At 68.7% G+C, this 115,343-nt stretch carries 100 protein-coding genes and 1 tRNA gene (1 of these 101 running past the window's edge); 51 read left to right on the top strand and 50 right to left on the bottom strand.

The features are described from left to right. The 5 genes from VFE82_RS09355 to VFE82_RS09335 form a co-directional block, all read left to right on the top strand. Positions 1-767: the end of a 2-oxoglutarate dehydrogenase E1 component gene (locus VFE82_RS09355; RefSeq protein WP_325000030.1), read on the top strand. It extends 2,104 nt beyond the left edge of the window; only the last 767 of its 2,871 coding nucleotides appear in the window; its start codon lies beyond the left edge, outside the window; its stop codon occupies positions 765-767. 98 nt (positions 768-865) lie between these two features. Then, on the top strand, positions 866-2,131 hold the full coding sequence (odhB, locus tag VFE82_RS09350; RefSeq protein WP_325000029.1) for a 2-oxoglutarate dehydrogenase complex dihydrolipoyllysine-residue succinyltransferase: 1,266 nt from the start codon (positions 866-868) through the stop codon (positions 2,129-2,131). A 9-nt stretch (positions 2,132-2,140) separates the two neighbouring features. Continuing rightward, the gene (gene lpdA / locus VFE82_RS09345) at positions 2,141-3,571 is read left to right on the top strand and encodes a dihydrolipoyl dehydrogenase (protein WP_325000028.1); all 1,431 of its coding nucleotides are present in this window, start codon (positions 2,141-2,143) and stop codon (positions 3,569-3,571) included. Next, complete coding sequence (gene zapE / locus VFE82_RS09340) at positions 3,571-4,734, top strand: cell division protein ZapE (RefSeq protein WP_325000027.1); 1,164 nt, start codon at positions 3,571-3,573, stop codon at positions 4,732-4,734. The genes lpdA and zapE overlap by 1 nt, the downstream gene beginning before the upstream one ends. Further along, positions 4,731-5,339, top strand: coding sequence for a hypothetical protein (locus tag VFE82_RS09335; RefSeq protein ID WP_325000026.1), 609 nt, complete (start codon positions 4,731-4,733; stop codon positions 5,337-5,339). Before zapE ends, VFE82_RS09335 begins: the two co-directional genes overlap by 4 nt. A 37-nt stretch (positions 5,340-5,376) precedes the next feature. On the opposite strand, the gene VFE82_RS09330 is transcribed toward VFE82_RS09335, so the two are convergent. Continuing rightward, a complete protein-coding gene (locus VFE82_RS09330; protein ID WP_325000025.1) occupies positions 5,377-6,138 on the bottom strand; it encodes a PP2C family protein-serine/threonine phosphatase in 762 nt (253 codons plus the stop codon). A gap of 107 nt (positions 6,139-6,245) precedes the next feature. On the opposite strand from VFE82_RS09330, the gene VFE82_RS09325 reads away from it, so the two are divergent. After that, the gene (locus VFE82_RS09325; protein WP_325000024.1) at positions 6,246-6,449 is read left to right on the top strand and encodes a YdcH family protein; all 204 of its coding nucleotides are present in this window, start codon (positions 6,246-6,248) and stop codon (positions 6,447-6,449) included. Continuing rightward, positions 6,446-8,470, top strand: coding sequence for an ATP-dependent DNA helicase (locus tag VFE82_RS09320; protein ID WP_325000023.1), 2,025 nt, complete (start codon positions 6,446-6,448; stop codon positions 8,468-8,470). The genes VFE82_RS09325 and VFE82_RS09320 overlap by 4 nt, the downstream gene beginning before the upstream one ends. A 4-nt stretch (positions 8,471-8,474) precedes the next feature. Here VFE82_RS09320 and VFE82_RS09315 read toward each other — a convergent pair whose 3' ends face one another. Then, the gene (locus VFE82_RS09315; RefSeq protein WP_325000022.1) at positions 8,475-9,269 is read right to left on the bottom strand and encodes an outer membrane protein assembly factor BamD; all 795 of its coding nucleotides are present in this window, start codon (positions 9,267-9,269) and stop codon (positions 8,475-8,477) included. A gap of 60 nt (positions 9,270-9,329) precedes the next feature. Here VFE82_RS09315 and VFE82_RS09310 point away from each other — a divergent pair, with 60 nt between their 5' ends. The 20 genes from VFE82_RS09310 to VFE82_RS09215 all read left to right on the top strand — a co-directional run bounded on the left by VFE82_RS09310 (position 9,330) and on the right by VFE82_RS09215 (position 29,390). Then, positions 9,330-10,346, top strand: a complete 1,017-nt coding sequence (locus VFE82_RS09310; RefSeq protein ID WP_414708747.1) for an RluA family pseudouridine synthase — start codon at positions 9,330-9,332, stop codon at positions 10,344-10,346. 99 nt (positions 10,347-10,445) lie between these two features. Beyond that, complete coding sequence (scpB, locus tag VFE82_RS09305) at positions 10,446-11,213, top strand: SMC-Scp complex subunit ScpB (protein WP_325000021.1); 768 nt, start codon at positions 10,446-10,448, stop codon at positions 11,211-11,213. Between the two features lie 8 nt (positions 11,214-11,221). After that, positions 11,222-12,649: a pseudouridine synthase gene (locus tag VFE82_RS09300; protein WP_325000020.1), complete on the top strand. Its 1,428-nt coding sequence runs from the start codon at positions 11,222-11,224 to the stop codon at positions 12,647-12,649. A gap of 134 nt (positions 12,650-12,783) precedes the next feature. Continuing rightward, complete coding sequence (ndk, locus tag VFE82_RS09295) at positions 12,784-13,209, top strand: nucleoside-diphosphate kinase (protein WP_325000019.1); 426 nt, start codon at positions 12,784-12,786, stop codon at positions 13,207-13,209. Between the two features lie 22 nt (positions 13,210-13,231). Then, complete coding sequence (rlmN, locus tag VFE82_RS09290; RefSeq protein ID WP_325000018.1) at positions 13,232-14,377, top strand: 23S rRNA (adenine(2503)-C(2))-methyltransferase RlmN; 1,146 nt, start codon at positions 13,232-13,234, stop codon at positions 14,375-14,377. Between the two features lies 1 nt (position 14,378). Further along, a complete protein-coding gene (gene pilW, locus VFE82_RS09285; protein ID WP_325000017.1) occupies positions 14,379-15,200 on the top strand; it encodes a type IV pilus biogenesis/stability protein PilW in 822 nt (273 codons plus the stop codon). Next, entirely contained in the window at positions 15,193-16,176 is a 984-nt protein-coding gene (locus tag VFE82_RS09280) for a helix-turn-helix domain-containing protein (protein ID WP_325000016.1), read from the top strand. Before pilW ends, VFE82_RS09280 begins: the two co-directional genes overlap by 8 nt. A gap of 91 nt (positions 16,177-16,267) precedes the next feature. Continuing rightward, positions 16,268-17,524 (top strand): flavodoxin-dependent (E)-4-hydroxy-3-methylbut-2-enyl-diphosphate synthase, encoded by a 1,257-nt coding sequence (ispG, locus tag VFE82_RS09275; RefSeq protein ID WP_325000080.1) that lies wholly within the window; start codon positions 16,268-16,270, stop codon positions 17,522-17,524. A 14-nt stretch (positions 17,525-17,538) separates the two neighbouring features. After that, positions 17,539-18,858 carry a histidine--tRNA ligase gene (gene hisS, locus VFE82_RS09270; RefSeq protein ID WP_325000015.1) on the top strand — a complete coding sequence of 440 codons (1,320 nt, stop codon included), beginning with the start codon at positions 17,539-17,541 and terminating at the stop codon, positions 18,856-18,858. Positions 18,859-18,907: 49 nt separating this feature from the next. Then, entirely contained in the window at positions 18,908-19,588 is a 681-nt protein-coding gene (locus tag VFE82_RS09265) for a tetratricopeptide repeat protein (protein ID WP_325000014.1), read from the top strand. After that, the gene (gene bamB / locus VFE82_RS09260; RefSeq protein WP_325000013.1) at positions 19,585-20,742 is read left to right on the top strand and encodes an outer membrane protein assembly factor BamB; all 1,158 of its coding nucleotides are present in this window, start codon (positions 19,585-19,587) and stop codon (positions 20,740-20,742) included. Before VFE82_RS09265 ends, bamB begins: the two co-directional genes overlap by 4 nt. A 16-nt stretch (positions 20,743-20,758) precedes the next feature. Beyond that, on the top strand, positions 20,759-22,093 hold the full coding sequence (gene der / locus VFE82_RS09255; protein WP_325000012.1) for a ribosome biogenesis GTPase Der: 1,335 nt from the start codon (positions 20,759-20,761) through the stop codon (positions 22,091-22,093). A 160-nt stretch (positions 22,094-22,253) separates the two neighbouring features. Then, positions 22,254-22,502: an RNA chaperone Hfq gene (gene hfq, locus VFE82_RS09250; protein WP_325000011.1), complete on the top strand. Its 249-nt coding sequence runs from the start codon at positions 22,254-22,256 to the stop codon at positions 22,500-22,502. Positions 22,503-22,570: 68 nt separating this feature from the next. Further along, the gene (gene hflX / locus VFE82_RS09245; RefSeq protein ID WP_325000010.1) at positions 22,571-23,737 is read left to right on the top strand and encodes a GTPase HflX; all 1,167 of its coding nucleotides are present in this window, start codon (positions 22,571-22,573) and stop codon (positions 23,735-23,737) included. A gap of 41 nt (positions 23,738-23,778) precedes the next feature. After that, complete coding sequence (hflK, locus tag VFE82_RS09240; RefSeq protein ID WP_325000009.1) at positions 23,779-25,101, top strand: FtsH protease activity modulator HflK; 1,323 nt, start codon at positions 23,779-23,781, stop codon at positions 25,099-25,101. A 20-nt stretch (positions 25,102-25,121) separates the two neighbouring features. Beyond that, positions 25,122-26,039 (top strand): protease modulator HflC, encoded by a 918-nt coding sequence (locus VFE82_RS09235; protein WP_325000008.1) that lies wholly within the window; start codon positions 25,122-25,124, stop codon positions 26,037-26,039. A gap of 4 nt (positions 26,040-26,043) precedes the next feature. Further along, entirely contained in the window at positions 26,044-26,232 is a 189-nt protein-coding gene (locus tag VFE82_RS09230) for a DUF2065 domain-containing protein (protein WP_325000007.1), read from the top strand. 111 nt (positions 26,233-26,343) lie between these two features. Then, positions 26,344-27,492, top strand: coding sequence for an ATP phosphoribosyltransferase regulatory subunit (locus tag VFE82_RS09225; protein WP_325000006.1), 1,149 nt, complete (start codon positions 26,344-26,346; stop codon positions 27,490-27,492). A 25-nt stretch (positions 27,493-27,517) separates the two neighbouring features. Then, positions 27,518-28,846 carry an adenylosuccinate synthase gene (locus VFE82_RS09220; RefSeq protein WP_325000005.1) on the top strand — a complete coding sequence of 443 codons (1,329 nt, stop codon included), beginning with the start codon at positions 27,518-27,520 and terminating at the stop codon, positions 28,844-28,846. A 19-nt stretch (positions 28,847-28,865) separates the two neighbouring features. Then, the gene (locus VFE82_RS09215; protein WP_325000004.1) at positions 28,866-29,390 is read left to right on the top strand and encodes a phosphoribosyltransferase; all 525 of its coding nucleotides are present in this window, start codon (positions 28,866-28,868) and stop codon (positions 29,388-29,390) included. A 46-nt stretch (positions 29,391-29,436) separates the two neighbouring features. Here VFE82_RS09215 and VFE82_RS09210 read toward each other — a convergent pair whose 3' ends face one another. Next, positions 29,437-30,018 carry a hypothetical protein gene (locus VFE82_RS09210; protein ID WP_325000003.1) on the bottom strand — a complete coding sequence of 194 codons (582 nt, stop codon included), beginning with the start codon at positions 30,016-30,018 and terminating at the stop codon, positions 29,437-29,439. A gap of 138 nt (positions 30,019-30,156) precedes the next feature. Between VFE82_RS09210 and VFE82_RS09205 the strand changes: the two genes are divergently transcribed. Then, positions 30,157-32,478: a Tex family protein gene (locus VFE82_RS09205; protein ID WP_325000002.1), complete on the top strand. Its 2,322-nt coding sequence runs from the start codon at positions 30,157-30,159 to the stop codon at positions 32,476-32,478. Positions 32,479-32,488: 10 nt separating this feature from the next. Next, entirely contained in the window at positions 32,489-33,583 is a 1,095-nt protein-coding gene (locus VFE82_RS09200) for a phospholipase (RefSeq protein ID WP_325000001.1), read from the top strand. Between the two features lie 12 nt (positions 33,584-33,595). Here the strand turns inward: VFE82_RS09200 and VFE82_RS09195 are convergent, their stop codons facing one another. Beyond that, a complete protein-coding gene (locus VFE82_RS09195; protein WP_325000000.1) occupies positions 33,596-34,732 on the bottom strand; it encodes an iron-containing alcohol dehydrogenase in 1,137 nt (378 codons plus the stop codon). 168 nt (positions 34,733-34,900) lie between these two features. Here VFE82_RS09195 and VFE82_RS09190 point away from each other — a divergent pair, with 168 nt between their 5' ends. The 3 genes from VFE82_RS09190 (at position 34,901) to VFE82_RS09180 (ending at position 38,891) form a co-directional block, all read left to right on the top strand. Further along, on the top strand, positions 34,901-35,815 hold the full coding sequence (locus VFE82_RS09190) for an alpha/beta hydrolase (RefSeq protein WP_325000079.1): 915 nt from the start codon (positions 34,901-34,903) through the stop codon (positions 35,813-35,815). Continuing rightward, positions 35,812-36,684: a YbgC/FadM family acyl-CoA thioesterase gene (locus VFE82_RS09185; protein WP_324999999.1), complete on the top strand. Its 873-nt coding sequence runs from the start codon at positions 35,812-35,814 to the stop codon at positions 36,682-36,684. The genes VFE82_RS09190 and VFE82_RS09185 overlap by 4 nt, the downstream gene beginning before the upstream one ends. 143 nt (positions 36,685-36,827) lie before the next feature. Then, entirely contained in the window at positions 36,828-38,891 is a 2,064-nt protein-coding gene (locus VFE82_RS09180; RefSeq protein WP_324999998.1) for an O-antigen ligase family protein, read from the top strand. Here the strand turns inward: VFE82_RS09180 and VFE82_RS09175 are convergent, their stop codons facing one another. Further along, positions 38,892-39,806, bottom strand: a complete 915-nt coding sequence (locus VFE82_RS09175) for a folate-binding protein (protein WP_324999997.1) — start codon at positions 39,804-39,806, stop codon at positions 38,892-38,894. A 47-nt stretch (positions 39,807-39,853) separates the two neighbouring features. Between VFE82_RS09175 and mltG the strand changes: the two genes are divergently transcribed. The 7 genes from mltG (at position 39,854) to VFE82_RS09140 (ending at position 44,849) form a co-directional block, all read left to right on the top strand. Further along, the gene (gene mltG, locus VFE82_RS09170) at positions 39,854-40,849 is read left to right on the top strand and encodes an endolytic transglycosylase MltG (RefSeq protein WP_324999996.1); all 996 of its coding nucleotides are present in this window, start codon (positions 39,854-39,856) and stop codon (positions 40,847-40,849) included. Further along, positions 40,846-41,490: a dTMP kinase gene (gene tmk / locus VFE82_RS09165; RefSeq protein ID WP_324999995.1), complete on the top strand. Its 645-nt coding sequence runs from the start codon at positions 40,846-40,848 to the stop codon at positions 41,488-41,490. The genes mltG and tmk overlap by 4 nt, the downstream gene beginning before the upstream one ends. Then, positions 41,487-42,494: a DNA polymerase III subunit delta' gene (locus VFE82_RS09160; RefSeq protein WP_324999994.1), complete on the top strand. Its 1,008-nt coding sequence runs from the start codon at positions 41,487-41,489 to the stop codon at positions 42,492-42,494. Before tmk ends, VFE82_RS09160 begins: the two co-directional genes overlap by 4 nt. After that, on the top strand, positions 42,491-42,847 hold the full coding sequence (locus tag VFE82_RS09155; protein WP_324999993.1) for a PilZ domain-containing protein: 357 nt from the start codon (positions 42,491-42,493) through the stop codon (positions 42,845-42,847). The genes VFE82_RS09160 and VFE82_RS09155 overlap by 4 nt, the downstream gene beginning before the upstream one ends. Positions 42,848-42,893: 46 nt before the next feature. Continuing rightward, positions 42,894-43,700 carry a TatD family hydrolase gene (locus VFE82_RS09150; RefSeq protein ID WP_324999992.1) on the top strand — a complete coding sequence of 269 codons (807 nt, stop codon included), beginning with the start codon at positions 42,894-42,896 and terminating at the stop codon, positions 43,698-43,700. Beyond that, positions 43,697-44,356: an ankyrin repeat domain-containing protein gene (locus tag VFE82_RS09145; protein ID WP_324999991.1), complete on the top strand. Its 660-nt coding sequence runs from the start codon at positions 43,697-43,699 to the stop codon at positions 44,354-44,356. Before VFE82_RS09150 ends, VFE82_RS09145 begins: the two co-directional genes overlap by 4 nt. 274 nt (positions 44,357-44,630) lie before the next feature. Beyond that, positions 44,631-44,849 carry a hypothetical protein gene (locus tag VFE82_RS09140; RefSeq protein ID WP_324999990.1) on the top strand — a complete coding sequence of 73 codons (219 nt, stop codon included), beginning with the start codon at positions 44,631-44,633 and terminating at the stop codon, positions 44,847-44,849. Between the two features lie 47 nt (positions 44,850-44,896). Here the strand turns inward: VFE82_RS09140 and VFE82_RS09135 are convergent, their stop codons facing one another. The 12 genes from VFE82_RS09135 to VFE82_RS09080 form a co-directional block, all read right to left on the bottom strand. Next, positions 44,897-45,328 (bottom strand): hypothetical protein, encoded by a 432-nt coding sequence (locus VFE82_RS09135; protein ID WP_324999989.1) that lies wholly within the window; start codon positions 45,326-45,328, stop codon positions 44,897-44,899. A gap of 217 nt (positions 45,329-45,545) precedes the next feature. Then, a complete protein-coding gene (locus tag VFE82_RS09130; protein WP_324999988.1) occupies positions 45,546-46,265 on the bottom strand; it encodes a hypothetical protein in 720 nt (239 codons plus the stop codon). Further along, a complete protein-coding gene (locus VFE82_RS09125) occupies positions 46,262-47,143 on the bottom strand; it encodes a rolling circle replication-associated protein (protein ID WP_324999987.1) in 882 nt (293 codons plus the stop codon). Before VFE82_RS09125 ends, VFE82_RS09130 begins: the two co-directional genes overlap by 4 nt. Positions 47,144-47,457: 314 nt before the next feature. Then, the gene (locus VFE82_RS09120) at positions 47,458-48,726 is read right to left on the bottom strand and encodes a zonular occludens toxin domain-containing protein (RefSeq protein ID WP_324999986.1); all 1,269 of its coding nucleotides are present in this window, start codon (positions 48,724-48,726) and stop codon (positions 47,458-47,460) included. Positions 48,727-48,776: 50 nt separating this feature from the next. After that, entirely contained in the window at positions 48,777-49,115 is a 339-nt protein-coding gene (locus VFE82_RS09115; RefSeq protein ID WP_324999985.1) for a DUF2523 family protein, read from the bottom strand. Between the two features lie 2 nt (positions 49,116-49,117). Next, positions 49,118-50,563 carry a hypothetical protein gene (locus VFE82_RS09110; RefSeq protein WP_324999984.1) on the bottom strand — a complete coding sequence of 482 codons (1,446 nt, stop codon included), beginning with the start codon at positions 50,561-50,563 and terminating at the stop codon, positions 49,118-49,120. Between the two features lie 3 nt (positions 50,564-50,566). Beyond that, positions 50,567-50,824, bottom strand: coding sequence for a hypothetical protein (locus tag VFE82_RS09105; protein WP_324999983.1), 258 nt, complete (start codon positions 50,822-50,824; stop codon positions 50,567-50,569). A gap of 81 nt (positions 50,825-50,905) precedes the next feature. Further along, positions 50,906-51,118 carry a hypothetical protein gene (locus VFE82_RS09100; RefSeq protein ID WP_324999982.1) on the bottom strand — a complete coding sequence of 71 codons (213 nt, stop codon included), beginning with the start codon at positions 51,116-51,118 and terminating at the stop codon, positions 50,906-50,908. Positions 51,119-51,254: 136 nt separating this feature from the next. After that, positions 51,255-51,560 carry a cellulose synthase gene (locus VFE82_RS09095; protein WP_324999981.1) on the bottom strand — a complete coding sequence of 102 codons (306 nt, stop codon included), beginning with the start codon at positions 51,558-51,560 and terminating at the stop codon, positions 51,255-51,257. A 74-nt stretch (positions 51,561-51,634) separates the two neighbouring features. Continuing rightward, complete coding sequence (locus VFE82_RS09090) at positions 51,635-51,769, bottom strand: hypothetical protein (RefSeq protein ID WP_324999980.1); 135 nt, start codon at positions 51,767-51,769, stop codon at positions 51,635-51,637. A gap of 555 nt (positions 51,770-52,324) precedes the next feature. After that, the gene (locus tag VFE82_RS09085; protein ID WP_324999979.1) at positions 52,325-52,939 is read right to left on the bottom strand and encodes an RES family NAD+ phosphorylase; all 615 of its coding nucleotides are present in this window, start codon (positions 52,937-52,939) and stop codon (positions 52,325-52,327) included. A 95-nt stretch (positions 52,940-53,034) separates the two neighbouring features. Then, positions 53,035-53,421: an MbcA/ParS/Xre antitoxin family protein gene (locus tag VFE82_RS09080; RefSeq protein ID WP_324999978.1), complete on the bottom strand. Its 387-nt coding sequence runs from the start codon at positions 53,419-53,421 to the stop codon at positions 53,035-53,037. Positions 53,422-53,772: 351 nt separating this feature from the next. On the opposite strand from VFE82_RS09080, the gene VFE82_RS09075 reads away from it, so the two are divergent. Continuing rightward, on the top strand, positions 53,773-54,075 hold the full coding sequence (locus VFE82_RS09075; protein WP_324999977.1) for a hypothetical protein: 303 nt from the start codon (positions 53,773-53,775) through the stop codon (positions 54,073-54,075). Positions 54,076-54,087: 12 nt separating this feature from the next. On the opposite strand, the gene VFE82_RS09070 is transcribed toward VFE82_RS09075, so the two are convergent. From VFE82_RS09070 to guaB, 8 genes are all read right to left on the bottom strand, one after another. Then, positions 54,088-55,005 carry an LD-carboxypeptidase gene (locus VFE82_RS09070; protein ID WP_324999976.1) on the bottom strand — a complete coding sequence of 306 codons (918 nt, stop codon included), beginning with the start codon at positions 55,003-55,005 and terminating at the stop codon, positions 54,088-54,090. Next, positions 55,002-56,357: a tRNA adenosine(34) deaminase TadA gene (tadA, locus tag VFE82_RS09065; RefSeq protein WP_325000078.1), complete on the bottom strand. Its 1,356-nt coding sequence runs from the start codon at positions 56,355-56,357 to the stop codon at positions 55,002-55,004. The genes VFE82_RS09070 and tadA overlap by 4 nt, the downstream gene beginning before the upstream one ends. Positions 56,358-56,386: 29 nt before the next feature. Continuing rightward, entirely contained in the window at positions 56,387-56,593 is a 207-nt protein-coding gene (locus VFE82_RS09060) for a hypothetical protein (protein ID WP_324999975.1), read from the bottom strand. A gap of 1 nt (position 56,594) precedes the next feature. Continuing rightward, positions 56,595-57,215 (bottom strand): FMN-binding negative transcriptional regulator, encoded by a 621-nt coding sequence (locus VFE82_RS09055; protein ID WP_324999974.1) that lies wholly within the window; start codon positions 57,213-57,215, stop codon positions 56,595-56,597. Positions 57,216-57,291: 76 nt separating this feature from the next. Beyond that, positions 57,292-58,905, bottom strand: a complete 1,614-nt coding sequence (gene guaA / locus VFE82_RS09050; protein WP_324999973.1) for a glutamine-hydrolyzing GMP synthase — start codon at positions 58,903-58,905, stop codon at positions 57,292-57,294. A 52-nt stretch (positions 58,906-58,957) separates the two neighbouring features. Next, positions 58,958-59,374 carry a type II toxin-antitoxin system VapC family toxin gene (locus VFE82_RS09045; protein WP_324999972.1) on the bottom strand — a complete coding sequence of 139 codons (417 nt, stop codon included), beginning with the start codon at positions 59,372-59,374 and terminating at the stop codon, positions 58,958-58,960. After that, on the bottom strand, positions 59,361-59,669 hold the full coding sequence (locus tag VFE82_RS09040) for a type II toxin-antitoxin system prevent-host-death family antitoxin (protein ID WP_324999971.1): 309 nt from the start codon (positions 59,667-59,669) through the stop codon (positions 59,361-59,363). Before VFE82_RS09040 ends, VFE82_RS09045 begins: the two co-directional genes overlap by 14 nt. Positions 59,670-59,763: 94 nt before the next feature. Then, positions 59,764-61,233 (bottom strand): IMP dehydrogenase, encoded by a 1,470-nt coding sequence (gene guaB / locus VFE82_RS09035; protein ID WP_324999970.1) that lies wholly within the window; start codon positions 61,231-61,233, stop codon positions 59,764-59,766. 139 nt (positions 61,234-61,372) lie between these two features. On the opposite strand from guaB, the gene VFE82_RS09030 reads away from it, so the two are divergent. After that, entirely contained in the window at positions 61,373-61,864 is a 492-nt protein-coding gene (locus tag VFE82_RS09030) for a DUF4124 domain-containing protein (protein WP_324999969.1), read from the top strand. Here the strand turns inward: VFE82_RS09030 and VFE82_RS09025 are convergent. Both VFE82_RS09025 and VFE82_RS09020 read right to left on the bottom strand, forming a co-directional pair. Further along, positions 61,858-62,172 carry an RnfH family protein gene (locus tag VFE82_RS09025; RefSeq protein ID WP_324999968.1) on the bottom strand — a complete coding sequence of 105 codons (315 nt, stop codon included), beginning with the start codon at positions 62,170-62,172 and terminating at the stop codon, positions 61,858-61,860. The genes VFE82_RS09030 and VFE82_RS09025 overlap by 7 nt on opposite strands. Positions 62,173-62,175: 3 nt before the next feature. Continuing rightward, on the bottom strand, positions 62,176-62,616 hold the full coding sequence (locus tag VFE82_RS09020; RefSeq protein ID WP_324999967.1) for a type II toxin-antitoxin system RatA family toxin: 441 nt from the start codon (positions 62,614-62,616) through the stop codon (positions 62,176-62,178). A 58-nt stretch (positions 62,617-62,674) separates the two neighbouring features. On the opposite strand from VFE82_RS09020, the gene smpB reads away from it, so the two are divergent. The 4 genes from smpB (at position 62,675) to VFE82_RS09000 (ending at position 65,015) form a co-directional block, all read left to right on the top strand. Next, positions 62,675-63,148, top strand: a complete 474-nt coding sequence (smpB, locus tag VFE82_RS09015; protein ID WP_324999966.1) for an SsrA-binding protein SmpB — start codon at positions 62,675-62,677, stop codon at positions 63,146-63,148. Between the two features lie 87 nt (positions 63,149-63,235). Next, positions 63,236-63,613, top strand: coding sequence for a hypothetical protein (locus VFE82_RS09010; RefSeq protein WP_324999965.1), 378 nt, complete (start codon positions 63,236-63,238; stop codon positions 63,611-63,613). 54 nt (positions 63,614-63,667) lie between these two features. Continuing rightward, positions 63,668-64,195: a sigma-70 family RNA polymerase sigma factor gene (locus VFE82_RS09005; protein ID WP_324999964.1), complete on the top strand. Its 528-nt coding sequence runs from the start codon at positions 63,668-63,670 to the stop codon at positions 64,193-64,195. 7 nt (positions 64,196-64,202) lie between these two features. Next, a complete protein-coding gene (locus VFE82_RS09000) occupies positions 64,203-65,015 on the top strand; it encodes an anti-sigma factor (protein WP_324999963.1) in 813 nt (270 codons plus the stop codon). A gap of 7 nt (positions 65,016-65,022) precedes the next feature. On the opposite strand, the gene VFE82_RS08995 is transcribed toward VFE82_RS09000, so the two are convergent. The 13 genes from VFE82_RS08995 to VFE82_RS08935 all read right to left on the bottom strand — a co-directional run bounded on the left by VFE82_RS08995 (position 65,023) and on the right by VFE82_RS08935 (position 81,390). After that, entirely contained in the window at positions 65,023-66,084 is a 1,062-nt protein-coding gene (locus VFE82_RS08995) for an enoyl-CoA hydratase/isomerase family protein (RefSeq protein ID WP_324999962.1), read from the bottom strand. A 52-nt stretch (positions 66,085-66,136) separates the two neighbouring features. Beyond that, positions 66,137-67,009: a DMT family transporter gene (locus tag VFE82_RS08990; protein ID WP_324999961.1), complete on the bottom strand. Its 873-nt coding sequence runs from the start codon at positions 67,007-67,009 to the stop codon at positions 66,137-66,139. Between the two features lie 7 nt (positions 67,010-67,016). Continuing rightward, positions 67,017-68,849, bottom strand: a complete 1,833-nt coding sequence (gene typA / locus VFE82_RS08985; protein WP_324999960.1) for a translational GTPase TypA — start codon at positions 68,847-68,849, stop codon at positions 67,017-67,019. A gap of 55 nt (positions 68,850-68,904) precedes the next feature. Then, the gene (truB, locus tag VFE82_RS08980) at positions 68,905-69,882 is read right to left on the bottom strand and encodes a tRNA pseudouridine(55) synthase TruB (RefSeq protein ID WP_325000077.1); all 978 of its coding nucleotides are present in this window, start codon (positions 69,880-69,882) and stop codon (positions 68,905-68,907) included. 82 nt (positions 69,883-69,964) lie between these two features. Further along, positions 69,965-70,339: a 30S ribosome-binding factor RbfA gene (gene rbfA / locus VFE82_RS08975; protein ID WP_324999959.1), complete on the bottom strand. Its 375-nt coding sequence runs from the start codon at positions 70,337-70,339 to the stop codon at positions 69,965-69,967. 13 nt (positions 70,340-70,352) lie between these two features. Further along, a complete protein-coding gene (infB, locus tag VFE82_RS08970) occupies positions 70,353-73,214 on the bottom strand; it encodes a translation initiation factor IF-2 (RefSeq protein ID WP_324999958.1) in 2,862 nt (953 codons plus the stop codon). A gap of 23 nt (positions 73,215-73,237) precedes the next feature. Next, the gene (gene nusA, locus VFE82_RS08965; RefSeq protein ID WP_324999957.1) at positions 73,238-74,731 is read right to left on the bottom strand and encodes a transcription termination factor NusA; all 1,494 of its coding nucleotides are present in this window, start codon (positions 74,729-74,731) and stop codon (positions 73,238-73,240) included. Next, the gene (gene rimP / locus VFE82_RS08960; protein WP_324999956.1) at positions 74,731-75,297 is read right to left on the bottom strand and encodes a ribosome maturation factor RimP; all 567 of its coding nucleotides are present in this window, start codon (positions 75,295-75,297) and stop codon (positions 74,731-74,733) included. The genes nusA and rimP overlap by 1 nt, the downstream gene beginning before the upstream one ends. Positions 75,298-75,423: 126 nt before the next feature. Next, positions 75,424-75,843 (bottom strand): alternative ribosome rescue aminoacyl-tRNA hydrolase ArfB, encoded by a 420-nt coding sequence (gene arfB, locus VFE82_RS08955; protein ID WP_324999955.1) that lies wholly within the window; start codon positions 75,841-75,843, stop codon positions 75,424-75,426. A gap of 1 nt (position 75,844) precedes the next feature. Further along, the gene (locus tag VFE82_RS08950; RefSeq protein ID WP_324999954.1) at positions 75,845-77,452 is read right to left on the bottom strand and encodes a dipeptide ABC transporter ATP-binding protein; all 1,608 of its coding nucleotides are present in this window, start codon (positions 77,450-77,452) and stop codon (positions 75,845-75,847) included. Then, positions 77,449-78,510: an ABC transporter permease gene (locus tag VFE82_RS08945; RefSeq protein ID WP_325000076.1), complete on the bottom strand. Its 1,062-nt coding sequence runs from the start codon at positions 78,508-78,510 to the stop codon at positions 77,449-77,451. Before VFE82_RS08945 ends, VFE82_RS08950 begins: the two co-directional genes overlap by 4 nt. Positions 78,511-78,556: 46 nt before the next feature. Next, positions 78,557-79,591, bottom strand: coding sequence for a microcin C ABC transporter permease YejB (locus VFE82_RS08940; protein ID WP_325000075.1), 1,035 nt, complete (start codon positions 79,589-79,591; stop codon positions 78,557-78,559). A 2-nt stretch (positions 79,592-79,593) separates the two neighbouring features. Then, positions 79,594-81,390 carry an extracellular solute-binding protein gene (locus tag VFE82_RS08935; RefSeq protein WP_324999953.1) on the bottom strand — a complete coding sequence of 599 codons (1,797 nt, stop codon included), beginning with the start codon at positions 81,388-81,390 and terminating at the stop codon, positions 79,594-79,596. A gap of 37 nt (positions 81,391-81,427) precedes the next feature. Between VFE82_RS08935 and fabI the strand changes: the two genes are divergently transcribed. Continuing rightward, a complete protein-coding gene (fabI, locus tag VFE82_RS08930) occupies positions 81,428-82,219 on the top strand; it encodes an enoyl-ACP reductase FabI (protein ID WP_324999952.1) in 792 nt (263 codons plus the stop codon). A gap of 221 nt (positions 82,220-82,440) precedes the next feature. Here the strand turns inward: fabI and VFE82_RS08925 are convergent, their stop codons facing one another. Further along, entirely contained in the window at positions 82,441-84,705 is a 2,265-nt protein-coding gene (locus VFE82_RS08925) for an arginine/lysine/ornithine decarboxylase (protein ID WP_324999951.1), read from the bottom strand. 115 nt (positions 84,706-84,820) lie between these two features. Between VFE82_RS08925 and VFE82_RS08920 the strand changes: the two genes are divergently transcribed. The 4 genes from VFE82_RS08920 (at position 84,821) to VFE82_RS08905 (ending at position 88,415) form a co-directional block, all read left to right on the top strand. Continuing rightward, complete coding sequence (locus tag VFE82_RS08920) at positions 84,821-85,246, top strand: NfeD family protein (RefSeq protein ID WP_324999950.1); 426 nt, start codon at positions 84,821-84,823, stop codon at positions 85,244-85,246. A 22-nt stretch (positions 85,247-85,268) separates the two neighbouring features. Continuing rightward, positions 85,269-86,186 carry a stomatin-like protein gene (locus tag VFE82_RS08915; protein WP_324999949.1) on the top strand — a complete coding sequence of 306 codons (918 nt, stop codon included), beginning with the start codon at positions 85,269-85,271 and terminating at the stop codon, positions 86,184-86,186. A gap of 274 nt (positions 86,187-86,460) precedes the next feature. Then, a complete protein-coding gene (locus tag VFE82_RS08910; protein ID WP_324999948.1) occupies positions 86,461-88,044 on the top strand; it encodes a MerR family transcriptional regulator in 1,584 nt (527 codons plus the stop codon). Positions 88,045-88,061: 17 nt separating this feature from the next. Continuing rightward, positions 88,062-88,415 carry a hypothetical protein gene (locus VFE82_RS08905; protein WP_324999947.1) on the top strand — a complete coding sequence of 118 codons (354 nt, stop codon included), beginning with the start codon at positions 88,062-88,064 and terminating at the stop codon, positions 88,413-88,415. Positions 88,416-88,464: 49 nt separating this feature from the next. On the opposite strand, the gene VFE82_RS08900 is transcribed toward VFE82_RS08905, so the two are convergent. Both VFE82_RS08900 and VFE82_RS08895 read right to left on the bottom strand, forming a co-directional pair. Continuing rightward, complete coding sequence (locus tag VFE82_RS08900; RefSeq protein ID WP_324999946.1) at positions 88,465-90,966, bottom strand: tetratricopeptide repeat protein; 2,502 nt, start codon at positions 90,964-90,966, stop codon at positions 88,465-88,467. Between the two features lie 553 nt (positions 90,967-91,519). Continuing rightward, complete coding sequence (locus VFE82_RS08895) at positions 91,520-93,574, bottom strand: site-2 protease family protein (RefSeq protein ID WP_324999945.1); 2,055 nt, start codon at positions 93,572-93,574, stop codon at positions 91,520-91,522. A gap of 134 nt (positions 93,575-93,708) precedes the next feature. On the opposite strand from VFE82_RS08895, the gene VFE82_RS08890 reads away from it, so the two are divergent. After that, entirely contained in the window at positions 93,709-94,353 is a 645-nt protein-coding gene (locus VFE82_RS08890) for a TlpA disulfide reductase family protein (RefSeq protein WP_324999944.1), read from the top strand. Positions 94,354-94,359: 6 nt separating this feature from the next. Here the strand turns inward: VFE82_RS08890 and VFE82_RS08885 are convergent, their stop codons facing one another. The 7 genes from VFE82_RS08885 to VFE82_RS08855 all read right to left on the bottom strand — a co-directional run. Next, positions 94,360-95,691 carry an efflux RND transporter periplasmic adaptor subunit gene (locus VFE82_RS08885; protein WP_324999943.1) on the bottom strand — a complete coding sequence of 444 codons (1,332 nt, stop codon included), beginning with the start codon at positions 95,689-95,691 and terminating at the stop codon, positions 94,360-94,362. Between the two features lie 2 nt (positions 95,692-95,693). After that, the gene (locus tag VFE82_RS08880) at positions 95,694-96,533 is read right to left on the bottom strand and encodes an efflux RND transporter periplasmic adaptor subunit (RefSeq protein ID WP_324999942.1); all 840 of its coding nucleotides are present in this window, start codon (positions 96,531-96,533) and stop codon (positions 95,694-95,696) included. Beyond that, complete coding sequence (locus tag VFE82_RS08875) at positions 96,533-98,389, bottom strand: TolC family protein (protein ID WP_324999941.1); 1,857 nt, start codon at positions 98,387-98,389, stop codon at positions 96,533-96,535. Before VFE82_RS08875 ends, VFE82_RS08880 begins: the two co-directional genes overlap by 1 nt. A gap of 37 nt (positions 98,390-98,426) precedes the next feature. Continuing rightward, on the bottom strand, positions 98,427-108,134 hold the full coding sequence (locus VFE82_RS08870; RefSeq protein WP_324999940.1) for a DUF4347 domain-containing protein: 9,708 nt from the start codon (positions 108,132-108,134) through the stop codon (positions 98,427-98,429). A gap of 921 nt (positions 108,135-109,055) precedes the next feature. Next, positions 109,056-109,146, bottom strand: a tRNA-Ser gene (locus tag VFE82_RS08865). Positions 109,147-109,180: 34 nt separating this feature from the next. Continuing rightward, positions 109,181-111,250: a response regulator gene (locus VFE82_RS08860; protein WP_324999939.1), complete on the bottom strand. Its 2,070-nt coding sequence runs from the start codon at positions 111,248-111,250 to the stop codon at positions 109,181-109,183. Next, on the bottom strand, positions 111,247-115,343 hold a 4,097-nt coding region (locus tag VFE82_RS08855; RefSeq protein ID WP_324999938.1), incomplete at its 5' end, for a HAMP domain-containing protein. The genes VFE82_RS08860 and VFE82_RS08855, both read right to left, overlap by 4 nt.

The following is a 115,343-nucleotide window of genomic DNA, read 5'->3' as shown; positions in this document are numbered from 1 at the left end:
TCGGCGACTTCGCCAACGGCGCCCAGGTGGTGATCGACCAGTTCATCGCCTCGGGCGAGGTGAAGTGGGGCCGCGTCAACGGCATCACCCTGATGCTGCCGCACGGCTACGAGGGCCAGGGCCCCGAGCACAGCTCGGCCCGCCTGGAGCGCTTCATGCAGCTGTCCGCGGACACCAACATCCAGGTGGTGCAGCCGACCACGGCGAGCCAGATCTTCCACGTGCTGCGCCGGCAGATGGTGCGCTCGCTGCGCAAGCCGCTGGTGATCATGACGCCCAAGTCGCTGCTGCGGAACAAGGACGCCACCTCGCCGCTGTCCGAGTTCACCCGCGGTGGGTTCCAGACCGTCATCCCCGAGAGCAAGGACCTCAAGGCCGACAAGGTCAAGCGCGTCGTGGTGTGCTCCGGCAAGGTGTACTACGACCTGGCCAAGAAGCGTGAAGAGAAGGGCGCCGACGACACCGCCATCCTGCGCGTGGAGCAGCTGTACCCGTTCCCGCACAAGGCCTTCGCGACCGAGCTGCGCAAGTACCCCAACGCCACCGACATCGTGTGGTGCCAGGACGAGCCGCAGAACCAGGGCGCCTGGTTCTTCGTGCAGCACTACATCCACGAGAACATGGTCGAAGGCCAGAAACTGGGCTATTCGGGCCGCGCGGCCTCCGCGTCGCCCGCGGTCGGCTACTCGCACCTGCACCAGGAGCAGCAGAAGGCACTCGTCGAGGGCGCCTTCGCCAAGCTCAAGGGCTTCGTTCTCACCAAGTGATGCCGCGTCCGCGCCAGGCGCGGACCGCTCCGTGCGTCCGCCGCCGGCCCGCGGCCGGCCGGCGCACGACCCAGGACTGAATCAGAGGAATAACTCAAATGGCGATCGTTGATGTCAAAGTGCCGCAGCTGTCCGAGTCGGTGGCCGAGGCCACCCTGCTGCAGTGGAAGAAGAAGCCCGGCGAGGCCGTGGCGCAGGACGAGATCCTGATCGAGATCGAGACCGACAAGGTCGTGCTCGAGGTGCCCGCGCCGAGTGCCGGCGTCCTGTCCGAGGTCGTGGTTGCCGACGGCGGCACGGTGACGGCCGACCAGGTCATCGCCAGGATCGACAGTGAAGGCCGCGCCGGTGCGCCGGCTGCCGCGCCCGCCGCTGCTCCGGCGGCGACGCCGGCGCCCGCGGCCGCTGCCAGCGCCCCGGCCGGCGGCTCGCGCTCGGACGTGGCCATGCCCGCCGCGGCCAAGCTGATGGCGGACAACAACCTGGCCGCCGGCTCCGTCGCCGGCACCGGCCGCGACGGCCGCATCACCAAGGGCGACGTGCTGTCCGCCGTGTCCGGCGGCGGCGCCAAGGCCCCGGTGGCCGCGCCCGTCCCGGCCGCACGTCCGGCCGCCGCTGCGCTGGCGCAGGTCGCCGCGCCGGTGTCGTCGCCCGACCTGGGCGAGCGTCCGGAGCAGCGCGTTCCGATGAGCCGCCTGCGCGCCCGCGTCGCCGAGCGCCTGCTGCAGTCGCAATCGACCAACGCCATCCTGACCACGTTCAACGAGGTCAACATGGCCCCGGTGATCGAGATGCGCAAGCGCTTCCAGGAGAAGTTCGAGAAGGAGCACGGCGTCAAGATCGGCTTCATGTCCTTCTTCGTGAAGGCCGCGGTGCACGCGCTCAAGAAGTACCCGGTGCTCAATGCGAGCGTCGACGGCAACGACATCGTCTACCACGGCTACTTCGACATCGGCATCGCGGTCGGCTCGCCGCGCGGCCTGGTGGTGCCCATCCTGCGCAACGCCGACCAGATGTCATTCGCGGACATCGAGAAGAAGATTGCCGAGTACGGCACCAAGGCGCGCGACGGCAAGCTGGGCATCGAGGAGATGACCGGCGGCACCTTCTCCATCTCCAACGGCGGCGTGTTCGGCTCGATGCTGTCCACCCCCATCATCAACCCGCCGCAGTCGGCCATCCTGGGCGTGCACGCCACCAAGGATCGCGCCGTCGTCGAGAACGGGCAGATCGTGGTGCGGCCCATCAACTACCTGGCCATGAGCTACGACCACCGGATCATCGACGGTCGGGAAGCCGTGCTCGGCCTGGTGGCGATGAAGGAAGCGCTGGAAGACCCGGCCCGCCTGCTGTTCGACATCTAAGGAGCGGACATGGCCAAGCAATTCGACGTCGTCGTCATCGGCGGCGGCCCTGGCGGCTACATCGCCGCCATCCGGGCGGCGCAGCTCGGTTTCAACACCGCCTGCATCGACGAGTGGAAGAACAAGGACGGCAAGCCCGCACCGGGCGGCACCTGCACCAACGTGGGCTGCATCCCGTCCAAGGCGCTGCTGCAGTCGTCCGAGAACTTCGAGGAAGCCGGCAAGCATTTCGGCGACCACGGCATCCAGATCGGCAATCTGTCGCTGGACGTGGCGAAGATGCTGGGCCGCAAGGACGCCGTCGTGAAGCAGAACAACGACGGCATCCTGTTCCTGTTCAAGAAGAACAAGGTGACGTTCTTCCATGGCCGTGGCTCGTTTGCCCGGGCGGCCGAAGGCGGCTACGAGATCCAGGTGGCGGGCGCTGCACCCGAGACCGTGACCGCCAGGCACGTGATCGTGGCCACCGGCTCCAACGCGCGTGCGCTGCCCGGTGCTCCGTTCGACGAGGTCAACATCCTGTCCAACGACGGCGCGCTGCGCATCCCGCAGGTGCCCAGGAAGCTGGGCCTCATCGGCTCGGGCGTCATCGGCCTGGAGATGGGCTCGGTCTGGCGGCGCCTCGGCGCCGAGGTGACCATCCTGGAGGGACTGCCCACGTTCCTGGGCGCGGTCGACGAGCAGATCGCCAAGGAGGCGCACAAGGCGTTCACCAAGCAGGGGCTGAAGATCGAGCTGGGCGTCAAGGTCGGCGAGGTGCGCAACAACGGCGACAAGGGCGTGAGCGTGGCCTGGACCAACGCCAAGGGCGAGGCGCAGACCCTGGAAGTCGACAAGCTGATCGTCTCGATCGGCCGTGTGCCGAACACGATCGGCCTGAACACCGAGGGGGTCGGCCTGAAGCTGGACGAGCGCGGTGGCATCGTGGTGGACGGCGACTGCCGCACCAACCTGCCCAACGTGTGGGCCATCGGTGACGTGGTGCGCGGCCCGATGCTGGCGCACAAGGCCGAGGAAGAGGGCGTCGCGGTGGCCGAGCGCATCGCGGGGCAGCACGGCCACGTCAACTTCAACACCATCCCCTGGGTGATCTACACCAGCCCCGAGATCGCCTGGGTCGGGCAGACGGAGCAGCAGCTCAAGGCCGCCGGCGTGAAGTACAAGGCCGGCACCTTCCCGTTCATGGCCAACGGCCGTGCGCGCGCGCTGGGCGACACCACCGGCATGGTGAAGTTCCTGGCCGACGCCACGACGGACGAGATCCTGGGCGTCCACATGGTGGGCCCGATGGCCAGCGAGCTGATCTCCGAAGCGGTGGTGGCGATGGAGTTCCGCGCCAGCGCCGAGGACATCGCACGGATCTGCCACGCGCACCCGTCGCTGTCCGAGGCCACCAAGGAAGCAGCGCTCGCGGTCGACAAGCGCACGCTGAACTTCTGATGGCATTCGTTCCTGCCGGGCCGGACGACGGCGTCCGGCCGGCGCCCGCTGGACAGGCCGGAACGGTCTCGGTCCGGCGGGCCTACGACCAGGAACTGCAGGCACGGGGGTACGCGAGCGACCCCGCCCAGCTGCGCGCCGTCGAGGCGCTGGACCGCTGCGCCCGTGAATGGGCGCGCTACAAGGAGAAGCGCTCCAACGCGTTCAAGAAGCTGATCAACCGGCCCGACATCCCGCGCGGCGTCTACATGCACGGCGGGGTGGGGCGCGGCAAGAGCTTCCTGATGGACTGCTTCTTCAACGCGGTGCCGCTGGTGCGCAAGACGCGCCTGCACTTCCACGAATTCATGCGTGAGGTGCACCGGGAGCTGGCAGACCTGCAGGGCACGGTCAACCCGCTGGACGCGCTGGGCGAGCGCATCTCGCGCCGCTTCAAGCTGATCTGCTTCGACGAGTTCCACGTCGCCGACATCACGGACGCCATGATCCTGCACCGGCTGCTGCAGGCGCTGTTCGACAACGGCGTGGGGTTCGTCACCACGTCCAACTTCCATCCGGACGCGCTGTATCCCAACGGGCTGCACCGCGACCGCATCCTGCCCGCGATCGCGCTGCTCAAGGCGCAGATGGAGATCGTGAACGTCGACAACGGCGTCGACTACCGGCAGCGCACCCTCGAGCACATCCGGCTCTACCACACGCCGTTGGGCCCGGAGGCAGACGCCGCGATGGACCGTGCCTTCAGCGAGCTGGCCGAATCCCACGACGAAGATCCGGTGCTGCGCATCGAGCAGCGCGAGATCCGCGCGCACCGCAAGGCCGGCGGTGTCGTGTGGTTCGACTTTCGAACGCTGTGCGGCGGCCCGCGCTCGCAGAACGACTACCTCGAGATCGCCACCCAGTTTCACACGGTGCTGCTCTCCGGCGTGCCGCACATGCCGGTCAACATGGCTTCCGAGGCCCGCCGCTTCACCTGGCTGGTGGACGTGCTCTACGATCGGCGGGTGAAACTGATCCTGTCGGCGGCGGTCCCGCCCGAGGCGTTGTACACGGACGGTCCGCTGGCCCACGAGTTCCCGCGCACGGTGTCGCGCCTGAACGAAATGCAGTCGGCGGAATTCCTGGCGCAGGAGCGCCGCACGGTCGACACACGGCTCACATGATCCAGCTTGCCCAATGGTTCCTCGCCGCGGCGGCCCTGGCCGCGGGCACCGCCCTGGCGCAGAGCAGCGAACAGGTCGCGGCCGAGCGCCAGCGCATCGAGGCAGAGCGTCGCACGATCGAGCAGGCCTTCGCGGCCGAGCAGAAGGCGTGCTACGGCAAGTTCGCCGTCACCGGTTGCATCGACAAGGCCCGGGCCAAGCGGCGGGAGCTGCTGTCGGACCTACGCCGCCAGGAGATCTCGTTGAACGACCTCGAGCGTCGGCAACGCGCAGGCGAGCGTCTGCAGCAGCTGGACGAGAAGGCGGCCGAGCAGCGCCGACGCGCCGAGGAGGCGCAATCGCGCGGCGTGGCTGAACAGGCCGAGCGCGACCAGCGGGCCCAGGACAAGGCCGCCAGTGCGGAAGAGGCCGCCCGCCGGGCACAGAAGAAGGCGGCTGATCCCGTGCAGCCGCGCGACGCCCGCGAGGCGCGCGACATGCCCGACGTGGAGGAGAACCGCCGCCGCCACGAGGAACGCGTGCAGGACGCGCAGGAGCACAAGGCCAAGGTGCAGCAGCGTGCGGCAGGCCGCAAGGAAGTCAAGCCGCTGCCCGTGCCGCCCTGACCGCGCGACCGGCTGCCAGACCTGGCGCCGGGGCCGCTCAGCCCTCGAGCGGGTCGAGCTTGACGATCACCAGCGACAGGTTGTCGCCGCCCCCACGGCCGCGGGAGCGCGCCTTCTCGATCAGGAATTCGCTCGATTCGCGCGGCGACAGCGACGACAGCACCGAGCCGATCTCGGTCGGGCTGAAGTAGTGCCAGATGCCATCGCTGCAGGCCATCAGGACGTCGCCGGGACGCAACTGGGGGATGAAGTGCACGTCGGCCGGCGGATCGTCCTCGGCGCCGAGGCAGCCCATGAGGATGTTCGATTGCGGATGGACGTTGGCCTCTTCCTCGGTGATCTCGCCCTTGTCCACCAGCGTCTGCACGTAGGAATGGTCGAGCGTGCGCTTGACGAGGTTGCTGCCGTGGTAGTGGTAGATGCGCGAGTCGCCGGCATGCACCCAGTGGCAGTCGCCGCCCGGGTTGATCAGGAACCCGGCGATCGTGCTGTGCGGCTCCTGCTCGGCCGAGATGGCGGTGAGCTTGATGACCAGGTGCGCTTCCTGGACGATCTGCTTGAGCAGGCTGGCCGCGTCGTCGTGGTCCGGCGAGTAGCGCTCGAACAGCTGGCGGGCGGTCATCATGACCTGGTCGGACGCCTTGCGGCCGCCGCTGCGACCGCCCATGCCGTCGGCCACCACGCCGAGCACGCACCCGCTGACGCGCGGATGGCTCAGCAGGGCGACCTGGTCCTGCTGGTATTCGCGGTCACCCTTGTGGATGCCGGTGGCGGCGCTGAGTCGGTAACCTTTGGCCATGTGGTCTCGAATTGCGGACGGCGGCGCCGTCGGTCGACGATTGTGTCGCTGAAGCACGTATTATCCTCGCGCTGCAGAGCTCGCCGCCGCGCAAACGACACGTTCCCGTGGATTCCAACCTCCATTCGCCCGAGCGGCGCCTGATCGAACTGCGCATCGAGCACGCCGACCTGGACGCCCTCATCGACGCAGCCGCCCGCGACCTGCCGCTGGACGAACTGACACTGCGCCGACTGAAGAAGCGGCGCCTGGCCCTGCGCGACCAGATCGTGCAGTTCGAGCTCGCGCTCGATCCCAAAGAGCCCGCGTGACGTCCCTCTCCGATGCCGTGGCACGGGCCTTCGGTCCGGAGGGCGCGCTCGCCGCCGCGGCCGATGCCTTCTCGCCGCGCAAGGCGCAGACCGAGATGGCGATGGCCGTGGCGCACACCATCGAGGAGGGCGGGGCCCTGGTGGTCGAGGCGGGCACCGGCGTGGGCAAGACCTTTGCCTACTTGGTGCCGGCCCTGCTGTCCGGCGAGCGCGTGCTGCTGTCCACCGCCACCAAGACGCTGCAGGACCAGCTGTTCGGACGTGACCTGCCCCGACTGGCGCAATCCCTCGGACTGCCCGTGCGCATGGCCCTGCTGAAGGGACGGGGCAGCTACCTCTGCACGCACCGGCTGGAGCTTGCGCGGCGCGATCCTTCCGCGACCGACCGCACCGCGGTCGCATCGCTCGCCCGGCTCGAGCAGTGGGCGCAGTCCACCCGCACCGGTGACCTGGCCGAACTGCCAGGCCTGGACGAGCGCTCGCCCGTGATCCCGCTGGTGACCTCGACGCGCGAGAACTGCCTCGGCGCCCAGTGTCCGAAGTTCCGCGGCTGCCACGTCCACCAGGCCCGGCGCGAGGCGCTGGCGGCGGACGTGGTCGTGATCAACCACCACCTGTTCTTCGCCGACCTTGCAGTGCGGGAGTCGGGGATGGCCGAACTGCTGCCCACCGTGCGGGTTGCCATCTTCGACGAGGCGCACCAGCTGAACGAGACCGGCGTCCAGTTCCTTGGCGCGCAGCTCGGCACCGGGCAGTTGCTGGACTTCACCCGCGACCTGCTGGCCGCGGGCCTGCAGCTGGCGCGCGGCCTGGTCGATTGGCAGCAACTGGCCGCGGCCAGCGAACGGGCTGCGCGTGACCTGCGTCTGGTCGTGGGCCGCAACACGGGCCGCGTGCGCTGGGTGCAGGCGGCACCGGACGAAGTCGATCCGCGCGCCTGGCAGGGTGCGCTCGAGGCGGTCGAGGCAAGCCTGCGCCAGGCGGCCGAGGCGCTGGGCAGCGTGAGCGAGATCGCGCCCGACTTCGTGCGCCTGCACGAGCGGGCGGGCCTGCTGGCCGAGCGCGCGGCGCGTTTCGGCGCGGCCTGCGCACCGGGGTCGGTGCGCTGGATCGATGCGGGGCTGCAGCTGCGGCTGGTGGAGTCGCCCCTCGACATCGCGGAGACCGTCCGCACGCGGCTGCTCAAGCGGTCCGCCGGCACCGGCGAGGACCAGGATGCCGGCGAGGTGTCCAACCGCTCCTGGATCTTCACCTCCGCCACCCTCGGCGACGATGCGCGCCTGTCCTGGTTCACCGAACCATGCGGCCTGCAGGATGCGCAGGTGCTGCGTGTCGGCAGCCCTTTCGACTATCCGTCGCAGGCTGCCGTCTACCTTCCCCGCGATCTGCCCCGTCCCAACGACGCCGGCCACAGCCAGGCCGTGGCGCGTCTGGCCGCGTCCGCAGCCCGGCAGATCGGTGGACGCACCATGGTGCTGACCACGACCCTGCGCGCCCTGCGCAGCATCGGCGAGGACCTGCAACGCCGGTTCGAGGGCGGGGGAGAACTCGAGGTGCTCGTGCAGGGCCAGTGGCCCAAGCGCCGGCTGATCGAGCGCTTCCGGGAAGGCGCATCGCAGGGGCGGCCCGGCTGCGTGCTGGTGGCGTCGGCTTCGTTCTGGGAGGGTGTCGATGTGCCCGGCGACGCCTTGCAGCTCGTGGTGATCGACAAGCTGCCGTTTCCGCCGCCGGGCGACCCGCTGGTCGAGGCGCGCTCGCAGCGTCTGGAAGGCGACGGCCGCAGCCCGTTCAACGACTACTTCGTCCCGGAGGCCGCGGTGGCGCTCAAGCAGGGCGCCGGCCGGCTGATCCGCCGCGAGTCCGACCGCGGCATTCTGGTGGTGTGCGACACCCGCCTGGCGACCATGGGCTACGGGCGCCGGTTGCTGGCCGCCTTGCCGCCGATGCGGCGACTCCAGACGGCCGCCGCGTTCGACGAGGCGCTGGACGCGCTGCTCGACGCCGCTGCGGCGCCGGGCTAGCGCGTCACCAGACCTTCCACCAAGGCCGCGTGACGTCGCCCGTGCGGCCGGCGAGATAGCGGCTCTGCGGGTAGTTCTTCTCGAGCACGCGGCGGCTGTCGTCGCGCAGCTGCGGCATGCCCAGCGCATCGTACGAGCGCACCAGGATGAACAGCGCCTCCTCGAGCGCGGGCACGTCCTGGTAGTCGGCCAGGGCGGTCTGGGCGCGATTGACCGCGGCGACGTAGGCGCCACGGTTGTAGTAGTAGCGCGCGACGTGCACTTCGTACTGCGCCAGCGAGTTCACGATGTACGTCATGCGCGAGCGCGCATCGGGCGTGTAGCGCGATTCCGGGAAGCGGGCGACCAGGTCCTTGAACGCCTCGAACGATTCCTTCGCCGCCTTCTGGTCCCGCTCCGACAGGTCCTGCCGCGCGATGAAGGAGAACAGCCCGAGGTTGTCGTTGAAGTTGACCAGGCCCTTGAGGTACAGGGCATAGTCGAGTGCCGGACTGGCCGGGTGCAGCTTGATGAAGCGATCGAGCGTCGCCACCGCCTGGGCCTGGTCGCCGGCCTTGTAGTGGGCATAGGCCTTCTCCAGCTGCGCCTGCTGCGCAAGCGGCGTGCCCGCCGCGCGACCTTCGAGCTTCTCGAACAGCGGGATTGCCTTGTCGTAGGCACCCGAGTTGAGTTCGTCCTTCGCCTCGCTGTAGATGCGGTTCGGGCTCCAGTTCGCGGTCGTGTCGGTCTTGGTGGACGAACACCCCACCAGCGACAGGGCGAGCACCGCCGCGACACACGATAATTTGGCAGGAAGCATGAAGCGCAGACCTTCTTGAAACAGGGCCCGACGATTATAGAAGCGCACCCCGCGGCGGCCTTGGCGCCCGACGGGGCGGACGAGGACGCGGAAACCGGCCTCGAGGCGGAACTGCGCGAGCTGCGGGTGGACGAAGCCCGGCACGGGCAGCGGCTCGATCGCACGCTGGCCGAACTGCTGCCGGAGTTCTCGCGCAGCTTCCTGCAGCAACTGGTGGAAGCGGGAGCCGTCGCCGTCAACGGCCGCGCAGCATCGCGCGTAGCGCACCGTGTCAAGGCCGGCGACCGCCTGGGCATCGAGCTGCGGCCGACGCCGCAGAGCCAGGCGTTCCGCCCGGAGCCGATCGCATTTCCGGTGGTGCACGAGGACGAGCACCTGGCCGTGATCGACAAGCCCGCCGGGCTGGTGGTGCACCCAGCGCCGGGCAACTGGAGCGGCACGCTGCTCAATGGGCTGCTCGCCCGCGATCCGGCCGCGGCGCTGCTGCCGCGTGCCGGCATCGTCCACCGCCTCGACAAGGACACCAGCGGTCTCATGGTCGTGGCGCGCACGCGTGCGGCGATGGATGCCCTGGTGCGCATGATCGCCGCGCGCGAGGTGTCCCGGCAGTACGTCGCGATCGGCCACAAGCCCTGGAGCGGGGCGCCGACCCGGCTGGTCGACGCCCCGATCGGCCGCGATCCGCGCAACCGCCTGCGCATGGCGGTGGTGGACCTGGCCCAGGGATCCGGGAAGACGGCAGCCACGACGCTGGACGTGCTCGACACGAATGCTCAGGGTTGCCTGGTGCGCGCGACGCTGCACACCGGACGGACGCACCAGATCCGGGTGCACATGGCGCACCTCGGGCATCCGCTCGTGGCTGACGACCTGTATGGCGGCGCCCGCGCAGCAGGCCTGTCGCGGCAGGCCCTGCACGCGGCCCGGCTCGCGTTCCGGCACCCCGTCACAGGGGCCGAGCTCGAGCTGCGCTCGGCCTTGCCGCCCGACCTCGCCCGGGCGGTCGCCGCATGGGGGCTGCGTTACAATCCGGGTCCGGCGCTGGCCTGCGGTGCCAAGCCTGTCGTTGCACCCTGACAGCCTGCTGGCCGCCTCGCCGCGATCCACCGCCCAGGTCCCTGGGCCCCACGTGACTGGAGCGCCGCCCGGCGCCCGTTCCAGGAAGACCGCTAGACCATGAATACCGCGGATGCCAAGCGCGTCCTCGAAACCGCGCTGATCTGCTCGTCGCAGCCGTTGCAGGTGCGCGAGCTTCGCGTCCTGTTCAACGAGGAGCTGGGTGCCGACACGGTCCGTGCCCTGCTCGAGGAACTGCAGGATGACTGGGCGCAGCGCGGGGTGGAGCTGGTGTGCGTGGCCAGCGGCTGGCGCTTCCAGAGCCGGCCGGAGATGCGCGAGTTCCTCGACCGGCTGCATCCGGAGAAGCCGCCGAAGTACACCCGGGCGGCGCTCGAGACGCTGGCCATCATCGCCTACCGCCAGCCGGTCACGCGCGGGGACATGGAAGACATCCGGGGCGTGACCATCAACACGCAGATCCTCAAGCAGCTCGAGGACCGCGGTTGGATCGAGGTGATCGGCCACCGCGAGGCCCCGGGCCGACCGGCGCTGTACGCCACCACGCGCCATTTCCTCGACGACCTCGGCCTGGCGTCGCTCGACCAGCTGCCCATGCTGGAGAGCCCGTCCCAGCAGGTCGCCGCGCTCGCCGGGCTGTCCGACGGCGACGACCGCCTGCAGCCGGCGCTGGCGATCGACGCCGGCGGCCACGAGCCTGCCGCAGCCAACGAGCCCGACATCGACCCCGCCCCGCCGCGGTCGCCTTCGGGGCAGGGCGAACTGCTTTCCCCGGCCGACGCACCCATCGACGGTCCGCCATCCGACACCTCCCGCGACGCAGAGCCCGCCGACGGCGGCGACCCCGAGCCTGCGGCGCGCACCTGATCTCCCCCATGAATCCCAATGACCCGCAGGGCGCGGCCGCAGCCGCCGACGCCGACGACGACAAGGACCAGCCCGCCGCCCCGGTCACGGCACCGCCGGCCTCGGACGCGGACGCGGTCGCGCCCGTGCAGCGGCGTGCAGTGGCCGAGGCCGACAGCCAGGACGACGACCAGGGCGACGAGGACGCGGACGATCTGGACGACGAAGATCGCGACGACGACAGCCGGCGCCGTGCCGCCGGCCCCGCGTCGGCGCCCGCCGAGCCGATCCGCTTCGAGGATGTCGTCTCCGGGCGTTTCGATGCCGAGGAGCAGAGCCCGGACGTTGCGGCGCCCAAGCGCGTGCTGGCGCCGCAGGCGGAAACCCCGAAGCTGCACAAGGTGCTGGCCCAGGCCGGGCTGGGGTCCCGCCTCGAGATGGAGCAGCTGATCATGGAAGGGCGGATCTCGGTCAACAACGAGCCCGCCCACATCGGCCAGCGGATCCAGTTCGGCGACCAGATCAAGGTCAACGGCAAGCCGATCCGGGTGCGCATCGCCCCGCCGGTGGCCCGGGTGATCGCCTACCACAAGCCCGTGGGCGAGGTCGTCACCCACGACGACCCGCAGAACCGGCCGACGGTGTTCCGCAAGCTGCCGCGGCTGCAGCAGGGCAAGTGGCAGTCGGTCGGCCGCCTGGACCTGAACACCGAAGGGCTGCTGCTGTTCACCAGCTCGGGCGAGCTGGCCAACCGGCTGATGCACCCGCGTTTCGGGCTCGAGCGCGAGTACGCGGTCCGGGTCCTCGGTGCGCTGAGCAGCGAGGAAAAGCAGCGCCTGCTGGACGGGATCGATCTCGAGGACGGCCGGGCGCAGTTCGGCTCGATCGAGGAGGGCGGTGGCGAGGGTGCCAACAGCTGGTACCGCGTCACCATCTCGGAAGGGCGCAACCGCGAGGTGCGGCGCCTGTTCGAAGCACTCGGGCATGCCGTCAGCCGCCTCATCCGCATTCGCTACGGTGCGATGGTGCTGCCGCGCGGCCTCAAGCGCGGCGCCTGGATGGAGCTGGACGAACGGGACATCCGCTCGTTGTCGCAGGCGGCCGGGGGCCAGGCGCCTGGCCCCCGCGCCCCGGCGGAGGCGGATGGCGGCCAGGGCCGCAATCGGCGGCGAGGCAACCGCAGCGGCGCCGGTCCGCGTCCGGACGGCGGCCAGCCGCGGCAGGGTGCCGGCAATGCCAAGGCCCAGCAGCGGCAACAGGGACGCGGAAAGGACCGTGACCGCAGTCCCGGCGCCTCGCAACCCGATCCGATGAAGACGTCGTTGGGCTACATCGGCGCCGACAGCTTCATGCGTCAGCGTCAAGGCGGCGGCGGGCAGCGCCGCGGCAACGGACCCGGGGGCGGGGGCGGCGGCAACGCCGGCGGTCCGCGCCGGGGCAACCGCGGCGGCCGCTGAGCCAGCAGCCCTCCAGCCGGGCATTGGTCGCAGCCCGGTTAAAATGGCGGGCTTTCCCGAACTTTCACGCCCGCGCGCGCCCTAATGGCTGCGACGCCGGCCACCACATCCACAACTCGCATCCAGGAACCAGCATGGCCATCGAACGCACCCTCTCCATCATCAAGCCCGACGCCGTGGCCAAGAACGTGATTGGCCAGATCTACGCACGCTTCGAGGGCGCCGGCCTGAAGATCATCGCCGCCCGCATGGCGCACCTGTCGCGCCAGGAAGCCGAGCAGTTCTACGCCGTCCACAAGGCCCGCCCGTTCTTCAAGGACCTGGTCGATTTCATGATCTCGGGCCCGGTGATGATCCAGGTGCTGGAAGGCGAGAACGCGATCCTGAAGAACCGCGAACTGATGGGCGCCACCGACCCGAAGAAGGCCGAGAAGGGCACCATCCGCGCCGACTTCGCCGACAGCATCGACGCCAATGCGGTGCACGGCTCCGACGCCCCCGAAACTGCCAAGGTCGAAGTCTCGTTCTTCTTCCCGGGCATGAACGTCTACTCCCGCTGAGCGGCGGAGTAGCTCCCATGCAATGACGGCCAACCTCCTCGATTTCGACCTCGACGGGCTGGCCGCGTTCTGCGAAACGCTGGGCGAGAAGCGCTTCCGCGCCACCCAGCTGTTCCGCTGGATCCACCAGCGGGGCGCGCGCGACTTCGACGAGATGACCGATCTCGCCAAGTCGCTGCGCGAGAAGCTCAAGACCACGGCCCGCATCGAAGGGCTTCCGGTCATCACCCAGCACGAATCCGCCGACGGCACCATCAAGTGGCTGTTCGACGTGCGCGACGGCAATGCCGTCGAAGCGGTCTTCATTCCCGAGGACGACCGCGGCACGTTGTGCGTGTCGTCCCAGGCCGGTTGCGCGGTCGGCTGCCGCTTCTGTTCCACCGGCCACCAGGGGTTCTCGCGCAACCTCGGCACGGGAGAGATCCTGGCGCAGCTCTGGTTCGCCGAGCATTTCCTGCGGTCCCACCTGAAGACGTCCGAGCGCGTGATCTCGAACGTCGTGATGATGGGCATGGGCGAGCCGCTGCAGAACTATTCGGCACTCGTGCCGGCCCTGCGGGTCATGCTCGACGACCACGGCTACGGACTGTCCCGTCGCCGCGTGACCGTTTCCACGTCCGGCGTCGTGCCGATGATGGACCGCCTGGGCCAGGACTGCCCGGTGGCGCTCGCGGTGTCGCTGCATGCGCCCAACGACGACCTGCGCGACAACCTCGTGCCCCTGAACCGCAAGTACCCGTTGGCCGAACTGCTGGACGCGTGCAACCGGTACCTGGCGCACGCGCCGCGGGACTTCATCACGTTCGAGTACTGCATGCTCGATGGCGTGAACGACCAGCCCGAACATGCCCGGCAGCTGATCGACCTGGTGCGCCACCACGCCGGCCGCGGCGTCAGCTGCAAGCTGAACCTCATTCCCTTCAATCCCTTCCCCCAGTCCGGGCTGACGCGATCGCCCAACACCAGGGTCGTTGCTTTCGCGAAATTGCTGAGTGATGCTGGTATCGTCACCACCGTGCGCAAGACGAGAGGGGACGACATCGACGCCGCCTGCGGCCAGCTCGCGGGCGACGTCCGCGATCGCACCCGGGTGGGCGAGCGGATCGCCCAGCAGCGCACCGTGATGCTCAAACAGGTGCCGGCGGCCGACGTCGCCAAGGAGAGGTGAGATGAAGAGGGGGGTTGGGCACTACAGGGCGCTGCTCGCGGCGCTGCCATGGGCCGCGCTGCTCGCGGGAACGTTGCAGGTCGCCGGGTGCGCGTCCACCGGCGTGGAGCCGCAGCGGCAGGAGACGGTTTCCCTGGCCGATGAGGGCGAGGCGCGTCGCCGGGCGCGCATCCGGATGGAGCTCGCGGTCGGCTACTTCGAGCAGGGGCAGACCGCCGTTGCCCTCGACGAGCTCAAGCAGGTGGTCCAGGCCGATCCCAGCTATCCCGACGCGTACAACCTGCGCGGGTTGATCTACATGCGCATGAACGACCTGCCGCAGGCGGAGGAGAGCTTCCGCCGCGCGGTCGCACTGGATCCGCGCGACGGCAACACGCTGCACAACCTGGGTTGGCTGCAGTGCCAGACGCGCCGCTACGACGAGGCGCAACGCACGTTCGAGCAAGCTCTGGAGATCCCGACCTACGGCAGCCGGTCCAAGACGATGATGGCGCAGGGCCTGTGCCAGTCGCGCGCCGGCAAGCCGGCCGAAGCCGAGGCGACCCTCAAGCGGGCCTACGAGCTGGACGCGGGCAATCCGATCATCGGCTACAACCTGGCCGACCTGCTCTATGCGCGCGGCGAACTGCCCCGCGCGCAGTTCTACATCCGTCGCCTGAACAACAGCCAGCTGGCCAACGCCGAGACGCTCTGGCTCGGCATCAAGGTCGAGCGCAAGCTCGGCGAGCAGCTGGCCATGAACCAGCTGGCCGACCAGCTGAAGAAGCGCTATCCGCAGTCGCGCCAGGCGGCCTTGCTGGACCGGGGGGCCTTCGATGAGTGAGGTGGGAGCCGCAGGCCCGACCGCCGGCGCCCAGCTGCGCCGCGCCCGCGAGGCGGCAGGCCTGCACGTGGCAGCGCTGGCGGCGACCCTCAAGGTGCCCGTGCGCAAGCTCGAGGCGCTCGAGGATGACCGGTACGACCTGCTGCCCGACGCGGTGTTCGCGCGGGCCCTGGCGTCCAGCGTGTGCCGCACGTTGAAGATCGACCCGCAGCCGGTGCTCTCGCAGCTGCCGCAGAGCAGCACGCCGCGGTTGGCTCCCGCGCACGAAGGCATCAATGCCCCGTTCCGCGCTCCTGGCGACGCACCGGGGCCCAAGTGGTACGACCAGCTGATGCAACCGGTCTTCCTGTCGGTGTTCGCGCTGCTGCTCGGGGCCTTGATCCTGATCTTCCTGCCGAGCCTTCGGCGCGACGAGACGCCCGCTTCCAAGCCGGAGTCGGCCGAGGTCGCCGCCGGCGCGCCAGTGCTGCCGCCCGGCTCGCCGACCACCAGCATCGCGCCGGCGGAGCCGCTGCCCGCCGGCATCGAGTCGGCCGCTGCGCCCGCACGGAGTGCCTCGGCGACGATGGCGGTGCAACTGGCTGCGCCGACCCCGGTCGTGGCTCCCGCCACGGCGGCCGCACCCGGTACAGCGGCGGCTGCCGCAGCGAACGCGCCGGCAGTCGCCTTGCCGCCCGCCGTCGCTGCATCGGCCCCCGCGACGGCCGCCTCCGGGGCTGCCGGTCCGAAACCGCCGGCCAACGGCGTCGTCGTCTTCAAGACCACCGGCCCGTCCTGGATCGAGGTGACCGACAGCAAGGGCACCGTGACGCTGCGCCGCCTCATGGCCGCAGGCGAGGCCGCCGGCGCCTCGGGCAGTCTGCCGCTGACCGTCACGGTCGGCAGCGCCAGCGACACGGCCGTCGAGGTGCGCGGCAAGCCGTTCAACCTGGGCGCCGTGTCCCGCGACAACGTGGCCCGTTTCGAAGTGAAGTGACCCCGCCATGACCGCGCCCGCCGCCTCCATTGCCCAAGCGACCGTTCCGTCCGGAATCGGTGTCGCACCTGGCACGGAGGTCGTCAACTGCCTGCCGATCGCGCCGGCCGCGCCCGCGCCGCGCCACTCGCGGCAGGCGCGCGTGGTCTGGGGATCGCGGGTCGTCACGGTCGGTGGCGATGCGCCGGTGCGTGTGCAGTCGATGACGAACACCGACACCGAGGACCCGATCGGCACGGCGATCCAGGTCAAGGAACTGGCGTTGGCCGGCTCCGAGATGGTGCGCATCACGGTCAACACCCCGGAGGCGGCGCAGCAGGTGCCGTACATCCGCGAGCAGCTCGACCGCATGGGCGTCGACGTTCCGCTGGTCGGCGACTTCCACTACAACGGCCACCGGCTGCTGACCGACTTCCCGGACTGCGCGCAGGCGCTGTCCAAGTACCGCATCAACCCTGGCAACGTCGGCAAGGGCGACAAGCGCGATCGGCAGTTCGGGCAGATGATCGAAGCCGCCATGCGCTGGGACAAGCCGGTGCGCATCGGCGTCAACTGGGGCAGTCTCGACCAGGAACTGCTTGCCGGTCTGATGGACGAGAACAGCCGCCGCGCCCAGCCCTGGGACGCGCGCAGCGTGATGTACGAGGCGCTGATCACCTCGGCCATCGAGTCGGCCCGTCGCGCCGAGGAGATGGGCATGGACGGCCGCCAGGTCATCCTGTCTTGCAAGGTGAGCGGGGTACAGGACCTGGTGTCCGTCTACCGCGAGCTGGCCCGCCGCTGCGACTACCCGCTGCACCTGGGCCTGACCGAGGCCGGCATGGGCACCAAGGGCACCGTCGCCTCCAGCGTGGCGCTGGGCATCCTGCTGCAGGAGGGCATCGGCGACACCATCCGCGTGTCGCTGACGCCGCAGCCGGGCGAGTCGCGCACCCAGGAGGTGGTGATCGCCTCCGAGATCCTGCAGGCGCTGGGCCTGCGCGTGTTCGTGCCCAGCGTTACGGCATGCCCGGGCTGCGGCCGCACCACCAGCACCACCTTCCAGGAGCTGGCCAAGCAGATCGACGACCACCTGCGCGGCAACATGCCGGTGTGGCGCAGCAAGTATCCGGGTGTCGAGAAGCTGCGTGTCGCGGTGATGGGCTGCATCGTCAACGGGCCTGGCGAGAGCAAGCATGCCGACATCGGCATCAGCCTGCCCGGCACCGGCGAGGCGCCGGCAGCGCCAGTCTTCATCGACGGGCAGAAGGCCCTCACCCTGCGCGGCGAGAACATCGCCGCCGAATTCCACCAGATCGTCGAGAACTACATCGAGAAGCGCTTCGGCCACGCTGCCGCAGCCGCCTGACTCGAGGATTCCCCATGGCCGAGAAACTGAGTGCCGTCAAAGGCATGAACGACATCCTGCCGGCGTCCGTGCCGCGCACGGAGAAGCTGCCCGATTCGGCGCTGTGGCAATGGTTCGAGGGCGCCGTGCGGACCGTGCTCGGCCGCTACGGCTACCAGTACCTGCTGACGCCCATCGTCGAGCCGACCGCGCTGTTCGTGCGTGGGCTGGGCGAGGTGACCGACATCGTCGAGAAGGAGATGTATTCCTTCACCGATTCGATGAACGGCGACCGGCTGACCCTGCGGCCCGAGGCCACCGCCGGCATCGTGCGGGCGATGATCGAGCACAACGCGCTGTACAACGGGCCGCTGCGGGTGTGGACGCTCGGCCCGATGTTCCGGCACGAGCGCCCTCAGAAGGGCCGCTACCGACAGTTCCACCAGCTCGATGTCGAGGCCCTGGGTTTCGCCGGTCCGGACGTCGACGCGGAGATGATCCTGATGGCGCGCGCGCTGTGGCGCGAACTGGGTTTGCTCGAAGGCACGCACGTGCGGCTGGAGATCAACAGCCTCGGGCAACCGGTCGAGCGGCGCGCGCATCGGGACGCTCTGGTGGCCCACTTCGAGCAGCACGCCGACCAGCTGGATGACGACGCCAGGCGGCGCCTGCACAGCAACCCGCTGCGCATCCTGGACAGCAAGAACCCGGCAATGCAGCCCTTGATCGAGCAGGCGCCCCGGCTGATGGATTTCCTGGGCGCCGAGTCGCGTGCCCATTTCGATGCGGTGCGCGCCGCGCTCGATGCCGTGGGCTTGCAGTACCGCGTCAACCCCCGCCTGGTGCGGGGCATGGACTACTACAACCTGACCGTCTTCGAGTGGGTCACCGACCAGCTCGGCTCGCAGGGCACGGTGTGCGGCGGCGGTCGCTACGACGGCCTGATCGCGCAGCTCGGTGGCAAGCCGGCACCAGCAGTGGGGTTCGGCCTCGGGATCGAGCGGCTGCTGCTGCTGGTCCAGGAGCTCGGGTTGCCCGTGCCGTCCTCGGCGCCGGACGCCTACGCCGTCGTGCCGCCGGGAACGCCGCTTGCGCCGGTCGTGGCCGCACTGGAGGCGCTTCGCTCCGCGGGACTGCGCGTCGTGCAGCATGCAGGTGGCGCCGACGGCCCCGGCAGCATGAAATCGCAGTTCAAGAAGGCCGATGCCAGCGGCGCCCGGCATGCATTGATCTTCGGGCCCGACGAACTCGCCGCCGGCGAAGTCACGGTCAAGTCGCTGCGCGACCGCGAAGGCGCACAGCAGCGCCGGCCACTGGCCGACGTGTCCGCCTGGGCCGGGTCCCTGCGGGCCTGATCCTCGCCGCTCCTTACAATCCCCGGCTGCTCGACACTGCGGCGACACCATGGCATCCCATCTCGACCTCGAAGAACAGGAGCAGCTTGACCAGCTCAAGCACTTCTGGAGAACCTACGGCAACCTGATCACCGGGTTGCTGATCGCCGCGGCCGCCGCGGTGGCAGCCACGAACGGCTGGCAGTATTGGCAGCGCACCCAGTCGGCCAAGGCCAGCGCCTTGTACGACGAAGTCGAACGCGCCGTGCAGGCCGGCGACCTTGCACGCGCCGAGCAGGGCTTGGGTGATGCGCGCGAGCGGTACGGCAGCACGCTGTTCGCCCAGCAGGCGGCCTTGCTGGTGGCGCAAGCCGCGGCCGACAAGGGCAAGCCCGACACGGCCAAGGAGGCGCTCGCCTGGGTGGCCGACAAGGCGTCGGACGAGGGCTACCAGGCCGTGGCGCGGCTGCGCCTGGCCGCGCTGCACGTCGAGGCCAAGGCCTATGACGAGGCGCTCAAGCAGCTCAACGCGGAGATGCCGGCGGCATTTGCCGCGCTCGCGGCCGACCGCCGCGGCGACATCTACAACCTCCAGGGCAAGAAGTCCGAGGCCAAGGCGGAGTACACCAAGGCCTGGCAAGGGCTGGAGGAGCGCACCGACTACCGTCGGCTCGTCGAGGTCAAGCTCACCGCCCTCGGGGTGGACCCCAAGACCCTCGGCAAGCCCGAAGGCGGGGGTGCGAAATCATGAGGGCGACGCCGAAACAGGCCGTGCTGCGCATGGCGGCCCTGCTCGTGCTCGCCGCCGGACTCGGCGGTTGTTCGATCATGCCGTCCTTCCTGGGCGGCGGCCCCGACAAGCCGAAGCCGGCGGAGCTCCAGCCGAATCCCGCGCTCCTGGGGGTGCGTCAGGCCTGGACCAACCGCATCGGCGACATCGGCTTTCCGCTATCGGTGGCGGTCGCTGGCAACCAGCTGGCGGTGGCCGCAACGGACGGCACGGTTGCGGTGATCGATGCGACCACCGGCCAGGACGTCTGGCGGGCCAGCGTCGGCGCGCCGATCGCCGCAGGCGTCGGCAGCGACGGAGACGTGGTGGCGGTGGTGACGCGCGCCAACGAAGTGGTGGCGTTGTCCTCGGGCAAGGTGCTCTGGCGCGAGAAGCTGCCCGCGCAGGCCTACACGGCCCCGTTCGTCGCCGGCAACCGGGTCTTCGTGCTCGCAGCCGATCGCTCCATCACGGCCTACGACGGCCGTGGCGGCCGCAAGCTGTGGACGCAGCAGCGCCCCGGCGAGCCGCTCGTGTTGCGCCAGGCCGGCGTGCTGCTCGCGGTGGGCGACACGCTGGTGGCAGGGCAGGGCGGCCGTCTGGCCGGGCTCAACCCGCTGAGCGGCGCTGTCCGCTGGGAGGCGCCGATCGCGTCGCCCCGGGGCACCAACGATGTCGAACGCTTGGTGGACCTGGTCGGACCTGCCAGTCGCCTCGGCAGCTCGGTCTGCGCACGCGCCTTCCAGGCATCCGTCGGCTGCGTCGACACCACCCGCGGCACGCTGGCCTGGACCAAGCCTGCCAACGGAGGCGACGGCATCGGCGGCAGCGACCGCCTGCTGGTCGGCACCGAGACCGACGGACGGCTCGTGGCGTGGCGTCGTGACACGGGCGAGCGGGCCTGGACCAGCGACAAGCTGCTGCATCGCGACCCCGGCGCGCCGCTGCTGGTCGGCAACTCGGTCGTGGTGGGCGACGGGAGCGGACTGGTGCACGTGTTGTCGCGCGAAGACGGCAACCTGCTGAACCGCCTGTCCACCGACGGCTCGGCCATCGTGTCCGCGCCCGTCGTGGCGGGCACCACCGTGGTCGTCGTCACCCGCAAGGGCGGCATCTACGGTTTCGCTCCTCAATGACGTTCAAGGGCGGCCGATGAAACCCGTGATGGCCCTCGTGGGCCGCCCCAACGTCGGCAAGTCGACGCTGTTCAACCGCCTGACCAAGTCGCGCGATGCGATCGTCGCCGACTTCGCCGGGCTCACGCGCGACCGGCACTACGGCAACGCGAAGCACGGCAAGCACGAGTTCATCGTGGTCGACACCGGCGGCTTCGAGCCGACGGCCGAGAGCGGCATCTACATGGAGATGGCCAAGCAGACCCGGCAGGCCGTCGCCGAGGCCGACGTCGTCGTGTTCGTGGTCGATGCGCGCGGCGGCCTCTCGGCGCAGGACCATGACATCGCGAACTACCTGCGCAAGCTGGGCAAGCCGACGGTGCTGGCGGCCAACAAGGCCGAGGGCATGACCGAGGGCGTGCAGCTGACCGAGTTCTACGAGCTCGGCCTCGGCGAGGTGCACCCCGTTTCCGCCGCCCACGGGCAGGGCATCCGCAGCCTTGTCGAGATCGCCTTCGAGCCGCTCAACCTTCCCGATGAGGAAGAGGAGCAGGCAGCGCAGGACGGCCTCATCAAGCTTGCGGTGGCAGGTCGCCCGAACGTGGGCAAGTCGACGCTGATCAACACCTGGCTGGGCGAGGAGCGCCTGGTGGCCTTCGATCTGCCGGGCACCACGCGCGACGCCATCTCGGTCCCGTTCGAGCGCGGCGGTCAGAAATACGAGCTGATCGACACCGCGGGCCTGCGGCGCAAGGGCAAGGTGTTCGAGGCGATCGAGAAGTTCTCGGTCGTCAAGACCCTGCAGGCCATCGAGTCGGCCAATGTCGTGCTGCTGCTGCTGGACGCCACGCAGGGCGTCACCGACCAGGACGCGCACATCGCCGGGTACATCCTCGAGAGCGGGCGCGCGGTGGTGATCGCCGTGAACAAGTGGGATGCCGTGGACGAGTACCAGCGCGAGCAGGTGCAGCGCCAGATCGAAGCCCGACTGGCGTTCCTGAAGTTCGCCGCCCTCCATCTCATCTCGGCCAAGAAGCGTCAGGGGCTGGGCCCGGTCTGGGCGTCGATCGCGCAGGCACACCAGGCGGCGATGACGAAGATGCCGACCCCCGTGCTGACCCGGCTGCTGCAGGAGGCTGTGCAGTTCCAGGCGCCCAAGCGCTCGGGCATGTTCCGTCCCAAGCTGCGCTACGCGCACCAGGGCGGCATGAACCCGCCCGTCATCGTGGTGCACGGCAATTCGCTGGAGCACGTCACCGATGCGTACAAGCGCTTCCTCGAGGGGCGGTTCCGCAAGGAGTTCAACCTGATCGGAACGCCGCTGCGCATCGAGATGAAGACATCCAAGAATCCCTACGCCGACAAGGAATAGGGATCGGGCGCAGCGTCGCCGGCCGATCAGGCGTTTTCCCCTTGAAGCCCGGCGTGCCGGACCCAGATTGGTTGGGCGCACGGGGCAGCGGACTACTTGCACAGCTGTGTTGCTGTGGTAATGTGCGTTTTCCAACAACACTTCGAACACGGAGAATATCGTGAGCAACAAAGGGCAGCTGCTACAAGACCCGTTCCTGAACACGCTGCGCCGCGAGCACGTGCCGGTCTCCATCTACCTGGTCAACGGCATCAAGCTGCAGGGCCAGATCGAGTCCTTCGACCAGTACGTCGTCCTGCTGCGCAACACCGTGACCCAGATGGTCTACAAGCACGCCATCTCCACCATCGTCCCCGGCCGAGCCGTGAACTTCACCACGGCAGAGAGCACCGAAGCCGCCGCCAGCTGACCGCGAGCGCGCGGTCCTCGTGCGCTTCCCGCCGGGCGTATCCCACCAGTACCACCCGGACCCATCAGTTGTCAGAACCTCAAGAACGACCTGCCGCCCCCGCCATCCTGGTCGGGGTGGACCTGGGACTTCCCCATTTCGATGCCGAGCTGCAGGAGCTCGGTGAACTCGCCCGCACCGCCGGTCTCGAGCCGGTCGGCCGCATGACGGCCAAGCGCAAGGCGCCCGACGCGGCGCTGTTCGTCGGGCGCGGCAAGGCCGACCAGATCAAGGAACTCGCGCTGGAAACCGGCGCCACCGAGGTCCTGTTCGACCAGTCGCTCAGCCCCGGCCAGCAGCGCAACCTCGAGCGCCACCTGGGCCTGCCGGTCAACGACCGCACGCTGCTCATCCTCGAGATCTTTGCCCAGCGCGCGCGCAGCCACGAAGGCAAGCTGCAAGTGGAACTGGCGCGCCTGCAATACCTCAGCACGCGCCTGGTGCGACGCTGGTCGCACCTGGAGCGCCAGCGCGGCGGCATCGGCGCGCGTGGCGGCCCCGGCGAGACCCAGATCGAGCTCGACCGCCGGATGATCGGCGACGCGATCAAGCGCACCAAGGACCGCCTGGAAAAAGTCAAGAAGCAGCGCAACACCCAGCGTCGCCAGCGCGAGCGGCAGGGCGCCTACAACATCTCGCTGGTGGGCTACACCAACGCCGGCAAGTCCACGCTCTTCAATGCGTTGGTCAAGGCCCGTGCGTACGCCGCCAACCAGCTGTTCGCGACCCTGGACACCACGACCCGCCAGCTCTACCTGGGCGACGGTGAAGGGGGCCGGTCCGTGTCCTTGTCCGACACCGTGGGCTTCATCCGCGACCTGCCACACGGGCTGATCGATGCCTTCCAGGCGACGTTGCAGGAAGCGACGGACGCCGATCTGCTGCTGCACGTGGTGGACGCGGCAAACCCGCACCATCCCGAGCAGATCGCGGAGGTGCAGCGTGTCCTGCACGAGATCGGGGCCGCGCAGGTTCCGCAGCTGCTCGTGTTCAACAAGATCGATTCGCTCGAGCCGTCCCAGCGGCCGCGCCAGCTCAGCGACGTGTTCGACCTGGAGGGCACGCCGGTGCGCCGCGTGTTCGTCAGCAGCAGCACGGGCGAGGGCCTGGCGCAACTGCGGCAGGAGCTGGCCGAGCGTGCCGCCGGCGGAGCAGCCCTTCAGCCCGGTGCCGAATTGCACGAGGCCCACGCGTGATTGGGCACAATCCGGAAAGCAACGAAAAGAAACCGCAACGAATGAAGCTCCATTTCCCCGGCGTGGTGGCCGGCCTCGCCGGCCGGGTCAGAGGCATGTTCAACCTGAACGACCCGCGCTGGGGACGGGGAGGGGAGGACGGCAAGGACAACCGTCCCGAAAACAACGGCCGCGGCCCGAACCAAGGCCCGCCCGACCTCGACGAACTGTGGCGCGATTTCAACCGCCGCCTCGCCGGCCTGTTCGGTGGTGGCCGCGGTCGCCGCCCAGATCCGAACGGCAACTTCCAGCCGGACATGAAGAGCGCGGGCGTGGGCGTCGGTCTCATCGTCGCAGTGCTCGCGCTGATCTGGCTCGGCACCGGCTTCTTCATCGTGCAGGAGGGCCAGCAGGCCGTCATCACGCAGTTCGGGCGCTACAAGGGGACCGTGGGTGCGGGCTTCAACTGGCGCCTGCCGTACCCGATCCAGCGGCACGAAGTGGTCTACGTCACCCAGATCCGCTCGGTCGACATCGGTCGCGACAACGTGGTCAAGGCCACGGGCCTGAAGGAGTCGGCGATGCTCACCCAGGACGAGAACATCCTGGACGTGAAGTTCTCGGTGCAGTACCGGCTGAAGGACGCGCGCGCCTATCTGTTCGAGAGCAAGAACCCGGCCGAGACGGTGGTGCAGGCGGCCGAGACCTCGGTGCGCGAGGTGGTGGGCAAGATGCAGATGAATGCCGCCCTCGGCGAAGAGCGCGAGCAGATCGCGCCGCGCGTGCGGCAGGTCATGCAGGCCATCCTCGACCGCTACAAGGTCGGCATCGAGATCGTCGCCATCAACCTGCAGCAGGGTGGCGTGCGCGCGCCCGAGCAGGTGCAGGCCGCGTTCGACGACGTCAACAAGGCCGGTCAGGAGCGGGAGCGCCTGAAGAACGAAGGCCAGGCCTACGCCAACGACGTGATCCCCCGCGCCGCCGGTTCGGCCGCGCGCTTGCGCGAGGAGGCCGAGGGCTACAAGGCACGCGTGGTGGCGCAGGCCCAGGGCGATGCGCAACGCTTCCGCTCGGTGCTCACCGAATACCAGAAGGCGCCGCAGGTGACGAGGGATCGCATGTACCTCGAGACCATGCAGCAGATCTACGCGAACGTCACCAAGGTCGTGGTCGATTCGCGCCAGGGATCCAACCTGCTGTACCTGCCGCTGGACCGCATCCTGCAGCAGGTGGCGCAAGGCGGCGCGGCGTCCGCTTCGGCCGGCGACGCCGGCAGTTCGTCGGGCAGCGCTTCTTCGGCCACGACGGCTCCCACGCCCTCGGGCAGCGCCGTCGACGCCCGCAACCGTGACAACGCCCGCGGCCGCGAGCGCGAGAGCCGCTGAAGGCCGGAGGCACGACAACCATGAACCGTATCGGATTCCTCGCCGCCGGCGCCCTGGTGCTGCTGGCTCTCCTGAGCTCCATGCTCTTCGTCGTCGACCAGCGTCAGTTCGGCGTGGTCTATGCGCTTGGCCAGATCAAGGAAGTGATCACCGAGCCTGGACTGAACTTCAAGCTGCCGCCGCCGTTCCAGAACGTCAGCTACATCGACAAGCGTCTGCTCACGCTGGACAGCAACGACACCACCCCGGTGCTCACCTCCGAGCGGCAGCCGGTCGTGATCGACTGGTATGTGCGCTGGCGCATCACCGACCCGACCCAGTACATCCGCAGCGTCGGCCTGGACGAAGCCACCGGCGCCAACCGCCTGAGCAACGTGGTGCGCAACGCCTTCAACCAGGAGGTCAACAAGCGCACCGTCCGCGAACTGCTGTCGACGCAGCGCGAGCGGCTGATGACGGACGTGCGGACCGAAGTGCTCGAGCAGGTCCGCGGCTCGCAGCCCTGGGGCATCGACGTGATCGACGTGCGTGTCACCCGGGTCGACTACAGCGAGGCCATCACCGAATCGGTCTACCGTCGCATGGAAGCCGAGCGCAAGCGCGTCGCCAACGAGCTGCGCTCCACCGGCGCGGCCGAGAGCGAGAAGATCCGTGCCGACGCCGACCGGCAGCGCGAGGTGATCATTGCCAACGCCTACCGCGACGCGCAGAAGATCAAGGGCGAGGGCGATGCGCAGGCCGCTGCCTTCTATGGCGAGGCCTTCGGGCGCGATCCGCAGTTCGCCCAGTTCTACCGCAGCCTCGAGGCGTACCGTGCGACCCTGAACAAACGCGGCGACGTGGTCGTGGTCGATCCCGCCGGCTCGGAGTTCTTCCGCGCCTTTCGCGGGAACGTGAACGCCGCCCCGCCGGCCGCCGCGCCTGCGGGCCGCCGGTGACGTCTTGAGCGGAGACACCTTCTGGGCCGCGCTGGCCCTGGTGCTGGTGTTCGAGGGGCTGCTCCCGTTGCTGGCACCCGGTGGCTGGCGCAGCACCTTCCAGCGCCTGCTGCAGCTGCGCGACGGGCAGCTGCGGTTCTTCGGGCTCTGCAGCGTGCTGCTGGGCCTGGCGATGCTCTGGTTCGTGACCTGAGCCCGCGGCCGCCGCGCTGCCTGCTGCCTGCTGCCTGCTGCCGCTCGCCGCATTCGACGAGCGGTCGAGTTCGGGCCGGTAGAATTCCGTTTTTAACAGCCCCCCCGTTCCATGTCCGCCTGGGTCCTGCCGGATCACATCGCCGATGTCCTGCCTTCCGAGGCGCGGCGCATCGAAGAGCTGCGACGCCAGCTGCTCGACACCGCCAGGAGCTACGGCTGCGAGCTCGTGATGCCCCCGCTGCTGGAGCACCTCGAGTCGCTGCTCACCGGGACGGGTGAAGCACTGGGTCTGCAGACGTTCAAGCTGGTCGACCAGCTGTCGGGCCGCACCCTGGGCCTGCGCGCCGACACCACGCCCCAGGTGGCCCGCATCGACGCCCACCTGCTCAATCGTGCCGGGGTCGCCCGCCTTTGCTACTGCGGCCCGGTCCTGCACACCCGCCCGGACCGCCCGCATGCCACGCGCGAGCCGCTGCAGTTCGGCGCCGAGATCTACGGCCACGCCGGCCTCGAGGCCGACCTGGAAGTCCTGCTGCTAGCGCTCGACTGCCTCAAGGCGACGCAGGTCGCCCCGCTCACCGTGGACCTCGCCGACGCACGCATCGTGCGGGCGCTGCTGGCGGACGTGGCGCTGGAGGCGTCTTCGCTGGCCGACGTGCATGCGGCGCTGGCATCCAAGGATGCCTCCTGGCTGGCGCGGCTGACGCGCGCGTTCCCGGCCCCTTCGCGCGAGGGCCTGGCGGCACTCGTGTCCCTCTACGGCGACGTGACGGTGCTGACGCAGGCGCGGCGCGCCTTGCCGGCGCTTCCCGCGATCTCGCAGGCACTCGACCAGCTGGAATGGCTGGGCGGCGCGCTGCAGGGCGCCAGCATCAGCTATGACCTGGCCGATCTGCGTGGCTATGCCTATTACAGCGGCATGCGTTTCGGCATCTACACGCCCGGCGCCAGCGACGCGCTCGTGCGCGGTGGCCGGTACGACGAGGTCGGGGCGGTGTTCGGCCGCAACCGTCCGGCCGTCGGCTTCTCGCTCGACGTGAAGGAGCTGGTCGGCGTGGTGCCCAGGCGGCCGCTCAAGGCGGCGGTCCGCGCGCCATGGGGCGAGCAGGAGCAGCTTCGCGCCGCCATCGCCCGCCTGCGCGCAGATGGCGAAACCGTCGTGTGCACGCTTCCCGGCCATGGCAACGAAGTGGACGAATTCCACTGCGACCGGCAACTGGTCGCCGAGCACGGCCAATGGGTCGTGCGTCCCCTCTGATCTTCCTTTTTCAGTTCTTCTTTCCATGAACAAGACATCGGGCCGCAACGTGGTCGTGGTCGGCACCCAGTGGGGCGACGAAGGCAAGGGCAAGCTGGTCGACTGGCTGACCGAGATGGCACAAGGCGTGGTCCGCTTCCAGGGCGGCCACAACGCCGGCCACACGCTGGTGATCAACGGCGTCAAGACGGCGCTCCACCTCATTCCCAGCGGCATCATGCGGCCGGGGGTCAGGTGCTACATCGGCAACGGCGTCGTGCTCTCGGCGGCCAAGCTGTTCGAGGAGATCGAAGGCCTGGAGAAAGCCGGCGTCGAGGTGCGGTCGCGCCTTCGCATCAGCGAAGCCTGTCCCCTGATCCTGCCGTTCCATGCTGCGCTGGACATCGCGCGCGAGGCGCTGCGCGAGAAGGGCGGCACCGAGAAGATCGGCACCACCGGCCGTGGCATCGGCCCCGCCTACGAGGACAAGATCGCACGCCGCGCGTTGCGCGTGCAGGACCTCAAGCACCCCGAGCGCTTCGCCGAGAAGCTCAAGGTCGTGCTCGAACTGCACAACCACGTGCTCACCACCTTCTTGCACGCACCGGCGGTCGACTACCAGCAGACGCTGGACGAGGCCCTGAAGCTGGGCGAGCAGCTGCGCCCGATGATGGCCGACGTCTCGCGCGAGCTGAACGAGGCGCATCGGCGCGGCGACAACCTGCTGTTCGAGGGCGCGCAAGGCACGCTGCTGGACGTCGACCACGGCACGTACCCGTACGTCACCTCGAGCAACTGCGTCGCCGGCAATGCCGCCGCAGGCGCGGGCGTGGGGCCGGGCATGCTGCACTACATCCTGGGCATCACGAAGGCCTATTGCACCCGCGTGGGCGGCGGCCCGTTCCCCACCGAGCTCGATTGGGCGACCCCCGGCACCGTGGGCTACCACCTGTCGACCGTCGGCGCCGAGAAGGGTGTCACCACCGGCCGGTCGCGTCGCTGCGGCTGGTTCGACGCCGCGCTGCTCAAGCGCAGTGCCCAGGTGAACGGCCTGACGGGCCTGTGCATCACCAAGCTGGACGTGCTGGACGGCATCGAGCAGCTGCAGCTGTGCACCGGCTACGAGCTCGATGGCGAAACCATCGACATCCTGCCGCTCGGGGCGGACGAGATTGCCCGCTGCAAGCCGATCTACGAGACGCTGGAAGGCTGGACCGAGAGCACGGTGGGCGTGACCGACTACGACCGGCTTCCGGTGAACGCGCGTCTGTACCTGCAGCGCATCGAGCATGTCACCGGCGTGCCCATCGATATCATCTCGACCAGCCCGGACCGCGACCACACGATCATGATGCGGCACCCCTATCTCGCTTGAGGGCACAGAGGAACACGACATGTTGACGGAAGACGGCAAGCATCTGTACGTGAGCTACGACGAGTACCACAACCTGATCGAGAAGCTCGCGATCAAGGTGCACCAGTCGGGATGGACCTTCGACACCATCCTGTGCCTGGCCCGGGGCGGCATGCGGCCGGGGGACATCCTCTCGCGCATCTTCGACAAGCCGCTGGCGATCATGTCCACCAGCTCGTATCGGGCCGAGGCGGGCACGGTGCAGGGCCACCTGGACATCGCGCGCTACATCACCACCCCCAAGGGCGAGATCGCGGGCAAGGTGCTCCTGGTCGACGACCTGGCGGACTCCGGCCACACGCTGCACAAGGTGGTGGACCTGCTGAAGAACAACTATCCCCCCATCACCGAACTGCGCAGCGCGGTGATTTGGACCAAGGGCCTGTCGACCTTCACGCCCGACTATTCGGTGGAGTTCCTGTCGACGAACCCCTGGATCCACCAGCCATTCGAGGGCTACGACAGCATGGGCCCGCAGAAGCTGCTGGAGAAGTGGAAGATCTGAGGCCCGGCCGGCGCGTGGTGGCCGGCTGATCGCCGCAAGCGCCGGGTCAGACCCGGGCGCGTCCGGGGGGCACGTTGGCCGGCCCCGGTTCGGCCCCGCGAGCAGGCGACGCCACCGGGTCGACCCGCTGGGCGATCACCGGATCGCTCACCCGGGTGCCGCGGCTGTCCAGGCGGCGCTCCAGCTCCGACAGGCGCGACGTCAGCAGGTGGTACATCTGCTCGAGCTGGTTGCGCAGCTCGCGCTGGTGCTGGGCCATCGTGCGTTCCAGCTCGGTGTTGACCACCGACTCGCGTTGCCGGCTCTCGCGCAGGTGGCTGTCCAGTACCTGGCGCAGGTCGGTGAAGCGGGAGGCCTCCGCCTTGTCGGCCAGGTCGCGCTGCGCCTGCAGTGCGCGCGCGTTCTGCCGCGATTCCACCAGGCTCTGGGTGCGCAGCGATGCGGCGCTCAGCGCAAACACGAGCAATGCAAGGCCGAGCAGGCTCAGCAGGATCAGGCCGAGCGGCGCCTCCTGCTGCACGATGCCGAAGTTCAGCAGCGAGGAGCGCGTGATCTCGCCCCAGTTCTGGGCGGCGAAGCCGGCCACGAGCAGGATGGCGAGCACCAGGAGGATGAAGCGGGCGCGCATGTGTGTGTTCTCCAGACGACAGGGAAGGCAAGGATTCTTGGAACCGCCCGGCCGGCCCTGGTGTCAGCCGCCGTCCCGAATCGCTGTGCGGACCGTGTGGCAAACTCGCGCGCTTCCCTGGGAGCCCAGCAGTACCGAATGAACAAGATCACGAGGCAGATCGCCGCCGAACTCCGGGTGGCCGACACGCAGGTGCAGACCGCGGTCGACCTGCTCGACGGCGGCGCCACCGTTCCCTTCATCGCCCGCTACCGCAAGGAGGCCACCGGCGGCCTCGACGACATCCAGCTGCGCGAACTGCAGGAGCGGCTGGGCTATTTGCGGGAGCTCGAGGAGCGGCGCACGGCGGTCATCCGCAGCGTGGAAGAGCAGGGCAAGCTGACGCCGCAGCTGCGCGCGGCGTTCGAAGCCGCGCCGACCAAGCAGGAACTCGAAGACCTGTACCTGCCCTACAAGCCCAAGCGACGCACCAAGGGCCAGATCGCGCGCGAAGCCGGCCTGGAGCCGCTGGCCGACCGCCTGTTCGCCGACCCTGGCCTCGACCCGGCCGCGCAGGCGCAGGCATTCGTGAAGACGGGGAAGGGCGAAGGCGGCGAGGACTTCACGTCAGTGCCCGCGGTCCTGGACGGCGTGCGCGACATCCTGTCCGAACGCTGGGCGGAGGAGCCGGCCCTCGTGCAGGCGCTGCGCGAGTGGCTCTGGACCGAGGGACTGTTCCGCAGCAAGCTGGCCACCGGCAAGGACGAGAACAATCCCGACGTCGCGAAGTTCCGCGACTACTTCGACTACGACGAGCCGATCGGCCGGGTGCCCTCGCACCGTGCGTTGGCGGTGTTCCGCGGCCGCCAGCTCGAGATCCTGGACGCCAAGCTCGCGCTTCCGGTCGAGCCGGAACCCGGCAAGCCCTCCATCGCCGAAGGCCGGATCGCGCTGCAGCTGGGCTGGAGCCACCAGGGCCGCCCGGCCGACGACCTGCTGCGCAAGTGCGTGGCCTGGACCTGGCGGGTGAAGCTGTCGCTCTCGCTCGAGCGCGACCTCTTCGCCCGCCTTCGCGAAGAGGCCGAGAAGGTTGCGATCAAGGTGTTCGCGGACAACCTGCGTGACCTCCTGCTGGCGGCACCGGCCGGTCCGCGTGTCGTGATGGGTCTCGATCCCGGCATCCGCACCGGCGTCAAGGTGGCGGTCGTCGATGCCACCGGCAAGCTGGTCGACACCGCGACCGTCTTTCCGCACGAGCCGCGGCGGGACTGGGATGGCTCGCTGCACGCGCTGGAGCGCCTGTGCAAGAAGCACGGCGTCAACCTGGTGGCGATCGGCAACGGCACCGCGAGCCGCGAAACCGACAAGCTGGCGGCCGACCTCGGCAAGCGCATCGAGGGCTTGCAGCGCGTGGTGGTCAGCGAGGCGGGCGCCTCGGTGTACTCCGCCAGCGAGTTCGCCTCGCAGGAGATGCCGGACGTGGACGTGAGCCTGCGCGGTGCGGCGAGCATCGCGCGCCGGCTGCAGGACCCCCTGGCCGAGCTGGTGAAGATCGATCCGAAGTCGATCGGCGTCGGCCAGTACCAGCATGACGTCAACCAGACCGAACTCGCCCGCACCCTGGACGCCGTGGTCGAAGACTGCGTGAACTCGGTGGGCGTGGACCTCAACACCGCCAGCGTTCCGCTGCTCACGCGGGTCTCGGGCCTGTCGGCGGCAGTGGCCAAGTCGGTGGTGCGCTGGCGCGAGTCGAACGGCGCGTTCCGCTCGCGCCGCCAGTTGCTGGAGGTCAGCGGCCTGGGTGCCAAGACCTTCGAGCAGAGCGCCGGCTTCCTGCGCATCCGCGGTGGCGAGAACCCGCTGGACATGACCGGCGTGCACCCGGAAACCTATCCCGTGGTGGAGAAGATGATGGCCGCCACGGGCAAGCCCGTCGGCGAGCTGATGGGCCGCGCCGAAATGCTCAAGACGCTCAAGCCCGAGCTGTTCGCCAACGAGCAGTTCGGCGTGATCACGGTCAGGGACATCCTGGGCGAGCTTGAGAAGCCCGGCCGCGACCCCCGCCCGGACTTCAAGGTTGCGCGCTTCAACGACGGCGTCGAGGACATCGCCGACCTGAAGGAAGGGATGGTCCTGGAGGGCACGGTGAGCAACGTGGCGCAGTTCGGCGCCTTCGTCGACCTGGGCGTGCACCAGGACGGGCTGGTGCACGTGAGCCAGCTGTCCAACCGCTTCGTCAACGATGCCCGCGAGGTCGTCAAGACTGGCGACATCGTCAAGGTGAAGGTGCTCGAGGTCGACGCCGCGCGCAAGCGCATCAGCCTGACGATGAAGCTCGACGCCAAAGGTGCGCCCCGCCGCGACGGCCCGCGCGACAACCGGTTCGAGGGCGCGGGCCGTGGCCAGCGTCCGGCGGGCAATCCGCAGTTGAACACCGCGATGGCGGGCGCCTTCGCGAAGCTCAGCCAGCTTCGCAAGTAGGTCCGCCCGAATGACCGGACACGCGCTGCGGATCTACGCCGGCCCCCGGGCCCGGCGGCACATCGACCAGCACGGCCTGCGTCCGCAGGACATCAGCGTGGTGCCGGGCGCGGCGGGCGGGCCGAAGGGCCTGGTCCTCGGGCCGCTGGACCGGTTCGTCTTCGGCCAGTGGCTGTCGCGGTCAGCGCAACCCGTGCACCTGGTGGGCGCCTCCATCGGAGCCTGGCGCATGGCCACGGCCTGCCTCGATGACGCGGTCGCGGCCTTCCAGCGTCTCGAGCGCGACTACATCGCGCAGGATTACGAACTGGAGCCGGGCCGCAGGACGCCGACCGCCCGGCACGTCAGCGAGCGGTTCGCGCAGAACCTCCAGTCGTTCTACGGCGGCCGGCTGGCCGAGGTGCTCGCGCACCCGCGCTACCGGCTCCACATCATCACCTCGCGCGGGCGGCACCTCCTGGGACGGGAGCATCGGGTGGCCACGCCGCTCGGCTACCTCGGCGCGTACTTGTGCAATGGCGTGCATCGGCGCGCCCTGGGCGCCTGGCTGGAACGGGTGGTGTTCTCGTCGGGGCCGCCCGCCGAGGCCCTGAGCCTGCCGTTCGACGACCGCGACTACCGCACGCGGCAGGTCCGACTGACCGAGGCCAACTTTCAGCCGGCACTGCAGGCCAGCTGCGCCATCCCGTTCGTGCTCCAGGCGATCCACGACATCCCCGGGGCGCCACGGGGCGCCTATTGGGACGGCGGCATCACGGACTACCACCTGCACCTGAACTACGCGGCGTCACACCCGCAGGGGCTGGTGCTCTACCCGCACTTCCAGAAGGCCGTGGTGCCGGGTTGGCTGGACAAGGCCTGGCGCTGGCGCCATGGTGCGACCGCTTTCCTGGACAACACCATCGTGCTTGCGCCCGATCCGCAGTGGATCGAGCGGCTTCCCAACGGCAAGTTGCCGGACCGCACCGACTTCGCCCGCTACGGCACCGACCTGGCCGCCCGCATGAAGGCCTGGCACGCGGCCACGGCCGCGAGCGCGCAGCTCGCCGAGGAATTCGCGCGGTGGCTGGAGCGCTGCGACCCGCACCGGGTCGAGGCGCTGTAGCCAGCGCAGGCCTCAGAGCGACGCGACCAGCATTCCTTCGTAGTCCTCGGCGGTGGCGAGCCGGGGATTGGTCTTGTGGCAGTGGTCGGCCAGGGCACCCTGGATGATCCGGCCGAACCAGTCGCGTTCCACGCCCAGTTCGGCCAGGCCGGTGGGCAGGCCCAGGCGCGCGTTCATGTCACGGATTGCCGCCGGGATGTCGTCGGCCGACTGCAGGCCCATCGCATGCGCCATGCGCTGCAGCCGTTGCTCCTTGCGTACCGACTCCGCCTCGGCGTTGAACTGCACGACCGCCGGCAGGAACATCGCATTGAGCGTGCCGTGGTGGAGCCGCGGATTCACGCCGCCCAGGCTGTGGCTGAGCGAATGCACGCAACCCAGTCCCTTCTGGAAGGCCATCGCGCCCTGCATCGACGCGCTCATGAGGTTGGAACGCGCCTCGCGGTCGCTGCCGTCGCGCGTGGCACGCTCGATGTGGGACCAGCCGCGCTCCAGACCGTCGAGCGCAATGCCGTCCGCAGGCGGGTTGAACGCGGCCGCCATGAAGGTTTCCATGCAGTGGGCGATGGCGTCCATGCCGGTGGCCGCCGTGAGCCGAGGGGGCAGTCCGAGCGTCAGTTCCGGGTCGCAGACCGCCGTCTTGGGCACCAGGTGCCAGGAATGGAAGCCGAGCTTGCGTCCGTCGTCCACGATGATGATCGCGCCGCGCGCCACCTCGCTGCCGGTGCCGCTCGTGGTGGGCACCGCGATCAGCGGCGCGGCCCGTTCGGAGATCCGCGGGGATCCGCCTTCGATGGTCGCGTAACGCGTGAGCGGTCCTTCGTGGGTGGCCGCGATGGCCACGCCCTTCGCGCAGTCGATCGCCGAGCCGCCGCCCACGGCGATCAGGCCGTCGCACCGCTGGTCCTGATAGGTCTTCACCGCGGCGCGGACAGCCGCTTCGGTCGGGTTCGAGGGCGTCTGGTCGAACACCGCGTGGGGCAGGTCTCCCAGTGCGTCCAGCGCCTTCTGCAGCACGCCCGCGGCCTTGACGCCGGCGTCGGTGACGATCAATGGCCGCGTGATGCCCACGCGGTCGCACTCCGAACGCAGCAGGCGGACCGCGCCGTACTCAAACTGGATCTGGGTGACGTAGTAGATGAGGCTCATGGCTGGGCGCGCTCGCTAAGATTCGCAGGACTGTAGCCCGAGGACCGCGCCCATGACACCGTGTTTCCACCGTTCCGCTGTCGCCTTCGCGAACGCGGGCCCGCACAGCCGGACGGATGGGTGCAAGGCGTGAGCATCCTGGCCGAGTATCCGGAGCTGACCCCCAGGATGCGCTCCGTGCTCGAGCGCATGGCGCGTGTGCGTCGCCAGCCGCTGCACCTGCAGTCGCCGCAGGAGGCGCGGGCGGCGTACGAGGCGTCGGCCGACGTCCTGGAGGTGCCCCGGCGGGCGCTGGCGCGTGTCGAGGACGTGGAAGTGCCGGCACGCGACGGCACGCGGTTGCCTGCGCGGGTGTACCAGGCCGACGGGCACAGCCGCGGCGTGCTCCTCTACTTCCATGGCGGCGGCTTTGCCGTGGGCAGCATCGCGACGCACGACGTGCTCTGCCGTGAGCTGGCCGCCCTGGGCAGATGCGCCGTGCTGTCGCTCGGCTACCGTCTCGCGCCCGAGCACCGTTTCCCGACGGCGGTCGACGACGCCTGGGACGCGCTGGTCTGGCTGGCCGGCCGCCGCACCGCGCTCGGCTGGGCGGACGCACCACTGGCGGTGGCGGGCGACAGCGCCGGCGGCACGTTGGCGGCCGTCTGCGCCTTGCTGGCGCGCGACGCGGGCCTGCCGCTCGCGCTGCAGCTGCTCTTCTACCCGGGCATGGCGGCGCGGCAGGTCAGCGCGTCGCACCGGCGCTACCGGCAGGGCCTGGTGCTGGAGCAGGCCCACATCGAATACTTCTTCGGACACTACATCGACGTCGACCAGCGCGAGGATTGGCGGTTCGCACCGCTGGAGGCGGGCGACGTCGACGGCGTCGCGCCGGCCTGGATCGGCCTGGCCGAATGCGATCCCGTGTTCGACGATGGCATCGCCTGGGCGGATCGCCTGCGCACAGCCGGCGTGCCGGTCGAGCTCGAGGTCTGGCGCGGCGTCACGCACGAGTTCATCAAGATGGGGCGCATCCTCCCCGAGGCCCGCCAGGCCCACGTGGCCGCCGGACAGGCCCTTGCCAACGCTTTCCTTGCACCATGACTCGCACCGACTTCCGCTTCTTCCACCGCCTGCGCGTCCGCTGGGCCGAGGTCGACATGCAAAAGATCGTCTTCAACGCCCATTACCTGATGTATTTCGACACGGCGGTGGCGGACTACTGGCGGGCGCTGGCGCTGCCCTACGAGGAGGCGATGCACCGGCTGGAAGGCGACCTGTACGTGAAGAAGGCAACGGTCGAGTTCCATGCCTCCGCCCGCATGGACGACCAGCTCGACATCGGCATGCGGTGCGCCCGCATCGGCAACTCCTCCATGCAGTTCCTGGGCGCGATCTTCCGCGGCGACCAGCTGCTCATCACGGGCGAGCTGGTCTATGTGTTCGCCGATCCGGCCACCCAGACGTCGCGCCCGGTGCCCGACGACTTGCGCCGCGTGCTCACCGGCTACGAGGCCGGCGAGGAGGTGGTGGGTGTGCGCACGGGGCCATGGACCGAGCTCGGCGCCGACGCCTCGGCGCTTCGCACCCGCGTGTTCGTCGAAGAGCAGGGCATTCCCGCGGACCTCGAGTGGGACGAGGCGGATGCCACCGCCGTCCATGCGGTGGCCACCAACCGGCTGGGGCAGCCGGTGGCCACCGCGCGGCTGCTGCAGGACGGGCCCGGCGTTGCCAAGATCGGCCGCATGGCGGTCCACCGCAACCTGCGCGGCGGCGGGCTGGGGCAGCAGGTGTTGCGGGCACTGGCGCAGCACGCCGCGGCGCGTGGTGACCGGCGCGTGGTCCTGCATGCGCAGCGCAGCGCCGAAGGGTTCTACCGCCGGCTCGGCTTCCAGCCGGAAGGCCAGCCGTTCGAGGAGGCCGGCATCCCGCACATCGCCATGGCCGCGCCGCTGCCGCTGCCCCGCGGCTGAGCGCCATGACCGGCGGTCGGCGCAGCAGGGCAGTTCCGCCAGCCGCCGCGGCCGCGCCGACCAGCGCCCCTGCTTCGACGCCATCGGCCGCGACGGGCAGCGCCCCCGGCGCGGCGGCGGCCCTGGGCCTTGCGCTGCTTCTCGTGCCCGCGGTCGGCGTGCCGCACGAGCTCCTGCTGCAGGACACGCTCAAGTCGATGCTGGTGGCCTTCGCGGTGCTCGGTGCGGCCGCGTGGTTCTTCTGGCGCGAGGCGGGTGCCGTGCGGCGCCTGCTCTGGCACGACGTGCTGTGGCTGCCGCTGCTGCTCACGGTGTGGGCCCTGGGCAGCATGGTCTGGTCGCATGCCTACCTCGGCGGCGTGGAGGCGGTGCGTTGGTTCCTCTTCGCGCTGCTGCTCTGGACCGGGCTGCAGGTGCTGCGCCGGGAGCGCCTGCCCGGGCTGGCGTTGGGCATCCAGGGCGGCGTGGTCCTCGCGGCGCTGTGGGCGGCATTGCAGTTCTGGGCGGACCTGCGGCTGTTCCCCCAGGGCCCGAACCCGGCCTCGACCTTCGCCAACCGCAACTTCTTCGCCGAATACGCCGTCACCGCGCTGCCGTTCCAGGTCCTGCTGCTCGCGTACGCGCGCCGCCCGGCGGCCGTCGTGGCCCAGTCGCTGGGCGTGGTGCTGGTGGTGGTGGCGATCTTCATGACGGGGACCCGCGCCGCCTTGGCCGCACTCTCGCTGCAGCTGCTGCTGGTGCTGCCGCTGGCGGCGTGGCGGCTGCGGACAGCGCCCGCGATGGTTCACTGGACCCGGCCTGCGGCGGCCCTGGCCGCTGCAGTGCTGGTCGTTGGCGCGCTCGGCCTTGGCTCCATTCCCAGTGGCAACCCGCGGATCCTGGCGGAGAACAACGGAGTGACGGCCCTCGAGCGGGCCATGCGGCGCGGCTCCTCGATCGGCGTGTCGGACCCGTCGATCGGCCTGCGCTTGCAGCTCTGGCAGGCGACGCTGCGGATGATCGCCGACCACCCGCTGGCCGGCGTCGGCGCCGGCGCCTGGGAAGTGCAGGTGCCGAACTACCACGCCGACGACGTCCAGCTGGAGCTCGACCAGTTCGCGCACAACGAGCCGCTGCAGCTTCTCGCCGAGAACGGGCTGGTGGGCGCTGCGTTCCTGCTGGGCCTGCTCGCCTACCTGCTGCGGGCGGCGTGGACGACCTGGAGGCTTCCAGCCAGCGCCTCGGACGAAGGGCCCTGGCGCGTGGCGGCGCTGTCCAGCCTGCTCGCCTTGCTCGTGGTGAGCAACGCCGGATTCCCCTGGCATCTGGCGGGTACCGGCGCGCTGTTCGCGGTCGGCCTGGCGGTGCTCGCGGCGTCGGACGCGCGGCTGGGGCGGGGCGCTGTCGCAGGTGCGGGAACCTTCCCATGGCATCCGGCATGGCGCGCTCCTGCGCTGGCGCTCATCGCGGGGTGGGCGGCACTGGCGGGCTTCATCAGCCTGCAGGCCACCCAGGGCGAGCGCAAGATCGTGCGGGCCACCCAGCTCGCCCTGGCCATCAGCGCCGCCGGCGACTGGAATGCCCCCCGCTGGCGGCCGGCCAGGGACGAGGTCGTGCGACTCACCCGCGAGGCGATCGCCATCCACCCCGATGACCGCAGGATCGCGCCCGCGGTCGCGGACGAACTCGCCCGATGGGGCGACTGGCGCAACGCCACCTGGGTCTGGGAGTCCGTGCTGCGGTCGCGCCCCTTCGTCGTCGCGATCCTCACGAACGCGGGACGCGGGCACGTCGTCCTGGGGGACACCGAGGGCGCACGTCGACTGCTGGAGCGGGCGAGAGCGGTCGCCCCGGAGGCGCCCTCCGTGCTGTCGCTCGAAGCGTTGCTGCTGTCCCGCGCAGACCAGCACGAGGCGGCCGCGCGGCTGGCCCGGCGGGCGCTGGCCCAGGGCCGCTACGACGAACTGCTGCTCGACATCGCCTTCACCAGCGGATGGCGGCTGGACGACGCCGACCTGGTGGAACGGGCCGCGGCCTTGCGCGTGCGTGCGTTTCCGGCGAGCCGAGGTGAACAGCTCGTCCAGCTCGGCCGCTTCCGATGGGAGCGAGGTGACCGGGTTGGCGCCGGCGACGCGTGGGCGCAGGCCGTCGCGCAGGTCGCCCCGGAACGCCGGACCGACCTGCTGGACCGGCTGCCGCCCGAAGCCCGGCCTCGCCTGACGCGCTGATCAGATGTCCGCGAGCAGCGGGTAGGGCAGCGGCTGGAGGGCCAACACGGGGCCGTCCGGCGACCCGGCGGACAGGCGCCCGGCGTCCGCGGCGCTGGTCTGCATGGACACGATGGCATCCCAACCGCCATCCGGCGCGGGAGCCGCCTGGGCCACCAGGCCACAGGGCTGGCTGGCATCCGAGTCGTGGAAGACGTCCTGGCCGGCCCGCAGCGAGCCTTCGGCGTGCACCAGGAAGGCCCGGCGCTTCAGCGTCCCGCGGAACTGGCTGCGTGCGACCACCTCCTGCCCGGGATAGCAGCCCTTCTTGAAGTTCACGCCGCCCACGGACTCGTAATTGAGCATCTGCGGCACGAATGCTTCGACGACGGGCGCGGTGAGCATGGCGATGCCGCTGCGCACCTCTCCCCATTGCCAGTGCTCGGCCGGCAGCTCGGGGCCCGCAGGCGCCACTTGCCCCGCAGGCGCGACCCACAGCGCTCTCGGCTGGCCGTCCGCCGGATGGAGCCGGACCGCGTGCGCCTCGCCCTGGTCCTGCTTGCCCCAGACGGCCAGACCCCCGGCAGCAGCTTCTGCCGCGGCGCCTGCCAGGCCATGGACGGTGAACGCGGCGCTCGCGTCGGACAGCTTCACCTTGGCCCGCAGCACGAACATGGACAGGCGCTTGAGGGTCGGTGCGAGCAGGTCCTGTGAGGTGACCAGGAGAATGTCCTGCGGCGCGTGCTGGAATCCGACGAAGCTGGCCAGCATCCGTCCCTTCGCGTTGCAGAAAGCCGCCAGCCGTGCCTCGTCGGGGCGCAGCAGCGCGAAGTCCTGGGTGAGCTGGTTGTGCAGGAAGCGGGCCGCTTCCTCGCCCTGCGCGCGGATGACGCCGAGGTGGGGCAGGGCGCCCACGCCTTCGAGGGAGTTCGACATCGCTCCATTATCATGGCCGTTCCTTAGCTGCTTGTGGTCCAGGGTCGGTGCGACGCTTCCTCCTGACGGTTTTCCTTCTCGGTGCACTGGGCGTCCTCGGCGCCGGCGGCTGGGCGGTGTGGTGGGTCGGCCAGCCGCTGCGGCTGGCGGCGCCGACGGTGGACGTCTCCATCGAGCCGGGCACCCTGCCGCGCGGGGTAGCGCAGACCGTGGTCGACGCCGGCGTGGCCGCGAATCCCGACCTGCTGTACTGGTGGTTCCGGCTGTCCGGCCAGGCCCGCCAGATCAAGGCCGGCAGCTACGAACTCGAGACCGGCATCACGCCGCAGCGACTCCTGTCCAAGCTCGCCCGCGGGGAGGAAAGCCTGCGGGCCGTGACCCTGGTCGAAGGCTGGAACATCCGGCAGGTCCGCGCGGCGCTGTCCAAGGAGGACAGCCTGCGCCACGACACGGCGGGCCTGGACGACGCCGCGCTGATGGCCGTGCTCGGGCGTCCCGGCCAGCATCCCGAGGGCCGCTTCTTCCCCGACACCTACACCTTCGCCAAGGGCAGCAGCGAAGCCGCCGTGCTGCGGCGCGCGATGCGGGCCATGGACAAGCGGCTGGAGGCGGCGTGGGCGCAGCGCGCGCCGACCGCCGCCGCGAAGACGCCCGAGCAGGCCTTGATCCTGGCCAGCATCGTCGAGAAGGAAACCGGACGCGGTGCCGACCGCCCGCTCGTCTCCGCCGTCTTCAACAACCGGCTGCGGGTGGGCATGCCGCTGCAGACCGACCCGACCGTGATCTACGGCATGGGCGCGAGCTTCAACGGCAACCTGCGCAAGGTCGACCTGCAGACCGACACGCCCTGGAACACCTACACGCGGCCGGGTCTGCCGCCCACGCCGATCGCCATGCCCGGCCGGGCGGCCTTGCTGGCCGCCGTCCAGCCGGCCGCGAGCAAGGCGCTCTACTTCGTGGCGCGCGGGGATGGCAGCAGCCATTTCAGCGAAACGCTGGACGAGCACAACCGGGCCGTCAACAAGTACCAGAGGGGCCAGTGACCCCCGGCCTGTTCATCACGTTCGAAGGCATCGACGGGGCAGGGAAGTCCAGCCATGTCGACGCCCTGGCGCAAGCGTTCCGTGACGCCGGCCGGGCAGTCGTCCTGACACGGGAACCCGGCGGCACCCCGCTGGCCGAGCAGTTGCGCGCCCTGGCCCTGAATGCGCCGATGGATCCGCTGACTGAGGCGCTGCTGATGTTCGCTGCGCGCCGCGACCACCTGGCCCAGGTCATCGAACCTGCGCTGGCACGCGGCGAGGTGGTGCTGTGCGACCGCTTCACTGACGCGACATTCGCCTACCAGGGCGCCGGGCGCGGCTTCGACGCGGGGGTCCTCGGCCAGCTGGAGCGCTGGGTGCAGTCGGTCGACGCGGTGCCACCGGGCGAGCTGCGCCAACCCCAGCTCACGCTGTGGTTCGATGTCCCGCCCGCGGTGGCGGCCGCTCGGCTGGCCGGGGCCCGCGCGCCGGACCGGTTCGAGGCGCAGCCCCTGGCCTTCTTCGAGCGGGTCGCCGGCGGCTACGCACAGCGCGCCAAGGCGGACCCGGGGCGTTTCGCCCGCATCGATGCCGACCGGCCGCGCGAGGAGGTCCGGCTGCAGGCGCTCGGCGCGGTGCGGGCCCGGGGCTGGCTGGCATGACCGCCCGGGCACCCTGGATCGCCGACCAGGCCAGCCATCTGCTGGCCCAGCGCGGCCATGCCTGGCTGCTGCAGGGCCCCTCCGGTCTGGGCCAGTATCCGCTCGCGCTCGACCTGACGCGGGCCTGGCTGTGCGACGAGCCGAGGGAGCAGGGCGCCTGCGGCGTGTGTGGCAGCTGCCACGCCATCGAGGTGCGCACCCATGCCGACCTGGCGGTCCTCATGCCCGAGACGGCCATGTTGGCGCTCGGCTGGCCGCTGTCGGAAAAGGCCCAGCAGGACATCGACGAGAAGAAGCGCAAGCCGAGCCGCGAGATCCGTGTCGAGGCCATGCGCGACGCGGTCGAATTCGCGCAGCGCACCAGCGCACGCGGTCGCGGCAAGGTGGTGCTGGTCTACCCGGCCGAGCGGATGAACAGCGTCACGGCCAACGCACTGCTCAAGACGCTGGAGGAACCTCCCGGCGACGTGCGCTTCGTGCTCGCCAGCGAGGCCGCGCACCAGCTGCTGCCGACCATTCGCAGCCGTTGCATCGGCCACACGATGCGCTGGCCGGCGCACGTCGACGCCCTGGCCTGGCTGACCGGCGAAGGATTGGCCGCGTCCGACGCCGAGGTCCTGCTGCGTGCCGCCGGAGGCCGCCCGGAGGAGGCGCTCTCGATCTCGCGGGCCGGGCGCAACGCCCGGCAATGGTCGCAACTGCCCAAGGCGGTGGCTCGGGGCGACGCCTCCGTGCTGGCCGATTGCTCCCCGGCGCAGGCCGTGGATGCGCTGCAGAAGATCTGCCATGACCTGCTGGCCACCAATGTCGGGGCGGCGCCGCGATTCTTCGACGCCGCCGACCTGCCCCGTGCCGGCTCGGTGGCTGCCCTGAGCGCCTGGTGGCGCGAGCTGGCGCAGGAACAGCGGACGGCGGAGCACCCCTTCAATGCAGGACTGATGCTGGAAGCGCTTGTAAGCCGGGCCCGCTCGGCCCTACACTCGACAGGCCCGAGCCCGTCATGAGCACACCTTCCACCCCCCGCCCCAGCGTCATCCAGCTCGCCATCAAGGAAAAGGCGGCGCTGTACGCGGCCTACATCCCGCTGTTTGCCGATGGCGGCGTCTTCATTCCCACCTCGCGGGACTACAAGCTGGGCGACGACGTGTACGTCCTGCTCACATTGCCAGAGGACCCGCAGCGCTACCCGGTCGCCGGCAAGGTGGCCTGGGTGACCCCGCCGCGGGCCGCGGCCAACCGCACCCAGGGTGTCGGTGTGCGCTTCCCGGCCGACGAGAAGTCCAAGCTCCTCAAGATCAAGATCGAGGAAATTCTCGGGGGCCACCTGGCCTCCGAGCGGCCGACCCAGACCATCTGACCTCCTGCCGCCGGCGGCAGGTTTCGAGCGCTGGCATCATCGACGCATGTTCGTCGATTCGCATTGCCATCTCAGCTTCCCCGAACTGTCCAGCCAGCTCGCCGACATCCGCTCGGCCATGGCCCAGGCACAGGTCGATCGCGCCCTCTGCATCTGCACCACGCTCGAGGAATTCGAGTCCGTCCACGCGCTCGCCGCCCAGTACGACAACTTCTGGGCCAGCGTCGGCGTGCATCCGGACAACGAAGGTGTGACGGAACCCTCGGTCCGCGACCTTCTCGATCGGGCGGCCCGGCCCCGGGTTGTGGCCATCGGCGAGACCGGGCTGGACTACTACCAGATGGAGGAGCGCAAGGGCGGGCGCGGCGTCGCCGAACTCGAATGGCAACGTGATCGCTTCCGCACCCACATCCGGGCGGCGCGCGAGTGCCGCAAGCCACTGGTGATCCACACCCGGGCAGCGTCGGCCGACACCCTGGCGATCCTCAAGGAGGAGGGCGAAGACGGGTCCGACGGCGGCGCGGGTGGCGTGTTCCACTGCTTCACCGAAACTGCGCAAGTCGCCCGGGCGGCACTGGACCTGGGCTTCTACATCTCGTTTTCCGGCATCGTCACGTTCAAAAGCGCCGCGGACTTGCGCGAGGTGGCGGCCTTCATTCCCGCCGATCGCCTGCTGATCGAAACCGACAGCCCCTACCTCGCGCCGGTTCCCTTCCGTGGAAAGGTCAACAATCCCTCGTACGTGCCCCACGTGGCGCGTCAGCTGGCGGACCTCCGCGGGGTTTCGGTGGAAGCGATCGGCGAGCAGACCAGCCGCAACTTCGAGCGGCTCTTTGCAGGCGTCCTGACATGAGAATTCACATCAAGATCGCGGTGTATCTTCTTGCTGCGGCTTGCTTTTCACCCGTTCGAGCTGGTTCGTACGACGACTTCTTCGTGGCCATCAAGCAGGACGATGCCGCCACCATCACCCAGCTGCTGCGCCGCGGTTTCGACCCGAACACGCCGGATCCGAAGGGGTTCGACGGGCTGTACCTGGCGATCCGCGAGCCGTCGCCGAAGGCCGCCCAGGCGCTGATCGACTGGCCGCAGACGAAGGTCGAGACCCGGACGTCCCTGGACGAGAGCCCGCTGATGATGGCCGCGCTCAACGGCCACACGGCGCTCGTGCGGCGGCTGATCGAGCGCGGTGCCGACGTGAACAAGCCCGGCTGGGCGCCGCTGCACTACGCCGCGACAGGTGGACATCTGGAAGTCATGGCGCTGCTGCTGGAGCACCACGCGTTCATCGATGCCGAATCGCCGAACGGGACGACGCCGCTGATGATGGCGGCGCAGTACGGCACACCCGCCGCCGTGAAGTTGCTGCTGGACGCCGGTGCGGACACCGCCATGAAGAACCAGCTGGGGCTGACAGCCACAGACTTCGCGCGGCTGGGCAACCGTCCGGATTCTGCGGAGCTGATTGCGAGCCACATCCGGTCCCAGCGGCCGGCAGGGCGATGGTGACGTTGGGCTTCGATCGTGGCTCGCGACGTGGTGTGGAGCCAGCCACAGCCGTTCAAAACACGTGCGTGCGGCAGGAATGGACGCGCGAGGCTTGCGCTGAACCGTCCCGCTGAGCCAGGTTGATCGTCGGATTAACTCGATACGATGATTGATATTGTCGAATCGCACCGGCACGCTGACAGCTAAAGACTATCACGAACGGCCCTTCGGGGCCGTTTCCATTTGATGGGCTCTAAGCGACAACGCCTCAGTCATTTGGCGCACAATCCAGTTCATGCAACAGTCTGACTTCACCGAACTCTTGCATGAATGGCACAAGGCCGAGAACGACGCAACAGAAGCCGAAATGCAACTCGCGCGGATCGGACAACTCGCTTCCGATCCGCGAGTCGCAGAACTTGCGAAGGCAGCGAACGAGAAGAGGGAACGCGCAGACCGGCTGCTGGCGAAGCTTAGGCAACAAGCAAGCCGCAGCCGGCCGTCACGTCCCTAGCGGGCGCTTCCGAGTACCGGGGCCACAATCGCGCACGAGTGACTCGATCACCGAAGGGCAGCTCTGGAAGCAGAGATCGCAGCGAGTGCGATAGCGACCCACGCGACATTGAGCAAAGTAACCGTGGCCACATAGTCCAAGAAGAGAGTTGGACGCTGTCGGAAAATCATCCTCAACGTGGCCAGAGTAGCGGCCCTGGGCGCGACTCCGCGTCGCCGTAGTCGGCGTGCGACACGTGAATAACTCGCAAGCCCGTCGAGAAGACCATCGATGAATAGGTCCATGTTGGCGAAGAAAGCCAACAGGGCGAAGGCAGCACATAGGAAGACGGCTCCAGTCTGGAACCAGTTGCCGAAATCGACTCTACGGAAGTCAAGATCGTCAGCCAGGACGATCGCTGTGGACACAAGCAGGGCCTGAGGAGTGAGGTTGCGCAGGAAATCAAGTAGCGGCCGCCTGCCTTCATTCAACAGCAACATAAAAGCTCCTCAAAGACCTTGGGATGTCGCCCGCGTCGACGAGACATCCACATCCGTTCGACTGCGAACGCCCGAGTCCATCAAGAAAAAACCCCCGGCGGCAAAGCTGGGGGCGAAGAGCGGTGAGCAGGGAGGAAGGGTTGAGACACCGCTGCAGGACTGTCGCCCACTGCCCACAAATGTGAATCCGTCAATCAGACTACCTTGGATCACGCAGCTAGTCCAAACCGGCAAAAGCCAACCGCCACACTTCCCTCTGCGTATCTGGGGACATGAACGCATCCCCAAAAACATGGGTTTGCCCATCACGGAGAGGATTTAACTGCGTCTCAGGCAGCGGCCGCACTTCGACTGAGCCACCGGCGTCTTCTCGGCCGATCAATTGCGGCGGCACCCACCCAGAAACCCGGAACATGCCGGAAGGTGAGGACGGCGGACACATGATGATCCACGGCTTATCCCCGTTGCCGTCAAGTGCGTCCGAACGAAGCGTTAGCTCTCGGGGCCAACACCTACAAGGCTGGTCTGTTGCACGAAGGAAGTACCAAGCCACGTCCACCAGTTCTTTGGCCCTGTTCAAGCTCGGCGGCGGTAGATCACGATGCTCGATGTCGTTTCTGATTTCGAATAACTGCTTGACCACGAACGGCTTGGCGAGCCCTACCTGTTCTAACCGCTCTAGCGCCCCAACCTTGTTTCCTGGAAAGCGGGCGGAGAATCGGTACAGCTCATCAAGGTGCCTAAGCCTGCTATCGATGACGCGCTTGAGTGCAAGGATGGCGTCTGAGAGGGCGAGGGCAGTCTGAGCGTTCGCAAGGACGCTTTCAGCATGCGCCAGTATCTCGTATGGCCGCTTAGCTCTGACAGGATCCGTGCTGGTCCAACTCGCGACATCCGGCGTCCAAGCGAGCACTTCCCGCGACAACCAGTAGTTCATGAGCTATTTTGTACTGTCTCCGGCTCCGTGCACAGCCAGTAGGTGTCTTTGAAGTCGCCCAGGCGGTGCGACACGATGACGTCGCCATCCTTGCATTCGAAGGCAACCGAAATCAGATCGGCCATCGAGACACCACACAGCCGCATGCGTTGGACCGTGCCCAGATCGACGCCGTTGGAGCGGCTGTAGCGGTTGCTTTCCTCGGGAGCGTCTGCGAAGTCCTTCATGATGTACTTCGACACGTACTGCGCCATCTTGGCCGGGCTGCGGGTGAGGCGCTTACCGCCTTTTTGCTTAGGCTTGCCGCCCACGAACACCAGGCCGTTGTCTTTGCCCACGATAGACCGCCAAATCTCGGTGCCGAGCCGCCAGCCGTGGACCTTCATGCCATTGCGGCGCGCGTGCTTCGGCAGCTTGTGGCAGGCCACGTGGACGTGCATGGCACCGCGAGCCTGTTTCTCAAAGCTGGCGCAGTAGCGGAAGGTGCCACCTAGCGCAGCCTTCATCCGGCGCACCCATTCCTTGAAATGCTGTTTGCACAGCTCGCGATCCTGCTGGTTCTCGCGATAGGTGATCGTTAGAAGCTCGTTAAAGCCCTCGGCCTTGATGACCCTACGGCAAGCCGTTTGCGCGCGTTGTGCGGCTTTCTTGAGGGCTCGCTGACGCTTCTCTTCGATCAGGTCGGCGTCGGCAACCGGGTCCAGCTCGCCCAGGGGCCTAGAACTCCAATCGAGGACCGGCACGGGACCCAACTCGCGCCACTCGACCACCGCACGGGCGGACAGCTCGCGATGGCCGTTACTCTCCCACACGGAGACATCCCAGGCGTCCTCAAGGCGCTTACCTTCAAACAGAATTCCGTCTACTATCCGATGCATTCGCTAGCACCCCTTCTCGCTAGTGAGTCACGAACCCGGGTCGGTTGCAGCCGTCGCCGGGTTCACTTTTTCAGGCCTCGCCTGTGCTCTGTTCCAAAGTGTTCTAGTAATAAATTAGCGGCTCGCTTCGCTCGCCGCGTATCCCCGCGAGCGGGGCCCCTCGCGGCGAGCGGCCCGGCCGCACATCAACCGGCACAGGGTGAACGAGGGTCCAACATGGTGGCTGTCCGCCCCCATACCCCCAGACCCCTGGTGCTGCGCACGCGAGGCTATTCGCCTCTCAGGGGCCCCGTAGTTGTCCCCAGAGAGCAGCGTCACTTGGCAGCGGGAGCCGCAGCCGCCGTGGGCTGATAGGCGACCGTGATCGAGGGGGAATCGCAGGTGATCGTGCGGACAGTGGTCAGCCATTGCACCGTGGCCACGCAATCGCCTAACGCCTTGAAGACGTAGCCGACACGCTCAAGCTCGCTGTTGCTAGTGGTGGAAACGACGGCACCGTTCTGGCTAATCGTGACCATGCAGCGCGTCACGCGGCCCATGGTGAGACAGCCATTGAGGTGCAGGCCCTTAGTCCCGTACGGCTCGGGAATCGGACCACCAACGGCGCCCGAGGGTTGCTCATTGGTGGACGCACCAGGGGCAACAACAGCCAGTTTCTTAGCAGCAGCGTCAGGGGAGGTCGGGACGTCAGCCGCGGTGGGAATCAGCGGCTTGCCGCGGTGCTTCTCAGCCTCGACCAGCCAAGAAGGCTTCGCAGGAGCAGACGCAGACTTGCCCTCCGGCCACCACGCCCACACCGTGAGGACGCCGCCCACAGCGAGCACGGCCCACTTGAGCCGCTGCACCTTGACATAGAGCGGCGCGACGTCCTGGGCAGCTGACTCGGCCACGCTGTTGCCCTGCGTGTGCGAGCGATAGAGCGGGAAGAACTGCGGCTTGTAGGGCCGCTCCTCGGTGGAGATGACCGCTCCGCGATAGCCGGAGTGGACCTTGCGGATGTACACATCCTTTTTGCCCAGGATGTCGGCCTTGCGGCACCGAATCAGCATGGCGATCAGGCGCGCAATCGGCTGATTCATGTCGCGGAACGACTGCGTCATCAGCAGAACGTCTGCGTTGAAGTGCCGGTGCAACTTGAACCACTCGACCACCCGGGGATCGGTGGCGCCGCTGGGGAGCGGAACGTGGCATTCATCAATGACAAAGAGCGGACCCTGGCCGGTCTCAGGATGCTTCCACGTGTGGTAGTAGTCCCACACGCCACCGAAGACAACGTCAGAGGGAATGCGCTCAGGATCAGGGCCACGAAGACGGACACGCCCCTTTTGAACCAGCTCGGGAAGCGACGGCTCGAGTCCCTGATCGGCAGGGGGCGCGCCATCGGGCCACAGCTCGAAAGCATTGCCGTTGCCCTTGCCATCGACGCGCGAAGCGTCCCAGGTGCCAAGGATCGGCTTTGGCCGGTAGACCAGCTCAATGAGAGCCGGATACGCGGGGTCAATGGCGCCGAACATCTCCACCACAAGGGGAAGGTTCGTCACGACAAGCCGGCCCTTCTGCAACGCCGCCAACACGTGGTACACGACGGCCTCATACGACTTACCGCTACCGGGGATCCCCTCTAGCCCGTTGATCATGAGCCAAGCCTCGTGAACGGAACGAGCTGCAGCACCAGGCGCACGCCAATGGCAGCCGTGATGATGGTGATCGCGGTCCCGACACCGAGAAGGCTCAGGATGTTGGAGACCTCGGCGGGAATCGAACCCCAACCGCCGGCAGCCGCGTTGCTGAGGGCGCTCGTGTCCAGCGCAGTGACAGCGGAAACGGCCACCGAGAGGACTTGATCGAAGCACCACGCGGGAACGTCCCGCAGCAGATCGTAGGCAGCGGTGAAGACCGCCACGAACAGATCGGAGAACCACTTGACGACTGCGGCGACCTTCGCAAAGAGGGCGGAGAACAAATCACCCACGGTCAACCTCCGAAGACAAGCGCGCGCGCCAGCAGGAGGGCACTCACGATGACGATAGCGGCCGCAACTTTCCAAAGGTCACAGGCCGGCGCAACGTCATAAGCACCGAACTGCCAGGGAGTGCCGGCGAAATTCAGGTCCAGCATCCAGACCGGACAGGTGCCAGTGGGCGCAATGCTGGGCATCAAGGTAGACGCCAAGGAGAGCAGTGGCGACGCGCTCAGCTCGGCCTTGCGGGTCGTCCACACACCAACGAGCCCATTCGGGAACTTGCGTTCATAGAGCTTCGGCTGAGCGGGGAGGGGAGTATCGACAGAAGCCGCCTCTGCCGGCGGGGTCTCGGTGACCGTGTCAACCTTGTTCACGCCGGCAGCGCCGTTGTTGGTGATGTTGATCGTGGTCACGTTGGTGGTGGTGACAGTGTTGCCCTGATAGTTGTGGTTATGAACCACGGACGTCGTCGTCGTCTTTGTCGAGCCGTCGGCGTTGGGCTCTTGCTTGACCGTAGGCGCTGGGCCGGGGGTGCTGGCGGGACCGGAGACAGTGGGAGAAGACACGGAAAGCGGCTCGCGCAGGCCGTTGGCGGCCTCGACAGCGGCCCGAGCAATTGCGCTGGTGGTCGGCCAGCCAGACTTAGACGCGATGGCGTCAATGAGGCCCTGTTCATTCAGACGCCGAACGTCAGTCTTGGAACCCTCGGGGTAGATGGTCGGGCGCACGAAGATCTCCGGACCGCCGCAGTCGATAGCGCTGACCTGCCCAACGACGTAGTTCCCGGGCGCAGTGCAAGTGACAGCAAGGCCGGGACGAGTGGTGCCATCGACGAAAGCAGCGGTGCACGCAGCCGCGAGCTGAGAAGGAGTGCCGTACGTCTTGTTGATGGTGGTAGACCCACGACCACAGATGCTGACGTAGCCATACCAATTGATGGACGTCTGATCGAAGGTGACCTCATCACCAGCCTGATTCCGAACGATGTTCAATTCCTTGAGCAGCTCGTAACCAGCAGCAGCGGCGCTCGCCACAGGCAAGGCACGGCCAAGAAAGCGCCCGATCGCAGCAGCGGCAGCAGCGTTGGAAACGCGGCCCGTAGCAGCAACAGGAACGGGGTTGCCGCTGGGATTGCGCAGATTGCCGGTTTGGTTGACCTTGATCCCGGACCCACCGTCAGGGGCAGCGCTCGGAACACCAGCGGAGGCAACGGGCGTGCCGTCCCTAGCGAACTCGACGGAAGTCTTACCCGCGCCGGTTGCCTTTTGCATGAAGCGGTCGAACGCGGTATCGCTGGCGACAGCCTGCGCAGCAGCATCGCCGGGAGAGAAGGAGAAGAAAACGGCCAGGACGAGCAGCAACACTCGCCCTAGGCCACCGATGAATGCGAAGCCGCACATCGCCCCGAGCAAGGCAATAACGGCCCAGAACAGAACGACGAGGGCTCCGGCAGTCACGGCTTAGACCTTGCGCACTACGCGCTTGGCGAGGTCGGGACCCTTGAACGCCAGGGCGATGCCGACGATCAGCACGCCCACGGCCACCACCTTGGCGGTGACGCCGGACAGGCCGATGGCATCGAAGAAGGCATCGAAGGGGCCGTCAGCCGTCTGCGCCATGGCGCTGGTGGCAGTGGCGAGGGCCACGGTGCCGACCATCGCCAGCTTGGCGGCGGCGGACTGGCGAAGACGGACGGACAGGTTTTGCAGCTTGTGCATGGAAAGCTCCAGGTTGGACGGTGCGGAATTGCACCGGAGGACACGCGACGTCTCACGACGCTGGCGCGGCCCCCGCTGAAATCACGCTTTGCGGATCAAACCGACGGCGAGGCCGACGCAGAGGCCCAAGGCCCAGAACGACAGCACCATCCCGAGCCCACCCGAGAAGATGTAGGCCATGCGCTCCGGAGTGATGCCAAAGAGCGCCGGGTCGATGGAGTCGGCAAGCGACAACGTCTGGACGTTCTGCGGCGGACACGGATCGACGTCGATGGAGCAAATGAGAACCCGCATCAGTCGTCCCCGAGGCCGTCAACGTCCCGCGACTGGCAGTCCGGGCACTGGACGTCGTCCATGTCGTCAATGTCGTCCAGGCCGAAGACCAAGCCGCACCCGCCGCAGAACATACGGACGTCGTCTTGCCCGTCCATCAGGCCCCCGCAGGCATCGGCCGCAGCTGCTTGGCTTCGATGGGAACGAGGCCGGCGAGCGTCGCGACGACCTTGCCCTGGTCCGGGCCGTAGGTCGGCGCGTCGAGCGTGAAAGACGCGGTATAGAGGCCGGGCTTGGCGACAGCCTCCAGGGCCTTGGGGACGGTCAGCACGCCGACAGCGCCAGCCTTGCCAGCGGTGTCACGCAGGACGCAATGCGCTTCCTTGATGGAGAACGCCTGACCGGTTTTCTTAGAGGTGCCGTCTTTGGAGTTGACGAGCAGGATTTCGAGAACGGTTTGCATGGTTTGCCTTGTGAGTAGGCACCGCAGGAGCGCGGCGTTATGGCCTCCGGTGACGGACAGCCATAGCGCCGCGTTCATGCGAAACAAGCAATGCCGAGCACGATCAGCGGCAACGCCCAGGCGAGGCCGACGCAGATACCGCGCGACACCGCCTCAACAACAGCTTCCCGATACTCAGAACGCTCGACGGCGGAAGAGCTCAGACCCATAATCAACCCCAGATTTGGTAATGCATCGCAAAAGTGCGATGCATGGACGTTACGGGAATGGCTGAGCTATGTCAATCACAAATTTGGAAGTACACGACCTTGTAGTGCGCGCGGGTCAGCGCGTCGGGAGCGAATACAAGCTGGCGAAGGTCCTCGGCGTGGCGCAAAGCACGGTCAGCGAATGGAAGATGGGCAAGCGCACGTGCGTGCCGGCGGACCGAGCACGGCTAGCGGGCTTTGCAGGCGAAGACCCGGTGCAGGAACTGGTGCGAGCCACGCTACAGACGACCGAAGGCACGAAGCGCGGGGAGCAGCTGCGTACGCTGCTGGGAAAGTCGTGGCAAGCGATTGGCGGGGGCGTCGCTACCGTCTTGCTCGCGGTGTGCAGCCTGATCTCTACGCCGACTCCAGCCTATGCGATGACTAGATACGATGATTGTTATGTCAAATCATGTGTCGGTGGATCCTGGAGCTGGCCCGGATGGTCGGTTCTGCCGGTCCGGGCCGCTTGGTGCCCTGTCTCCTGCTCGCCATCCCCGGGTGCCACGGGGGATCTCAGGCCTGCATCGGCTGCCGGAACTCCAGCACTTCGTCCTGGTGAACCCAGAGCACCAGTTCCCGCGTGATCTTGCAGATCCAGGTCTGCTGCCGGTGCGGCTGCGGGATCGCGAGCCGGCTCGCATCGAACACCGCGGCGCACCCGCCATGTTCGCGTCGCGCGGACTCATAGCGGATGGCGGCGATCGGTGGCGCGCGGCGCCGCACGGCCGCAGCCAGGCGGTGGCATTCGGCATAGTCGTCGGGGTCGCGCCACGTGGCCCGGTGCGCGTTCCACGGCGGCCTGGTCAGGTCCAGTTCGGTGCCGTCGAAGCGGGCCAGGAAGAACGTGTGCTCCGTCACCAACTGCTCCCCGCGCAGCCCTTCGGAATCCATGAAGAAGCGCCAGCGCCAGTGCGCCAGTTCCGCCGCCACCGTGCCCGGCTCGTCGGCGCCGTACCACGCCCCTGGTTCGTGTGCCGCGCGGAAGCGCGACGGCCAGGGCGGCGCGTACCGGAACGGGGTCGCCAGCAGATACGGCAGCCCGACGCAACTCGGTGGCAGCGGCGGCTTGCTGGATTCCAGCACCTGCTCGAGGAGTTCCTGGTCCTGAAGATCGTCCACCAGCCGCATGGTCGCGACCTGGTGTTGCGCCTCGACCCCGCGCCACAAGTCACGACGCGCCGTCGCAGCCTGGTCGAACCAGGTCTCCTCCCACGCCGCGGCAGTCATACCAGCGCGCGGGCACCGTCGAGGTAACGGACAACGCGGACCAGGCCCTCGATGCTTTCGATGGCGTCCCGAGGCGTCTGGTTGAAAGCGTGGTTGAAGGTGGTCATCCAGAGGCGCCGATGCTTCTCGCTGTTGCCCACCAGCGCATCGAGCGAGCGGTAGACACGCACCAGCATCGCGGCGAGTTCCGCCGGCTTGCTGCCCAGCTCGAAATGGCGATCACCCGCCGCAAGCCGTGAGACCGTGGCTTCGCTCAGCCCCACCACCCTCGCCAGGGCCGCATTGTTCAGGCCGAGCAACCCCGCCGAGCGAAGTGCAGCCTTCGTCAAAACGGCTTCGGCCGATTTCGCCGCCGGGGACTTGGCACGTGCCACGTTCGCCATGGGACCTCCTTCTTGCTGCGGAAAGAATAGTCGGTCATTCTCTCTTTTGCAACTGCACTGGGCATTCTCTGCGGATGGACCGGAGATGGAGCCACCCGAGAACTCGGGAAGTTGCCCGCACAGCGCCGGCTCTTCGCGGCACATCGCGCGGAGCCGATCAAGCAAACCTCACGTTCCGTTACCAAGTGCTTGATATTGCTCGGCGTTGTTTGTGAACTCCTTCACTCGCGGTGTCTTGGCACGGTCACGATCTGCGACTATCTTTGTCACTTCCCTAGCAAAATTGTTTCAGCCTAGACAAATTCCGGCATGCGTTGGTCCAAATCCCGTCTCCGGAGCAGCATCTACGGCTTGCTGGGCCACTCCGTCCAGCCGACCGATTCCATCCTCGACACGAGCCTGGAAGACATTCGCGAGAAGATGCTCGATCTCCTGGGGGATTTCGGCCCGGCCAAGTTCCCGCACGTGACCCGGCGCATCCGTTACGCAGGCGATCTGCAGGGCCTCTGGTACCTTCGCGGTGACCTGATGGCGGCGTTGGCCGCCATGCATGGCGAGGCCGTGGCCCGCGAACGCATCCAGGCCATCACCAAGATGTTCCGTGGATTGCTGCCGGGCGGCCTCGCGTCGCGCCCGAGCCCGCTGGTCGGCTAAGCGCCTGGCCGGCTAATGCCGGTGCCCCCACAGCACGAAAGCGTCGCGGCCTTCCACCGCGAGGTGCACCTTCGCGCCAACCGGCAGGGCGACCTTGGTCGGCACGTGTCCGAACGGCAGCGCGGTGAAGACCGGCGCCTTGATCTGCCCGCGCAGGCGGTCGATCACGGTCTTCAGGCGGAAGCCCTTGTCGTGCGGAACCGGCTTGTAGTTCGTGAAGTGGCCGAACAGCACAGCCTTCTGCTGCGCCAGCACGCCGGTGTACAGCAACTGCGTGAGCATGCGTTCGACGCGGTAGGGATGCTCGTGCACGTCCTCGATGAACAGGATGCCGCCCTTGATCTGGGGCATCCAGGGCGTTCCCGCCAGTGTCGCCAGGATCGACAGGTTGCCGCCCCAGAGAACCCCCTGGACATCCCGGAAGGAGTCGGTTCGCTCTGCCGACGGTAGCTGCCAACCCGTGCCCTCGCCCTGCCCGCTCACGAGGTCTTCGAAGCAGGCCAGCATGATCTCGTCGGGTTCGCCTTCCACGCCCAGATCCTCTCCCACCGCCGGGCCAGCCCAGGTGACCGCGCCGGTCTCCGCCAGCACGGCGCTCTGGAAGGCCGTGAAGTCGCTCAGCCCGACGAAGCGCGTTCCGCGCTCGATGGCACGCGCCACGGCCTTGTACCGGATCGCGGGCAGCAGCCTCGTGAGTCCGTAGCCGCCCCGCGTGATGATGGCGACGTCCGCGCCACTGGCGGCTGCGCGGTGGATGGCCTCCAGCCGCGTGTCGTCGTCGCCGGCGAACCGCATGTGGCTGGCGAGGGCGGACGCATCGACCTCGACGTCGTGGCCCATGGCGCGCAGGCGGGCGACGCCGCGCCGCACCGCGGCCTTGTCGCGCACCGCACTGGAGGGAGAGTAGATGTAGATGTGCTTCTTGGTCACGGCGCGAAGTATCCCACTGCCCTCCTGGCCAGCGCGCTCCCATGTTCGGGCACGAAGTGGCCCGCGTCTTCGAGGACGACCGGGTCCGGGCATCCCCGGATCCAGCTGCGCAGCTGCTGCATGGCCGCCAGGCCCAGGACCGGGTCCCTGGCGCCGATGGCCATCAGACTGCGGCCGCTCCAGCGCGTCTGCCAGAACTCGCGTGCCTGGCGCGAGATGGCTGCGCCGCCGGCGTCCCAGGCGTCGGGCACCATCGGCGGAAAGGCGCGCAAGGCGGCCCGATGGCCGCGATCGGGAAACGGCGCGTCGTAGGCGGCGCATTCCGCCGCGCTCAGGTGTGGATTGCCGCGGGCGAAGAGCCGGCCGACGTCGAACTCCGGCTGCCGCGCGCACATCTCGCGCCACGCCAGGAAACCGGGACCGAGCGGCACGTCCCCCGTGCCAAGGGTGGTGTTCATCACCAGCAATCCACGGTAGCGCTCCGGCGACACCATGGGCAGCGTCAGGCCGAGCAGGCCACCCCAGTCCTGCACGACCAGCACCACGTCACGCAGATCCTGCCGCTCCACGAACTCCAGCAGCACTTCGCGGTGCCAGTCGAAGCTGTGCGCCGATTCCTTCTTCGGCTTGTCGCTCCTGCCGAAGCCGATCAGGTCGGGCGCCACGACCCGGTGGCCTTGTGCCAGGAACACCGGAATCATCTTGCGGTACAGGAAGCTCCAGGCCGGGTTCCCGTGCAGGCACAGCCAGGTGAGCGGCGCCTCGCGCGGCCCCTCGTCCAGGTAGTGCATCCGCCAGCCGGCCAGTGCGGGCAGGTCGCTCACGTAGCGCGGGGCCCATGGATAGTCGGGCAATGCCGCGAACCGCGAATCGGGTGTGCGAAGGGCATCGTCGCGCAGCAGCGTCGCGGTTTCACGTGCCGCCTGCCGCCGTGCCGAAAAGAAATCGGAGAGCTGCGCGCCGCATGCCTGGGCGAGCACGCCGCCTTCGACCAGCGTGCGATGGTTCAGGCGCCGCTCGCCAAACAGGTCCAGCACCGAGCCAGCGGCGCCCGTCTTGGGGTCGGGCGCACCGAAGACCACGCGCCGCAGACGGGCGTGCAGCATGGCACCGCTGCACATCGGGCATGGCTCCAGGGTGACGTACAGATCGCAGCCATCGAGCCGGTAGTTGCCCAGTGTCCGGGCCGCATCGCGCAGGGCCACGATCTCGGCGTGCGCCGTCGGATCGTGCGCGGCGACCGGACCGTTGCGGCCGCGCCCGATCACCTGGCCATCCCGGACCACCACCGCACCGACGGGGACCTCGCCAGCCGCTCCGGCCTGCCGCGCCTGTTCGAGCGCCAGCGCCATGAACTGCTCGTCGTGCGATGTAGGGGTCGTCACTTCGCTTCGTCGGGAGCGGGGCGCGGCGCCTGCATCAGCGCATCGACCGCTTGCCGTACCTGTTGCACCTGCTGCGCGGGCGCGGCAGGGGATGTGGCGGTGGCCTGTGCGCCCGACGGCGGATTGGCCATCTGCTTGCGGGCGACGAGTGCGACCGCCAGCACCACCAGGACCAGGCCGATCAGGCTGAACACGCCGCGCATCTCATTCCTCCGCCAGGCCCAGCCGGACCATCCAGCCGGCCAGCGCGCGCTCGTTCTCGCCCCCGTCGCGATACGCGGCGTGCAGGGCCCGGTGCGATTCCGGACGGTGCTGATTGAGCTTCACCTTGGATTGCACGTCGGTGATCCGCAGCTCGAAGCCCACGATGCCCTGCAGCAGCTTGTGCGCGAAGTCGGCGTCGAGCGAGCGCCATTGCGCTGCATAGGCGGGCTCGTGGTCGCCGATCAGCTTCTTCAGCAGCGCATCCTTCGCGTCCGGATCCTCCACCAGCCGCGCCTCCACCTCGCAGTGCACGGCGAGGTAGTTCCAGCTGGGCACGCGCTGCAGGTCCGGATAGACCTTGGGCGACAGGTAGCCGTGCGGTCCCAGGAAGGTCGCGAGCGCGCGGGGACGCGCCTGGAGGTGGCGCCACTGCGGATTCGGGCGGGCCACGTGGCCCCACAGCACGAGGCCACCTTCTCCTTGCTCCACGTGCAGCGGCAGGTGGGTGACGAAGGGAAAGCCTTCGTCGTCGCAGGTGACCAGGCTGGCGAGCGGATGCGCCCGCATCAGGTCGACGGCGATCGACTCGTCACGGGCCCGGAACTGCGGCGGCATGTACATGGGGGATCCTCCTTCGCGCACTGTAGCGACGATCGGCCGGCCGATGGATGCCGATCGCGCATCGCTGCGATGCGTCTCACTCCCACTCGATGGTCGCCGGCGGCTTGCTGCTCACGTCGTAGGTCACCCGGTTGATGCCGCGGACCTCGTTGATGATCCGCCCCGAGACCTTCTTGAGCAGCGCGTACGGCAGCTCGGCCCAGTCCGCGGTCATGAAGTCGCTGGTCTGCACGGCGCGCAGCGCCACCACGTAGTCGTAGGTGCGCCCGTCGCCCATCACGCCGACGCTCTTGACCGGCAGGAAGACCGTGAACGCCTGGCTGGTCAGGTCGTACCAGCTCTTGCCGGTGTGCGGGTCGGTGAAGTTGCGCAGCTCCTCGATGAAGATGTGGTCCGCCCGGCGCAGCAGGTCGGCGTACTCGCGCCGGACTTCACCGAGGATGCGCACGCCCAGGCCCGGGCCCGGGAACGGATGCCGGTACACCATCTCGTGCGGCAGGCCGAGCGCCACGCCCAGTTCCCGCACCTCGTCCTTGAACAGGTCGCGCAGCGGCTCCAGCAGCTTCAGCCCCAGCTGCTCCGGCAGGCCGCCCACGTTGTGGTGGCTCTTGATGGTGACCGCCTTCTTGCTCTTGGCTCCGCCCGACTCGATCACGTCGGGATAGATGGTGCCCTGCGCCAGCCAGGCGACGTGACGCGAGTGCGTTTCCTTGATCTTCGCGGCTTCGGCCTTGAACACGTCCACGAACAGGCCGCCGATGATCTTTCGCTTGGCCTCCGGGTCGCTGACGCCGGCCAGCTTGCCCAGGAACAGGTCGCTGGCATCGACGCGGATCACCTTGGCGTGCAGCTTGCCGGCGAACATGTCCATCACCATGTCGCCCTCGCTCAGGCGCAGCAGGCCGTGGTCGACGAACACGCAGGTCAGCTGGTCGCCGATCGCGCGGTGGATCAGGGCTGCCGCGACCGACGAATCGACGCCCCCGGACAGCCCGAGGATCACCTCCTCGTTGCCCACCTGACGCCGGATCGCCTCGACGGCCTCGGCGATGTGGTCGCGCATCACCCAGTCCGGGCGAGCGCCGCAGATGCCCAGCACGAAACGCTCGAGGATCGCCCTGCCCTGCACCGTGTGCGTCACTTCCGCATGGAACTGGATCGCATAGAAGCGCCGCGTCTCGTCGGCCATGGCCGCGATCGGGCAGCTCTCGGTGGAGGCCATCAGCTTGAAGCCGGGCGGCATCTCGACCACCTTGTCGCCATGGCTCATCCAGACGTTGAGCATGCCGTGCCCTTCGTCCGTGGTGTAGTCGGCGATGTCGCGCAGCAACTCGGTGTGCCCGCGGGCACGCACGGCGGCGAAGCCGAACTCGCGCTTGTGGCCGCCTTCCACCTTGCCGCCCAGCTGGTGGGCCATGGTCTGCATCCCGTAGCAGATGCCCAGCACCGGCACGCCCAGCTCGAACACCGCCTGCGGGGCCTTGTCGGTGGTGTCCTCGTAGACGCTGGCGTGGCTGCCGGAGAGGATCACGCCCTTGAGGTTCCCGTCCGCGGCGTACTGGCGGACCCAGTCATCGGTGACGTCGCAGGGATGCACTTCGGAATAGACGTGCGCTTCGCGCACCCGCCGGGCGATCAGCTGCGTGACCTGCGAGCCGAAGTCGAGGATGAGGATCTTGTCGTGTTGCATGTTCAGTCTCGGGTGAGCGCGGTCCGGAGCCCCGCTCCGGGGCAGGCGCGGGTCATGGCAGGTCGGTGATGAGCGGGTGGTCGAGCTTCAGGCAGGCGTGCTGCAGTGACGGGTCCATCGTGACGAGCGGCGCCTTGAGGTCCACGGCCACCTTCAGGTAGGCCGCATCGTTCGGGGTCAGGCCGAGCGACTGTGCCCAGCTCCAGAACTCCAGCGGCGACACGCGCATCGGCGCCAGCGACACCGGTAGCCGGCTGAGCAGCCGCAGCACGTGCTGGTGGACACTGGGCGTGAACCGGCCGCAGGCCAGGGCGCGACCGGCGGCGTGCAGCGCCTCCAGCGGGAAGACCGCGGCACTCATTGCGCTCTCCTCCTCGGTCATCACCCGCACCAGCGCCTGCGAGACCTTGTCGCCGGCGCCGTCCGGAAACGCCCAGCTCGCGAAGGCGGACGCATCAACGACCAGCATCGTCTTCCGCAGCGTTGCCGCTGTCACGCACCGCGGGCTCCCGCTCCTGCTTGTGGTGCGCCCACAGTTCCCGGAACGACGGTTCGCTGCCGCCGACCTTCTCGCGCAGGGCAGCCAGTTCTGCCTGGATGGCCTGGCGCCGCGCTTCGATGCTGGGTTGCTCGCTGTCCGGTTCCCTGATCAGGCGGATGACGCGCTTGCCATGCCGGGTCAGCACCACTTCCTCGCCTTGCTCCACCGCGCGGATCAACTCCGAGAGCTGGCTCTTGGCCAGATGGATGGGCACGGTGGGCATGGATTCTGGCTCGACCTTGTTCGAATCTGACCAGAATTCTAGCCTGCCCAAGAAAAAAGGCCAGAAAATTCTGGCCTTTTTCGAGCGGACGCCGTCAGTCGGCCCGGTAGTTCGGCGCTTCCTTGGTGATCTGGACGTCGTGCACGTGGCTCTCGCGCATGCCGGCCGCGGTGATCTGCACGAACTCGGCCTTGCTGCGCATGTCCTCGACCGTGCCGCAGCCGCAGTAACCCATCGCGGCCCGGACGCCGCCGGCCAGCTGGAACACGATGGACAGCATCGAGCCCTTGTACGGCACCCGACCTTCGATGCCCTCGGGCACCAGCTTGTCGGCGTTCGGATTGCCGGTGGTCGCCTCCTGGAAGTAGCGGTCGGCGCTGCCCTGCTGCATGGCGCCGATGGAGCCCATGCCGCGATAGCTCTTGTAGCTGCGGCCCTGGTACAGCACGATCTCGCCGGGGGCCTCTTCGGTGCCGGCGAACATGCCGCCCATCATCACGGTGCTGGCGCCCGCGGCGATCGCCTTGGCGATGTCGCCGGAGTAGCGGATGCCGCCGTCCGCGATCAGCGGCACGCCGCTGCCGGCCAGGGCCGTCGCCACGTTGTCGATGGCGGTGATCTGCGGCACGCCAACGCCCGCCACGATGCGGGTGGTGCAGATCGAGCCCGGCCCGATGCCCACCTTGACTGCATCGGCGCCGGCCTCGACCAGCGCCAGGGCGGCAGCGCCGGTCGCGATGTTGCCGCCGATCACGTCGACCTGCGGATAGTTCTGCTTGACCCACCGCACGCGGTCGATCACGCCCTTGCTGTGGCCGTGGGCCGTGTCGACCACGATCACGTCAACACCGGCCTTGACCAGAGCCTCCACGCGCTCCTCGGTGCCTTCGCCGACGCCGACGGCCGCCCCGACGCGCAGCCGGCCCGACGGATCGCGGGCCGCGTTCGGGAAACTGGTCTGCTTGGTGATGTCCTTGACGGTGATCAGACCCTTGAGCTCGAAGGCGTCGTTCACCACCAGCAGGCGCTCCAGCTTGTACTTGTTCAGCAGCGCCTTCGCCTCGGCCGGGGTGGTGCCCTCGCGCACGGTCACCAGCTTCTCGCGCGGGGTCATGATCTGGCTGACGGGGATGTCGTAGCGCGCCTCGAAGCGCAGGTCGCGCCCGGTTACGATGCCCACGACCTTGCCGCCGTCCAGCACCGGAAAGCCCGAGATGCCCAGTTGTTCCGACAGGTCGAGCACCTGGCGCACCGTGTGCGTCGGGGTGATCACCACGGGGTCGCGCAGGACGCCCGATTCATAGCGCTTGACCCGGGCCACTTCCGCCGCCTGCTGCTTGGGCGTCAGGTTCTTGTGGACGATGCCGATGCCGCCTTCCTGGGCGATGGCGATCGCCAGCCGCGCCTCGGTCACGGTGTCCATCGCGGCCGACACCAGCGGCAGGTTCAACGCGATGTTGCGGGACAGCCGGGTGGCCAGGCTGGTGTCCTTGGGGAGGACCTGGGAGAACGCCGGGACCAGCAACACATCGTCGAAGGTCAGCGCTTTTCCTAAGAGGCGCATGTCAGAGCTCCAAAAGCGGGATTGTAGCCAGCACCTTGGTACTAACCCGAGTGCAAGGCACGCCACAGGCCGTGACGGAGTGCGCGGCTGCGGCCCGCGCCGGGGCTGCACGGTCGAGCTGCACCGCTACACTCGCCGCATGACCGTCCTTCGCACCCTCGCCCTGACCCTGGCCTGCACCCTGCCGCTGACCGTCGTCGCGCAATGGCAATGGATCGACAAGGACGGCCGTCGCGTGTTCAGCGACAAGGCCCCGCCCCCGGAAGTGCCGGCGGAGAAGATCCTGCGCAGCGCCGGCCCGCGCCCGGCAACCGCCGCCGCGGAACCGCAGGCCGCCGCCAGCGCCCCGACCGCCGCACCCAAGGCGGCTGGCAAGGACAAGGACCTCGAGGAGAAGCGCAAGCAGGCGCTGGCCCAGGAAGCCGACCAGAAGAAGGCCAAGGAGAAGGAACTGGCCGAAGCCCGCGCCGAGAACTGTTCGCGCGCGCGCCTGTCCAAGACCACCATGGAGTCGGGCGTGCGCCTGTCGCACGTCAACGCCAAGGGCGAGCGCGAGGTGATGGACGACACCACCCGCGCGGCGGAGCTGCGCCGGCTCGACGGCATCATCACGCGCGACTGCGTTCAGTAGCCCGGCTTGGCCCCGGGACGGCGGCCGGCAAACAGGCCGGCTGCACGGGCGCCCTGGCGCTTGAAGCGCTCGCGCCGCGCCACCTTCGGATCCACCAGCAGCGACCGGTAGACCTCGACCCGGTCGCCCTCCCGCAGCGCGTGGTCCACGTCCGCCTGGCGGCCCCACACCCCCACGCCGGCGCCTTCGGGCAGCCTGAGCCCGCAAGCCCGCAGCGCATCCGCCACGGTGGCTCCGTCCGGCAGCTGCAGCGACTGCTCCAGCACCTGGCGCGGCGCCGGCGAATGGGTGACGGTCACGAGCGGCATGCGTCAGCCATAGACCTGTTCTGCGCGCTTGACGAAAGCATCCACCAGGCTGCCCGCGATGCGGTCGAAGACGGGTCCGACCACGGCGGCCAGGGCGGCGTTGCGGAAGCTGTAGTTCAGGTCCAGGCCCACCCGGCAGGCTCGCTGCCCTTCGCCGCCCACGGGCGCGAAGGTCCAGCCACCGTCCAGGTTGGAGAAAGGACCATCGACCAGTCGCATCGACACCTTGCGGCCGGGATCGTGCTCGTTGCGGGTGATGAAACTCTGTCGGATGCCCGCGAACGCGATGCCGATCTCGGCCTTCATGCCGTGCGCGTCCTCCTCGAGAACGGCGGCGCGGTCGCACCACGGCAGGAACTTCGGATACTGGGCCACATCGGTGACCAGTCTGAACATCTCGTCCGCGCTGTACCAGATGAGGACGGAGCGATGGACGGTTTTCATACAGAATGCAGGGCTCGCGGGATTGTAGTGACGGCCTGCGCTCCCCATCTGTCAGCCCATGGCCCACAAACAAGACGGCACGACCCGCATCGCCGACAACAAGAAAGCTGCGTACAACTACTTCTTCGAGGAGCGCTTCGAGGCCGGCATGGTGCTGGAAGGCTGGGAAGTCAAGGCGCTGCGCGAGGGAAAGGTGCAGCTGACCGACGGCTACGTGGTCATCAAGAAGGGCGAGCTCTTCATCATCGGGTGCCAGATCAACCCGCTGAAGACCGCTTCCACCCACGTCAACCCCGACTCGATCCGCAGCCGCAAGCTGCTGATGCACAAGGACGAGATCCGCAGGCTGATCGGCAAGGTCGAGCAGAAGGGCTACACCCTGGTGCCGATCAACCTGCACTGGAAGGCCGGCAAGGTCAAGTGCGAAGTGGCTCTCGCCAAGGGCAAGGCTGAGCACGACAAGCGCGACACGATCAAGGACCGCGAAGGCAAGCGCGAGATCGAGCGCGCGATGAAGAGCCGGCAGCGCTGAGGCCCCGCGTTGCCTGGCGCCGGGAATAAACGCGGCCGCCGCGACGTTCATGGCTTGCAACCACCACCGGAGACTTCCATGCATCCCATGAAACGCTCGATCCTCACTGCCACCCTTGCACTCAGCCTGGGCGCCTGCGCCGCGATGTCCGGATCGGACCAGCCAGCCAAGGCCTCGGACGGCGTGCTGGTCGGCTCCAACGGCATGAGCCTGTACACCTTCGACCGCGACGTCGCCGGCAGCGGCAAGTCGGTCTGCAACGGCCCGTGCGCCACGAACTGGCCGCCGCTCATGGCGCAGGCCGGCGCCTCGGCTTCGGGCGACTGGTCGGTCGTGGCCCGCGACGACGGCAGCCGCCAGTGGGCGTACAAGGGCAAGCCGGTCTACTACTGGGCCAAGGACGCCAAGCCGGGCGATCGCACCGGCGACGGCTTCAACAACGTCTGGCATCTCGCCCGTCCCTGAGCTGCTGCCGCGGCCGCCGCTCGCCGCGGCGTGCCCCGGTGCCCGCCTCGCGTCATGCCGCTGCACACCGCCGACCTCGAAGCGCAGATCCCGCAGCTGCGCCGCTATGCGCGGGCGTTGACGGGCGACACGTGGGCGGCCGACGACCTGGTGCAGGACACGCTGGAGCGCGCCTGCGACCGGTGGCAGCTGTGGAAGGCGGGCAGCGACCTGCGTGCCTGGCTCTTCACGCTGATGCACAACCTGTTCGTCGACGGCGTGCGGCGCGCGGTGCGGCAGGCAGGCCAGCGAGTCGACATCGACGACGTGGCCCAGGAGCTGTCGGCCCCCGGCGGCATGCCCGACCAGGCGCTGGACCTGCAGCGCTGCCTCCTGCGCCTGCCCGAGGAGCAGCGCGAGGTGCTGCTCCTGGTCGCCCTGCAGGACCTGAGCTACCAGGAAGTCGCGACGATCACCGGCACCCCCATCGGCACCGTGATGTCCCGCCTGTCGCGGGCCCGCGCCCGCTTGCGCGAGCTGATGGAAGGCGCGACGACGCCGGCACCGGCGGCGGCCGTGGTACCGCTCGTGCGCATGAAATGAATCCGTGATGAAGCAAGATCCCACCCCTCGCCTCGACGAAGCCGCCCTGCACGCGCTGGTCGACGGTCGCCTGGGTTCTGCCGAACGTGAGGCATTGCAGGCGCGCCTGGCGGACTCGCCCGACGCGCAGCAGACCGTCGCCGCGTGGGAGCGGCAGCGCGAGCTGCTGCGGGTCCTGCACGCCGAGGTCCTGCGCGAGCCGCCCCCCACCCTGCTGGTCGAAGCGGCCCGCCAGCTCGGCGCCCGCCGCGCCCGCATCGATCGTTGGCAGCGTTGGGGCGGGATGGCCGCTTCCGTGCTGCTGGCCTTCGCGGTGGGCTGGATCGCACACGGGCAGTGGGCTTTGGCGGCATCGGGCCCGTTGCTGGCGAAGGCGCGACCGGCCGCCGAATTCGGGCGGCAGGCGGTCGTCGCACACGCGGTCTTCTCGCCCGAGGTGCGCCATCCGGTCGAGGTGACCGCCGCGCAGCAGGATCATCTCGTGCAGTGGCTGTCCAAGCGCCTGGGCCGGCCGCTCAAGGTGCCGGACCTCGGCGCCCAGGGCTACGAACTGGTGGGCGGCCGGCTGCTGGCCGCCGGCCAGGGGCCGCGCGCGCAGTTCATGTACCAGAACGCGCGTGCCGAACGCATCACGGTCTACGTCGGCGCGCTGGAGAACGCGCGCGAGGCCGGCGCCCGGGAAACGTCGTTCCGCTTCACCAGCGAGTCCGGCACCTCGAGCTTCTACTGGGTCGACCAGGGCTTCGGGTACGCGCTCGCCGGGCAGCTGGGCCGGGCCGAATTGCTGCCGCTGGCCGAGGCCGTGTACCGCCAGCTCTGACGCGGTGTCAGTCGAGCAGCCGCAGCGGGTGTGCGTGCGCCGGCCACGGGCTGCGGAAATAGGGCTCGACGAGCTCCGGCGTCACCTCCTCGATGGAGGCGGGGTTCCAGCGCGGCGCGTGGTCCTTGTCGACCGCCAGGGCCCGGATGCCTTCCACGGTCTCGCTCGCGGCGCCCGGCCGCAGGCGGAAGCAGTTGCGCACGAGATCGCGTTCCATCCGGAGGTCGTCCGCCAGGCCGAGGTTCCGTGCACGGCGCACCTGCTCCAGCGTGACGTGCAGCATCAGCGGGGAGCGCTTGCGCAGGGCCGCGGCAGTGTGCGCAGCCCATTCGGAGTCCCGCGATTCGAGCGCCTGGACCATCTGCCGCACGCCTGCCAGCGAGAACACCGCGTCGATGTCGGCGCGCGCGGCCGCGAGCCGAGACGGCATCGCCTCCTGCCGCGTCGGCAAGGCGGCCGCGCCGCGCTCGGCCAGCCGCTCCCACAGGGCGGGCAGGTCGGCGCTGGGCAAGTGCACGTCGGCCAGGCCGGCTTCCAGCGCCTCGGCCGCCCCGACCATTTCGCCGGTCAAGGCCAGGTACTCGCCGATGCGACCAGGGCAGCGGGAGAGGAAGTAGCCTCCCCCCACGTCCGGGAACAGGCCGATGTTGGTCTCCGGCATCGCCATCTTGGTGCGCTCGGTGACGACGCGGCATCGCGTGCCCTGCGAGATGCCCATCCCGCCGCCCATGACCACCCCGTCCATGAACGACACGGTCGGCTTCGGGTAGCGGTGCACCAGGTGGTTGAGCGTGTACTCCTCGGTGAAGAAGTCCTCCAGCTGCGGGTCGCCGGCAAACACGGCCTGGTGGAAGAAGCGGATGTCGCCGCCGGCGCAGAACGCGCCGAACGGCCCTTCCCTGCCCTGGCCGCGCAGGCACACGACTTCGACGCGCGGGTCGTCGCGCCAGGCGAGCAGGGCGGCCGTGAGCTCCCGGATCATGCCGAGCGACAACGCATTCAGCGCCTTGGGCCGGTTCAGCGTGATCCGCCCTGCCCTGCCGACGACCTCGGCCACCACCTCGCTCATTGCTCGATCTCCATCGTTTGCGTTCGGTCCGGTCGACACGACGTCGCGCCGCTCAGGCCCGCTGCCGCCATCCCACCAACTCGTTCATGACCAGCGCCCCGATCACCAGGGCGCCGCCGGCCAGCACGGTCTGCGTGGGCACTTCGTCGGCGCCCAACCAGGCCAGCAGGATGCCGAAGATCACCTCGAGCAGGGCCAGCAGGGCGACTTCGGGTGCTTTCAGCACACGCGCACAGACCACCGACAGCGCGCAGGGGATCGCCAGCTGCACCAGCCCGAGCAGGGCCAGCAGGCCGATGTCGTGCCAGGACGCGGCGAACGGCATGGCCAGCGGCAGCGTGGCCAGCGACGAGATCGCCGCCCCCACCAGCACCGAGGGCACCAGGTCCACGTTGCGACCGTGCGAGTGGGCCCGCTGGGAGACCGTCCAGTTGACGGCCGCGGCGAGCGGCACGCACAGTGCCACCAGCGTGCCGGTGAACTGGCCCCCCGAGACCTGGGCGCCGTACATGTAGCCGATCCCCGCCCCGGCCACGGCAATCGCCGCCCAGGTGCGGGCGGGAATCCGGTGCCCGATGAAGATGCGCGCGATCAGCGCGGTGAGGAACGGGCCCACTGCCATCGTCACCAGCACATTGGCCACGGTGGTGAGCGTCAGGGCCACCATGAAGGCGGTGAACATGACGCTCCAGCACAGGCCCGACAGCCACAGCGCCGCGCCACCGCGCCGCAGCTTGCCGTACACCGAGCCGCTCTGGAAGAACGGCAGGATGACCAGCAGCGACAGCACGGTGAAGAAGCTGCGCCAGAAGGTCACCTCGAAGCTGCGCGCCTGCTCCAGGTGCCGCGTGATCACGCCCGCGATCGACCACATCAGGGTCACCGCGACCATCAGAAGGACCGCCTTGCCGTGGCTCAGCTTCATGGGCTGGTCAGGCGGTTTCGCGGGAGGCGCGCTTGCGCTCGTGCTCCTTCAGGTGGCGCTTGCGCAGCCGCACGCTCTTGGGCGTGATCTCGACCAGCTCGTCGTCCTCGATGAACTCGACGCCGTACTCCAGCGTGAGCTCGATCGGCGGCGTGATCTTGATCGCATCTTCCTTGCCGGACACCCGGAAGTTGGTCAGCTGCTTGGTGCGGGTGGCGTTGACCACCAGGTCGTTGTCGCGGCTGTGGATCCCCACGATCATGCCCTCGTACACCGGATCGTTGGCCCGCACGAACATGCGGCCGCGATCGTCCAGCTTCCCCAGCGCATAGGTGAAGATCTCGCCGTCGTCCATCGAGATCAGCACGCCGTTCTTGCGGCCGCCGATCTCGCCACGGTAGGGCTCGTAGCGGTCGAAGATGTTGGAGATCAGGCCGGAGCCGCGGGTCAGGTTCAGGAACTCGTTGGAGAAGCCGATCAGGCCACGCGCCGGGATCCGGTACTCCAGCCGGGTGCGGCCACGGCCGTCCGACTCCATGTTCACCAGGTCGCCCTTGCGCTCGCCCAGGGCCTGCATCACGCCGCCCTGGTGCTGCTCCTCCACGTCGACCGTGACCAGCTCGATCGGCTCGTGCCGCACGCCGTCGATGTCCTTGAACACCACGCGCGGCTTGGACACCGCCAGTTCATAGCCTTCGCGTCGCATGTTCTCCAGCAGGATGGTCAGGTGCAGCTCGCCCCGGCCGGAGACCTCGAACACGCCTTCCTCGTCGGTCTCGCGCACGCGCAGGGCGACGTTGTGCTGCAGTTCCTTCTGCAGGCGGTCCCAGATCTGGCGGCTGGTCACGTACTTGCCTTCGCGGCCCGCCAGCGGGCTGGTGTTCACGCAGAAGTTCATGGTCAGCGTCGGCTCGTCGACCTTGAGCATGGGCAGCGGGGCCGGGTTCAGCGGATCGGTCACGGTCACGCCGATGCCGAGGTCCGCGATGCCGTTGACCAGCACGATGTCACCGGGGCCGGCCTCGGTCACCTGCACGCGTTCCAGGCCCTGGAAGGTCAGCACCTGGTTGATGCGCCCCTTGAAGGACTTGCCGTCCGGGCCTTCCATGACCAGCACGTCCATCGACGGGCGGATCGTGCCGGCATTGACGCGGCCCACGCCGATGCGGCCGACGAACGTGGAGAAGTCCAGCGCGGAGATCTGCAGCTGCAGCGGCGCGGCCGGGTCGCCGGCGTGCGCCGGCACGTGCTTCAGGATGGTGTCGAACAGGGCGGACATGTCCGGGCCCCACTGCTCGCCCGGCTCGCCTTCTTCCAGTGAGCTCCAGCCGTTGATGCCGGAGGCGTAGACCACCGGGAAGTCCAGCTGCTCGTCGGTCGCGCCGAGCTTGTCGAACAGGTCGAAGGCGGCGTTGACGACGTGGTCGGGACGGGCGCCCGGCTTGTCGACCTTGTTGACCACCAGGATCGGGCGCAGGCCGAGCGCCAGCGCCTTCTTGGTCACGAAGCGGGTCTGCGGCATCGGGCCTTCCTGGGCGTCGATCAGCAGCACGACGCCATCGACCATCGAGAGCGCGCGCTCCACCTCGCCGCCGAAGTCGGCGTGGCCGGGGGTGTCGACGATGTTGATGTGGGTGCCCTGCCAGCTCACCGCGCAGTTCTTGGCCAGGATGGTGATGCCGCGCTCGCGCTCGATGGCGTTGTTGTCCATCACGGTGTCGACCACCTTCTCGTGCTCGGCGAAGGTGCCCGACTGGCGCAGCAGCTGGTCGACCATGGTGGTCTTGCCGTGGTCGACGTGGGCGATGATGGCGATGTTGCGGATCTGTTTGGTGCTCATTCGGTAACTCCACCCTTGCGGGCTGCGTGGTGCGCCTCGGGAACGGCCCGGCGGCTCATGGGGCCGCGGCCGCCGTTCGCGGCTGCAGGATTTGCTGGATTTCGATGGGGCTCAGCAGACGCCCCGGAATCAGTTCGCCGGCCCGGACGTGGCCGGTGCCGAGCAAGGTCGATGCCGACCCGCCCGTCGACGGCCCGAACACGGCCACCGCCGGCTGGTCGGGCCAGGTGCCGCGGCGGCGCAGCCCGGACAGGAACCGGCCGGCATTGTCGGCGTCCAGCGTGACACGGGCGTGGCCGTCGAGCAGCGCTTCGGCTGGCAGCAGCTGGGCCAGGCGGTCGCCCTCCTCCATCTGCTCCAGCGCCTCGATGGTCGTGCACTGGCCCAGGCCGAACGGCCCGGTGGCGGTGCGCCGCAGGAAGGACAGGTGCGCGCCGCAGCCCAGCGCCTCACCGATGTCCTCGCCCAGGGTGCGGATGTAGGTTCCCTTGCTCACCCGGGCGGTGAAGCGGATCGCCGGACGGCCGGCATCGGTCACGGGCTCGAGCGAGAGCGCGTGCACGACCACGTCGCGCGGGTCGCGCTCGACGGTTTCGCCTGCGCGGGCATATTCGTACAACGCCTTGCCGTCCTTCTTCAGCGCGCTGTGCATCGGCGGCACCTGCCGCAGCGGGCCGGTGAACTGGCGCCGGATGTCCTCCAGCCGTTCCGGCGTCAGCGCCGGGATCGGCCGCTGCGCGATCACCGCGCCTTCGGCGTCGCCCGTCGCGGTCCGCACGCCCAGCACGGCCACGGCTTCGTAGGTCTTGTCGGCCTCGAGGTGGATCTGGCTGAACTTGGTGGCGGCGCCGAAGCACAACGGCAGCACGCCGGTGGCCAGCGGGTCGAGCGTTCCGGTGTGGCCGGCCTTCTCGGCCCTCAGGAGCCACTTGCACCTCTGCAGCGCATCGTTGCTCGACAGGCCCTTCGGCTTGTCGAGCAACAGGACGCCGTGCACCGGCCCCCGCACGATGCGGGTGCGGGTCGGGCGCACCTCGTCCCCGCGCTGCGTCGCTGCGCGGTGGCTACCCCCCAAGGGGGCCTTCGCACCTTGGGGCGGCCCTGCAGTGTTCACGCTACTGGTCGGAGTCTTTGGCGCGCGAGGCGACCGCGCGGGCGATCAGCGCGTTCATGTCGGCGGCACGCTCGGTGGTGCGGTCGAACTGGAAGTGCAGCGTCGGCACGGTGTGGATGTGCAGGCGCTTGAACAGGCCGTTGCGAAGGAACCCCGCGGCCTGGTTCAGCGCCTCCTGGGTCTCCTGGGGGTCGCCCACCAGGAGACTGAAGAACACCTTCGCATGCGCGTAGTCCGGCGTGACCTCCACGGCCTGGATCGTGACCATGCCCACCCGCGGGTCCTTCAACTCGCGGGCGATCAGCTCCGTCAGGTCGCGCTGGATCTGGTCCGCGACCTGGAAGCTGCGATTGGGCTTGGCGCTCTTCTTGGGCATGGCTGCGGCGCGCTCACAGGGTGCGCGCGACTTCCTTGATCTCGAAGAACTCCAGCTGGTCGCCTTCCTTGATGTCGTTGTAGTTCTTCAGCTTGATACCGCACTCGAAGCCTTCCTTGACTTCGCGCACGTCGTCCTTGATCCGCTTGAGCGACTCGAGCTCGCCGGTGTAGATGACCACGTTGTCGCGCAGCAGGCGGAAATGCGAGTTGCGCGTGACCTGGCCCGAGGTGACGTAGCAGCCCGCGACCGTGCCGATCTTGGAAGCCACGAACACGGTCCGGATCTCGGCCGAGCCGATGACTTCCTCGCGCTTTTCCGGTGCCAGCATGCCCGACATCGCCGCCTTCAGCTCATCCACGGCGTCGTAGATGATGTTGTAGTAGCGGATGTCGACGCCGTTGCCCTCGGCAAGCTTGCGCGCACCCGAATCGGCACGCACGTTGAAGCCCAGGATCAGCGCCTTGGAGGCGATCGCCAGGTTGACGTCGGACTCGCTGATGCCGCCCACGGCAGCATAGACCATCTGCACCTTGACCTCGTCGGTCGAGAGCTTGAGCAGCGACTGCGACAGCGCTTCCTGCGAACCCTGCACGTCGGCCTTGACGATGATCGGCAGCGTCTTCACCTCGCCGGCGGTCATGTCCGAGAACATGTTCTCCAGCTTGGCGGCCTGCTGCTTGGCCAGCTTCGTGTTGCGGAACTTGCCCGCACGGTAGGTCGCGATCTCGCGCGCACGGCGCTCGTCGGTCATCACCATGAACTCGTCGCCCGCCTGCGGCACTTCGGTCAGACCCTGGATCTCGACCGGGATCGAGGGACCGGCCGACTTGATGGTCTTGCCGTTCTCGTCGAGCATGGCGCGCACGCGGCCGTAGGTCTGGCCGGCCAGCACCACGTCGCCCACCTTGAGCGTGCCCGACTGCACCAGCACCGTGGCCACGGGGCCGCGGCCCTTGTCCAGCTGGGCTTCGATGACCAGGCCCTTGGCGGCGGCGTCCACCGGTGCCTTCAGCTCCAGCACCTCGGCCTGCAGCAGCACCTGCTCGAGCAGGTCGTCCACGCCCTGGCCGGTGAGGGCCGAGACGTTGACGAACGGCGACTCGCCGCCGTACTCCTCGGGCACCACTTCCTCCACCACGAGCTCCTGCTTGACGCGGTCCGGGTTGGCGCTGGGCTTGTCGATCTTGTTGACCGCCACCACGATCGGGACGCCGGCCGCCTTGGCATGCTTCACCGCTTCGCGGGTCTGCGGCATGACGCCGTCGTCCGCGGCCACCACCAGGATGACGATGTCGGTGGCCTGCGCACCGCGCGCCCGCATGGCGGTGAACGCCTCGTGGCCCGGGGTGTCCAGGAACGAGATGACGCCGCGCGGGGTCTCGACGTGGTACGCACCGATGTGCTGCGTGATGCCGCCGGCTTCGCCCGCGGCCACCTTGGCGCGGCGGATGTAGTCCAGCAGAGAGGTCTTGCCGTGGTCGACGTGGCCCATGACGGTGACCACCGGGGCACGCGGCAGCGCCTCGGCGTTCGCCTGGGACACCTCCTCCTCGGTGAACGCCTCCGGGTCGTCCAGTTCCGCGGTCACGGCCTTGTGGCCCATTTCCTCGACCACGATCATGGCCGTGTCCTGGTCCAGCGGCTGGTTGATGGTGACCATCTGGCCCATCTTCATCAGCGCCTTGATCACTTCGGACGCCTTGACGGCCATCTTGTGCGCGAGCTCGGCCACCGTGATGGTCTCCGGCACGTGCACTTCGATGACGCGCTGCTCCACGGCCTGCATCGGCGCGTTGTCGCGGTGGTCCCGGTCGTTGCCGCGACGGCCACGCGGACCACCGCGCCAGTTGTTGCGGCCGACGCCGCCCGAGGCGTCGCCACGGGTCGGGATGGCCTTCTTCTTGGACGGATCGGCAGCCCAGCTGGAGGACAGCTTGGCGGACTTGACTTCCTTGCCACTGCCGGGTGCGGCAGGCGCGGCCGCGCCGGGCGCGGGGCGGCCGGTGACGGCCGGCTTGTGCAGCGTGCCCTTGGCGGCCGGCTTGGCGGCATCGCCCGGCTTGGCGACCGGCTTGGCCTCTTCCGGCTTCTTGGCCACCAGCACCTTCTTGGGCTGGGCCATCATGGCGCGGATGGCCTCGGCTTCGGCCAAGGCCTTGCGGCGGCGCTCTTCCAGGTCACGCGCACGGGCGGCTTCCTCGTCGGCGCGGGCCTTGGATTCGGCTTCCGCCTTGGCGCGGGCTTCCGCGGCGGCGGCATTGCGTGCAGCGGCGGCAGCGGCGGCTTCCGCGCTGGCCTCGGCCTGCGCCTGCGACATCGCGGCCTTCTTGGCCTCTTCGTTGGCGGCGTAGGCGGCGGCGCGCTCCTCGGCCTCGCGCTCGCGGCGCTCCTGCTCCTCGCGGACGCGGCGCTTCTCCGCCAGGTCTTCCTCCTGGCGGCGGATCAGTTCGGCCTGGCGGCGCGCCTCTTCCTCGCGGCGAGCCAGTTCGGCGTCCTCCACGCGCGGCGCAGCCGGCTGCGCATCGCGCAGTTGCGGCTCGGGCGCTTCGACCACGGCGGTGTCGCCGCCTTCGTCGCGCTTGACGAAGGTGCGCTTCTTGCGCACCTCGACCTGGATGGTGCGGGCCTTGCCGCTGGCATCGGCCTGCTTGATCTCGCTGGTGGACTTCTTCACCAGCGTGATCTTCTTGCGCTCGGCCGAAGCAGTGCCATGGCTGGCCTGCAGGTAGCCCAGCAGCTTCTGCTTGTCCGCCTCGGACAGCGCATCGGACGGGGCGCTCTTGGCAACGCCCGCGCTGCGCAATTGCTCAAGCAGCGTGTCGGGGGATTTCTTGAGTTCGCTGGCGAACTCGGCGACGGTGGTACTCGACATAGGTTCTGGTTCCCTCCATCACGTCACGCTTGCGCCGCCGCACCGGTGAACCAGTGCTCGCGCGCCTTCATGATCAGGGCTTTGGCCTCGTCCGCAGACTGGCCGGTGATCTCGGTCAATTCATCGACGGCCAGGTCGGCCAGCTCGTCGCGGGTGTGCACGCCGGCATCGGCCAGCTTGCCGATCAGCGCAGGCGACAGGCTGTCGAGGTCGCGCAGGTCCTGCGAGACTTCCTCGACGCTCTCTTCGCGCGCGATCTCCATGGTCAGCAGCGCATCCTTGGCACGGGTGCGCAGTTCGTTGACGGTGTCCTCGTCGAACGACTCGATGTCCAGCATCTCCTGGAGCGGCACGTACGCCACTTCTTCCAGGCTGGTGAAGCCTTCGGAGATCAGGATGTCGGCGATCTCCTCGTCGACATCGAGCTTCTCCATGAACAGCGAGCGCAGGCCGCTCTGCTCCTCGGCCTGCTTCTGGGCCGACTCGTTCGCGTCCATGATGTTGATCTTCCAGCCGGTGAGCTCGGACGCGAGCCGCACGTTCTGGCCGCCGCGGCCGATCGCGATGGCGAGGTTCTCCTCGTCGACCACCACGTCCATGGCGTGCTTTTCCTCGTCGACGACGATGGAGCTGACGTTGGCGGGCGCCAGGGCGCCGATCACGAACTGGGCGGGGTCCTCGGACCACAGCACGATGTCCACGCGCTCGCCGGCCAGCTCGTTGGTCACGGCGTTGACACGGGTGCCGCGCACGCCCACGCAGGTGCCGATCGGGTCGACCCGCTTGTCGTGCGACAGCACGGCGATCTTGGCGCGCGAACCGGGGTCGCGGGCGCAGCTCTTGATCTCCAGCAGGCCCTGCTCGATCTCGGGCACCTCCTGGCGGAACAGCTCGATCATGAACTCCGGTGCCGCGCGCGACAGGATGATGGGTGCCCCGCGCAGGGTCAGGTCCACCTCCATGATCATGGCGCGGACGCGGTCGCCGTTGCGCAGGTTCTCCTTGGGGATCATCTCGCCGCGGCGCAGCCGGCCTTCGACGCGGCCGCTCTCGACGATGATGTCGCCCTTGTCCATGCGCTTGACGGTGCCCACGAAGATCTTGTCGCCGCGCGACATGAAGTCGTTGAGCAGCATCTCGCGCTCGGCGTCGCGGATCTTCTGCAGGATCACCTGCTTGGCCGCCATGGCGCCAATGCGCCCGATGGGCAGCGATTCGACTGGTTCCTCGATGTGGTCGCCCGGCTCGACGTCCGACACACGCTCCTGGGCGTCCATCAGCATCTCCTCGGCGTCCGGGTTCTGCAGGCCCTGCTCGTCAGGCACGACCAGCCAGCGACGGAACGTCTCGTAGTCGCCGCTGTCGCGATCGATCGCCACGCGGATGTCCACCTCGCCCTCGTAGAGCTTCTTGGTGGCCTGGGCCAGCGCGGACTCGACCGCACCGAACACCACGTCGCGCTCGACGTTCTTCTCGCGCGAGATCGCCTCGACCAGCATCAACAATTCGCGATTCATCACGTCTCTCCTGTCTGCCTGGGCTTCCTGCCCTTGAAATCCACCACCGGCGCGAGGCGCGCCTCCTTCAATTCGTCCAGCGAGAAGCCGATCGCCTGCAAGGGCGCCGGCTCCCGCTTGCGACTGACCTTCTGCCCGGGCTTGGGCTCCGGCGCGTCGCTCCAGACCAGCTGCCAGCTGCCGGACTCGGCGCGCGAGAGCTGACCGCGGAACTTCTTTCGGTTGGCCGAGACCTGGCCCGCGCCCGCGGCGCCCACCGGCGCCTTCAGCGTGATGTCCACCAGCTCGCCGGCGAACCGCTCGAAGTCGCGCTCGTTGCGCAACGGCCGGTCCAGCCCCGGCGACGACACCTCCAGCCGCTTGTAGTCGACGCCTTCGACCTCCAGCGCGTACTGCAGCTGACGCGTGACCTTCTCGCAATCCTCGACGTTGACGAACTGCTCCTGTCCCGGCGCCCAGGGCAGGTCGATGGTGACGCGCAGCAGCCCGCCGGCGGAGCGTTCGATCTCCACCAGCTCATAGCCGAGGCCGGTCACGGTCTGTTGGACAAGGTCCTGCAGCGCCAAGTTGTTCGTGTCTTCCGAGTGATTTCCACGGAACCAAAAAAAACGGGCGGTGAGTACCCGCCCGTTTGGTCGTGAAGCAAAGATTGTACCGCGCGCCGGGCACCAGCGCAACTCTCCGGCGCCGGATCAGCCTGGGTCGCCGTGTCCCGAGCGCATGAGCTTGATGCCGGAACGCATTCGCTTGTCGGCCAGGCGTTGCCGACGCGAAGCAGCTGTGGGCCGCGTCGGCTTTCTCAAGTGCGGCGGCTCGGCGACGCTGTCCACCAGCGCCTGCAGCCGATCCCAGGCCTCCGCGCGGTTCATGTCCTGGCTGCGGTGCGACTGGGCCTTGATGACGAGCACGCCGGCCCGGGTGATCCGCCGATCCTGCAGAGCCAGCAGGCGGGCCTTGTGCTCGGCCGGCAGCGACGAGGCGCGGATGTCGTAGCGCAGATGAACGGCACTGGAGACCTTGTTGACGTTCTGCCCGCCAGCGCCCTGCGCCCGCACCGCGGTGACTTCCACCTCTTCCGGCGGGATGCTCGTCGGACGCGGATGGAGCCCCACCTCACGCCGCCGCGGCGACCAGCGCCCGGGTGTAATCGTGCGACGGCTGGCCCAGCACCCGCTCGACGGGGCCGGACTCCAGGACCTCGCCATCCTTCATCACGAGCACGTCGTGCGCCATCGCACGGATCACGTCCACGTCGTGCGTGATGAGCAGGTAGGCCAGGCCCTTCTCGCGCTGCAGCCGCTGCAGCAGGCCGAGCACCTGCTTCTGGATGGTCACGTCGAGCGCGCTGGTCGGCTCATCCAGCACCAGCAGTTGCGGACCGACGATGAGCGCCCGCGCGATGGCCAGACGCTGGCGCTGCCCGCCGGAGAACTCGTGCGGGTAGCGCTCGAGCAGGCCCGGGAACTGGGCCTCGGTGAGCCCGACGTCATCGAGCGCGGCGAGCACGCGTTCTCGACGGCCGGTCGGTGGCAGCGCGGGCTCGTGGACCAGCAGGCCCTCGCCCACGATCTCCTCGACCGTCATCCGCGGCGAGAGCGACGAGAACGGATCCTGGAACACCACCTGCACCTGCCGACGGATCGCGCGGTTGGCCGCGACGGACGGTCCCCAGGCGCGGTCCACCACCGCCAGCTCGCCGCGATGCGGCAACAGGCCCAGGGCCGCCAGCGCGAGCGTCGACTTGCCCGAGCCCGACTCACCCACCACGCCCAGCGTGCGCCGGGCCGGGATCCGGAAGTCGGCGCCTTTCACGGCGACGAACTCGCCACGGCGGAACCAGCCACGCACCCCTGGAACCGCCACCGGGTAGGCGACCTGCAGAGCGCTTGCCTGCATCACGGCGGGACCGGCCGGGCCCTCCTCCAGTTCGCGCGTCGGGCGGCTGTCGATCAGCCTGCGGGTGTAGGGGTGCCGCGGTTGCGCGAAGACCGCCCCGACCTCGCCCGCCTCGACCAGGTGGCCGTTCTCCATCACCGCGACCCGGTCGGCGAACCGCCGCACCAGGTTCAGGTCGTGGGTGATCAGCAGCACGGCCATGCCGGTCTGCCGTTGCAGGTCGGCCAGCAGGTCCAGGATCTGGACCCGGAGCGTGACGTCCAGGGCGGTGGTGGGTTCGTCGGCGAGCAGCAGGCGCGGCCGGCAGGCCAGTGCCATCGCGATCATGGCGCGCTGGCGCTGCCCGCCCGAGAGCTGGTGCGGGAACGCGCGCGCCCGGCGGGCCGGCTCGGGGATGCCGGTCGCGGCCAGGGCCTGCACCGCCGCTTCCCACGCCTGCCGCCGGCTGAGGGACTGCTTGAGCTCCAGCACCTCGGCCACCTGGTCGCCGACCGGATAGAGCGGGTTCAGCGCCGTCATCGGCTCCTGGAAGATCATCGCGATGTCGTCGCCCCGCACCCCGAGCAGTTGCCGCTCGGACAGCGCCAGCAGGTCGGTCGGACCCGCCGCCTGGCCCGCGTCGGCCAGCAGCGCAGAGCCCGAGACCTGCGCGTTCTGCACCAGGCCGAGCAGAGCCAGCGCCGTGACGGTCTTGCCCGAGCCCGACTCGCCGACCAGCGCGAGCTTCTCGCCTGCGTGCAACTGGAAGTCGACGCCGTGCACCACCTCCTTGGCCCCGAAGGCAATGCGCAAGCCCCGCACGTCGAGCAGCGGTGCGGCGTTCATGCGGCTGCCTTGCGCGGGTCGAGGGCGTCCCGCAACGCGTCGCCCATGAAGGTCAGGAGCAGCAGCGTCAGCACCAGCACGCCGAAGGTCGACAGCGAGATCCACCAGGCGTCGAGGTTGGCCTTGCCCTGGCTCAGCAGCTCTCCGAGCGACGGGGTCCCGGGCGGCACGCCCAGGCCGAGGAAATCGAGCGAGGTCAGCGCCAGGATCGCCGCGCTCATGCGGAACGGCAGGAACGTCACCACGGGGGTCATGCTGTTGGGCAGGATGTGCCGCCACATGATGCGGCCGTTGCCGACGCCCAGTGCCCGGGCCGCGCGCACGTAGTCCATCTGCCGGTTGCGCAGGAATTCGGCGCGGACGTAGTCGGACAGGCCCATCCAGCCGAACAGGGAGAGCAGGATCAGCAGCAGGGACACGCTGGGCGCGAACACCGCCGAGAAGATGATCAGCAGGTACAGCTCCGGCATCGAGCCCCAGATCTCGATGAAGCGCTGGAAGGCCAGGTCGGTGCGGCCGCCGAAGTAGCCCTGGACGGCCCCCGTCAGCACCCCCAGCACCACGCCGATGGCGGTGAGCGCCAGGCCGAACAGCACGCTCACGCGGAAGCCGTAGATCAGCTGCGCCAGCAGGTCCCGCCCGCGGTCGTCGGTGCCGAACACGTTCTCGGCCGAGGGCGCGGCCGGGTTCGGCTGGCCAGCGAAGTAGTTGAGGGTCCTGGGGCCGTAGCGGTTGACCGGGTAGATCGCCCAGTTGCCGCCCTCCCCCAGCCTGCGCTGGATGAAGGGGTCGAGGTAGTCGGTGGGCGTGGCGAAGTCGCCGCCGAAGGTGGTCTCGGGATAGTCCCGCCACAACGGAACGTAGAGATTCCCTTCGTAGCGGACCAGAAGTGGCTTGTCGTTCGAGAGCACCTCGGCGAACAGGCTTAGGACCACCAACGCGGAGAACAGCACCAGGCTGAAGAACCCCAGCCGGTTGCGCCGGAAACGTTCCCAGGCGCGCCGTCCGGGCGAGGCGGACACCCGGGCCCTTGGCGCGGGCGCGCCACCATCGCGCAGCTCCTGCCCCGGCGGCGGCACGCCGGGTGGCAGGCGGCCGGCCGCTTCAATCGAACTTGACACGCGGATCCACCAGAACGTACGAGAGGTCGCTGATCAGCTTGGTCAGCAGCCCGATCAGCGTGAACAGATAGAGCGTGCCCAGCACCACGGGGTAGTCGCGGCGGATCACGCTCTCGTAGCTGAGCAGGCCCAGGCCGTCCAGCGAGAACAGGGTTTCGATCAGCAACGAGCCGGTGAAGAAGGCGCCGATGAACGCTGCCGGGAACCCGGTGATGATCGGAATCAGCGCATTGCGGAAGACGTGCTTCCACAGCACCCGGCGCTCGTCGAGCCCCTTGGCACGGGCGACCAGCACGTACTGCTTGCGGATCTCCTCGAGGAAGGCGTTCTTGGTCAGCATGGCCGTGACCGCGAAACTGCCGAACACCATGGCGGTGACCGGCAGGGCGATGTGCCAGAGATAGTCGACCACCTTGCCGGCCAGACTCAGCTGCTCCCAGTTCGACGAGGTCAGGCCGCGCAGCGGGAACCACTGCAGCTGCCCACCGAAGACCACCAGCAGGGCCACTCCCAGCACGAAGCCGGGAATGGCATAGCCCACCAGCACCACCAGCGTGGTGAGGAAGTCGAACCGCGTGCCGGCCCGCACGGCCTTCGCGACACCGAGGGGCACCGCGATCAGGTAGCTCAGGAAGAAGGTCCACAAGCCCAGGCTGACCGAGACCGGAAGCTTCTCGCGCACCAGCTCCCACACGTCCTTGTGCTGGTAGAAGCTCTTGCCCAGGTCGAACCGGGCGAACTGCCCGAGCATCTGCAGGAAGCGCTGGTGCGGCGGCTTGTCGAAGCCGTACAGCGCGCGGATCTCCGCGATGCGCTGCTCGTCCACGCCTTGCCGTCCGCGGTAGCCCGCGCCGGAGGCGGCCGCCCGTTCGCCGCCCGAGTCGCGGCCCTGCAACTGGGCGACCATCTGCTCCACCGGCCCGCCCGGCACGAACTGCACGATGGCAAAGGTGATCAGCAGCACGCCCAGCAGCGTGGGAATCATCAGCAGCAGCCGTTTGAGGATGTACGCGGCCATGGTCAGCGGTTCGAAGGCGTCGCCCACCAGGTCGACACGGCCCACAGGTCTACCTGGTAGTACGGCGGGATCACGGACGGCAGCTCGAAGCGCCGCGGCCGGAACCCGACCAGGAACGCGTCGCCGTAGTACTGCGGCACCGAGTAGTACCCGTGCGCCAGCACCCGGTCCAGTGCCCGCATGGCAGCGGACAGGTCGGCCCGGGTGCGCGCCCCGACGACCTTCAGCAGCAAGGCGTCGACCGCGGGATCCGCGATGCCCCAGATGTTGGAGGATCCCGGCGTTCCCGCCGCCGCGGAGCCGAACCGCTCGAGCAGCTCGCTGCCGGGTGCCGTGCTCCCGGGCGCACGCAGCGAGGTCAGCTCGAAGTCGAAGGCGTCCATCTTCTGCTTGGACAGCGAGAAGTCGACGTTGCGGTAGACCAGCTGAATGCCCAGCTTCTCCAGTGCCTTCTGGAACGGCCCGACGATGCGCACCAGGGACGGCTGGTCGTTGAGGAACTCCATCACGAAAGGCTCGCCTTGCGCGTTGCGCAGCGCCCCGTCGCGCCAGGTCCATCCGGCTTCCTTGAGCAGCTGCTGCGCCTGGCGGAGGTTGTCGCGCAGGCTGTTCGGCGGCGCCGTGCTGGGTGCGACCGGCGCCGGACCGAACACCTCCGGACGCAGCTTGCCGCGCAACGGCTCCAGCAGCGCCAGTTCGTCGGCCTTGGGCAGTCCCTCGGCCTGGAACTCGCTGTTGGGGAAATAGCCGTTGACGCGCTTGTAGATGCCGTAGAAGAGCTGCCGGTTCATCCACTCGAAATCCATCGCCAGGCCGATCGCCTTGCGCACCCGGATGTCCTGGAACTTCGGCTTGCGCAGGTTGAACACGTAGCCCTGGAAGTCCCCGGGATTGCGGTTCTCGAAGGCGCGCTTGGCCAGTTCGCCGGACGCGAACTGCCGGCCGCTGTACTGCCGCGCCCAGTTGCGCGAGATGAACTCCCGCATGAAATCGAACTCGCCGGCCTTCAGGCCTTCAAAGCGCGACGTCTCGTCCAGGTAGATCTTGAAGCTGACCCGGTCGAAGTTGAAGTGCCCGCGGCGCACCGGGAGGTCGCGCGCCCAGTACTGCGGATCGCGCTGGTAGGTGATGTCGCGCCCCATGCGCGGGCTCGCAATCCGGTACGGGCCCGAGGCGATGGGCACGTCGGACACGACCTGGTCGAACGGCCGTCCCCTGCCCCACTCGCGGCTGAAGACGGCCATGCCGCCGACGATCAGCGGTAGTTCACGGTTGGCCGAGGCGAAGTCGAAGCGGACGGTGCGCTCGTCCACCGCGACCGCCTGCTTCACGTCGGCGTAGATGGTGCGGTACTGCGGCGCTGCGGCCTTGCTGACCAGGGTGCGCCAGGAATGCACCACGTCGGCGGCCAGCACCGGCTTGCCGTCGTGGAAGCGGGCCTGCGGCCGCAGCCGGAAGGTGGCGGAAAGACCGTCGGCGGCCACCTCCACATCCTCGGCGAGCAGGCCGTAGGCGGTGGTGGGTTCGTCGCTGTTGCCCGTGAGCAGGCTGTCGAACATCAGCTCGGTGATGCCGTACGGTGCCGTGCCCTTGAGCGTGAACGGATTGAACTTGTCGAAGTTGGTCGGCCGCGTGGGCGGCACCATCCGGATCTCGCCGCCCTTGGGGGCCGACGGATTGACGTAGTCGAAGTGCGTGAAGGACGGCGGGTACTTGACGTCGCCGAACTGTGCGTAGGCGTGGGCCGCCCACGAAGGCACGGCCGCCACGGATGCCAGCAGGAGCAGCCAACCTCGCATGCGACAATTCTGCCCAAGTTTTTCCGAGGCAAGACGCATGGGCTTTCTCACTGGCAAGAAATTGTTGATCACGGGCGTGCTGTCCAACCGCTCCATCGCCTACGGCATCGCCAAGGCCTGCCGCGCACAGGGCGCCGAGCTGGCGTTCAGCTATGTCGGCGAGCGCTTCAAGGAGCGCATCACGGAGTTCGCGGCGGAGTTCGATTCCAAGCTGGTGTTCGATTGCGACGTGGGCGACGACGCCCAGATCGCCCGCCTGTTCGCCGACCTGTCGGCGCATTGGCCCAAGTTCGACGGGTTCGTGCACGCCATCGGTTTTGCACCGCGCGAGGCGATCGCCGGCGACTTCCTGGATGGCCTGTCGCGCGAAGGCTTCCGCATCGCGCACGACATCAGCGCCTACAGCTTCCCGGCGATGGCCAAGGCCGCCCTGCCGATGCTGAACCCGCAGGCCGCCCTGCTGACGCTGAGCTACCTGGGCGCCATCCGCACGGTGCCCAACTACAACACCATGGGCCTGGCCAAGGCCTCGCTGGAAGCGTCGGTGCGCTACCTGGCCGAGTCGCTCGGCCCGCGCGGCATCCGCGTCAACGGCATCAGCGCCGGCCCGATCAAGACGCTGGCGGCCAGCGGCATCAAGGGCTTCGGCAAGATCCTGTCGGTGGTCGCCGAGACCTCCCCGATCCGCCGCAACGTGACCATCGACGACGTGGGCAACGTGGCGGCCTTCCTGCTGTCCGATCTGGCGGCCGGCGTCAGCGCCGAGATCACCTACGTCGACGGCGGCTTCAGCCACGTCGTCGGCGGCATCGCCGAACCGGCGGCCTGACGGTCGCCGAACCGGCGGCCTGACGGTCGGCCGGCCTCGGGCCGGCCCCTCGTCCGGCACGACGTTGGCGATCGTCGCCGTGACCGCGGCGACCCCGGCCGGCACCAGCAGCGGCGAGCCGAAGCCGACGCTCTTGACCACCGGCCCCGGGACCCACACGGCCAGCGAGGCTGCGCCCCTGGCGCAGGTCCGGCGTGGCCGCGGCGGTGCTCATGGCCGGTTCAGACCTGCACGCAGTCGGCGTAGAACCGGACCTTGCCGTCGGCGTCGCGTTCCTCGACCAGGCCGTGGATGTCGGTCTCGAAGCCCGGGCACTGCGAGTTGAACTCGCGCGAGAACTTCAGGTAGTCGACGATCTTGCGGTTGAACACCTCGCCGGGGATCAGCAACGGGATGCCCGGCGGGTACGGCGTGACGAGAGAGGTGGTGATCCGGCCCTCGAGGTGGTCGATCTCCACCCGCTCGGTCTTGCGGTGGGCGATGTGCGCGAAGGCATCGCTGGGCTTCATGGCCGGCTGCAGGTCGCTCAGGTAGATCTCGGTGGAGAGCCGGGCGATGTCGTACTTGGCATACAGCTCGTGCACGAACTGGCACAGGTCCGCCAGGCCCATGCGCTCGTAGCGGGGGTACTGCTGGCAGAACTCCGGCAGGATCCGCCACATCGGCTGGTTCTTGGCGTAGTCGTCCTTGAACTGCTGCAGCGCGGTCAGCAGCGTGTTCCAGCGGCCCTTGGTGATGCCGATGGTGAACATGATGAAGAAGCTGTAGAGACCGGTCTTCTCCACGATGACGCCGTGCTCGGCGAGGAACTTGGTGACGATCGAGGCCGGGATGCCGGTCTTGGCGAACTTCCCGTTCAGGTCCAGGCCGGGCGTGACGATGGTGGACTTGATCGGGTCCAGCATGTTGAAGCCCTCGGCCAGGTTGCCGAAGCCGTGCCACTTGGCAGTGCGCGCCTCGCCCTTGATGATCCAGTCCTCGCCGCGGCCCGTGCCCTGCTCGGCCAGCTTGTCCGGACCCCAGACCTTGAACCACCAGTCCTTGCCGTACTCCTGGTCGACCTTGCGCATGGCACGCCGGAAATCCAGGGCCTCGACGATCGATTCCTCCACCAGCGCGGTGCCGCCGGGCGGCTCCATCATCGCGGCGGCCACGTCGCAGCTGGCGATGATGGCGTACTGCGGGCTGGTCGACGTGTGCATCAGGAACGCCTCGTTGAACAGGTGGCGGTCCAGCTTGTTCTCCTTGGCGTCCTGCACCAGCACGTGGCTGGCCTGGCTGATGCCGGCCAGCAGCTTGTGGATGGACTGGGTCGAGTAGACCAGCGACTTCTGCGGCCGCGCCCGCTTCTTGCCCATGGCATGGAAGCTGCCATAGAAGGGATGGAAGGCGGCGTGGGGCAGCCAGGCCTCGTCGAAGTGCAGCGCCTCCACGTAGCCGTCCAGCATCCCCTTGATGGTCTCGGTGTTGTACAGGACGCCGTCGTAGGTCGACTGGGTCAGGGTCAGGATGCGCGGCTTGACCTGGTCGGGGTCGACGCCGGCCAGCAGCGGGTTGGCCCGGATCTTCTGGCGGATCGATTCCGGCGTGAACTCGCTCTGCGGGATCGGCCCGATGATGCCGAAGTGGTTGCGCGTCGGCTTCAGGAACACCGGGATCGCCCCGGTCATGATGATCGAGTGCAGGATCGACTTGTGGCAGTTGCGGTCCACCACCACCACGTCGCCCGGCGCCACCTCGTGGTGCCAGACCATCTTGTTGGAGGTGCTGGTGCCGTTGGTGACGAAGAAGCAGTGGTCGGCGTTGAAGATGCGCGCCGCGTTGCGCTCGCTGGCCGCCACCGGGCCGGTGTGGTCCAGCAGCTGGCCCAGCTCGTCCACCGCGTTGCAGACGTCCGCCCGCAGCATGTTCTCCCCGAAGAACTGGTGGAACATCTGGCCCACCGGGCTCTTGAGGAAGGCCACCCCGCCCGAATGGCCGGGACAGTGCCAGGAATAGGAGCCGTCCTCGGCGTAGTCCAGCAGGGCCTTGAAGAACGGCGGCTGGATGCCTTCCAGGTACGACTTGGCCTCCCGGATGATGTGGCGCGCCATGAACTCCGGCGTGTCCTCGTACATGTGAATGAAGCCGTGCAGCTCCCGCAGGATGTCGTTGGGCAGGTGCTGGGAGGTCTTGGTCTCGCCGTAGATGTAGATCGGCACATCCGGGTTCTTGCGGCGCACTTCGGCGATGAAGTTGCGCAGGTTCAGCACGGCCGGGTCCGGATCGGGGCCGGAGGTGAACTCCTCGTCGTCGATCGACAGGATGAACGCGCTGGCGCGGCTTTGCTGCTGCGCGAACTGCGACAGGTCGCCGTAGCTGGTCACGCCCAGGATCTCGAACCCTTCGGCCTCGATGGCCTGCGCGAGCGCGCGGATGCCCAGGCCCGACGTGTTCTCGGAGCGGTAGTCTTCATCGATGATGACGATGGGGAAGCGGAATTTCATGGACGGCGTCGGTGGGGGCGCAAAAGGTGAGCCGGGAGTGTATGCAATCGGGCGCTGCCCAGGTCCGCGGGGCACATGCACCACAATGCCGTGCAAACCTGACGAGGAGATGTGGATGGCCGAATCAACGGTCTGGTGGCTGCTGACCGGGGCGGCCGTGGCGGTCGAACTGATGACCGGCACGTTCTATTTGCTGATGCTGGCCATCGGCCTGGCCGCGGGCGCCCTGGCCGCCCATGTCGGCACCGGCCTGCCGACGCAGCTGGTGTCGGCGGCCGTGGTGGGCGGCGGCGCGGTCGCCGCCTGGCATCTGCTGCGCGGGCGGCAGGGGCGGCCACCGGCGGCGGCGGGCAACCGGGACGTCAACCTGGATGTCGGCGAGACGGTCATGGTCGACGGCTGGCAGCCGGATGGCACCGCGCAGGTTCGCTACCGCGGCGCCACCTGGACCGTCGCCCATGCTGCCGGCATCCATCCCTCCTGCGGCCTGCACCGGGTCCGCGAGGTGGTGGGCAGCCGCCTGATCGTCGAGAAACTCTGACCAACCGCCTGGAGGGGCACTTATGGAAATCGCCATCGTCCTGTTCGTCATCGCGGCCGTGTTCGTGGTCCGCACCATCCAGGTCGTGCCACAGCAGCACGCGTGGGTCGTGGAGCGCCTGGGCAAGTACCACGGCACGCTGACACCGGGCCTGAACTTCCTGGTGCCGTTCATCGACAAGGTGGCCTACAAGCACAGCCTCAAGGAGATCCCGCTGGACGTCCCGAGCCAGATCTGCATCACGCGCGACAACACGCAGCTGCAGGTCGACGGCATCCTCTACTTCCAGGTGACCGACCCGATGCGCGCCAGCTACGGCTCGTCCAACTACATCGTGGCGGTCACGCAACTGGCCCAGACGTCCCTGCGCAGCGTGATCGGCAAGCTGGAGCTGGACAAGACGTTCGAGGAGCGGGACGTGATCAACGCCCAGGTGGTCGCGGCCATCGACGAGGCCGCCCTGAACTGGGGCGTGAAGGTCCTGCGCTACGAGATCAAGGACCTGACGCCGCCCGAGGCGATCCTGCGCGCGATGCAGTCACAGATCACCGCGGAGCGGGAGAAGCGCGCCCTGATCGCGGCATCGGAAGGCCGCCGCCAGGAGCAGATCAACATCGCCACCGGCGAGCGGGAGGCATTCATCGCCCGCTCCGAGGGCGAGAAGCAGGCCGAGATTAACAAGGCCCAGGGCGAGGCCGCCGCCATCCTGGCGGTGGCCGAAGCCACGGCCGGTGCCATCCGCCAGGTCGCCGAGGCGATCCGGCAGCCGGGCGGCGAACAGGCGGTCCAGCTGAAGGTGGCCGAGCGCGCGGTCGACGCTTTCCGCAACGTCGCCAACGAAGCGAACACGACCCTGATCGTGCCGGGCAACATGGGCGAGGTCTCGGCACTGATCGCCTCGGCCATGCGCATGGTCCAGGCCGGGCGCACCGGGGCCTGACCTTCCGGGGTCTGCGGGCCCGGGAGGCCCGCGCTGCCAACCGTCCTGCCGGCGGCGGTCTCTGTCCATCCGACTGTCCAAGTGGCAGTCCGACGATCTGTCCAGATACAATCATACGTCTGGACACACGGCTTCGGGGACTGACGCCCGTAGTTTCCCGCAGACTGGGCGCGACTGTTGGAGGTCAGCAACAAAGCCGCCAAGTCTGTCTTGACTGACTGTCCATCTCTGTCCAAGATAGATCTATACAGTCTTGGACAGAGGCCGGCCCATCGTGTTGACGAGCAAAGAGGTTCTGGAACGCACGGGAATCTCCCGTGCAACCCTGAACAACTACATCAGCACGGGCCTGCTGCCCCGTCCTGACGTGTTGCCGCCCAGTCCGGATGACGGCGCCGCTCCCCGCATCGGCTACTTCCCGGACGACACCGTCGAGCGCATCGCCGAGATCCAGCGGCTCAAGCGGGAGGGCTGGAGCATCGCGCGCATCGCGGGTCGCTTCTCGGGCGCGGCCGATGTCGGCGATCGGCGCGGCGCGACCGTGGCGCCCATCCCGGCCGCGACCCGGCAGCCGCCCCTTGCGGCCCCCCTTCCCGCTCCCCTCACCGCTCCGGCCATCGACCAGAGCACCCCGCGGGCCTCGTCGGCGGGTGCCGGGCCGGAACTCTCATTGCCGCAGATTCCCCATCCCGCCTGGCTGCTGGACGAGGGATTCGGCCTGGCCTGGCTGAACGAGGCGGCGCGCCGGGATCCGCGATCGCCCTGGTGCGGGCTCGACGCGCGGGCTGCCCCGGCCGAGGTCGTCAAACGTCTGGCCGCCTGGCCGGCGCCGGACCGGGAGACTGGCGGCGCCGCCATCGGCTTCCACCTGCGCATGATGGGCCGGCCCCATCCCGACGCCGTCGCCGGCATGGACGGCCTGCCAGCCGCCCTGCTGGAGCGGCTGCAGCAGGTCGCGGCCGCCGGCAGTGCACCGTTCCAGGACCCCGCGGCCCACCTGCGGCTGCCGGCCGGCGACGCGTCGGTCGTGCTGCATGCGGTCCGTTTCCGCGAGGGGACCCTGTTCATCGCGTCCCCGGACCGCGGCGCAGGCTCCGCCGCGCTGACGGTGGTGCCACCGGTCACCGCGGCCCCCGCGCCCGCGCCCGCGATGCCGTTGCCGGCGCTGGCGTCGGTCGCCGTCCTGGCGACGGGCCTGCAGGACGCCGGCAAGCTGTGGCGGCAGTTGCCGGCACGGGAATACTTCGAGCTGGTCAACGAGATCTGGAGCGAGCTCGACCTGATCTTCCGCCGTCACGGCGGGCGCCACGCCCGGCATCCGGGCGAAGGCATGGTCTGCTACTTCCTGCCCGAGGCCGACGCGAGCCACCTGTGGTGCGCGCTGGCCGCGGCCCATCAGGCGCGCGAGGCGATGCGGTCGGTGAGCGCGCGGTGGCAGGCCCGCAAGGGCTGGGACGTCCAGCTGTGCATGAACACCGGCATCGACGAGGGCCGCGAATGGATCGGCCCGCTGCGGTCGTCCGAACCGGTGGAACTGGTCGTCCTGGGCAACGCCGCTGACCAGGCCCGGCAGCTGTCCGCGCTGGCGCGTGCCGGCGGCATCTGGGTGACCCGCCACCTGGTCGACAGGCTCACCGGCGCCGAACGCGCCCGTCTCACCCACGGGGTGCCGCGCGCCGCCGGCGACGGCGACGCCTGGCTGCTGTCCTGCTTTTTGCCGCTGGCCGACCTCGTGTCGTCCCAGCCGGTGCCGTCCGGCGCGGTTTCGCCGTCCATTGCCGATCTGTCCGTCACCGAAGTCCTGGACCTAGACGTGCCCGCTGCGGGCGCGCCGGGGCCCGCGGCGGTCGAGGCCTGAGGAACGAGGAGAACGAGATGCGCTGGTTCAAACCCAATCTCCGCAACAGCCTGCATGCGATCTTCAGCGGGGGCCCCACCACCCTGCCGCCCGACGGCGAGGCCGGGTTCGGCCTGGAGGACATCCGCCAGAAGATGCTGGACCTCACCTCGATGGACTCCGACGAGCGGACCATTGCGGTGCGCCGGCGCATCCGGTATGCGGACGACGTGCAGGCGCTCTGGTTCGTCCGCGGCGAATTGATGGCGCTGCTCGCCCGCGAGCACGGGGAGGCGGCGGCCTACGAGCAGATCGAGATGATCAGCGACATGTTCGTCGAACTGCTGCCGCGCGGGTTGCGGTCACGACCCAGCCCGCTTGGTCGCAGTTGACGGCCGCCCTCGCCTGCCCCGGTCTCGCCCCGCCCTCGCCGGCCGTCCCTCACGACGCCGGGATGCGCAGGTGCTCCGGGGGCAGGCCAGCCCGGTGGCGCCGGACCATCTCCTCGTAGGCTGCCTCGATCGCGCGGGTGGACCGCGCCGTGTCGAACAGCGGCGCGGTCTGGCGCTCAGCCTCCAGCCGCCGCCGCAGCTCGCCCAGCCTGACAGGGTCGCTGGCCAGCGCCACGGCCAGGTTCTCGTAGTCCTGCCGCGAATGCGTGACCAGCTCCTGCAGGCCGACGGCGTGCAGCAGGCTTGCCGCCACGCGGCCCGCGAACGCCCGGCCCTGCAGGGTCACGACCGGCACCCCGCACCACAGCGCGTCGCTGCCGGTGGTGTGGGCGTTGTAGGGCAAGGTGTCCAGGAACAGGTCGGCCAGCCGGTAGCGCGCGAGGTGGTCGGCCAGGGGCGCGAACTTTGCGAACACCAGGCGCTCGGCGGCGATGCCGCGCGCCACCGCCTCGCGCCGCAGGTTGGCCACGGCCGCCGCATCGGCCGCCAGCAGCCACAGCACGCTGCCCTCCACCCGGCGCAGGATGCGCGTCCACGAATCGAACGTCTCGGGCGTGATCTTGTAGTTGTTGTTGAAGCAGCACAAGACGATGCCCTGCTCGGGCAGGCCGGCCTCCCGGCGGGACGGCGGTGATGGCGACACCGCGCGCCGCGTGTCGGTCACCTGGTAGCTGAACGGCAGCCGCACGATCTTCTCGCTGTAGAAGGGCTCGTCGCCCTCGGGCACGACCACCGCGTCCGCCAGCACGTAGTCCATGAAGTCGGCACCGGTGCTGCCGGGATAGCCGAGGTAGCTCACCTGGATTGGCGCGGCACGCTGGGCGAAGATGCCCGGGCGGCCGTCGAGCGTGAAGCCTTTCAGGTCGACCGCGATGTCCACCCCGAGCTCGCGCGACCGCCGCGCGATCGCCTCGTCGCTGTCGCTGCGCACGTCGAGGAAGCGGTCGAAGGTCGCGACCAGCCTGCGCCGGCTGGCATCGTCGACGTCGGGCCCGAAGGAGAACGCGACCAGCTCGAACCGGCGGCGATCGTGCCGCTCGAAGAATTCCGCCATCAGGTACGACGTGGCGTGGTCATGGAAATCGGCCGAGTAGTAGCCGACGACGATGCGATCGGCGCGCTGCTTCTGGCCAGCCACCGGGTGCATTGCCGCCACCGGATGCTTGTCCCGCGCCCAGGTGGCCGCGGCCCGCAGCCCCAGTTCGGGCACGTCGAACACCGCCAGCGCCGGGAACGGGGCGATCGCCCTGGCGCCGGCACGAATGCGCGCGGCCAGGTCGTCCAGCCGGGCCGCCAGGCCGTTCCACTGGCACATCGAGATCTGCGCGTTGACGGCCTGGCCCAGCAGGTAGTCGAGCTCCGGCCGGATGGCCAGGGCCTGTTCGAACAGCGCCAGCCCCTCGGCGCGGCGGCCCAGCATCGACAGCGCCACCCCCTTGTTGGTGAGCGTCTCGGCGTCGTCCGGCCTCAGCTGGAGGGCGCGGTCGTAGCTCGCCAGGGCCTGTTCGTACCGCTTCACATGCGCCTGGACGATGCCCTGGTCGGCCCAGGCGCGCGCCAGGCCCGGCGCCAGCGACAGCGCCCGGTCCAGCTGGCTCAGGGCCTCCTCGTGGCGCCCCAGGTGGTGCAGCGCCAGCGCCTGGTTGGCCCATGCCTGGGCGTCGTCGGGCGCCGCCTGCGTCGCCCGCGCGTGGCAGGCCAGCGCTTCACCATGCCGGCGCAAGGCGTCGAGGGTCACGCCGCGGTTGGACCAGGCACGGGCATCGTCGGGGCGGATCTGCAGGGCACGGTCATAGCACGCCAGTGCTTCCTGGTGGCGTCCGAGGTGGCCGAGGGTGACGGCCTGGTTGGTCCAGGCTTCGGGGTCTCCGGGGTCCAGGCGCGTCGCCTGCTCGTGGTCGGCCAGCGCCTGGGTGTGCTGCTGGAGCTCCGAGCGCGCGATGCCGCGGTTGGACCAGGCCGGCGCGAAATCCGGCTGCAGCGCGATCGCCCGGCCGTAGCTGTCGGCCGCGGCCGCGAACTGCCGGAGTTCATCGTGCATGCGGCCCAGGTTGAAATGGGCCTGGAAGGACTTCGGGTTCAGCCGGGCCGCCTGTTGATAACTGGACAGCGCGCCGGCGAAATCGCCCACCCGCGACTGCGCGGTGCCGAGCTCGTGCAGGCCTTCGAAGAAATCGCCGGCCTTGCGCAGCGCGCGTTCAAAGCAGGGAATGGCCAGTGGCGCGCGGTCCTGGTGGAGGTAGGACGCACCCAGGTAGTAGAGCGCCTCGGCCGAGCAATCCGGATCCTCGCAGGCCACCTCGAGCAGCCGTTGCGCGGCCTGGCCCTGCCCCGCCCGACCCAGGATGTAGGCCAGGCACTCGCTCGCGCGCGAGTGGCGCGGCTGTGTCGCCAGGATCTGTTCGAAGATCGAGCGGGCCGCCGCGTGGTTGCCGCTGCGGAACGACTGTTCCCCGATCGCCAGCAGCTGCGGGATGTCCAGCCGGCTCATCGTGCGTGCTCCACCAGGCTGCCGCCGGTGCTGGCCAGCAGGGCTGCGCGGGACCGCTTGCAAGCGGAAGGGGATCGGGCGGTTCGGATCGGAGGCATCGCGGCCCGCCATTATCCCGATCGGCGGGCCACGCCCGATGCTGGCGAACTGCGGCTCCCCAGCCAAACGAGATGACCTTCCTCCGACGGCGGATGCCGGTCGCTCGTCCCCGGCATGCCGCGCCCTCCAGGAGCGCGGCGCCGAGGCTCACATGGCCGACCCCGGGGAACATCTGCAGCAGCGCACGGGCGAGGCGCCGGCCGGACGACGTCGCCCTGTTCTGCGCGGTGCGCCTCGGCACCGCCAGGTTGCCTGCGCTCGAGCGCCCGGTGAATCCGTTCTCCGCGAGGTGAGGATCGCGACTGCCTTTCAGGGGGCGTCATGGCCAGGACCCCGGCGATCAGGTACTCCGTCTGTGCGGACGCGCCACCTCGCGGCCCGGGTGGCCGGACAGGAGGCGTACAGCCCGGCCTGACTCGTCTACACGTCGCGGGTCGCGGGGATCGGGGACCGATCAGAACCCGCTTTCGCGGATCAGGACGGATATCGCATAGCGGACGCCATCCCACAACAGCGAGTGCCGCGCGCCCTCGAGCGTCACGCGACCCGAGGCCCAGCGCGCTTGCGTCGGCGCTCCCTCGACCTGCAGGCGCACCAGATACAGCCCCTCCTTGGGGACAATGGCCCTGCCTTCGGTCGTCGCCGGGATCGGTCCACCGTGCTCCGACGACAGCGCTGGGTGTGGCAGTTCGGAAACCCGCACGGTGTCCACCTGCTGGACGGTGACGACCTGTGGCGCATCCAACCCGTTGGCGGCGTGAAAGCGACCCTTGGCGCCTGCGCGCAGGTACTGCACGTCGCGCTCCGTCACCCAAGCTTCAACCAACCACCGGCGCAGGTCCACCAGCGTGCCGATCGGATCTTGCGGCCGCACCCAGCTGCCCACGGCCAGCGTCGGTTCGACGTCGGTCCAGCGGGCATCGAAGCCGGGCGACAGCCGAAGCCGGGCGAGCTCCTGGCCAGCGGCCTGCGACTCCGCTTGGTACAGCTGCACGGTCTCGTCCAGCCGCCCGATCTGATCGCGGCGTTGCTCCGCGTCGGCGGCCGCGGTGTGCAACTGCGCGCGGGCCGCGATCACGTTGATGCGGGCACGCTCGGCGTCGTTGCGCAGCTTGGGGCTGTCCAGCACGACGACCGGCTCGCCCGCCCTCACGTCGCCGGGCGCACGCAAGGCGACGATGCGCGAGGCCAGCGGGCTGTAGACGGTCCGGAACTCGGCCCGCAGTTGGGCCGGTGCATGGATGTCATGTGCCCAGGGGAACGCCAGGAGGCCCAATGCCATGAACAGCATCAGCAGCACCAGCCGCGCGCGACCGCGCTGGCTCTCGCTGCGGCGCTTGATCCACACCTTCAGCTCGCTCCACACGGGGCGCGCGATGAACCACGTGATCTCGACCGCGAACAGGAAGATCCCGAGGAGCTTGAAGAACATCAGGTAGACGGCGATGGCGATGCCGAGGAACAGCACCAGCCGGTAGCACCAGGTGCCCAGTGCAAAGGCGATCATGGCGCCACGGCGTTCCCGCGGAACGTCTTCGGGCCACGCATCCCGCCACCCCAGGAGCGTCCGTCGCAACCAGGTGCGCGCCATCGCGCCCGCCCGGTCGTGCAGGTTCGGCATGTCCAGCGCGTCCGACACGACATAGTAGCCATCGAACCGCATGAAGGGGCTGCTGTTCAAGGCCAGCGTCATCACCAGGCTGGTCGTGGCCAGGTAGAAGAAGGCGCTGCGCAAAGGACCGGGGGCGGTCAGTGCCCAGCCCAGGAGCGACACGCCGGCGAGGGCCATCTCCACCGCGATGCCAGCGGCTGCGATGCGCAGTCGGTGACGGTGATTGCGCAGCCGCCACGACTCGCTGGTGTCCGTATAGAGCATCGGCCAGAGCACGAGGAATGCCACGCCCATGTGGGCGACGCGCACGCCATGGCGCGTGGCCACCACTGCGTGCCCCAATTCGTGGAGCGTCTTGGCCAGCATCAGCGCGATGGCAAAGCTCACGAAACCGGAGAGGGTGAAGGAGTCGACGAACGTCCGCAGGAACAACTCGCCCTGTCGCAGGGCCAGCACCCCGCCCAGCAGCCCGGCACCGGCGAGCAGCAACAGGAAGGCCGGCGAAAACAGCCAGTCCAGCCGCGGTGCGAGCCACTGCAGCCACTTGTCCGGACGCACCAGGGGGATGCGGAAGAACAGGTAGTTGTGCAGCCACCAATGCCAATCCGTCAGGCCGGGTTTGCGGGGAACGGCGCGGGCCTGTGCAAGATCGCGCGCGCGTTCCAGGCGCACGAAGCCCTGCGACTGGAGGAACCCTGCAAAGGCCAGGACGTCCTCGACGGAGGGACGCAACGTGGTGGAGCGGGCTACCTCGGTCGCGACCGCGACCGGATCGTCCTGCCAGTGCGAAAGGAGCTCGAACTCGAGCCAGCCAATGCGCGCGAACTTGTTCCGCACCGGATCCTGCACCACCCACGAAGGCGAGCCATCGACGTGGTCCGAGGACGGGAACAGCACCAGGTCTTCACGCAGCGGCGGCAACGGCGGGAGCGACGGCACGTCCGGCGCCGCGGCTGCGCCCTGGCCCGGCAACGCAGGCGAAGACGCATTCACGGTGCAAGCTCCACGACGGCTGGCCTGGCCAGGGTCCGATGGATAAACTGCCCGCCATGTCGAATGACCGCCGCCGTTTGATGCTTGCCGCCGCCGCGGCCACCCTGCCCGGCTGGGCGGCGGCCCAGGCCACGGCCACCCACTCGACCGCAAACCTGCGCAACGCCAAGGCGCGTGCCGCGCGGCCGATGACGGCAGCCGAAGAAGCGAGTGCCGCCCGCGCGGTGGCCGAATCGATCGCCGACCAGACGGGCGAACCTGTGCACCCGGCCGTGGGCACCATGCCCAGGCTGAAGCACGCGTTGCGCACGTTCGACGGCCAGGAGTGGTCCGCCCGGAAGGCGGCCGGCAAGCTGCTGATGGTCTACTTCTGGGCCAGTTGGTGCCCCATCTGCAAAGTGGTCTCGCCACGGCTGCACGAGTTCTGGCTGCGGCACCGAACGAAAGGCCTTGAACTGCTGGCGCTGTCGACGGAAGCCGAGGTGTCGAAGGCGCTCGCCTCGTACCAGCTCTCGGGTTTCCAGTGGCCGGCGGGGATGGCCGCGTCGGCCGGGCTCGGACCCACCATGGTCGCCCGCAGCCTGCCCACCTTGATGGTGCGCAGCCGGCGCGGCGTGATCGTCAGCGTGGACGAAGGTGACATCGAGGTCGACGAGTTCGACGCTTACCTGGCGCATCTCTAGCAGCCCTCAGAACCCGGCCCATTCGCGCGCCGCGGCGATCGGCCGCCGCAGCAGCCAGTACCCCAGCGCCACACGCTTGCCGTACAGCTTGGCCGTCCCCTTCAGCCCGATGCGCGGCAGCTCGCGGACGTCCCCCGACAGCTTGGCGCGGATGCGATAGCTCGCCACGTTATCCGGGGACAGCATCGCCTGGTAGCCCGTCTCAACCACTTCCCCATCGAGGGGCGACAGGGGCGCCACGTGCAGGAACACCCGCACCGGCGCGCCCGGGTCCACCGCGATGGCATCGCCTACCGGCACGTGGAGCAGCATGCCCAGGCGGGTGGGATCGGCCACCAGCATGATCCGTTCACCCGCCGCCACCGGGCGGCCACGCCAATCGTTGGGGTCGCCGAACACCGTGATGCCGGCCTTGGGGGACGCCAGCGTCGATCGTTGCAACTGCTCTTCGACGAACGCCAGCTCCGCGCGTCGCTCTTCCACCCGCCCGGAGAGCGGTGCGATGTCTCCCCTGCTCTGCACGTTCTCGAACGACTTCTGCGTCGTCGCCAGCAGTTCGGCCTGCGCGGAGCCGAGGGATTTCAACAGCACCTCGCGCCGGTTGCGCAGCGTGGTGTCGTCCAGTGCCACGAGCGGCTGGTCGGCGGTGACGGCCTGGTTGGGCCGCACCAGGACCTCACGCACCACGCCTTCGACAGGCGAAGCGAGCACGACGGAATCGAGGGAGATGATTTCGGCGGGCGCCAGCACCGATTGCCGCACCGGCACCAACAGCACCGCCGCGACGACGCCCGCGATGATCCAGCGCGTGCGGCGGCTCGGCATCCAAGCGCGCCGGCTGCTTCCGGTGAGAAGTGCCCAAGCGTGCAGCCAAACGTCAGCCAGCTGAGCCAACACCGCGATGCGCGAAGGATGCGGGGGATCGTCGAACAGGAAAAGGGCCAGGCCGTTGAGCAGCCCGTCCCGCCCGCGCAGAGGAAGTCCGAGGACGATGGGCGGCCACCACTCGCCCCAGGACTGCGCGAGGTCCACTGGCAGGTCTTCTGGCTTCAACTGCAGCGGAGGGATCAAGCCGTCGGCCGGCGGCGGGATCTTGCCCTCGAGGGCGCCGGCCACCCGGGCCAGCCAGTTCTGGTACGGGGTGGCTTCCCCGACCTCCACGAGTCCAGAGGCACCCTGGACGCCCCAGCGCCCCAGCCGCTTGCGCAGCACGAGCGCCTGCCGGTAGCCGAGCGTCGCCCAGCCGTCGTTGACCATCGAGAACGCCAGCGCGGGCACGTCCCGCGCCTGGCGAGCCAGGCGCTCGGCGTCCGCCTGCGTGACTGCGGTCGCCGGCACGCCTAGAAGGCGCCGAAGCGGGCCGTTCCACTCATGCCCGGCAGCAGCTCGGCATGGCTGCCGCTGATCCGGGCCTCGATCTCGATCGTCTGCGCCACGGCGTCCACGCGCGCGTTCACCGCCGACACGGTGGCCGGGTACGTCTTGCCGGTCTCGTCGACCTCCACCCGCAACGGTGTGCCGACCTTGAGCGACCGGAGCCAGCGGGACGGCACGTTCAGGCGCAGCCGGGGAGGCCCTTCGCGTACCAGTTCGACCAGCGGCTGGCCGGCGGTGACGCCCTGGAAAGGCTTGACGTGCAGCTTGGCGATGCGCCCGTCGAACGGCGCGTGCACGGAGCAGTTCTGAACCTGGGCCTGGGTCATCTGGATCTGGCCTTCGGCCTTGGCCACCGCCGACGCCGCCAGCTGCACATCCACCTCGCCGGCAGCATCCAGTCCCTTGAGGCGTACCTTGGTGTCGTACGTGTCCCGCGCCGAGGCCAGCTCGGCCTGGGCCATCCTGAGACGCCCGGCCGACTCGTTGCAGTCAAGCGCCACGACCAACTGCCCCTTGCGGACACGGGCACCCATGCCGCCATTGAGCGTGATGATCCGCCCGATCGATTGCGAGAGCAGCACGGTCTCGGTGTCGGCCATCAGCAGCACGCGCACGGCATTGTCGCCGGCGCTCAAGGACGTCGCGGCAGGAGTGGCTGCGGGCGTCGCCGCCGACGCCGCCGGTGCGGGGCGCGCGGCAGTCGAAGCGAAAGCAGGCACCTGGGCCTGCGCGGCCCCCGCGGCGAGTGCGAGCAGCAGCGCGGCGCGGCCGGCGGGCCGCGCTGTCTTGAGGACTTCCAGCATCAGTGGATTGTCGCGGCCCCCGCAGGTTGCAAGGCTGCCTGCAGCTGCGCGATCTCAGAATCGAGTGCGGATTGCACGGTGGCGCGAACAACCGCCAACGAGCGCTCGCCGACCGGGAACTCGGACGCGCTCTCGCGGACGCTCTGCCCCTGCGGATCGACCAGGCGCAGGTTCACGCGCGCCGCGCCGGTGCCCGGGGCGGGTGCCGTCCACGCCACCTCCAGCCGCCATCCGGCGCCAGCATCGCGCGTCGACAGGCCGTGCCGGCGCAGGGCGCTGGAGGCGGCCGCGCCCACTTCGTCCGCCTCGGCGCCCATGGCCACCACCTGCAGGTCCGGCACGATGGAGGCGTGTGGCGACGCTGTGCGGAAGGTCACCCGCTGCCATTCGCCCATCGTGTCGCGGATCGCCTTGGCCAGCGAAGGCACCGTCGCGTTCTGCAGCGCCTGCGGCAGCACGTCGAGGCCGACCGAGTTGTAAACGCGTCCCCAGGCCGCCTGCGCCTGCGAGTACGCGGCATGCCGCTGGTACTCGCTGAGGAGCGACCGGGCCTCGGTCCGAATGAGCTCCAGCTCGCCGTCCACGCTGGTCTTCACCGCAGCCCGCGTGTAGGTCAGCAGCCGCTCGTCCACCCGGGCGGACTGGTCGGCCATCTCGAACTCGGTCCGGGCCAGCGCGTACCGCTGCGCACCTACGCGAACCTGCGTGAGCACAGCCATGCCCTGGGCGTACCGGCGCAGGTCGTCCACGCTCGCCTGGTTGCCGATGGCGCGCTTGAGCGCGGGCCACTGCGGCAGCTTCAGCAGGTTCCAGCTGAGGTGCAGCCCAGAATCGACCCAGCTGTTGTTGTACAGGTACTTGTTGGAGTCGTACTGGTAGCCGATCGACGCCGACAGGTTGGGGAAGATCGACAGCTGTGCGACCCGAAGGTCGTTCAGCGTCACGCGCTTGCGGTACGCCTCCTCGCGCACTTCGGGCCTCAGTTCCAGCGCCAGCTTCTCCAGCTCCTCGACGTTCGAGGGCACGCCGGGCAGCGGCTCGGCCACGGTGTCCGCCAGCGTGAAGGACGTCCCGGGCGCCAGGTTCATCAGCGCCACGAGTTCGGCGCGCGCGAGTTCCAGGTCCTGGCGGCGCTGCTGCAGCAGCGACACGGCGTCGATGAGCGCGCGTTGGTAGGCCAGCACGGTCGGCGGGGGCATCAGGCGCTGGTCCTCGATCTGGCGCGAGCGGGCCAGCGCGGTGCGAGACCGCTCCAGCAGCGCATCCACCCGCGGCAGCATGCGCTGGGCGGCCAGGGCGCGCCAGTACGAGTTGCGCACGTCCTGCATCACGTTCTGGATCACCTTGCGACGACGCTCGTCGGCCATCAGCACGCCGTCCGCACGCTGCTGCGCACGGTAGTAGGAGATGCCGAAGTCCAGGATGCTCCAGCTCAGCTCCGCGCTTCGAAGCGATCGGTTGCGCTCGGTCGACGTGGAGGGCGACAGCGTCTGCACGCCACTCTCGATGCCGACGGAAGTCCCCCCCGACTCGTTGCTGCGCGACACCCAACCCGCGCCGACCAGCAGCTTGGGCAGCATGTCGTACTGCGACACGTCCAGCATGTCGGCGGACAGGGCCTGCTCGGCCAGTTTCAAACGGTAGTCGAGGTTGTACTTGAGGGCGCGCGCGGCGACTTCCTCGAACGTGAGCGGCCCGGTGATCGGCTCCTGCTCCTCGTGCATCTTGGCGTAATCGCTCGTCGCGCGCGCCTTCTGCTCGGCGGACGTCATCGGCTCGACCTTCACCGTGCCGCAGCCCGCCAGCACCAGCGCCGCCACCAGCGGCAGCAGGCTGTACCAGGTCCTGTTCCTCATCTCGATTCTTCCTTGTGCAAACTTCAATTGAACTTGATCAGCACCGCGCACGCGCGCGTGCCCGCTTCAACTGTTCGCTGAACCGTCGCGCGGCTTCTGAGCCCGGCTTGAACCGGGGAGCCGCGCGTACCTCGCCCGGCGGCCGGGGCTTGGCCACGACGCGTGGCCTCGCGCACCCGTTGCCGTCATCCGACGGGAGCCGCGGCATCTCACCGGCAGGCACGGAGTCGACGACCTTCGCCTCCACCTGCGGCAGCGGCGCGACGAACGCCTCCAGCCCGGGGATGCCCTCGGGGGCAAGCCAATTCGGCTGGAGGCCGGAACTGCCCAGGTTCGAGCCAAACGCGTTCTGCAGGGCGACCTCCTGCGCAGCGGCCTCGGCCTGTGCGGCCTGCACGGCGTTGCCGACGTACACCGCCGGTTCATGCACCAGCACAGGATTGAACGAGGCCGGAATGAGTGGCTTGAGCGGGACGTAAGGCTGCACCACCGGCTGGTCGGTCTGGGGCGGATCGACCCTCACGCCCACCTGCATGGGGGCCGAGATCAGCGAGAAGCGGCTGTTGCCGGGACCCACGAGCACGGCCGACTCGTTGCCCTCAAGGGCGGACAGATCGATGATCGTTCCGGCCGCCGGAGGAGAGGACGCGGGCGAGTCGTCGGGCACGCCGCCGCGCCCGGACAGGTCGGCGTTGGGCCCGCTGCGATCCGTCTCGACCAGCACTGCCTGCAGCGGCTGCGTCTGCCCGATGAAGGTCGGATTCGCCGCGAACCGCAGCAGCGTCGATGGGGTGAGCATCACGGCGTTGGCCGCCGTGGTGTTCGGCGCGATGGTCGTCCAGGTGGCACCGCCGTCGGTCGAGAACTGGTACGAGCCCTGCGACACTGGCGGGGTGCGGATGACGGCGACCCCGGCGAAGACGTCGGTGCCGTTGACTTCGGGCGTGTCGCGCGGATCGGTGTAGCGAGGCCCGAACAGCGAGTCGATCGTGCGGCCGTTGGTCTGGTTGCCAGGCAGCAGCGGGTCGTAGTCCGGCGCGACCGGGCCATTCACCACAGGACGGTCATTCACCGGCGTCACGGCGATCCGCAGGGTGCCGGTCGTGGTGGCCACCGGGCTGCCCACGCCATCGCGGCTTTGCGCGGTGATCGTCAGGGTCGCGGCGGGCGACGTGCCCACCGGGCCCATGGAGTGCAGGTCTCGCGGCGCGGTGATGGTCAGGCCGGCGGCGCGCACCGGGTCCAGCGGACCCGTGGACCCGCCGATCGTCGGCACGACCACGCCCGCAGCGTCGCGCAACACCCAACCCGCCGGAACGTTGGAGACGGTGACGCTCACGACGGTTTCGGGGTTGCTGGTGTCCGCCGACACCACACCGATGCCCAACGGGATGGGCGAGTCTTCCTGGCCGCGGGTCGAGCCGGACACCGTGTCCGAGCTGTTGTTCCCGGTCGTTGCCGAAGGGGGGCTGGTCTGCTGCCCCGTCGTGTTGGCCGGATTGCCGGGCTCCTGGGGCCCGGTGCCGATGGTCAGGCGCGGCGCATCCGACACCGGCGTGACCTGGACGACCAGGCCCACCGGCTCCGACACCTGCCCCGTCGCGAACTGGGCAGCATTGGCTACGGCCGCGGCGATGTTGCTGGTGCCGCCGGGCGTCGTGTCCAGCGTCGCTCCGCCAATGGGCGTGTTGTTGGCGGCCCCGTTCGGGACGTCCGCGATGATGCTCCCCGCGGGCGTCTGGTCGTTCTCGACGAGCCGCACGGTCAACTGGCCGGGCGTTCCGGAAAAGTCCGCGTTGGTGGACACGAACCGCACGAGGTCGGTGCTCCGCAGGTAGATGGCAGCGCTGTCCGACGCCGTCGCGGCGTTCACCGAAACCCAGGTGGCGCCTCCGTCGATGCTGTACTGCCAGACGCCCTGCGCCGCCGCGTCGGCCAGCGAACCCACGATGTAGACGCCGGTCATCGTGTCGGCGCCGTTTGGCTCCGGCTGGTCGCGCGGGTCGCGGAATTTCGGCCCGAACAGGGTGCCCACGTCTTGCGCCGCCGATGCAGTGGCCCCCTCGGGCAGAGTGCCCAGGGACGCCGGGGTGGCGTCGTTGGCCGTGGGGCGGTCGTTCACCGGCACGACGTTGACCGTGAGCGTGCCGGTGGTGGTCGCCGTCGCGCCGGCGCCGTCGCGACTGGTGGCCGCCACCGTGAGGGTTGCGGCCGCCGGCCCGTGGTCGTCCGCCACCGGACGGATGCCCAGCAGCGGCACGTCGGCCAACGGAATCGTGTAGACCACGCCGGGGCCAGTCGAGGTGATCACCGTCGTGCCGCCGACCAGCTGCCAGCCGGCGGGCACGTTGGTGACGGTCACCTGCGTGATCGTCTCCGGGTTGGACGGGTCGGCGGAAGCGACACCCAGCCCCAGCGGAATGACCGTGTCTTCCAGCCCACTGGTCGCTCCCGTCACGGTGTCGGTGGCGTTGTTGCCGCCGCCGGTGCCAGGCGCCGGCGGACTGGTGTTCTGGCCACCGCTCGTCCCGATGGTCAGGCGCGGTGCGTCGGAGACGGGCACCACGTTCAACGTGACGATGTCCAGGTCCACCAGGGCATCGGGCGAGGCGATGCCGCCGCCTTCGCGCGGCAGCGTGGGGTCGCCGCCAGCGTTGCCGCCCTGCCCTCGGTCGTTGGTGCTGACCGTGAGCGTTGCCGGACCGGCGTAGTTGTTGGTCGCCGTGAAGGTGAGCGTCGCGAGGGCCGCATTGATCTGTGCCTGGGTGCCCTGCAGCGTGATCGTGACGGTCCCGCTCGCACCGGCGGTGACGGTCGCCGCCCCCGGATTGATCGCCAGCGTGCCATTCGTGACAGTCAGCGTCGTGCTCAGGATGCCGTCACCCTGTCCGCCATCCGGATCGGTGATGGACAGCTGGTGGCCGCCGGTGAACGCGAACGGCACGTCCTCGGTGACGTCGATCGGGGTGGCCGGGAAGGTGGCAGTGCCGCCGATCTGGTTCGTGGGCGCATCGTTCGGCTGCACGTAGCCGAAATCGCGCGTGGTCACGGACGTACCGTCCCCGAGCGTCAGCTGGCCGACCGCCAGGCCGCCGATCGCGCCGTCCGTGCGATCGAACCGGTTGGTGAGCGTGTCTGTGTCCGCGCCGTCGCCGCTGTCGGTACGCACGACGCCCGTCGGGGCGCTGATGCGGTACAGGCCCTCGTTCACGCCGGCGGTCGCGGCGTCGTCGCCGGGCAGCGCGCCGAACGAGTAGTTGCCGCCCGCGTCCGTGACCGTCGTGACCACGCGGTCATCCGCCGTGCCGAAGGTGCCGTCTGCCCCCGCCCACGTCAGCGTGACCGTCACGCCGTCGAGGAGCTTCTCGCCAGCGTCGATCGTGCCGTTCGGCGTGTTCGTGTCGTCCCACAGGCGGCCGGCGATGGTGCCGTAGCCGGCAGGATCGACCGCCTGATAGTTGTTCAAGGGGCCAGTGGTGTCCGCGGGGTTCGCCGCATTCGACGGCAGGCCACCCGCGCCCGTGCGCTCGCCGCTGGCCGTGCCGTCAGCGCCGACGTCGGAGCCTGCAAAGCGGTCGGTTCCCGCTCCCCACCCCGCCGGATCCGGCAGGCTCGAGAAGACCAGCGACGCGTTCGTTGCGGCGCCCGGCGCCTGTGCCGTACCGGTCGGGACCGTGGCGTCGTAGCGCAGCGTGACCTGTGTGCCGGGATCGAGGCGATCGATCGTCAGCGAGACGCCAGTGCCCGTCGCCGAAAAGGCGACGCCCGCCGCCGTCGCGGCCGCCCGTCCACCGGGCGTTGAGAGGTCGTACGTGGCTGCGCCAACGGTGAGTACGCCCAGCGTGTAGCCGCTGCCGCTGGGCCAGGAGTCCGTCAACACGACGTCGTACGCCGTTGTCGTGTTCGGACCGCTCTCGGCATGGAAGCTCAATTGCGTGGTGATGACGTTGCTGCCCGCCTGCGGCGTGATCGCGCCCCCGGCGGAAGGCTGCAGGTCCAGCACGGACTTCGAGACGGCGCGGATGTCGGGCTCCACCACGACGTCGCGGGTGACATTGCTGGTGCCCAGCACGGCGCCGTTGGACGACACCGTGAAGCTGGTGTCCAGCGTCCTGCCCGCTTGGTTGGCGGACTGGTTGGCGACCACTGCATTGAATTCGATGACGATGTACTCGAAGTCGGTGTCGTTGTCGGCGTTCGTGACGTCACCCAGGGCGAACACCGGCGCCGTGGGCGTGCCGCCGGCCGTGATGGCGAACACCGGCGCCGAGCCGGCCGCTCGCGGATCCGTCGAGCTGAAATTTGCGCTGGTCAGGTTGTTCTGGATCGAACTGAAGGCGGCCGCGTTGCCGTCGCCGAGCCTGCCGCCCACGCCGTTGCCCGCGAGCCCGGTCGCGCTCATGCCGTTGTCCGAGACGAGGGCGACGAACGACGTGCCGTCGTTCAGGAACGTGTAGCCGGCCGGGAGTGTCGGCGCGAGTTCCAGGCTCGGCACCACGCCTTGCGGCACGCGGGTGACCATGCGGAACCGGACGACTTCGCCGACCGCCACGCTTTGCGGGGTGCCGGTGGTGTCCGAACCCGCCGCGGTGTCGCCGCCGGCGTTGTTCGATGCATTCGGGCTCGTCTCCGCCAGGCCCCCGATACGGGACAGCGTCGGCTGGAGCGCCACGACCTGCACCGCCGCACTCGAGGCGGTGCGGTAGTTGTTCACCCCACCGCTGGTGAGCGCCTGCGAGACGGCTGTGCCTGAGGATGATCCGGCCCCCGCGTTGACGGTGTTCGTCCCGTTCAGCAGGTTGCTGGCACCTCCCCGCTCGCCCGCGCCGTTGTTGTTGCCGTTCGCCACGGAGCGGTCCAGGCTCGTCCAGCGGGTTTCGGCTGCATTCGAGAAGCTCGGGACCGCCGCGGCCGTCTGGTTGGCCGTACCCCTCACCTTCACCACGATGGTTCCACCGGAGTCGAGATCGTAGGCATTGCCGGCCGCCAGCATGAGCGTCCGCGTGCCGGTGTCCAGGGCGAAGTCGCCCGCACCGAGCGCGGCGGCTGCATCGTTGCGGTACGCATTGGTCGACGTGACGCTGGTGATGGCCAGCGAAGAGTCGTTGCGCAACTCGGGCGGGAAGACATCCAGCAGCGACAGGTCCCAGGCCTTCACGCCGCTGCTGTTCGTCAGCGTGATCGTGTACTCGACCACACCGTTCTCGTCGACCGCCGTGCCCGGCTGGTCGCCCGCGGTGTTGGGGTCGACGTCCACCACGGCCACCGTCGTGATCGTCGTGACGGTGGGCTCCACGATGGTAATCCGCGGATCGTTCGCGGTGGTGGCATCGGCGATGGACACAGTCTGCGTACCGGTGTTGCCCGCTGGCCCGTCCAGGTCGTCGAAGCGGGCCGAAGCGGTGGCGGTGCGCTGTGCTCCCTGCTGATTGGCGCTGGTGTTGTCGACGCGAACCCGCACGCGGACGATGAAGCTGTCGTTGGCGGCATTGCCATCGGCACCGTTAGTGATGGTGCCCAGGCTGACCCGCGCTCCAACGCCCGTCGCACCCAGCACGCCCCCGATGCCGGCGATGTTGGCCGCCGAAGTGCCATTGATGCCGCTGCCGTTGAAGTCGCCGGTGAGCTGGCCGCCGAGGTTCGCGCCGTTGCTGCCCACGCCGGCGGTTGTCGTGATGATCTCGTAGCCCAGGCCACCGTTGTAGGAGGTGTCCAGGCTCAGGCCCGCCGGCAGGTTGATGTCGGCAAAAAGGTTGCTCGTCTGGCCCTCCGGCACCGTCACCTTGACATCGAAATACCCCATCTCGCCGATCACCAGGTTGTCGGCGCCGGTGTGGCCCTGGTTGGAGTCGTCGGACGTGACGGTGCGGTCGGCGGTGGTGGCGTCGCCCTGCCAGCGGATGTCGACCAACGGGCTCGCAACGACCAGCGTCGCGGTGTCGGAAAGCACGTCCGTGCCGGGCAGGTAGTCGCTGGACGAGGTGTCGGAACCGAAGTAGCTGACCACCGTGACCGTCGAGGTTCCGTTGTCCGCGGCGATCGCCTGGGTCGGCACGCCCGTGTTCGCCACGACGTCGTACGTGATCACGAGGACGTTCCGGCCATCGGTGCGGGCCGATCCATCGGGGTTGAAGGCGCCGAGCAGCTGGCCATCGACCTGGCCGCCGTCGCCGCTGCCAGTCCAGTCGCGGTCGATCATGACGATGGCCGTGCGGGTGCCGTCGCTGAATCGCCAATCGACGTTTTCCACCAGCACGGTGCCGTCCCCCCGCATCACGCGGAAGTTCGTGCCAGCGCTCGACAGGTCGGAACCGCCGCCGCGCAAGGTGTAACCGGCCGGCGCGCCGATGGCGCCGGTCTCCACCTTGAATGCCTCGCCATTGCCGCTGTTGACGATGGTGATCGCCATGCGCAGCGTGTCGCCCGCGTCCAGCCCCGTGACGTTGCCATCGAGCTGCCCCGTGCCCGTGATGGGATTGGCCGCGGACAAGCCGTTGATGGCGGCCGCGCCGGGGCCCAGGTTCGAGCCGACGCCGGGAACTGTCGCGCCGCCCGGCAGCGTGTTGCCGGTGACGTTGCCACCTTCGCCGGCCACCTTGCCGATGACGCCGTGGCTGGTCTGGAGCGAGGGCGCCGCCAGTGCGACCTGGATCAGGCGGTTGTCCTGGATAGGCGTCGGCGTGGTCACGCCAGAGTTGGGGGAGCGTTCGCTGGTTTCGTTCGCCTGCGCGGTCGTCATCAGGCTGGACGCATAGGGCAGGTTGGTCAGGCGGACCGTGAAGATGACGTCCACCTCGCGGGTGGTGCCCACCGCTCCGCCAGGGTTGGCCGGATCATTGCCGTCGCCGAACGAGAACTTGATGGAGTTGCCATCCGTTGGATTCGAGGTCGTGACCGTGATGCCCGAGGTGACGATGCCGGGATGATTCTGCGGCGCCGGGCCGAGCGCGAACTTGCCGGCCTGTGCCCAGTCGGCCCCCGGCTGGCTGCTCCCGGACACGGTGGTCGCTGCAGCCGTGAAGTTGCCTGCGCCGTCCAGAACGCCGTCCGCGTCGGCGTCCGCCGGCCGGAAGTACGGGTCCGGCAGGAAGGCGGTGAGCTGAAGCTGGGTGAAGTCTGCCTGCGTCGTCTGGTAGCGCAGTCGATAGCTCACGTTGTCCCCCGGCGACAGCAGCACGTTTCCGGCAGCGTCCTTGGGCAACTCGCCAACCAGCACGCCGTTGACAGCGTAGATCTCCAGCACCAGGTTGCCGTCCTTGACACTGGTCGTCGTGCCGCTGTCGTCCGACGTGATGCCGCCGGCGACCAGCGCAGGGGCCGCCAGCGAACCGGTGTTGTTCAACAGCGTGCCGCTGATCGTCACGTCAGTGTCGAACACATCGTTCTCATTCACCCAAGGCACCGGGTTCGACGAGTTGCCGTTCGCCGGATTGCGGTATTGATCGAGCACCAACGCGTCATAGGTGATCGTGCCGCGTGTCAGGCCACTGGCGCCCGCGTCGGCGAACGCGTCGCCCAGCAGGTCGCCACCCGCGATGCCGCGGGCCGCAAGTTCGGCCGACAGGTCGATCACGATCTGCTGGCGCCCGTCCGGCAGCGTGGTCACGCTGACGTTGCCCGGGTCGATGTTGGAGAGCGACAGCGTCTGGCCGTTGGCCGAGAACGTCAGCTTCGCGGTGCCGTTGACGAAGGTCAGGCCATCCGAGATGAAGTCGTTGATCACGACATTGCGCACGCCGTGGTAGTCCGACACCTGGAAATCCAGCCGGTACGTGATGGTTTCGCCCGAGCGGACACCGTCCGGGTCCCCGGCCCCGGCGCCGGCCACGCCATTGGGGTTGCCCAGCAGCGGATCGTTGTTCGTGGCCGGGTCGTCCAGCACATTCGGGCTGGTGCCGGTCACGGTCTTCTGGATGGTGATCGCCTCCCACTGCAGCACCCGCTGCGGCAGGGTGTCGTCGGTGACGGTGACCACGCCTTCGTCGCCGTCCGGATCGGCGGGCAGCCAGGTGAACTCACTGCGGGCATCGAAGGTTCCGGTCGCGTCGCCACCCGAGGTGCGGTCGATCACGTAGTTGGGGTCGCCTTGCGTGTTGGCGCTGGTCGGGCCGGTGCGCGCGACGAAGTACTGCACCGACAGCGTGAAGGTATCGCTGCCGGCGCCATCGGCGACTTCGGGGCCCGGAGCGATCGCGACGACTTTCGCGTTGGCGTACGTGCCGTTCGCCTGGGGCAGCAGGTCGGGCGTGGCCGCGGTGACCGAACCGAGGGGCGTCGAAGCATCCACGATCTTGTAGATGACGCCCGCAAGCGGCGTGCCTTCCCACAACAGCTGGATGTCCGCCGGCGTCAGCACCACGTTGGGCGGGATGTCCATCTCGGCCCGGAAGCCGCTGGCCCCCTGCCCGCTGGCAAGCTTCACGTCGTAGCTGATCGTCTGCTTGTCGTTGGGGCCGGCAACCTGCTCGCTCTCGCGGGTGACGACGTTGTAGCTGGAGGTGTAGACCCTCGGCGCCAGCGTGGCGATGGCCGCGTCGCCGCGAACCACGGGATCGCCGGCGTCGTTGGTGGCCGTCTGGCCGAGGCGATAGAAGCCGCGGCTGACGATGGGCAGGCCGGGGGTCAGGTCGGCGTTGCGGCCGACATCGAAACCGAACGTGATCTGCGCGGCCGTCTGCGCCGGCGTGAAGCTGCCAAACGGCAGTTCAAAAATCACCAGCTGGTCGCCGTTCTGCATGCCGGGGAACTCGGCCAGCGTGAACACGATGTCCGTGGCCGCGCCGTTGTTGTCCAAGCCGCTCAGGACCGCCTGTCCGCCGACGAAGGTCAACACATGTTCCTTGACAGCCAGGCCGAGGTAGCGGGCGCTGCCCGCCTTGTAGGTGACGCCTTCGTTGCCGTCATTGACGCTGTCAGTCCCCGTCGACTTGAAGGCCACCCCGACAAATGGTGCATAGCCATTGCCGCCGCCGTTGTTGTCGAACGTGACCGACCCCGTGCCGCTCGAGCCCAGCATCACGTTCGTCGGAAGGCTGAGCGTGGTTTGCGCGCGATCGGCCGGGTCGGCCAGCAGGTCGCTGTAGCTGTTCAGCGCCAGGTCCGAGAAGGCCAGCTTGGTGCCGGTCGTGCCGACGGTGAACTCCAGCTGCCAGTTGCCGCCTTTCAGGCTCGATCCCGTGTCGTCCACCGACGCCGAAACGTCCGCCTGACTCAGGTCCGCAAGTTTCTGAACGAAGCTCTGGCCCTTCACGCCCGCGGCGACATCGCAGCCCAGGAGCAGGATGTCGCCGTCGGTCGTCATCGACTGCTGCCACGCTCGCACGGTGGCGGCCACGCCCTCCTTCTCGAGCGCCGCGTTGTCCACCACCGAGGACCCCAGGCGAAGCATGCCGGCGCTTCCATGGCTGACGATCTGCAGGCTGTCGACGTTCTTGACCGAGGCGAGCACGTCCGAGATCACCTGGAGCCCGTCCTCGCCCTCCCCCACGATACGGACGATGGCGCCGGGTTCCACGCCCTGCAGCAGCGACTGCGCGTCCTGCACGCGCGAGTCGATGATGACGACGGTCGCGCCTTGCTGCGCCGCGGCGGCATCAAGTGCTTGCCCCCCTTCTGCGAGATGCGTGCGGTCCGTGGCATGTTCGCTCGTGGCCGGCGCATGGTCGGCCTTGGCGGCCTCGGGACGCTGGTCCGACGTATCCGCCTGCCGGTCGGCCGCCACGGCGCCCGCCGCATCGAACAGCACGCGGGACTCCAGCGCCGAGTGCTGTCGGCGCGGACGGTTGGGCAGCGGGGTGGCTGCGGCTGCGGCTGCGACGGGCGCGACAAGGCCTAGGCGACTCAAGAACTGCATGACAAAGCCTCTGGTTTCAGGCAATCCTGGCAAGACGGGGGGGATCCCAACCGTCCTCAGCGTGGGTAGCGGCTGGCTCATGGCTGGCTGCAGAAGGCGACGCAAGCAGCGCCTCTTCTGGTCGTCCGGCACGCGTTTCGGAATTGCGAGTGCCGAAAATGTAGCTGAGCGTTAAGGCTACGGTTCAGCTTGCCGGTGGTACTTCTGCGTACCTGCGGGGGCACGTCGCGCTGCGCAGACACGGGCGCCTGCGGGCCACCGCGCGGCCCACCGGCGAGGAGGAACTAAATCACACCGAGGCCACATACCGGGCGCCCGGCGTTGACACGCGTGGCGCTCACGAACCGCCCTGCGCGGGGGGTCACGGCCGGTGTCTGCGCCAAGGCCAGTTCGACCGTTTCCGGGGAGTCGCTCGTTCTCAGTTGCCCAGTCCGTGAAGCTGGAGCGAAATCCGTGCGGAACCGCGTCCACATCCATCCGCCGCATCACGGGTCACGTCGCTCAGCGGAGTCCCGTCTTTCAGGGAAGACAAGATCGGTTGTCTCGACTCGCGACAGCCGAAGGCTCCACTACCGCGGGCCGCGGCACGCGACGGGCCGAAGGACATCCAAGACCTGCGGCAAGCCGATGTCGCTGACCAAGAGGCTGGCCATGACGGGTAGACATCGGACTCCAGGGTGCTCGTCCACCGACTGGTGCGCTTTGGGTTGGTCCCATCAATCGGGCCGCAATCAAGCAGGACAACGTGGGATTCTGCGGAAGGCACTCACCAAAGAAAAAGCCCCCTTGTGGGGGGCCTTCCAACTTTGTGCCTGGCGGAGAGGGCGGGATTCGAACCCGCGGTGGGCTATTAACCCACACACGCTTTCCAGGCGTGCGACTTAAACCGCTCATCCACCTCTCCTGCGAGCCCGCGATTGTAGCAGCGGCCAGTTGGCTCAGGCGGCTTTCGCCCGTCGAGCCTGCTGCGGGTCGGCGATCATGGACAGCAGCAGGTCGACGTCGGCGGGCTTGACCATGTGGAAGTCGAAGCCGGCCTGGGCCGAGCGCGTGCGGCTCTCCGCTTCGCCATAGCCGGTCAGCGCGATCAGGAGCGCGTCGCGCGAGGCGGGCTGGTTGCGCAACTGGTGCGCCACCTCGAAACCGTTCATGCCGGGCAGGCCGATGTCGAGCAGCACCACGTCAGGCCGGAACTCCTGCGCGATCTGCAGCGCCGCGAGGCCCTCGTTGGCCACCTTGACCTCGAAGCCCTCCATCTCCAGCAGGGTCATCAGGGTTTCGGCCGAAGCCATGAGGTCATCGACCACCAGGATCCTCGAGGGGCTGGCGGCCGCGGCGCGCTGGGGCGCGGCGCGGGACGGCGACTGCGCCGGCTGGCCCGGTTCGGCCAGCTGGGCAGGCAGCGTCACCGTCACCTCGGTGCCCTTGCCGATGCCGGCGCTGTGTGCCTCCACCGTGCCGCCATGCAGTTCGACCAGGTGCTTGACCAGCGTCAGCCCGATCCCGAGGCCGCCCTGCGAGCGATCCAGCGATTGATCGGCCTGCGCGAACAGGTCGAAGATGTGCGGCAGGAATGCCGGGTCGATGCCGGTGCCCTCGTCCTTGACCAGGATCGTCAGCTGGCCGTCACGGTAGCTGGCGCGCAGCTGGATGCGCGAGTCGAGCGGCGAGAACTTCGAGGCGTTGTTGATCAGGTTCGACAGCACCTGGGCCAGCCGGACCGCGTCACCATCGATGACGACGGGTTCGTCGGGCAATTCGATCTGCAGCGTCTGGCTGCGCGATTCCATCTTCGGCAAGGCTGCCTCGGCCGACCGCTCCACCAGCGATGCCAGTGGGAGCTTCTCGGGCTTGACCACCACCTTGCCCTGGACGATGCGCGAGACATCCAGCAGGTCGTCGATCAGCCGCGCCATGTGATCGGCCTGCCGGCTGATGACGTCGCGCGCCCAGTTCATGGTGGGCGCCGCGACGTCGGAGCCCTGCATGATGTGGACCGCGTTGCGGATCGGCGCCAGCGGGTTGCGCAGCTCGTGCGCCAGCATCGCCAGGAACTCGTTCTTGCGGCGGTCGGCTTCCTGCACCGCCGTGTAGAGACGCGCGTTCTCCATGGCGATGGATGCGCGGCTGGCGACCTCGCGCGCCAGCGCCTTGCGCCCGCCATCGAAGTGCTCGGCACGCCCGAGCAGCACCAGCGCCCCGCGCACGCGCTCGCCCGCCATCAGCAGGCAGACGACGCCCGCCTCGCCCTCGTCCTGCCACGACTGGAACTGGCGTTCGCGCATTGCCGCACCGAGTGCTTCGCGGGCACCAGGCGGCAGGCTTCCCAGGTCCCGGCCGTCGCTGCCCTGGGAGCGCACGACGTGCCCGTCGCCGTCGGCCAGGGCCAGCACCGCGCGGTCACCCAGCATGGGCACCGACACATCGAGCAGGGCCCGGCTGGTGTGGTCGAGGTCCAGCGACCGCGACAGCAGCTGGCTCACCTCGGCCAGGTAGTCGGCGCGCTGGATGGCCTCTTCGGCCGCTGCGCGGGCCGCCTCCGACCGGGCCAGCGCCTCGCGCTCGGCCGCACGCAGCTGCAGCTGCCGGTTCATCCGGTACAGCTCGACGAACACGCGCACCTTGGAGCGCAGGACCTCCGGAACCACCGGCGACGGGATGTAGTCGACGGCGCCCAGCGCGTATCCGCGCTTGGCCTGGACTTCGTCCACGTAGGCGGTGATGAACACGATCGGCGTCTGCGCCGATTTCTTGTAGTGCCGGATCAGGCTGGCCGTCTCCAGCCCGTCGATGTCGGGCATGTTGACGTCCAGCAGGATGACCGCGAACTCCATCTCCAGGATGTAGCGCAGCGCTTCCTTGCCCGACTTGGCGCTGACGATGTTCTCGCCGAGCTCATCCAGGATCGTCCGGAAGACGACGTGCTTTTCCTGCAGGTCGTCAACGACCAGGATGTTGGCCCGTTCCTGCAGCGCAGCCTGGGCTTCTTGGTTGAGTCTGGCGGTCACTGGTGCAGCCACGCCCTCAGCACGGTGAGCAGGTCATGGGTGTTCACGGGTTTCGATAGGTAGTCCCAGGCGCCGGCCTCGATGCATTTCTCCCGGTCGCCCTTCATTGCTTTCGCGGTCACGGCGATCATCGGCAGATTCTTGCCTTGCGGCAGCTTGCGAATCTCCTTCATGGTCGCCATTCCGTCCATCTCCGGCATCATGATGTCCATCAACACGACTTCGATCTGCGGGTCGTTGGCGACCCGGCTGATCGCCTCCCGGCCATTGTCGGCCCAGACGATGTCCATCGAATGCTCTTCCAGCACGGTGGCCAGGGCGAAGATGTTGCGCATGTCGTCGTCGACGATCAGCACCCGCTTGCCCGCCAGCGGTTTCGCCGCCGAAACGGTTTCCTCCACCAGGACGCGCTTGGCCTCCGGCAGCCGCGCCACGCTCTGGTGCATGGCCAGCAAGGCCGCATCGTACAGCCGCGGGACCGTCTGCACTTCGCGCACGGTCACCCGGTCGTCGGAGTGCCAGGCGAAACGGCCGCTGTCCGCCGACGAGGCATTGCGGTAGAGGATCAGCGGCAGCGGTCCCATCGCGGCCTGGGCGCCGAGCGCCTGGCGGACCTGCGCCGTGTCGAGCTTGCCGAACGTGTCGTCGAGGACCACGCAGTCGAACTGGTTCTCGTCCAGCGCCTCCACGAACTTCTCGGCGGTCTTGACGACCACCGGCGTGAGATTGTCGCTCTCCAGCAAGCCGATGAACTCGTTGCGTGCAGCGTTGTCCTTCATGGCGACCAGCACGTTGCGCTGCTTGCGCGCCGCGTAGGAGCGCAGCTTGTCGAGCATCGCGTCGAGCACTTCCTTGGACTGGATCGGCTTCTCGACGAAAGCCAGGGCACCGCTGCGGAAGGCGCGCTCCTTGGAATCGTCGGTCGAGATCACGCACACCGGCACGTGGCGGGCCACGAAGTCCTGCTTCAGGCGATCGAGCACGCGCCAGCCATCCATGTCCGGCAGATACATGTCGAGGGTGATCGCCGCCACCTGGTACTGGTTGGCGAAGGTCAGCGCACCGGCGCCCATCGCGGTCACCAGGCCCTTGAACCCCTTGGCCCGGGCGGCGTCGAGCAGGAACCGGGCGAACGCCAGGTCGTTCTCGACGATCAGCAGGACCAGGTCGCCATCTTGGATGTTGTTGCGGTCGTCGTCCGCGTCGTTGCGCGCCACCAGGCCCACGGCAGCGTCGTCGACGGGCGCCTCCATGCTGCTCACCGGCGCGGGCGCCGGCGGCGGCAGCCGGCGGAGCGGCGCGACCGGTGCGACCGGCAGCTCTCGGACATCGGCCACCGTCGTGGTGCGGCGCGTGTTGCGCAGCGACGGGTAGTGCACCGGCAGGTACAGGGTGAAGGTGCTGCCCTGCCCCGGCGCGCTGGCCAGCCGGATCTCGCCACCCAGCAGCTTGGACAGCTCGCGGCTGATCGCCAGGCCCAGGCCCGTGCCGCCGTACTTGCGGCTGGTGGAGCCGTCGGCCTGCTGGAACGCCTCGAAGATGATCTGCTGCTTGTCGCCCGAGATGCCGATGCCGGTGTCGGACACGGCGAAGGCCACCACCTGCTGGGCGCGGTTGAGCTCCTCGTGGTCCGAGCTCCAGCCGGTGACCACTTCCTCGATGGTCAGCGTCACGTTGCCCTGGTGGGTGAACTTGAACGCGTTCGACAGCAGGTTCTTCAGGATCTGCTGCAGGCGCTTGACGTCCGTGACCATCGACGTCGGCAGCTGCAGGCCGGTGTGGATGAGGAAGTCCACGTTCTTGGCTTCGGCGACGTGGCGGAAGGTCCGCTCCACGTACAGCTGCAGGTCGGACAGGTGCAGCTCGCTCACGTCGACGGCCACCGTGCCCGACTCGATCTTGGACAGGTCCAGGATGTCGTTGATCAGCATCAGCAGGTCGTTGCCGGATGAATGGATCGTCTTGGCGAATTCGACCTGCTTGGTGGACAGGTTGCCATCCGGGTTCTTGGACAACTGGTCGGACAGGATCAGCAGCGAGTTCAGCGGCGTGCGCAGCTCGTGCGACATGTTGGCCAGGAACTCGGACTTGTACTTGGAGGTCAGGGCCAGCTGCTTGGCCTTTTCCTCCAGCGCCTGGCGGGCCTGTTCCACTTCCTGGTTCTTGCGCTCCACCTCGTGGTTCTGGTGCACCAGCAGGCGGGCCTTCTCCTGCAGCTCCTCGTTGGTCTGCTGCAGCTCCTGCTGGCGGCTCTGCAGCTCCTGCGCGAGCGACTGCGACTGCGTCAGCAGGTCCTCGGTCCGCATGTTGGCCTCGATCGTGTTGATCACGATGCCGATCGATTCGGCCAGCTGGTCCAGGAACTGCTGGTGGGTGGAGTTGAAGCGCTCCACCGACGCCAGTTCCACCACGCCCCGCACCTGTCCCTCGAAGATGATGGGCAGCACCAGCACGTTCAGCGGCGGCACGTCGGTCAGGCCCGAGGTGATGCGCAGGCTCTCGGGAATCGAGGAGGTGAGCAGGATCTTCTTCTTGTCGTACGCACACTGGCCGACCAGGCCTTCGCCCAGGTCGACTTCCTTGCCGTACGAGCCGTGGCCATCGGACGCGTAGCTGGCCATCAGGCGCAGCTTCGGGATGTCCTGGCTGTAGCGCAGCACGTAGAACTCGGCCTGCTGCGCGCCCACCACGGGCGCCAGCTCGGACAGGATCAGGTGGCCCACGGCCACCAGGTCCTTCTGGCCCTGCAGCATCCGCGAGAACTTGGCCAGGTTGGTCTTGAGCCAGTCCTGCTCGGTGTTCAGCTGCGTGGTGTCCTTCAGGTTCCGGATCATCTCGTTGACGGTGTCCTTCAGCGCGGCCATCTCGCCCAGCGCCTCCACCGTGATCGAGCGGGTCAGGTCACCCTGCGTCACCGCGGTCGCCACCTCGGCGATCGCGCGCACCTGCGTCGTGAGGTTGGCCGCCAGCTGGTTCACGTTCTCGGTCAGGCCCTTCCAGGTGCCCGAGGCGCCCGGCACCTTGGCCTGGCCGCCCAGCTTGCCTTCCACACCCACTTCGCGCGCCACGGTCGTCACCTGGTCTGCGAACGTGGCCAGCGTGTCCGTCATGGCGTTGATGGTGTCAGCCAGCGCCGCGATCTCGCCCTTGGCCTCCACGGTGAGCTTCTGGCGCAGGTCGCCGTTGGCCACGGCGGTCACCACCTTGGCGATGCCTCGCACCTGCGAGGTCAGGTTGCCGGCCATGAAGTTCACGTTGTCGGTCAGGTCCTTCCAGGTGCCCGACACGCCCTTCACCTGCGCCTGGCCGCCCAGGCGGCCTTCGGTGCCCACCTCGCGGGCGACGCGCGTCACTTCGGAAGCGAACGAGGAGAGCTGGTCCACCATCGTGTTGATGGTGTTCTTCAGCTCCAGGATCTCGCCCTTGACGTCCACCGTGATCTTCTTGGACAGGTCACCGGCCGCCACCGCCTTGGTCACGTCCGCGATGTTGCGCACCTGGGCCGTCAGGTTGCCGGCCATGAAGTTCACGTTGTCGGTCAGGTCCTTCCAGGTGCCGGCCACGCCCTGCACGTCGGCCTGGCCGCCCAGCTTGCCCTCGGTGCCCACCTCGCGCGCCACGCGGGTCACTTCCGCCGCGAACGACCGGAGCTGGTCCACCATGGTGTTGATCACGTCCTTGATCTGCAGGATCTCCCCGCGGACGTCCACCGTGATCTTCTGCGTCAGGTCGCCCATGGCGATGGCCGTGGCCACCTTGGATACGTCGCGCAGCTGCACCGTCAGGTTGGACGCCATCGAGTTCACCGACTCGGTCAGGTCCTTCCAGGTGCCGGCCACGCCCTGCACGTCGGCCTGGCCACCCAGCTTGCCTTCAGTGCCCACCTCACGGGCCACGCGGGTCACTTCCGAAGCGAACGAGGAGAGCTGGTCCACCATCGTGTTGATGGTGTTCTTCAGCTCCAGGATCTCGCCCTTGACGTCCACCGTGATCTTCTTGGACAGGTCACCGGCCGCCACCGCCTTGGTCACGTCGGCGATGTTGCGCACCTGGGCCGTCAGGTTGCCGGCCATGGAGTTCACCGAATCGGTCA

The organism is Ramlibacter sp., assembly GCF_035655895.1.
GTDB lineage: Bacteria > Pseudomonadota > Gammaproteobacteria > Burkholderiales > Burkholderiaceae_C > Ramlibacter.
This window is presented reverse-complemented; position numbering and strand designations above follow the sequence as displayed.

Bases quoted from the DNA above. Each gene is read 5' to 3' on its own strand.
- odhB (WP_325000029.1), top strand. From the start codon at position 866: ATGGCGATCGTTGATGTCAAAGTGCCGCAGCTGTCCGAGTCGGTGGCC.
- VFE82_RS08990 (WP_324999961.1), bottom strand. From the start codon at position 67,009: ATGAAGCTGAGCCACGGCAAGGCGGTCCTTCTGATGGTCGCGGTGACC.
- rbfA (WP_324999959.1), bottom strand. From the start codon at position 70,339: ATGCCCAAGAAGAGCGCCAAGCCCAATCGCAGCTTCCAGGTCGCGGAC.
- rlmN (WP_325000018.1), top strand. From the start codon at position 13,232: ATGACGGCCAACCTCCTCGATTTCGACCTCGACGGGCTGGCCGCGTTC.
- scpB (WP_325000021.1), top strand. From the start codon at position 10,446: ATGAATACCGCGGATGCCAAGCGCGTCCTCGAAACCGCGCTGATCTGC.
- VFE82_RS08950 (WP_324999954.1), bottom strand. From the start codon at position 77,452: ATGAACGCCGCACCGCTGCTCGACGTGCGGGGCTTGCGCATTGCCTTC.
- guaA (WP_324999973.1), bottom strand. From the start codon at position 58,905: ATGCAACACGACAAGATCCTCATCCTCGACTTCGGCTCGCAGGTCACG.
- VFE82_RS09085 (WP_324999979.1), bottom strand. From the start codon at position 52,939: ATGCGGCTGGTGGACGATCTTCAGGACCAGGAACTCCTCGAGCAGGTG.
- hisS (WP_325000015.1), top strand. From the start codon at position 17,539: ATGGCCGAGAAACTGAGTGCCGTCAAAGGCATGAACGACATCCTGCCG.
- fabI (WP_324999952.1), top strand. From the start codon at position 81,428: ATGGGCTTTCTCACTGGCAAGAAATTGTTGATCACGGGCGTGCTGTCC.
- VFE82_RS09155 (WP_324999993.1), top strand. From the start codon at position 42,491: ATGAGCACACCTTCCACCCCCCGCCCCAGCGTCATCCAGCTCGCCATC.
- smpB (WP_324999966.1), top strand. From the start codon at position 62,675: ATGGCCCACAAACAAGACGGCACGACCCGCATCGCCGACAACAAGAAA.
- bamB (WP_325000013.1), top strand. From the start codon at position 19,585: ATGAGGGCGACGCCGAAACAGGCCGTGCTGCGCATGGCGGCCCTGCTC.
- VFE82_RS09175 (WP_324999997.1), bottom strand. From the start codon at position 39,806: ATGTCGAACTCCCTCGAAGGCGTGGGCGCCCTGCCCCACCTCGGCGTC.
- VFE82_RS09135 (WP_324999989.1), bottom strand. From the start codon at position 45,328: ATGTTGCTGTTGAATGAAGGCAGGCGGCCGCTACTTGATTTCCTGCGC.
- VFE82_RS09150 (WP_324999992.1), top strand. From the start codon at position 42,894: ATGTTCGTCGATTCGCATTGCCATCTCAGCTTCCCCGAACTGTCCAGC.
- VFE82_RS09020 (WP_324999967.1), bottom strand. From the start codon at position 62,616: ATGAAAACCGTCCATCGCTCCGTCCTCATCTGGTACAGCGCGGACGAG.
- VFE82_RS09040 (WP_324999971.1), bottom strand. From the start codon at position 59,669: ATGCCCACCGTGCCCATCCATCTGGCCAAGAGCCAGCTCTCGGAGTTG.
- VFE82_RS09145 (WP_324999991.1), top strand. From the start codon at position 43,697: ATGAGAATTCACATCAAGATCGCGGTGTATCTTCTTGCTGCGGCTTGC.
- VFE82_RS09090 (WP_324999980.1), bottom strand. From the start codon at position 51,769: ATGGGTCTGAGCTCTTCCGCCGTCGAGCGTTCTGAGTATCGGGAAGCT.
- VFE82_RS08920 (WP_324999950.1), top strand. From the start codon at position 84,821: ATGGCCGAATCAACGGTCTGGTGGCTGCTGACCGGGGCGGCCGTGGCG.
- VFE82_RS09330 (WP_325000025.1), bottom strand. From the start codon at position 6,138: ATGGCCAAAGGTTACCGACTCAGCGCCGCCACCGGCATCCACAAGGGT.
- VFE82_RS09200 (WP_325000001.1), top strand. From the start codon at position 32,489: ATGACCGGACACGCGCTGCGGATCTACGCCGGCCCCCGGGCCCGGCGG.
- tadA (WP_325000078.1), bottom strand. From the start codon at position 56,357: ATGGCGCTGGCGCTCGAACAGGCGCGGCAGGCCGGAGCGGCTGGCGAG.
- VFE82_RS09225 (WP_325000006.1), top strand. From the start codon at position 26,344: ATGTCCGCCTGGGTCCTGCCGGATCACATCGCCGATGTCCTGCCTTCC.
- VFE82_RS09235 (WP_325000008.1), top strand. From the start codon at position 25,122: ATGAACCGTATCGGATTCCTCGCCGCCGGCGCCCTGGTGCTGCTGGCT.
- VFE82_RS08915 (WP_324999949.1), top strand. From the start codon at position 85,269: ATGGAAATCGCCATCGTCCTGTTCGTCATCGCGGCCGTGTTCGTGGTC.
- VFE82_RS09210 (WP_325000003.1), bottom strand. From the start codon at position 30,018: ATGCGCGCCCGCTTCATCCTCCTGGTGCTCGCCATCCTGCTCGTGGCC.
- VFE82_RS08880 (WP_324999942.1), bottom strand. From the start codon at position 96,533: ATGCTGGAAGTCCTCAAGACAGCGCGGCCCGCCGGCCGCGCCGCGCTG.
- VFE82_RS09055 (WP_324999974.1), bottom strand. From the start codon at position 57,215: ATGTACATGCCGCCGCAGTTCCGGGCCCGTGACGAGTCGATCGCCGTC.
- der (WP_325000012.1), top strand. From the start codon at position 20,759: ATGAAACCCGTGATGGCCCTCGTGGGCCGCCCCAACGTCGGCAAGTCG.
- VFE82_RS08935 (WP_324999953.1), bottom strand. From the start codon at position 81,390: ATGCGAGGTTGGCTGCTCCTGCTGGCATCCGTGGCGGCCGTGCCTTCG.
- VFE82_RS09140 (WP_324999990.1), top strand. From the start codon at position 44,631: ATGCAACAGTCTGACTTCACCGAACTCTTGCATGAATGGCACAAGGCC.
- VFE82_RS09280 (WP_325000016.1), top strand. From the start codon at position 15,193: ATGAGTGAGGTGGGAGCCGCAGGCCCGACCGCCGGCGCCCAGCTGCGC.
- nusA (WP_324999957.1), bottom strand. From the start codon at position 74,731: ATGAATCGCGAATTGTTGATGCTGGTCGAGGCGATCTCGCGCGAGAAG.
- VFE82_RS09335 (WP_325000026.1), top strand. From the start codon at position 4,731: ATGATCCAGCTTGCCCAATGGTTCCTCGCCGCGGCGGCCCTGGCCGCG.
- lpdA (WP_325000028.1), top strand. From the start codon at position 2,141: ATGGCCAAGCAATTCGACGTCGTCGTCATCGGCGGCGGCCCTGGCGGC.
- guaB (WP_324999970.1), bottom strand. From the start codon at position 61,233: ATGCGCCTCTTAGGAAAAGCGCTGACCTTCGACGATGTGTTGCTGGTC.
- VFE82_RS09195 (WP_325000000.1), bottom strand. From the start codon at position 34,732: ATGAGCCTCATCTACTACGTCACCCAGATCCAGTTTGAGTACGGCGCG.
- VFE82_RS08900 (WP_324999946.1), bottom strand. From the start codon at position 90,966: ATGAGCCGGCTGGACATCCCGCAGCTGCTGGCGATCGGGGAACAGTCG.
- VFE82_RS09095 (WP_324999981.1), bottom strand. From the start codon at position 51,560: ATGCAAACCGTTCTCGAAATCCTGCTCGTCAACTCCAAAGACGGCACC.
- zapE (WP_325000027.1), top strand. From the start codon at position 3,571: ATGGCATTCGTTCCTGCCGGGCCGGACGACGGCGTCCGGCCGGCGCCC.
- VFE82_RS09105 (WP_324999983.1), bottom strand. From the start codon at position 50,824: ATGCACAAGCTGCAAAACCTGTCCGTCCGTCTTCGCCAGTCCGCCGCC.
- VFE82_RS09205 (WP_325000002.1), top strand. From the start codon at position 30,157: ATGAACAAGATCACGAGGCAGATCGCCGCCGAACTCCGGGTGGCCGAC.
- VFE82_RS09125 (WP_324999987.1), bottom strand. From the start codon at position 47,143: ATGCATCGGATAGTAGACGGAATTCTGTTTGAAGGTAAGCGCCTTGAG.
- VFE82_RS09005 (WP_324999964.1), top strand. From the start codon at position 63,668: ATGCCGCTGCACACCGCCGACCTCGAAGCGCAGATCCCGCAGCTGCGC.
- typA (WP_324999960.1), bottom strand. From the start codon at position 68,849: ATGAGCACCAAACAGATCCGCAACATCGCCATCATCGCCCACGTCGAC.
- VFE82_RS09130 (WP_324999988.1), bottom strand. From the start codon at position 46,265: ATGAACTACTGGTTGTCGCGGGAAGTGCTCGCTTGGACGCCGGATGTC.
- VFE82_RS09185 (WP_324999999.1), top strand. From the start codon at position 35,812: ATGACTCGCACCGACTTCCGCTTCTTCCACCGCCTGCGCGTCCGCTGG.
- VFE82_RS09300 (WP_325000020.1), top strand. From the start codon at position 11,222: ATGAATCCCAATGACCCGCAGGGCGCGGCCGCAGCCGCCGACGCCGAC.
- VFE82_RS09315 (WP_325000022.1), bottom strand. From the start codon at position 9,269: ATGCTTCCTGCCAAATTATCGTGTGTCGCGGCGGTGCTCGCCCTGTCG.
- infB (WP_324999958.1), bottom strand. From the start codon at position 73,214: ATGTCGAGTACCACCGTCGCCGAGTTCGCCAGCGAACTCAAGAAATCC.
- VFE82_RS08875 (WP_324999941.1), bottom strand. From the start codon at position 98,389: ATGAGGAACAGGACCTGGTACAGCCTGCTGCCGCTGGTGGCGGCGCTG.
- VFE82_RS09220 (WP_325000005.1), top strand. From the start codon at position 27,518: ATGAACAAGACATCGGGCCGCAACGTGGTCGTGGTCGGCACCCAGTGG.
- VFE82_RS09190 (WP_325000079.1), top strand. From the start codon at position 34,901: ATGCGCTCCGTGCTCGAGCGCATGGCGCGTGTGCGTCGCCAGCCGCTG.
- VFE82_RS09025 (WP_324999968.1), bottom strand. From the start codon at position 62,172: ATGCCGCTCGTGACCGTCACCCATTCGCCGGCGCCGCGCCAGGTGCTG.
- VFE82_RS09080 (WP_324999978.1), bottom strand. From the start codon at position 53,421: ATGGCGAACGTGGCACGTGCCAAGTCCCCGGCGGCGAAATCGGCCGAA.
- VFE82_RS09000 (WP_324999963.1), top strand. From the start codon at position 64,203: ATGAAGCAAGATCCCACCCCTCGCCTCGACGAAGCCGCCCTGCACGCG.
- VFE82_RS09215 (WP_325000004.1), top strand. From the start codon at position 28,866: ATGTTGACGGAAGACGGCAAGCATCTGTACGTGAGCTACGACGAGTAC.
- VFE82_RS08925 (WP_324999951.1), bottom strand. From the start codon at position 84,705: ATGAAATTCCGCTTCCCCATCGTCATCATCGATGAAGACTACCGCTCC.
- VFE82_RS09100 (WP_324999982.1), bottom strand. From the start codon at position 51,118: ATGCGGGTTCTCATTTGCTCCATCGACGTCGATCCGTGTCCGCCGCAG.
- pilW (WP_325000017.1), top strand. From the start codon at position 14,379: ATGAAGAGGGGGGTTGGGCACTACAGGGCGCTGCTCGCGGCGCTGCCA.
- VFE82_RS09265 (WP_325000014.1), top strand. From the start codon at position 18,908: ATGGCATCCCATCTCGACCTCGAAGAACAGGAGCAGCTTGACCAGCTC.
- VFE82_RS08995 (WP_324999962.1), bottom strand. From the start codon at position 66,084: ATGAGCGAGGTGGTGGCCGAGGTCGTCGGCAGGGCAGGGCGGATCACG.
- VFE82_RS08890 (WP_324999944.1), top strand. From the start codon at position 93,709: ATGGATAAACTGCCCGCCATGTCGAATGACCGCCGCCGTTTGATGCTT.
- VFE82_RS09160 (WP_324999994.1), top strand. From the start codon at position 41,487: ATGACCGCCCGGGCACCCTGGATCGCCGACCAGGCCAGCCATCTGCTG.
- VFE82_RS09045 (WP_324999972.1), bottom strand. From the start codon at position 59,374: ATGCTGGTCGTTGATGCGTCCGCCTTCGCGAGCTGGGCGTTTCCGGAC.
- VFE82_RS09060 (WP_324999975.1), bottom strand. From the start codon at position 56,593: ATGCGCGGCGTGTTCAGCCTGATCGGCCTGGTCCTGGTGGTGCTGGCG.
- VFE82_RS08905 (WP_324999947.1), top strand. From the start codon at position 88,062: ATGCGCTGGTTCAAACCCAATCTCCGCAACAGCCTGCATGCGATCTTC.
- VFE82_RS08940 (WP_325000075.1), bottom strand. From the start codon at position 79,591: ATGGCCGCGTACATCCTCAAACGGCTGCTGCTGATGATTCCCACGCTG.
- hflK (WP_325000009.1), top strand. From the start codon at position 23,779: ATGAAGCTCCATTTCCCCGGCGTGGTGGCCGGCCTCGCCGGCCGGGTC.
- ndk (WP_325000019.1), top strand. From the start codon at position 12,784: ATGGCCATCGAACGCACCCTCTCCATCATCAAGCCCGACGCCGTGGCC.
- VFE82_RS09010 (WP_324999965.1), top strand. From the start codon at position 63,236: ATGAAACGCTCGATCCTCACTGCCACCCTTGCACTCAGCCTGGGCGCC.
- VFE82_RS09030 (WP_324999969.1), top strand. From the start codon at position 61,373: ATGACCGTCCTTCGCACCCTCGCCCTGACCCTGGCCTGCACCCTGCCG.